Here is a 115,343-nt window from a genome sequence, read left to right on the forward strand (position 1 = left end):
AACGGAGCAGTGTCGAGAGATCGAACGTGTATTAGGCGACAAGCTTCTAACCGTCACTCGTAACCCTGCGCTCGAAGGATTCACGCTACCTAAGATTCTTTGGGTGAAACAGCATGAGCCGAGTGTATTTGCACAAGCAAGCCGTTTCCTATTGCCTAAAGATTATTTGCGTCTACGCCTGACGGGTACCCTGCATATGGATCTCTCAGATGCTGCAGGGACATTGCTGTTAGACATCGCAGGAAAGAGCTGGAGTGCGGACATAATGTCTGCCTTTGAGATACCTACCTCGTTCTGTCCAGCACTCGTTGAGGCTGGCGCTTATGTCGGTACGATATCTGAGCAAGCTTCTCATTCGTCCGGATTAACGACAACGACGAAGGTATTTGCGGGTGGTGCTGATAATGCTTGTGGTGCGATTGGTGCAGGTATTCTATCGCCAGGATTAACGCTGTGTAGCATCGGAACTTCCGGCGTCATCCTTACTTATGAAGCGGATGCTACCGCGGATTATGAAGGTAAAGTACACTTCTTCAATCATGGTAAAGAAAATGCATTCTACGCGATGGGTGTTACGCTGGCGGCTGGTTATTCCTTGAGCTGGTTCCGCAATACGTTCGCTAAGGGTGAGTCGTTCGATGCCATGCTTGAGGGTATTGGCGACATTCCTGCGGGATCTAAGGGATTGTTGTTCACCCCCTACATCGTCGGTGAGCGTACTCCGCACGCGGACGCGAAAATTCGCGGTAGCTTCATCGGAGTAGACGGAAGCCACACACGTGCGCATTTCGCCAAAGCGGTCATGGAGGGAATTACCTTCTCACTAAACGAATCCATTGCCATGTTCCGTGCTGCTGGTAAGACGGTCGATACGATCGTATCTATCGGTGGTGGCGCCAAAAATCCGTTATGGCTGCAAATGCAAGCGGATATTTTTCAGGCAAACGTTGTATCGCTCGAGAATGAGCAAGGACCGGGACTTGGAGCGGCGATGTTAGCAGCGGTTGGAAGCGGCTGGTTCCCGAGTCTGGATGCTTGCGGGGAAGTTTTCGTGAAGCATGCACAGGTCTATCATCCTAATGAAGAGGCAAGCAACTCATACGAGCAGCTGTTCCGTATCTATCAACAGGTATATGCCCACACCATGGAAACGAACCACGCTTTATATGCTTTTCGAAACTAAATTTTTAAGCTAAAATGAATTTAGGGATAGGGTTGCCTCCCTTTTCCTTAAAAAGCCTCCGAATTTCCTGGCCGATAACCTGGAGGAGGCTTTTTTTCTGTTACATCCGTACGCTGGATATGGAAGAAACCGTAAACTCGTCCTTTTCGTATAAGTAGGTAGATTGGCTTGCGTAAATTAGGAGGATGGGAAAATGGACAATGAGACATTGCCACTTTTTCGGGCGGATATTGAAGAAGCGGGATATGAGCCGGGGCATCCTATTGTTCGGGATGTGATCATAAGTGTGAAGGCCGGTGAGAGGGTCGGATTGTTAGGGCCGAATGGAGCCGGGAAGAGTACCCTCATGAAGGGAATATTAGGTCAACTCCCCCATTGGAAGGGGGAATTATATTGGCGTGGAGAGGAAGAGGCGAGCAGCGGAGGATTTGAGATGTCGTCGCGGATCGCATACATTCCAGAGCAGCCCATCTTATACGAACGGATGACTTTATGGGAGCATCTTGTGCTTGTAGCTGCAGCGGGAAGTATTCCGGAGGAGCTGTTCCGAGAGCGAGCAGAGAAATTGTTACGCAGATTTCGCCTCTATTCTGTTAAACATGAGTATCCTGTTCGATTCTCCAAAGGTATGCAACAGAAAACAATGCTTATTATTGGCTTCCTGATGAAGCCTGAGCTTTATTTGGTGGACGAGCCATTCATAGGATTAGATCCAGGTGCTGTGCTAGAGTTGCTCGAAGCATTGGACGAGGAAAGAAGTCGTGGAGCCTCCGTGTTGCTCACAACACATGTATTGGACTCTGCGGAGCGCTTGTGTGATCGTTTTGTCCTTGTTCATGATGGAGGAGTCGCGGCTTCCGGGACATTAGAGGATATTAGAATTGCCGCAGGATGTGGGCCGGATACGCGATTATTCGATTGCTTTCACAAGCTTACCGAATACGATGAGGTGCAATCGTGATGCAAGAGCGGCATGATGATGAATTTCGAATCCATCGATTTAGCCCTTATCGTCTATTCATAGAACGAGTATCCGCTTATTGGGTATCCATTTGGAGATGCTGGCGGACGGTATTGGATTGGACTGTGTGGCTGTATATATTCATTCCCGGGATATTAATATTTAGCGGGATGTATCGAGATGTGTTGCGTAATCCCCCTGAATGGCTTTTCGAAATTCCAATAACCATTCTTTTAGCTCTTCTCGGGCTGCTGCAGCTTTCGGGAAAGCTGAGGACTTTTGCTGAGCCGGGTGACGGATTGTTTCTACATCGCAATGTAAAATGGGTACGAGGGATGACGAAGGCCGGATTTGTTTATGGACTTGTTATTCGATCGGTCATTTCTTCCGTATTTATCGCCATTATTGCGCCATTATTGCTTCACATATTTAATATGACTGCAGTATATGTTAGCGCTCTGATCATTTATTCCGTAGTCTGTGGCTTCCTATGGATGATGATAAGTGATCAAGTGATGCGAATGTGGAGAGGCTGGCAACGAACGCTTGTATTTCTTACGGCTAGGTCAATCTTTATGGTTGTATTTGTTTGGATCGCAACGATTGGTGAGCATCGAGTTGTCATTCTAGTGGGGGTAAGTGTACTTGTCATCGTAGTTGCAAGCTGGCTAATGCGTTTGCGAATACGGACTAAAGGAACGCTCTTGCATGAAATTTCTGTGGAAAATGCAGCATACGTGGCGAGTGTAGGATGGATACTTAGAGACACGATGGAGAAGAAGCCTGTTCCTAGGCTGCGGAGGCCAATGCTCTTCAAACAGTCTCAGCCATTGGTGAGGCATCGGGATGATACATATAGGCTGTTAGATAGCTGGTTCAAATCAATATTACGCCGATATGATCTACTGAAGCCACTCTTGTATTTTACAGGCTTTGGGTCGGCAGCGGTATTATTGCCTCCGTTCATAGTGGCAGTAATCATATGGCTAGTATTGCCTTTACTCTTGTTGAGTTCTTTGCAACGACAATGGGAGCAATGGTTATCCGAACCGTTCATTGCCTTATTTAAGTGGCGGGATGATCTACTCGAAGAAGCATCTAAGAAGGCAAAAGTCTGGAGCGCACTACCTACGGTAACGTTGTGGGCAATCATTATCGGAGTTAAGTCTGGACTTGGCTATGGGGGGATGGGGTGGCTAGCCATTGTCATTGTCCCTATTGCCGGTTATTTCTGGTTGACATTCATTAACGATATCCTCTCATCCTTTAGTGCTATCCGGCGAAAAAAGGAATAAAAGACACTTCATGATGGAAAACCTATGCGAGATGAAAGGTACTTGAAGTGACATAGAGAATGGAGAGGTTAAAATCGATGAAGCAAGCCGCCCTGATGTTCCAGTTTCCGGATGAGTCACAGGCTAGATTAGCTAGCGAAACTCTCATGGATTTGGGGTACGAGCCGCAGATGCACGAGGAAGGGCGCCTACATATTCATGTGCAAAATGAGGATTTGACCTCTGCGTTGGAAATCGTACAATGCTATGCGGGGCAGTTAATGGAGCATGCTTTCGCAGAGACGGTAGTCGTCACGGATATTGCTTACGGGATGGAGGATATCCGAATTCCAGCGCATATGGTTAATGAGGACTGGGAGGAAGGTTATCTGGTTGCTAGCTCACCGGAAGCGGAACAACCGGTTAGTACCGACGATGGCTCGTACGACCATTTTGATGCGACTTGAGTAAGCATAAGCATAGTAAGGGAACAGGGGATGTCTCATAGGTCTATACGACCTGACCCATGAGACATCCCCTGTTTTGAGCAGAGGGCAGATCTACCCATTCCCGATGGGGTTTGAAGCGTGTAAACCTGCTGTGTATCCTGTTGAGAATGCAGCTGTAATGTTATAGCCTCCCGTATACCCATGGATGTCGAGAATTTCCCCGCAGAAATATAATCCGCGAACAAGCTTAGACTCCATCGTCTTCGGATCGATTTCCTTTAAGTTGATGCCGCCTCCAGTTACGAAAGCATCTTCAATGGACAAGGTGCCGTATACTCTAATTGAGAAACGCTTAAGCAATCCTGCAAACTGCATCCAATCCTGCTTAGGGATATTGTCGTAGGTAAGCGTATCGGACAATCCTGATTTTTGCAGAAGGAGCGGAATCATTTTCTCTGGCAAACAAGCTTTGAGGATGTTCTTTATCGACTTTCTCGGCTCCAGCTCCGTAAGCCTTAATGTCTCAGAGTATACCTCATCCACGCTTTTCCCCGGCATGAGGTCCACAGATACTTCAATATTCCCTGTTTGAAATTGCTTTAGTGCCTTGACGACAAACTGGCTGCAGCGCAGAGCGATAGGACCAGATATCCCGAAGTGTGTGAAGATCATATCTCCTTGGTGCTCAATGATTTTTTTTCCTTTAGGATTCCATACGGATAGGGAAACGTCTCTAAGAGAAAGCCCTTGAAGCTCCTTGCTTGTAATGAATGGCTCATTAGATGTCAAAGGGACTTCAGTTGGGAATAGCTCTGTAATCGTGTGTCCCGCTTTCTCAGCCCATGGATAGCCATCCCCCGTTGATCCTGTCTGGGGTACAGATTTACCTCCCGAGGCGACGATGACGGCATGACTGGGTAGTACTTCACCTGATTTGAGGCGAACGCCAGTTACACAATGATCTCCATACATAACCGTATCTACAGGGGAATTAAGCTTAATTTCTACGCCTTGCTTGCGAATTTGTAAGACAAGCGTATCGACTACGGTTTTGGCCTTGTCGGTAACGGGAAACATACGTCCGTTATCTTCTTCCTTCAGGCGGATTCCGAGGTTCTCGAAAAAGGAGATAATGTCCTTATTGTTGAAGTTCGCAAATGAGCTGTATAGGAAACGTCCGTTACCCGGGATATGCTTGATTAGCTCGTCGTTCTCTTTATTATTCGTAACATTGCATCGACCACCCCCGGATATTCCGAGCTTCCTCCCCAGCTTCTCCCCTTTATCCAATAGTAGTACTTTAGCTCCCTGTTTGCTTGCTGCGACGCTTGCCATTAAACCGGCAGAGCCACCGCCTATTACGATAATGTCGTATTTCATAACACTGCTCCCACTAATTGTGATTATTTCATATTTCATATTTCAGGCGTAAAGCCGATGGTTAGGTCTTTACTACAATTCCATTTATAATGTCTATTATTGTAACCTGTGGTGAGATGTGGTTTAATCAAATCAATTATTAAGATGGTAAATTGTGTAGGGTGTTGATTTGTACATCTGGGGGTTGAATTGAATGTGGAGAGATTCGCTTCTACAGGTTCTAATTTCATTTTTGCCCATATTTCTATTTATGATTTGGTATTCCAAGCCTGAACGAACCCGATACACCCACATTTTCTTAGGAATTGCCTGTGGGATTACGATGTTTGTGAACATGCATATTTTCACGGTAAACGATCTTGGTCTTTATTTTGATTTTCGTCATATCCCATTTATTATCGGCTCGCTATACGGAGGTATACCTCTATCGGTTTGTCTTCTAGTCATCTATGTCGTTGCTAGGTTAATGGTTGTCTCTTATCAATGGGAATATGTCGCATTTGCGATTTTTATATTTGTGTATATCCCCATCTTGTATTCTCGTATGTCGTTATTCAAGGTAGGCTCACGAAAGACTAGATTTAAGATTGCTGCCATGATGAGTGTGTTGATGGTCCTTCTTCATGATACTGCATATCTCTCTAGTGTTCCAAGCTTAAATCTCGCGGATGTGCCTAAGTATTTAAGAGATATTTCTTTATTTAGTGTCCTTTTCTTATTAGTAACGCTAGCTTGCGTTCGTTTCGCGGAGCTTAGCTTTGAACGGATTGAATTACAAGTGCAATTACATGAGGTATCACTCAATTATCGCAATGAAATGCGCAGGCTTCAGCAGTTTATTGATAATACCCCTCTAATGGTTGTATTCTGCGACCATAATGGAATGATTACGCATGTTAACGACATGGCACTTAAGTTAACGCCCATGCTCTATCGTAATACGATCTTGCATCAGAATTTCTCGGTGTTCTTGGACAAGCTGGAAATGCAATTCGAGAGGAATCCCATCGAGTATGTGTTACAAGAAGGAGAAAAAATAACGGAAATCCTGCGGGTTAAGGGAAGAGTGGTATATACCGTGGCCTGTCCACTTAAAGATATTACGTCTCGAGGGATAGATGGCGTATTATTCATTGGACATGACGTTACAGAGCTTCATCGGTTGAAGGACGAAGTCGATCAGATGGATCGGCTAAGTCTTGTCGGACAGATGGCTGCTAGTATTACGCATGAAATACGCAATCCAATGGCAGTAATAAGAGGGTTTATCCAGTTGCTCAATGAGCGAAGCCCCGTGGAACAACGATCCTATTTTCGCATCATCTTAGATGAATTAGATCGTGCGAATGCCATAATCAATGACTTCCTATCCTTAGCTCAGAATCGAATCGTCGAGAAAGAGTCATCCAACATAAATCATTTACTTAACGATCTGCTCCCGCTTATTTGGGCAGATGCCAATTTACGTGGACAAAGCATTGATATGCGACTTGAAGAGGGAATGGATCTGCTACAGATGAATAGTAAGGAAATGAAGCAGCTTATCCTTAATCTAGCTCGCAACGGAATGGAAGCGATGAGTGATAAAGGTGTTCTGCTTATTGAGACCATCAATTATAAGGACACTATACAGCTACGCGTAAATGATAACGGATTAGGGATTTCTCAAGAGAAGATCGATCTATTATTTGAGCCATTCTATACGACTAAGACGAACGGAACAGGTCTCGGGCTAGCGCTGTGCCTCAGTATAGTCGAACGGCATAATGGGAAAATTCATGTGGAATCTACAGTAGGCAAAGGAACGACATTTATCGTTACCTTTTGCAAGCCTGGGCGCAATTGTTGGTGATCGTTGTAATACGGATAAGTAGTGCTAATACGGATACACTATGGGGGACTCATCCATACAAGGAGGATGCTTCCATGCCCAATGCCCAAGGACCATCGAAATCAGGACGGAAAGCAGCTAAGAACACCAAGAAGACCACATCACCCTTATCCCCGGGATTCGACAAGAAACTAGACGGCCCTAACCGTCCGTCAACCTAAACGTTATTTGCACGGATAAGTTAGATGACACCTATGCGGGCTTAAAGCCTGCTGGGGGGCATGACGATTCGGACTTGGATCCGTTCGAAATCGAATTTCGAGCGGAGTTCCGCGACAACCGGGGGCCGCGGGAGCCGTTCGTGAATGCCTACGGGGTTGTGATTGGCGACCATGATTACGAGACAGAGGATTCGCCGCTTGAGCAGTGGAGCACGGAGACAGAACCATCTATTATGGCAGGCGACCAGTGGGTGCATCCCTACAAGGATATTGGATTTCGTACCCCAGAGAACAGAGATTTATTCGAAAAAGGAATTGCACCTTCCTCCGAACGCTTCATGCATCCGACGCACTCTACTTCAGCTCCGTTTGATCCGGATGATGATGAATACTTCTCTGTTCCCGAGGTGCTAGACGAGCCGTGAAGCTTAGCTGCGACGGGATGTAATCCGATTTGAGGCATTACATTCCTGTCGTAGTCGACGGACTAGAATCTGCAGATTAGTCGAGCGAGGGAGAGGTAGCTTACTCTTTTTATTTTGACGGAGCTTGTGGCGGCGCGGTATAATGAAAAGCAGCGGAATAACCAAACCGCCAAATTATAAGATCCGGAAAGCGAGGCGCCTCTTATGTCGATGTCTTTCGAAAGATATATGATGGATACAGTAAAGCCGATGCGTGAAGATTTAACTCGTCTAGGCATTCAAGAATTAACAACACCTGAAGAGGTGGAAGCGCAGCTTCCGACGGCTTCTGGAACAGCATTAGTCGTTATTAACTCCGTTTGTGGTTGTGCAGCAGGTCAATGTCGTCCGGGAGTTGCAGAAGCTCTGCAGCATGACGTAACACCAGATCACCTGTTTACCGTATTTGCTGGTCAGGACAAGGAAGCAACGGCGAAAGCGCGCGAATATTTCTTGCCTTATCCGCCATCTTCCCCATCCATAGCTCTTCTGAAAGATGGAGAACTCGTCCATTTTATTGAAAGACACCAAATTGAGAATCGTAGTGCAGACGATATTGCAGCAGATCTTACGTCTGCGTTCGACCGCTATTGTCGCTAGACTACAACATCCCGGGGGCTTATGCCATAGTGGCTAAGTCAACGGGATATTTTTGTTGCGAATAGGAGATATGTGAAGATGACGATACAACAAGATATCATTACGAAACTAGGGGTTAAACCGACGATTGATGTGGATCAGGAGATCGATCGTCGCGTTAACTTTCTGAAGGAATACGTCAAACAAGCAGGGGCAACAGGATTGCTCATCGCAATTAGTGGTGGTGTGGATAGTGCGGTAGCTGTAGGCCTTTGCAAACGTGCAACGGATGAGCTTTCTCAGGAAACGGGCAAGGAATACATGACTCTTGGCGTTTTCCAGCCTTATGGCGAACAGGATGATATTGATCATAGCTATGAAGTCGCTGAAGCTTTTAACTTGGAGCACAAAGTAGAGACTAATATCGCCGAAGCTGTAGATGAGATTACATTGGAAACCGAATATGCATTTAAGGTGCTAAAAATTCACCGTCATATTAGCCGCGGGGGCAAGGGGAATGTGAAGGCACGAACTCGGATGGTTATTCAGTATTCTTTGGCATTTGATCTTAACTTGCTTGTCGTCGGGACAGATCATGCTTCAGAAGCATTGACGGGCTTCTTCACGAAATGGGGGGATGGAGCTGTAGATATTACACCACTCAGTTCGTTGAACAAGCGCCAAGTTCGTGAGCTGGCCAGACGTCTTGGAGTACCTTCGAGTGTAATCGACAAAGCCCCAACAGCTGGGTTGTGGGAGGGGCAAACGGACGAGGATGAGTTAGGCGTTACATACGAGGATAATTCTTCTTACTTAGAAGGTAAGGAAATCGAACCTAAAGTTCGGGAGATCCTTGAAAAGCGTTATTTAAGCACACAGCACAAACGGCAAGCTATTCCTGGGATTTAACCTAAAGCGATGATTATTGGAATCGGCTTGGACGTTGTCGAGTTAGCGCGGATGGAAAGATTGCTTGCAGGACCAGCAAATCACAAATTTGTCGACAGAGTGCTCACCATTCGGGAGCAGGAGGGCTGGGTGGATCTTCAGCCGCGTCGCGCATTGGAGTACATTAGCGGTAGATTCGCTGCTAAAGAAGCTGTTGTGAAGGCCCTTGGCTGCGGAATCGGTGCAATTGTTGGCTTTAAGGATATTGAAGTGCTTCCAGATAGCTTAGGGAAGCCGGTCTGTGCTTTATCGGAAGCCGCGATTGGCCGGCTTGGATGGGAAGGTCAAGCATACAAGCTCCATATTGCGATTACACATGAGCGTTCATTAGCTGCAGCTACTGCATTAATTGAAAAGTAAAAACATCAACAGCCCGGTTGTCCTCGACAACCGGGCTGTTGATGTTTTTCAAGCATAAACGTGGTGCTCCGTAATGAACGGGTTGTGCGGTTTGAGCTCGATTCAAAAAATTGTAAATTTACGCTTCTCATGACCTAACGTATAATGGGATATATATTGAACGTGTGGCAATTAATATCCTGGATAATGAGGCGCTGAGATGACAACGAGTTATTTAACTATCATGATGAAACATTTCGAGCAAATGAATTTTGAGGTTGTCGCTGCGGCGGAAACGGTTCTGGACGCCTCTTTAGCTAGGGGGCGTGAGGATACCTATGAATGTCATCGTTTCCTATTCGTCAAGGAAGGTGAAGGCAAGCTTATCGTTCAGGACAAGGTAATTCCTCTTGTAGAAGGAAGCCTGTGTATTCTATTGTCAGGGATGTCTCACCGAATTGAAGTGGAGCCGCAAGTGAAGCTGATCTTGCAATGGTGTCATTTCCGAACAAGTCACGAAGTACGTGATATCTATAAAACACTGGGTATCCCTTTCTATATCCAACTGTCGCCAGAGCATGAGATTTCAGCGTTATTCCATCGTCTATCCGAACAACTAGCATTAGACAAAATAACCTCTAGACTGAAGATCAAAGCAGCAATGCTAGAGCTGATCAGTGTTTACTTAGATCATCTATCACTTGATGATGATCATAGTGCTCCGACGGAGGAGCTACAGAAAATTGAAATTATACTTCAATATATAGATAATCATGTGGCAGATAACATAACTGTTGAGGATTTAGCCAAACAGGTCTATTTGCATCCGAATTACTTTATCGTATTTTTTAAAGGGATTATTGGCTATTCTCCCATACAATATGTTAACTTACGTCGCATGGAGATTTCGAAGAGATTACTCTTGAAGCCAGACAGCAATGTATCCGCCGTTGCGAGCAAGGTAGGAATGCAAAATTATTACTTCTCTAGGATGTTTAAAGTGCATACAGGGCTTACGCCAAGCCGATACCGTAAGCAAGCGGCGGCTAATCTATTAACATCGGATGATCAGTCCTATCGAGATGAGGGTAATAGAAGTGAAGATGGACGAGAATAAACCGTTTTTTAGCACGGAATTGCTCAAGTGGTATCAGAAGGAGCGGCGAGACTTGCCTTGGAGAAGAAGCCGTGATCCTTACCACATCTGGGTATCAGAAATAATGCTGCAACAAACCCGAGTGGATACGGTCATTCCGTACTTCAATCGGTTCGTCGATCGGTTTCCGACCGTTCATGAATTAGCAGCGGCGCCTGAAGATGAGGTGCTTAAGCATTGGGAAGGCTTAGGCTACTATTCACGAGCACGTAATCTTCAGTTCGCCGTGAGAGAAGTTGTAGAGCAATATGATGGCAAGGTACCGAGTAATAAGAAGGATGTATCTGGGTTGAAGGGTGTAGGCCCTTATACGGCTGGAGCGATACTCAGCATCGCTTATAATCAACCGGAGCCTGCTGTTGACGGGAACGTTATGCGAGTGCTGTCTAGATACTTTTGTCTGGAGGATGATATCGCTCGACCATCTACCCGCATTGCTATAGAGCATTTGGCACAGGAGCTAATCCCACATGGACATGCTGCTGACTTCAATCAAGCTTTAATGGAGCTTGGAGCGATCATTTGTACGCCGAAATCTCCGACATGCCCTGTATGTCCCGTTAATGATTTGTGCGAGGGACGCATTCAAGGACGGGAACGTGAGCTTCCTGTGAAAACGAAGGCAAAGAAAGCGAAGCCAGTATTTAGATTCGCTGCTTTGGTAGAAGGAACAGGGGTTAATGTTAATAAAGTATTAGTAAGACAGCGACCGGATACAGGGCTGCTTGCTCGGATGTGGGAGCTGCCTCATATAGAGGTCCAGGATGCGGAGGCATGGTTAGCACTGTCGACAGGCAAGATGGGCTTAGAAGAGGCCCTAGCGGAGGAAGACATACGTATAGAGGCGACAGAGCATGTCATCGGGGAAGCACAGCACATCTTCACACACCTGGTCTGGAATATTAAAGTATTACCAGCAATCGCGCTAGAAGAAGGGCATGTGGCTAATCACACAGCTTACGCCTGGGTAGGACCAGATGACTTCGAGAATTATGTTTGGCCTAATGTGTTTAGGAAGTTATTAACGGAATATTTTATTCTTACAAAAAATAAGTAGGCTTGTTCCAAAATCCATGATGCTTCGGTCCCTTGTACCGACTGCTATCGTGGTTTTTTTATGTGAAATATACACTGAACAAGCAAATACTGGGCTAACATTTGTGTGTGAATCACACATTTAGTTAGCAAAAAACACACATTTTAAACATCCATCTCATACAAGCTTTAATAAATGGGGGTTAAAGTTATAGCAGCATGTGGAGAGGACTGAAGAGTGGGTGAAATTAATACAGTTTTACAGGGATCTGTTTCTTGAAGCGACTGACGTTTACGAGCCGGTGTGGGAGGAACAGGATACTGCAACATTTGGGTATCTGTGGCATAAAAAAAATTATCCTTTGCCGGAGGTTTTTCAGATTAAAGACATGCATCAAGATTCCTATAATCCTATTCTTATCTACTCCATAGTGCTTCCCGACACTTATCTTCAAACGACAATCTATGAAGAAATTAAACGTTATCCATCGAAATATGATTTATCGATTGTGATTGTGAATCGCCAATTACAGCTAAATGCAGCACTCCTAACGGAAAAAATGCAAGACTCTATGATGGGTTACTTAAACCAAGCTCGCAGTGAGCTTATGAATATTCTAGATTGTATTATTAAACTTCCAGAAGAAAGCGTCTTTTATTCCTCGTATTTTCGGACGAAACAATTGATGAATACTTGACGTTTATATAAAAATTGGTAATCTTAATAAGACAGCATAGTCTAGGGGGATAATTGATGATTCGGTTGGGCGAAGAAAGAAAAAAACAATTAAATTACATAGGAATTGACGAAGACGACCTAACCTATTTACATTCTAAGCAGGAACTGTTTACGGAAATTACGAACGTAGTTGTAGACGAGCTGTACAGTCGAATTATGGAGCAGCCGGAACTAGTAAAAATCATTCAAGCTCATAGTACGATTGACAGATTGAAAGAAACACAGCGCTGGTATTTTCAATCTTTGACTTCTGGACTTATTGATGAGGAGTTTTTCTCCAAGCGATTATTCATTGGCAAGGTTCATTCTCGCATCGGACTGACGACACAATGGTACCTGGGAACCTATATTTTATATCTAGACATCGCTACGACACAGCTTAAAAGAATCGTGCCTGAAGAATGGTTAAGAATTACCCATTGTCTAAGTAAGATGTTTAACTTGGATTCTCAAATTGTGCTTGAAGCTTACGAGCATGACGAGAAAGCTAAGGTTCAGAAACTGGTAGAGAACCGTCAATATATGCTTACGAAGGTGAGCTCAGTCGTGCAAGAGCTATCCTCAATGATGGTTCAGCTTAGCGCCAGTAGCAGTATGGTTGCGACGAATGCCTCACATACGGCGACCGTTCAAGAGAATTCACATCTCAAGGTCGGAGAGCTTGCTGTCAGTATCGAAGAAATAAATAAGCTAGGCTCCACGATGAGAGAGATTTCCGATCAAACCCATCTTATCGGGCTGAATGCTGCGCTCGAAGCTGCGCGTGCAGGAGAAGCGGGACTAGGCTTTGAAGTGGTCGCTAACGAAATCCGCAAGCTGGCGACGAATTCCAAGGAATCACTGGTTACGATTCAAAGCAAGCTGAAAGAAATTCGTTCCGCCTTAGACGATGTGAAGCATGGTAGTGAGGAAACGTTACAGTTCTCCAGGGAACAAGCAGCAAGCTCACAAGAATTAACCTCATTTGTTCATATGATCGATACCGTTACCGAAGATTTGAACGGATTGTTGGAAGATGATATCGTACTTCACTAGCAATCAGTTCGCGATATTCGCGATAAAAAGCCCGCAAGTCACGGACAACCGTAACTTGCGGGCTTCTTCTTGTGAATGATGGATTACTTCGCAGCGTCGTAGATAGCGCCAACTGCGTTCCAGTCTACAATGCTCCAGAAAGCAGCGATGTAGTCAGGACGTTTGTTTTGGTATTTCAGGTAGTAAGCATGCTCCCATACATCAAGACCAAGTAGAGGAGTTTCGCCTTCCATAATTGGGCTATCTTGGTTAGGTAGGCTATATACTTTTAGGTTGCCGTCTTTAGTAAGAGCAAGCCAAGCCCAGCCAGAACCGAAGCGAGTAGCGCCTGCAGCAGCAAATGCTTCTTTGAATTTATCGAATCCGCCAAGCTCGCTATCAATTGCAGCAGCTAGTGCGCCGGAAGGTTGTCCGCCGCCATTAGGGCTGATTGTTTTCCAGAAGAAGGAATGGTTAGCGTGTCCACCACCATTGTTGCGAACAGCATTACGGATGCTTTCAGGTACAGCGCTAAGATCGGAAATTAGATCTTCAACGCTCTTGCTAGCCAATTCTGGTGCAGAATTCAATGCATTATTTAGGTTAGTTACATAAGCATTGTGGTGACGGCCATGATGGATTTCCATTGTAGCTGTGTCGATATGCGGTTCTAGTGCATCTGTAGCGTACGGAAGTGCTGGTAATTCGTGTGCCATGGGTAAAAACCTCCTAATATTGTTTTCAATATGATGCCTTTGTTACTCACGTTTATTATTATCCCTCATATTTTCGATTAAATCAACATAAATGTATAAAAAGTCAAAACTCGTGTTGATCTGACAGGTTCGATAAGCATCAATAGGACTATCATTTCCATCTCTAAAACTGAATTATGTGCAAAATCCTTCGATATGTGCGATTTAATGTTGTTATTTCATATTAATCCATATTTAACGTCTCTTTTAAAGCGTTTTCATCGGTATTTCTAGTGTTTTCACGAAATTATTTATGTTTTTTTTATAAAAAAGCTAGAAATTTCTCTAAATTGTCGTAATATTAAGAGATCGTTATCTGGATGTAAAATTGTTTGCCCGGGGGAATTGTACATCATGCAAATTCGTTCTTTTCAATTGTCGGATTACAGGACAGTTGCCGAACTTCTAGAAGAGGTATTATCGGAAGAATGCTGTGAGGAGACGATGGGGGCTTTTGCCCGTCAATTATCATGGGATAGTGAGCTGGTACTTGTAGCGGAATCGAAAGGTAGCGTCGTTGGGGTATTGATTGGAACGATAGATCAGCAAAAGGGTTATGTTTATCGTGTAGCTGTCAAGAAGAACTTCAGACGCCAAGGCGTAGGCCGTGCTCTCGTGACCAACATGAATAATCGGTTTCGTCAGCGAAAAGTTTTGAAGGTTCTCATTGCAGGGGACAAGCATAATGAACTTTTGCGACCATTCTATGACTCACTTGGTTTAAGACCCGCCGATTTCGTTCAGTTAACCCAGCCGCTCTCGATTGTTGCAGGCTAAATCAATTGCAGATGGGACCTTTTGAAGCATATCTTTGCGCCATTCATAATGGTGGGGAGATATGCTTTTTGTTTCTCTATTATCCGTAAGGTTGTTGGGGAACGTTTATGCTTGTGGAGCAATTTTATTGGCTATGTTAGACTGGGTGTACACACCTTGAAGGGGCAGCGGGGAGCGTGTCGACATGACCAGAGAAGATGGTACCTATCAGCAGTCCATAATTAAGAGCTTTAAGCATGATGGCTCATTGCACCGAGTATGGCTTGAAAATTGGCTAATCCCGGATGATCGACTTCATCCTCACCATGTCTCGCAGAAAGTGTGGGTTATGCTGAATGATCACACTAAGATTATAGAAGCGGATGGTAAAGAATGGATTAGTCGCGTGCCTGCGGTTTCTTTTTTCATGCCGGACCATTGGTATAACGTTGTTGCTCTGATTGAGGACAATGGAATTCGGTATTATTGCAACTTGGCTTCCCCTCCTTTACGTTACGGAAACGTACTCACCTATATCGACTACGATCTAGATGTTATGTTGATGCCAGATGGTGCAGTACACGAATTAGACCGGGATGAGTTCTTGCTCCACAAGGAAGAATATGGGTATTCCAAAGCAATAGAAGCTCAAGTCGAGATGGAATTAGAAGTTCTTCAAACCGCGATAGTAAATAGAGCATTTCCCTTCGGCGATGCTGAAGTTTATTATTATTACGAACAGTGGAAACATCATCAGATGAACGCTGAAGGAGAGAGTAATTAGCCATGAGACAAGAAGTAGAGCCTAAGGCATCTGATGGCGGACGGCGTTCAGCACACAAGGTGCACAAACAGGGTTTGAGTGGATGGCGCAAGGAGCTATGGGATTGGTCTAAGGCTTTAATAGTCGCAGTTATTATCGTGCTGCTTCTTAGAGCTTTTATCTTTCAGTTATCTACAGTGAAGAAGGTTTCTATGGAACCTACTCTCCATGAGAACGATTGGTTATTTGTTAACAAAATTGTACTGCAGCTCACAGAATTTAAACGTGGAGATGTCGTCATCTTGAAAGACCCAAGCGAGGGTCAAGATCGGAAGGAATTTCTAGTGAAACGGATTGTGGGAATACCTGGGGATACGTTAGAAATTCGTAATGGTGAGTTTTATTTGAATGGGGAATTGAAAGTGGAGCCTTATACAGAAGTGAAAATAGAGGATGGAGATTTCGGTCCGACGACAGTTAGCCCAGGCCATTATTTCGTGATGGGGGATAATCGACATCGCAGCGCAAGTAAAGACAGCCGCGCATTTAAAGAAGTGTCTGAAGAGCTCATTAAAGGTCGCGCTGATTTTGTAATCTGGCCGATCAGTCGCTGGAATAAGCTGTGAGTCAAGTTATGGAGCATACAGATATCGCATTGTGGCAGAAATTAAAAGAAGAGATGATCACCGCGGCTTCCAGTCTCGGCATTGATAAGCTTAGAGTGACGACCGCAGATCCATTCCTAGAGCTGAAGGAGCGGCTTATCCGCCATCGAGAGTTAGGGCACGAATCAGGGTTTGAAGAACCAGATCTGGATTTAAGAACGAAACCTACATTGCTCATGCCGGAAGCACGGTCGATTATTGCGATTGCTGTTGCGTATCCTTCTAAGATGAGGGGGGCTCCTGTATCAGAGCCAGGTAAGCGTCGAGGGATATTGTCACGTTCTGCTTGGGGAGAGGATTATCATCAGGCGCTCCGCAGACGACTAGCAAACCTTTCAGAATGGATTCTGGAAAGAGTGCCCGATGCGAAGCTGATGTCGATGGTAGATACGGGGGCTTTATCGGATCGTGCCGTTGCTGAGCGGGCAGGCATTGGTTGGAGTGGCAAAAACTGCTCGATTATTACCCCGGAATTAGGATCATGGGTGTATTTGGGCGAGATGCTTACAAACCTTCCTCTCCCGCCGGATAAGGCTATTCTCGATGGGTGTGGAGATTGCACCTTGTGCATCGATGCTTGTCCTACAGGGGCGCTAGTAGGTCCTGGGCAGTTAAATTCTCAGAAGTGTATTTCTTTTGTTACGCAGACCAAAGGGTTTGTAGAAGACGAGATGATGAAGAAAATCGGTAATCGCCTGTACGGCTGCGATACCTGTCAAATCGTTTGTCCCGTCAACCGGAAAATCGACATGAGGCACCATGCGGAATTAGTTCCTGATCCGGAAGTAGCCAAGCCTTTGCTACGTCCCTTGTTAAAGATGGGGAACCGCGAATTTCGCGACAAATTTGGTTCAGGTTCAGCCTCCTGGCGAGGGCGGAAGCCGATCCAACGCAATGCTCTCATTGGGCTCGGCAATTTCCGCGATGTCGAATCTGTGCCAGACATTGCTGACGTACTACATGAAGATCCTCGCCCTGTGTTGCGGGCTACCGCTGCTTGGGCACTTGGACGTATCGCAAGTCCGGAAGCTATAGACATATTGAAAATGGCACAAACGAAAGAAAACGATGAAGATGTATTATCTGCGATTGATCGTGCTATTTCCGGGGAAATATGACGAAATTAGCGTGGGCTCTTAAATAATGGTTTACCTTTTCCATGAGGGATGCACATAGGTGTACCATACAAAGGGTCCTGCATAATATCACATTTGAGATTGAATACCGCGTCAATCATGGCTGCATCTACAATCTCTTCGGGCTTGCCTTCAGCATAAACAGCGCCATCGCGTAAAGCGACAATGTGATCCGCATACCGACAAGCAAGATTAATGTCGTGAAGTACCATGACGATTGTACGATTATCGTGGACATTGAGCTCGTAAAGCAAGTCAAGTACCTCGATCTGGTGCGCCATATCGAGGTAAGTGGTTGGCTCATCCAACAAAATAATACTCGTCTGCTGGGCAAGTGTCATGGCAATCCACGCTCGCTGCCGCTGACCTCCGGAGAGGGAATCAACGGGGCGCTCAGCGAATGGTGCCATTCCAGTTGATTGTAAAGCGGAATTCACGCTAGCTTCGTCCTCTTCCGACCATTGTTGAAGCCAGCTTTGATACGGATAACGGCCCTGCTTAACGAGCTGAAGTACGGTCAGTCCTTCGGGTGCGGTCGGGCCTTGCGGTAGGATAGCCAGCTTCTTAGCTACTTCCTTGGTGGGTAGCTTGGTAATGTCCTCGCCATGGAGGAGAATACATCCTTCATGGGGCTTCAATAAGCGAGCCATTGAACGAAGCAAAGTCGATTTCCCGCAACCGTTGCTACCGATCAATACGGTCGTTCTACCGATTGGAATCGACAGGTTCAATTTCTCGAAAATAAATTCATTGCTATAAGATAAAGATAATCCCTCCGCTATTAACCCTTCCATAACCTAATCACCCTTCCCCTAAGTATTCCGTTGTCGATATAGCATATATAAAAAGAATGGTGCACCGATAGCCGCAGTGAATACTCCTGCTGCAATATCTTTTGGATAAAACAGAGTTCGGGCAACTAAGTCAGCAACAAGCAAAATGATAGCTCCAATAAAGGCACTAACGGGGAGGAGACCACCAAAGGCAGGTCCAACCAATTTGCGAGCGAGATGGGGAGCCATTAAACCTATGAATGAGATGGCACCTCCTATGGCGACCGCAGAACCTGCGAGAGCGACGCTAAGCAATAGGAGTACGATTCTCCATCGTTGTACATTTGACCCCGCACTGTTAGCTACATCGTCTCCTAACGCTTGAACATTCACGTGTCGGGAGAGGATCCATGTGAGCGGCAATAGGACGCCGATCCAGGGGAGTAAAGTAAATACGTCCTTCGCCCAAGATGTCCCATAAATACTTCCAGTCATGAAGGTGACGGATTTAATAGCGAGCATAAATGGGCTTGCGATAATAAGCATATAAGATAACGACTTAAATGCTGCAGAAAGCCCGGTTCCAATTAATACGAGTCGAATGGGGGACACTCCATTGCGCCACGCTAACAAATAAAGTAAGCCAGTCACGAGAAAAGCACTAAGGATTGCAGCTACGGGCATCCAACGAATGGACAAAGTGTCCGTGAAGATGAACAGAAACAGCACTGCACCAAACGAAGCGCCATCCGTAATTCCCGTGACATCGGGAGATGCGAGAGGGTTGCGGACAATACCTTGTAAGACAGCACCCGCAACGGCAAGAGCAGCACCTACGAGCACTGCGACGATAATTCGTGGCAGTCTCAATTTATTAACAATGACATCATGCATGGAATCCCCTTGACCGAAAATGGCACGGATGACATCCCAGGGATTCACCCATACGCTACCGATTCCGGTGCTGATCACCATGATGAACGCACATAGAATGGCGAGAATGATTGTGATTCGCATAACTTTGCGATCCACATGAAAGCTGAGCTTCGGTTTACGGGCTCTCCATGAAGTATATTTACTCATCCGATGCGCCTCTCTCTCCGGGCAATATAGACGAAGAACGGCACGCCGATAATCGCGGTCACGACTCCGACAGGAATTTCTGTTGGCATGGCTATGTAACGTGAGCCTAGATCAGCACTGACAAGCAAGAGAGCGCCAATAATTGCACTATAGGGTATGATCCAACGATAGTCATTTCCAACTAAATATTTGACGATATGAGGGACTATGATTCCGACGAATGCGATCGGGCCAGCAACAGCTACACTTCCACCTGCAAGTAGAATGATCGATAGAGAAGCGAAACCTTTAATTCGCACAGTGGACTGTCCAAGACCTTTGGCTACACTATCACCCATAGATAGCACATTCATATGACTCGACAGTAACAGGGCGATGATCATGCCCACGGACATATAAGGAAGGACATTCCACAGCATATCCATTTCCCGACCAGCGACAGAGCCAACCATCCAGATGAGTACTTGATCAAACATTTTACCATCGGAAAGCATGAAGCCTTGAGTCAATGAGAAGAAAAATGCAGCTATCGTCGCACCAGCTAGTGTGATTTTGATCGGAGTCATACCGTCTTTGCCTACACTCCCTAATACAAAAACAATAGCCCCACTCACCGTAGCACCTAATAATGCGACCCATGTGAGCTGTTGCAGACCGCTAATATTGATAAGAGCGCCAGATGCCAGCACGACGAAGAAAGCGGCCCCGGAGTTAATCCCGAATGTGCTTGGAGAGGCGATTGGATTACGTGTAATGATTTGCATAAGTACACCAGCAACGGCCAAGCTAGCTCCAACGCATGCTGCAATCAATGCGCGGGGAACTCGAGTGTTGCGAATGATGAGATGATTTTGGGATGCATCATAGTGAATAAAGGAATCGACAACGGTAGAGACAGGGATGTCAGCTACTCCAAATGCTATGCTACATAAGACGGAAATAACGAGTAGCAGCACGAAGAGGAGGAGTCCGAAGGTTCTCATGGCGACCAGCTTTCTCTTGTAAAATAAGGGATTCTGGAACGTAAATTGCGTGTGTCCCCTTGAGAATTTTAGTCCAAGAGGCTGTAACCTGTCAATGAGGATGAGAATCGTTCTCAAAAAAATATTGACAGGATGGAGCATATCTAATAGATTTATTATTGTCATTGATAATCATTTTCATTTAATTCAACTAGACATCAGGAGGAACAAAACAAATGGCAACAAACAAAAGAAAACATACAATAGGATGGGGAGCCATCTTACTCGTCATGATCATGGTGGTAACCGCATGTGGAAATAACAATGGAGGCGGCAATGCAAGTAGCACACCTTCAGCAACGAATGCTTCAACAGGAACAACTGAAACCGCAACGGCGGATGCAAACCGCACTATCAAGCACGCTATGGGTGAAACGATAATCAAGGGAACGCCGCAGCGCATCGTTGTCTTAACGAACGAAGGGACAGAAGCGTTGCTTGCACTTGGCGTGAAGCCAGTAGGTGCCGTGAAATCTTGGACAGGCTCACCTTGGTATAATCACATTAAAGATCAAATGGAAGGTGTAACGGAGCTTGGTGAGGAAGGGCAGCCGAACTTGGAGCTGATCGCGGGCTTGAAGCCAGACTTAATTATTGCTAATAAAATGCGTCACGAGAAAATATACGAGCAATTGTCTGCGATTGCGCCGACTGTTGTGTCCGAAACTTTGCGTGGAGAGTGGAAAAACAACTTTAAGCTGTATGCTGAAACCTTAGGCAAAACAAGCGAAGGTGACAAGCTTATTGCCGATTTCGATGCCAAGATTGAACAATTCAAAACAAAAGCAGGCGACAAGCTGAAGGAAACGGTTTCTGTTGTTCGTTTCATGGGTGGCAAGACGCGTGTCTACCATAAGGATACATTTACAGGTATTATTTTTGAACAAATCGGAATTACCCGTAATGCAATGACCTTGAACGCTAAGGAACAATTTGTTGATGAAATCACGAAGGAACGTCTTCCTGAAGCGGATGCTGATCGTCTTTTCTACTTCACGTATGAGGTTGGAGACGGCAAAGCATCGGATACAGAAAAGGAATGGATCAATGATTCATTGTGGAAAAGCTTAAATGCCGTTAAGAACGGTAAAGTATATAAGGTCGACGATGCGGTATGGAACACAGCGGGTGGAATTATTGCTGCGAACCTTGTCATCGACGAGTTATATGGTATCTATGAAGTAAACTAATTTGATGAATTCAACTCCTTTGCGTCCTTGTTTACGAGGAACGAAGGAGTTTTTATTTTCACACACAACTTGGCATTAACTTCATTGAGGGTTTTGCCGAAAGATAGGATAAGGCATCTAAGATCCAACATCGAGATTATAGTAGGAGAGAGATAAGATGAAATTAGTCGATATAGAGACAGTTGAACAAGGGCAAATATTAGGGAAGACCATTTTCTCCTCGAATGGAGCAACACTTCTCTCAAAGGGCGTTCAGTTGACTGTTTACATGATCAGTACCTTGAAGCGAATTGGTGTAACGACCGTATATATCGATAATCCAATGTTTCGTGATATTTCGCATGAAGAATTGCTATCAGAAGAAACGAAGCAGGCTGTTATTCACCAAATGTCAGAGATGTTCGAGGCTTTGCGTTCAGGTAAAAATTTCAGTTCGAAAGCGGTCGGTCAAACCGTTGATGACCTATTGGAAGAAGTATTACAAAACCAAAATATACTTATTCATCTCTCGGATATTCGCACAGAGGACAATGCGATGTTTTTGCATGCGATGAACGTATGCATGATGTCCTCTATGCTGGGGCTGAACGTGGGCTTGAATATGATTCAATTGAAGGAATTGGCCATCGGGGCATTATTGCATGATATTGGCAAGCTAGGCGCACCGGCAGTACAAGAGGGGCGTATGCATCATTCCTGGCGAGGATTCGATCTATTGAAGAATAAACGGGAATATAGCTTGCTAATTGCGCATGTTGCTTTCCAGCATCATGAAGCCGTTGACGGCAGTGGGCTTCCACGTGGGTTAAAAGGGGAAGACATTCATACGTATGCGAAAATAACGGCGGTTGCCAATATGTATGACAATCTCATCTATAACACGAGTGAAGAAGGACCCATGCTGCCACATGAGGCATGCGAGCGTCTGAATGCCCTATCGGACACCGTGCTAGATCATGAAATGCTCGTCCAATTTATGCGAATCGTATCCATCTATCCGAATGGAATTTCCGTAAGATTATCTAATCGTCAGATTGGGGTTGTCGTCGGGCAGCATCGAGGATTGCCGGGAAGACCAATCGTACGTGTCATTGACAAAGATGGCGACGAAGCTGTAGGGTACCAAGAAATCGATTTGGCTCTGCATCCGACGCTGTTCATAGAATCCGTTCTATCCTAGATTAACAATCGGGTAATTTGTTTGCGCACACAGTTCGACCATGCTATCATAGTACGACAACCCTGTCTGGCCATTTAGGTTGAGGCAGGCTTTTATTTTGAACATTTCGGAGGCGCTTGATTATGTGGTCCTATATTATCCCTATACTGACGTTAATCGTTGGTTTAGTCGTTGGATTTCTCGTTGGTGTATATTACTTACGTTACCAAATGACGAAGATGCAAAATAATCCGGAAATGCTGCAGAAGATGGCAAAACAAATGGGTTATAACATGAATGGTCAGCAGTTGGCGAAAGCTCAACAAATGATGAAAAATCAAAATGCAGGCGGCGGAAATCCGAAGCCAAACCAAGGGGCTAACCCAAACAATAGAAACAATCCAAAGTTTCGCAGATAGTAGGAGGGATTGGTCGTGGCAGGAGCCAAAGATTACTCCAATGAAGTTGTTAACCAGAATCGCGAGCAAGTTGAGTTCCATATCCGAGAAATCTTGAAGCTCATCGGTGAGGATGTTGAACGGGAAGGCTTACTAGAAACGCCAGCTCGTGTTACACGGATGTATGAAGAGATTTATGCGGGTTATGCGGTAGATCCAAGGGACGTACTAGGTGTCACGTTCGACGAGCAGCACGAAGAGCTAGTTATCGTGAAGGATATCGTCTATTACAGCCAATGCGAGCATCATATGGCGCCATTCTTCGGAGTCGCACATATCGGATATATTCCAAGTGGTAAAATCGCAGGCCTTAGTAAGCTAGCACGACTCGTAGAAGCGGTATCTCGGCGGTTGCAGGTGCAGGAGCGGATTACCTCGCAAATCGCAGATATCATGGAAGAAGTGCTTAAGCCTCACGGCGTCATGGTCGTCCTGGAAGGGGAGCACTTATGTATGTGCGCCCGTGGTGTTAAGAAACCAGGAAGCAAAACGGTCACGTCTGCTGTAAGAGGACAATTCCGGCAAGGTGCCGCACTTCGTGCGGAGTTTCTGGAGCTGCTTAAGAGGTAGTCGGAAATTACAGCTTGCTTATACGATGTTAGAACAATAGGCAGACACCGATCTTTCATGACGGTGTCTGCCTGTTTGTATGCTCGTGATTAGAGAGCCTGATCTTCCACGCTGTCCAGCCAGGCTTGAATGCTTCCGATGACTGAGGTTACACAGCCATCCTCGAAAGGCGAGATCAGTCCGGCTGACTTAACCAGTTCCGTGAAGGAGAGGCTTCCGCCCAATTGACACAAATTCAAGTAATCCGTCCAAGCGGAGGAACGGTCCTCGTGCATCTTTTTCCAGAATTGGAATGCGCATATTTGTGCTAAAGTGTAATCGATGTAATAGAAAGGCGAGCTGAAGATATGGCCTTGCTTATGCCAAAAACCTCCCTGTTCTAAATATGCGTTGTCTTCGTAATCCCGATGCGGTAAATACTTCTTCTCAATTTCGCGCCAAGCCTGCTTGCGCTCAGCTGGAGTCGCATCCGGGTTCTCGTAGATGAAATGCTGGAATTCGTCTACGGTTACGCCGTAGGGGAGAAAGGTTAGCGCGCTTGCGAGATGCTGGAAACGGTACTTATCGGCTTCTTCCTTAAAGAAGAGCTCCATCCACGGCCATGTGAAAAACTCCATACTCATGGAATGGATCTCGCACGCCTCGTAGGTCGGGAAGCTATATTCCGGTACCGCGTAGCTTCTGCTTTCATACACCTGGAAGGCATGCCCCACTTCATGTGTTAGAACGTCAATGTCGCCAGAGGTCCCGTTGAAGTTGGAAAAAATAAATGGCGCACCGTAGTCGCTAATATAGGTGCAGTAACCCCCGCCTTGCTTGCCCTTCTTGCTCACTAAATCCATCAATCCGTTATCCTGCATGAAGCTGTAGAACACGTCCGTCTCCGGTGATAGCTCGGCATACATTTTCGCCCCATTGCTCACGATCCAATCCGGATCGCCCTTTGGCTTCGCATTACCCGATAAGAAGGCCAGATTCTCGTCGTAATACAGCAGTTGTTCGACTCCGATCCGATTGCGCTGACGCTCCTTCAGCTTCGATGCGATAGGCACAATGTGTTCTAGTACTTGGTTGCGGAAGTTCGCCACCATGTCACTGTTATAATCGGTGCGGCTCATCCGGGCGTAACCAAGCTCGACATAATTATTAAAGCCTAGCTTCTTGGCAATTCTCGTGCGTACCTTAACGAGGTCGTCGTATATACGATCGAATTTCTCTTCGTTCTCAGACATGAATCCGAATGACGCTTGCGAGGCACTCTTCCGCATGTCGCGGTCGATCGATTGCTGGAAAGGACCCAGTTGCGATAAAGTACGTTCCTCACCTTCGAATGGAATCTTAGCGGAGGCGATAAGCTTGGCATATTCCGTCGTCAGTTTATTTTCCTGCTGCAGATCTTCGATGACGTCAGGGCTAAACGTCTTAAGCGATAGCTCTGCTAATTGGAACAATTGCTTGCCCCACTTGTTCTCGAGCTGTGTACGGAACCTTGAGCCCACAAGAGCCCTGTAGTAATCGGTTATGTACTCCTGAACCACAGGTCCGTTCTCGTCGAAGAAATCTTGCTCGGCCTTGTACAGTTCGTCATTCGTATTGATAGAATGACGGATGCTCGCGATTTGCTGCATCGTATCGAATTCGCTACGCAGATTGTTGATGCAGGACATGGCTTGGTCTTGATCTTCATAGCTACTTGCTGACGTAAAGGTGGTAAGCAGCTCTTTGAACTTCTGCTGGAAGGCTTGTACATCGGGACGCTCATAGCGATAATCGCTGAAATTCAATTGCATACACCTGCTTTCTCTCGGAAATAAAGGGAGGGGTCGTCTAAATTGCCACCCTCATCATTTTATTCGATATGCTCGCTCCTTAACCCTGCCTTCTCGCACTCAAGTAGCAATAAAGAATAGAAACAAAGCCATATCGGTTATCGAAGTAAAAGGTGCGATGGAGTATGATAGCGTTAACATTGATTATTATGAATTGAAACTACGGGAGGCATATCTAAATATGAGTGGGCAGCAAAAAATTCGCATCGGTCTGATTGGTGCAGGAAACATCGGAAACATACATTTGCAGGAGTTTGGTAAGCTTACAGAGGAATGTGAAATTGTTGCGATTACGGATACTTTTTTGCCTTTAGCCAAGCAAAGAGCTGAGCATTATGGTATTCCAGTTGTTTCTGCAACACCAGAGGAGCTTATCGGTCGTGAAGATATAGATGCGGTTATCGTTGCTGTCCCTAACCAAGCCCATGCCTCCTTAACCATAAGAGCCCTTGAGCATGGTAAGCATGTGCTTGTGGAGAAGCCAATGGGTCTTGATGCATCGGCAGCCAAGGAAATAGTGAAAGCACAGAAGCGCACAGGTAAAACGGTAATGGTTGCTCACCAAATGCGTTGGGAGCCACTCTCTTTGCAAGTGAAGGAGCAGATCGATCGTGGTGAGCTTGGAAAAATATATACAGCCAAAACCGGTTGGTACCGCCGCAAGGGCATTCCAGGCTGGGGAACTTGGTTCACTCAGCATGAGCAATCCGGTGGCGGACCTCTTATCGATATTGGCGTTCACATGCTGGATCTTGCGTTCTTCCTAATGGGTGAGCCAAAGCCTGTATCCGTATATGGAGCTACATATGCAGAGTTCGGCCCGCGGAAAAAAGGCATTGGCTCATGGGGTAAGCCCGACTGGAATGGTAGTTATGACGTTGAAGATTTAGCAACGGCAATCATTAAGATGGAGGATGGAACCTCCCTGACGCTTGAAGTAAGCTGGGCGGTTCATATGGATACGGATAATTCACCGTTCCTTCACGTGATGGGCTCAGAAGGGGGCGCAGTGCTTCGTGGTGGCGAGGGTAAATTCCTAACCGAACGCTTCGACAAGACGGTTGATATTCCGCTTATCAAACCGGAAGAGGATGAAGGCGCACGTATTCGCTTGAGCCGTCATTTCCTAGATTGCATTCGCACGGGTAAAGCACCGTGGACTTCGGCTGAAACAGGTCTACGTAGCAATCTCATCATTGATGCTATTTATGAATCCTCTCGCAATGGCGGTGAAGTGAAGCTAGATTGGAGCTTGTAAACTCGTTAGTAACGTATATATTTAATGATAAAAGCAATCCCAGCCGTCATGGCTGGGATTGCTTTTTACCAATGATTCAGTAAGGAACCCACTGGATCGTCTTCGCCTTAGCATAACGCTCTGCCACGTAGGGCCAATTGACGACGCTCCACCAGTCTTTGGTGTAGGCTGCGCGATCATTTTGATGCTTAAGGTAATAGGCATGCTCCCATACATCGAGTGGAAGTAGGGGGATGACGTCCCATTGGGATAGATTCTGGTGCTTCTCAGCTGTTAATATTTCTAGACGATGGCTACGTGGACTCCAAACAAGGATGGCCCACCCCCCGCCTTCCACTTTGTTGGCTGCTTCCGTAAATTGTTTCTTAAAGGCTTCATAGTTCCCAAAGCTCCGGTTGATTTCATCGAGTAGTGCCCCAGTAGGCTTTCCGCCCCCCTTGGGTGACATCACATTCCAGAATAAGGTGTGTAGATAATGACCAGCACCATTAAAGGCCAGCTCCCTTTCCCAGTGCTTCACTAGGTCGAAGTCGCCTGTCCGTCTAGCCTCCTCGAGCTTCTTCTCCGCCGCGTTTAAGCCATCTACGTAGCTCTGATGATGCTTGTCGTGATGGATTCGCATCGTCTTCTCGTCGATATACGGCTCAAGCGCTTTGTAAGAGTATGGGAGAGGAGGAAGCTTGTGTCCGCCGATCGGAACGGGGTTCCCCATCGAAGCTTGATCCTGCCCCAAATCTCCCATCGGATCAGACCAAGTACCCTCGGGGCGATTAGCGTCAGGGTTGGTCTGAGTAGTCTGAGACGGTGAATCCTCGATATTTGGACGAATGCTTAAGGCGTTATCAGCCGGCTCTGGTCCGCCATAGCCTTCGGGACTGTCGTCTTCCATATCTTGCGACTGCGTTAAGCTTATTACTCCCGACTTTTGTAAATGCTCCAAGACACCGCTGAAATACTCTGACTGACGATGAATATAGGTGAGTAAGAGATGAGAGTCATCCATCTGCGAAATGACTACGCTATGCTCGGGTAAGAGCTGTAATTGACGGCTGAACTCTCTGGATTGGTTCAGGGAATCCTCTAATAGCTTAGGAAACAGGCCCGCCCATTCCGGTGAAGAAACTCGATAAGGCTCAGCCTCTGTGACATCCTTAGCTCGTTGTGCGTACTCACGAGTCTGCACAAAAACATTTTCCCAATCCACCAATAGTTTCACGTAAGTTGGTTCTAATTCGGGAATAAGGGAGCGGATAACGACCGCATGCTCCTGCTCCTGTGTTTTCCAATACACGATTTCCTCCAACAGCTGGAGAGACATTATGTTTCCATAGACAGACCGCATAAAAAACCTCCCGATGTTCACTTGAGCCGAACTAATCTTCGTACCAAGCGTATGCGGGAGGAGGTTTGTATCATGTTAAAAAGATTAACCGACCATGGATTCCGTCGATTGCAGCTTTGCTAAAACACCGACATGAACTTGTTCAAGGAAGGCTGTCGTGCGCTGGACGTATTCTTCAGTATGAGTGCGGTATATCATTTCATGAATGGCATCCGGTACAATCCATAATTGGGAAAGGACGTTCGATTGTGCTTTTGCGACATTTTCCGAGAGATAAACCGGTGCTTTGTCATCTGCCGTGCCATGAATGAGAAATATCGGGAAATCAAAGTCCGTTTCTTGAACTTGGGCTGAAGGGATTTGTTCAAGTCGAGTGCCGCTCATTAGCGGGAAAAACCAACGAATAAGGGAGACGGATGGGTATTTCGGAATGTTGATTTGGTTACGTATATTATGATAAAGGGTATCATCATCAGGAAGAAAAGTACTATCTAATATCATTGCATCTACAGGTGTGGATTGAAGGGCAGCTTGCAACGCGGTTCCAGCTCCCATGGAGAAGCCCCAGACGACGAGCTCTTCACTTCCTTGCTGGCGTGCAAATTCAATTGCTCCTTGAAGCTGCTGCGATTCGATTTTACCACCAGTTGCAGGAGTAGAATGGGTCTTGCTTGCAAAGCCGTAATCGAACATAAGCACATTGTATTCCAAGCTATGCAGCAGGTCGGCAAGATCATACATAGGAACCCAAGACTCTTCTCGATTGGCGCCATATCCATGGCTCAGGACGATTGTACGCCTGCTCTCTTCAGCAGGAATCCACCAACCGTCTACCTGCGTTTTGTTGTCTGCGCTAGAAAAGGTAACCTCTGAATAGCTCAAGTTTTTGGCGAGCATTGGATTAGAAGCAAGATCGGCGACAGGGGGATGGGAGAGTGCCCATGCGACATAGGCGTGAAGCGATCCAAACAGCAGCATAAGAAGACAAGCTCCGACAACGAGTAAGTGAAGTGAAAGTCGTCCAAGCCTATGGGTTGTTCTATGTCCAGTAGAGGGGTCTAGAGATGGAATTGTGACTCCGGAACCAGCAAGAGGAAAGGGCGTTGACAGTGTTGTCATGTGTGGGATCGCCTCGCTTTGTGTAAGCACTTAGAGACTCTAGTAACCTTATCGTAGAACGCGGAAACTATAGCGTCAATGTACCAGTGAGACTTGTAAATCGGATGTAATCAAATTGTAATAAAGCGCTTCCAAATTTTACGAAATGAGATGTTTGCGTTATACTATGCGTAACAGAGTTTCATGCAGTGAAACGTATCTGATACGGAGGGGAACAGAGTGGAAGAGGAAAAACGGACGGTTCGTGCAGTCGAGAGAGCATTGGATGTGCTCATGTGTTTCGCCTCGGGTCATGAATGGGGCTTAACGGAAATTGCGGGTCGCGTTGGTTTACATAAGAGTACTGTGCATCGATTATTAGCAACATTAGAGGATAAAGGCTTCGTGACCCGGATTACGTCAACGGACAAATATCGTCTTGGTCTAAGTGTTCTGGAATTGTCTGCGAACTTGTCGCGCTCGGACGATCCGTCCGTCGTGCTTCTCCCGGAAATGGAACGGTTAAGAGACCAATTAAGCGAAACGGTAAGCTTATACATTAGAGACCGTGTGGAACGGGTGAGAATCCAAGCCGTACAAAGCATGCAAGCGATCCGCCGTGTGGCAACAGTGGGTGCAAGGCTTCCGCTATCTGTCGGCGCCTCCAGTAAGGTGCTGCTGGCTTTCGCAGAAGCAGGAGTTCGAGGGAATGTGATGTCGGATACTGCTTGGCCTGTTCATCTTGACCGAGAAGCATTTGGCAAACAGCTTGATGATATTGTTGCTACCGGATATGCGACAAGCTACGAGGAGCGGGAGCCGGGGGCAGCAGCAGTGTCTGCACCGATCTTTAACCGTTCAGGCAAGCTAGTTGCAGCCCTATCTGTATCAGGTCCCTCGAATCGGCTAACACCCGATCGTATGCATGAATTCGCCCCCGCAATTATAGAAGCAGCACATCGCATGGGTACGATTCTGGAATGAATTCTAAATTCTCAGGCTGTCTCTTCCGATAAATAGGATAGAAAATCATAGGATCGTAGAGCAGAAGGAGACAGTTTAGTCATGACATCTATGGGATATGAACCGCCAAGGAAAACGATGTGGAGTAGAGTTTTGAAGCTGGGGACAACGATAGCACTTGCCGTTACCTTGTTGCTAGGGAATCTGGGTGTGAAAACAGCATCAGCGGCTGTCGATGAAAGTAAATTTATAGTGGATGTTGCATTTGGCGTTTACCATAGTGTTGCCTTGGCTAAGGATGGAACGTTGTGGGCTTGGGGAGACGGCTTTATGGGCCAAATGGGCTTGGGAAAAGAGACAAAAAAGTCTAATGTGCCTGTCAAAGTGAGCGGGATTGATCAAGTTACGGCTCTTGAAGCTGGGAGTTACCATACCGTTGCGCTTCGTAAGGATGGAACTGTATGGGTATGGGGAGCTAATGTAGATGGTGAACTAGGAGATGGCACGTACACCTCATACAGTCCTCCTGATGCCAGTGGAGCAAGTCGTGTCGAGGTTGACCGTAATGCGTATAAACCGCAGGTTGTGCCGAATTTATCCGGTATCGTTGGAATCAGCGCAACTAGGGGCGGGGTTATCGCATGGGATAAGGATGGTCACTTGTGGAGCTGGGGAGACTCTTTCATGGGGCGTCCCTATCAGAGCATGAACGTGGATGTAGAGAAGAAAAAACTTCTACCTGTTCTGAATGAAAAGATTAAGAATGTGGTATTTGCAGCTGCATCAGGACAGCAGCTTGCGGCAATAGCAGGGGATGGAACTGTATGGACCCAAGGCTATAATGACTATGGACAATTAGGGGACGGTAAGAAATCTACAACTTCAGCAACCGTTCAAGTACCTGAAGTGAGCAATGCCGTTAGAATAGAGTTGACGAGTAACACGACCATCGCTTTTCTATCAGATGGAAAAGTGCTGGAATGGGGCTTGGGCATGTTGGAAACGAAAGGATTAAATCCCACAGATCCTGCCCTAAAGGATAAAATGCCGGTTCATCTACAACCGACAGCTACGAAAGAGCTGCAAGGGTTTTCGGTAGTAGAGAACACGACTTATCATTTTGTTGATCCCTCTTTCCTAGCACTTAAAGCGGACGGAACAGTGTGGACGTATGGGGATAATGCGATTGGACAGTTAGGGATAGCGGGTGTTAAGGAACGATACAGCTGGGCGAAGGTAGAGGGAGTCCCCGCTGCAGCTGTGATTGAAGGTGCGGCTGCCTTAAATGCTATTGTCGGCAAGGATGGCAGCTTGTGGACTTGGGGGCAGAACTTCACAGCTCAATTGGGAGACGGGACAACTGTCAAACGCTCCACGCCAACAGCGATCGGTGGCTTCGGAAGTGCGCCATCTGAGCCTGTTAAGGAAACGACTCCAGCAGCGTATGAATTCATGGTTAATGGTAAAGGGATCACTCTTTCCGTTAAACCAGAGTTGAAGGGGAGCTCCATTGCGATTCCACTCTCCCAAGTTGTAAAAGCCTATAACGCGAAGCTGGTGTGGAGTAAAGACAAGAAAACGGCTACTGTAACTCGTAGCAAAATGAAGATCATTCTGACGCTAAACAGTGCTCAGGGATCTGTGAATGGCAAAACGGTTAAGCTCCCATTTGCCAGTCAGCAAAAGAGCGACGACTGGTTAGTATCAGCGGATTGGCTAGCTAAGCAGCTTGGCGGTACAGCGAAGCTAGATACTGGCAAACGAATTCTTACTGTGACATTGCCAAAATGAAGCGAATAAACAAAGCCCTCGCGAAGGATCGCGAGGGTTTTGTTTATTTGTAATGTCATGTAGCTGTAGGATATTATTTGGCTTTTATCCGCTCCTGAACGCGTTTGGGAGCGATAGTGGAGGCTTTGCTCCCGAGTAGCTTCACATATTGCTTGTAATGCGCCTTCGCTGCGGTTTTCTGACCTAGTACCCATTCTACATCGGCGATGTTCAAATAAGCCACAGTACGGTTAGGGACGAGCTTAATCACATTATCAAGAATAGGCTTTGCTTCCTTGTTGCGTCCTGCTAAGGATAAGAAATAACTATAATCGTTTAGGATGGCGACATATTCATTCAAGCTAAGTCTATCCGGTTGAAACGAGCTACCTTTCTCGCCAACAATATCCGTCTTCGTTAAGGTTCCATCTTCGAAGCCCCAGCTTCCGAAGCCTTCAGCGTATTGATTTAATCCAAATTCAAGGTAAGAGATAGCTGTTTTAATATCTTTCTTTTGTGCTTGTAACGCTTTCTGGTAGGCGAGCTTTAACGCAGGTGTTGCCAGTGTGTAAGACTCCGAATAGGCACCGGGATAGAAGGGATCATTAGTGCTAGAGAGCTTAATTAAGCCTTGAATGTCTTTGGCTTGAATAAGTCGATCCTTCTCTTCGTAAAATCGTGCGGTAGGATCATCATATTCGTGAGAAATAAGATTAAAGCGATCGCCCTCCCATTCGAGCTCAACGGTGGATTGGTAAGCTCTGAATGGGACTTGTGACCAAACATGAATTTGGTTTTTTACGATGGAGAACTCAAGCTTGGCTGTATTAAGAAATAAGTCCCCGTCTTCACTACTTGCTGCTCGGTCCAGTAATAGGACGTCTGTGGCATTCTTGTTGGTGGCGATGAGAACAAGCTCAATCCAATCAGAATTATGTATGAAGCCTAGAAATTGTCTTGTGTACCCTTTGGGGGAATAACCGAGATTAACCTCGTAGAAAGAATCCATGCTTAAGGCTGAAGCTTCATCCTCATCCAGCTCCAAAGCGTCTGTCACAAGGTTCAATATCGGCTCGTAAAGAGCATCGGCGTCTTTGAGCTCGGCCATATTGATGGTCATGAAGGCTTTAGCTGAATTCGCGGTAGCGGCAGTTGCAGGAGCATAGCTCAGACTCATGAATGCGAAAATCATGAGGGTGAGAGAAAGGGTATATCTTTTACATTTATTCATCAGCTAACCACCTTTGTCGGCATATCAACGTTATTCCTTGGGCTCAAGATTCTTCAGGAAATCAAGTGCTTCTTGTAGAGTAGATACTTTGATGAGCTTGGGAGATAGCTTTAATTTTTTGACCGTTTCTTCGGCTAACGTCCAGTTTGATTTGTTTTTCTCATTGTAGGGAACGAGGAAGTAGTCAGCTTTCTCTGTGTCAGCGGCCATGAGCTTATAGTTAATGCCACCGATTAAGCCGACGGTTCCATCAGCGCTAATCGTACCCGTTCCTGCGATGCGATAACCTCTTGTAAGGTCGTCTCCGGTCAATTGCGCAATGATTTCCAGCGTCATCATTAATCCTGCGGAAGGTCCGCCCGTATCCGCAAAATCGAATTTAACGGGATCAGGAGGCGTAACCTTCAGAACAGTATCACTCTGGAAGCCGATTCCGGATCGGTTGCTTGCATCCATATTGATGAGAGGGACCGTGGCTTCGAACTTTTCTTCGCCTCTCGTTCCGGATACGGTAACTTGATCTCCTGCCTTTTTCGTTGCTAAGTATCCGGATAACTGTTTGAAGGTTTTCGTTTCTTTGCCATCCACCTGAGTAATAATGTCGCCTTCTTGTAAGCCATTGTCCCGAGCCTTCGATTCTGGGAGTAACGCTGAGATAATGACACCTTGCTCTTGCACATCAATAGGCTTGTTCATGGCTGTGTAAGCAGCCAATAAGGCGTTTGCTTCAGAGCTATCGCGCATCCAGGCTAGCAAATTGCGATAGGCCTTCATGTTTGTTGCTCCGCCTGTAGCGGTTTGCTCTGATTTGACCTCCATACGGGGATTAATTCGAGCATAGATAATCGAAAAAATATTTGGACGAGAGTATGTAGAAACAGTGGTGAACAGTAACGCACCCTTCTCGTCAAGCTTATGCCCGGTTTCTACCCGAGGATGAACAGGTTCAGCCGATCCAGGTCCATAAAGCATATATGGCCATGGTTTTAAGAAAGCAGCTACAAATAAAATGAAGAGTAATCCGGTAAGGAGGGCCGTCCGGTAGCGGCGTATCCAATGTTTGTCTTTTGTCATCATCCGGGCTCGCCTCCTAAATATGCCAGTGCGACGCATAGGCTTCTGTGCACTTATTATAGCCTATGATTGCCTTTGGAAACAAAATCATTATCAGACGAGTAATTTATAGGATGAAACTCCCTTGATAGGCAGTGCGGGAAAGAACAAAAAAAGTGGTGAAGCAGAATTTCTCTGCTTCACCACTTCGTTAGCTTACTTTTTAATATATTATTGAGCAGACATCATCTGACGAAGTACAGTTTGCAGAATACCACTGTTACGGTAGTAGTCTACATCAACCATCGAATCCAGACGAGCGATCGCTTGGAAGTCAAAAGTAGAACCATCTTCACGCGTCACAGTAACGGTAACCAATTGACCCGGTGTTACGTCATTGGACATGCCATCGATTGCGAACGTTTCGCGTCCAGTAATTCCGAGCGTTTTCCAGCTTTGGCCAGCAGGGAATTGTAATGGAAGCACACCCATACCGACAAGGTTGGAACGGTGAATACGCTCGAAGCTTTCAGCAATAACGGCTTTAACGCCTAGTAGGAACGTACCTTTAGCAGCCCAGTCACGGGAGCTTCCTGTACCGTATTCTTTACCTGCGATAACGACTAGGTTCGTACCATTGTCTTGATATTTCATCGATGCATCGTAGATGGACATCACTTCATCTGTTGGCAGATAAGTGGTTACGCCACCCTCAGTACCTGGAGCCACTTGGTTACGGATACGGATATTAGCGAAAGTACCTCTCATCATTACTTCGTGGTGACCACGACGGGAACCGTAAGAGTTGAAATCTTCTTTCGTTACGCCATGCTCAAGCAAGTATTGACCACCAGGGCTATCGGCTTTGATGTTACCTGCTGGTGAAATATGGTCAGTTGTAACGGAATCGCCCATAAGAGCAAGTACACGAGCATTTTTAATGTTCGTAATATCTCCTGGCTGTGGAGCAAGATCCTTGAAGAAAGGAGGGTTTGCGATGTAAGTGGATTTAGCATCCCACTCATAAAGCTCACCTTCTGGTACAGGGATTTGGTTCCATTGCTCGTTCTGTGTAAATACGTTCTCGTACTTAGCACGGAACATAGCAGGGTTCAATGAGGAGGAAACGGCTTGTTGAATCTCCTCATTCGTTGGCCAAATATCTTTAAGGTAGACCGGTTGGTCGTTATTATCATATCCGATTGGATCATTCGTAAGGTCAATGTTCACTGTTCCAGCCAAAGCATAAGCAACAACAAGCGGTGGAGAAGCCAGGTAGTTAGCTTTTACTTGAGCATGTACACGTCCTTCGAAGTTACGGTTACCAGAAATAACAGCGGCAACAGCGAGATCATTATCAGCAATTGCAGAGCTAACTTCATCCGGTAGTGGACCAGAGTTACCGATACAAGTTGCACAGCCATAGCCTGCTACGTAGAAGCCAAGCTTCTCGAGGTAAGGCAATAGACCCGCATTATTCAAATAGTCAGTTACGACAAGGGAGCCCGGAGTTAGGGAGCTTTTAACGTATGCTGGCTTTTTAAGTCCGCGTTCTACAGCTTTCTTAGCAACGAGTCCCGCACCAATCATTACGCTTGGGTTGGAAGTGTTCGTACAGCTTGTGATAGCAGCAATAACAACTGCACCCGCACTAAGCTTAGTTTGCGCTCCGTTAGGATGTTTAACGTCAACCGATTGCTCGATTTGGGAGTCGGACAAGCCGAAGCCACCTTTTTCAATCGGCGTGCGGATAGCTTCGTTGAAGGATTGCTTCATCGCTGTTAGTTCGACGCGGTCTTGAGGACGTTTAGGGCCTGCAAGGCTCGGAACGATTGTGGACAAATCCAATTCCATAACTTCAGTGAAGATTGGGTCTGGAGTTGCATCCGTACGGAACATGTCTTGCGCTTTGTAATAAGCTTCAACAAGATCGATTTGGCTTTCTTCGCGGCCAGTCAATCTCAGGTAGTTCAATGTTTCATTATCGACTGGGAAGAAGCCGATTGTTGCGCCGTATTCTGGAGCCATGTTGGCAACAGTAGCACGGTCAGCTAGGCTGATGTTGGATAGGCCTGGGCCGAAAAATTCTACGAACTTGCCGACAACGCCTTTTTTCCGCAGGATTTGAGTTACTGTAAGGGCAAGGTCAGTAGCAGTTGCACCCTCAGAAAGCTTACCTGTAAGTTTGAAGCCAACAACCTCTGGCATTACGAAGTAAAGCGGTTGTCCAAGCATACCTGCTTCTGCCTCAATACCACCAACACCCCAGCCCACAACACCAAGACCGTTGATCATCGTTGTATGGGAATCGGTACCAACGAGTGAATCCGGATAAACGTCAGTTACACCGTCTTTAGATTTCGTAGCTGCAACGGAAGCAAGGTACTCCAAGTTAACTTGGTGAACGATACCTGTTGCTGGAGGAACGGCACGGAAGTTGTTGAATGCAGTTTGTGCCCAACGAAGGAAGCGATAACGCTCTTCATTGCGTTGGAATTCAACGTCCATATTGTATTGTAGAGCGTCAGATGTTCCGAATGCATCAACCATAACCGAGTGATCGATAACGAGATCAACAGGCACGAGCGGGTTGATTTGCTTAGGATCGCCGCCAGCTTGTTTAACGGTTTCGCGCATTGCTGCTAAATCAACAACGACGGGAACGCCGGTGAAATCTTGCAGAACGATACGTGCTGGAATGAAAGGAATTTCTTTGTCTTCGCGACCTTGTGTCCAAGTAGCGAGTTGTTTAACATGCTCTTCTGTGATTGCGCGTCCGTCGAATTGGCGGATAGCAGCCTCGAGTAACACTTTAATGGAGAAGGGAAGCTTGGAAACCGGGCCTAAACCTTGCTCTTCCAATGCTTGAAGACGGTAGTAACGGTACGATTGACCTGATGACTGCAATTGTTCTTGTACTTGATAAGGTAATTTGGACAAGTGTGTAGCCTCCTAGATTCGTATCATGATTTCTGATCATCGTTTCACTGGATGAAACGTGATTTCAAAAATACTCTATAGGATAAGTATACTCTGTTGTCGCTGCTCCGTAAAGTCGTTTTGAAGGATAAAACCATCCAAATCATGATAAAATCCGCACATTTCATCTCATTAGAATGCCGCATTACCCCCGGTTTTCATCCGTGGAAGATGTACGGGAGCTACATCTATCTGTGCAATCTTACGCAATCGTTTGGTATGGAACATAAGCTCTGAGCATAGGAATGAAGTGGCGCAATCTGCGTGGACTGATGGACCGAAATGTCGTTATGGGAGGGATGTTAAGTGCCCAATGAAGAGACGGGTTGGAAGCATGCCTTGTTTGAATACGTAAACTTAATTAATGAAGCCGCTTTGCAAACAGATACACGTAAATTGCATGATTTTCCCGATAGGGAGCACCGCGAGAGGTTAACGCGACGTCTTATTCTAGCTTCAGATGGTGAAGCTAAACGGATTGCTAAGCCTGTCCGAAATGAAATGCGAGCGCGGATTGAGCGTTATCGTGCGAATCGAGATGAGGTCATCGCGGATGTATCCATTCATTTGGTGCGGACAATGGAACAACGCAGTCAGCCTTGGATGGAAGAAAGGGTGGAGCGTGAGCGAGTTCGTTTCGTTCGTACTGGGAAGCATTGGCGACTAGGCTCCGTTAAACCATTAGCTTTAGAATTGGCTGCCGAAGCCAGTTATTTTGTGGAAGATGATGTACAAGATCCGTGGGATGGGGAACGTAAAGCAGCCATACCTTCCACGCCATATATCAATCCGCAAGCTCTTTATGGTTTTAAATCAAGGGTCTATGCAGGGTCCTCTACGGAAAATGAATATGGGTACGGATATGGAGTGTCGCGTCGTGGAACACCTTATTTGCGGGAAGAAGCTGTCACTTATGCGGAAAGATGGTGGAACGAGCCGAACCCTGCTTATGAGAATTTTGAAGTGAACTGTACAAATTATGTATCGCAATGTCTCTTTGCAGGTGGAGCGCCTATGAATTATACTGGGAGCAGGCCTTCAGGCTGGTGGTACAAAGGGTATTCAAATAAAGAGGAAATGTGGAGCTTTAGTTGGGCTGTTGCTAATAGCCTAAAGCATTACTTGGGTAATCCTCGTACCTTTGGTATTCGAGCTGTAGCTGTCTCAAGTCCGGATATGCTTACGCTAGGAGATGTTATTTGCTACGACTGGGAAGGTAACGGTCGAGTCGGTCATAATACGATCGTAACCGCATTTACACCTGATGGGATGCCGCTCGTTAACGCGAATACGGTAAGCAGTCGCCATCGGTATTGGGATTACAAGGATTCGTATGCCTGGACGGACAACACCCGGTATCATTTCTATCATATTGCCGATGAATTTTAATTATTATTTCAACTTTAATCATATACGAATTTACGTGGGTCGTTGTTCCTGTGGGATTCCGTGTGCGTAAATGTCGACTAAGCCGGAGGTAACTACTTAATGGGTAAAAAAATTCGTGTAGGACTTGTATATGGTGGTAGATCTGGAGAGCATCAAGTGTCATTGCTAACTGCGCTTGCTGTGTTAAAGGCGTTTGATTATGAGCGATATGAAATCATTCCTTTCTATATTACGCCTAAGGGCCAGTGGAGATCTGGATCATTGTTGAGTGCTCCCCCTTCAGCTGTGGCGGAATTGCAATTTGCTCCGTCGGAAATGGGGAGTGGGTCGGCTGAAAGTGGGATTGTGATGCAACAAGCTCCCGCTATTACGAATAATGCGCTGTTCCCTGTTCTACAGGGAATGTCGGAGAGGGTTCTATCGGAAGGCAGCGGAGATGCTATTGATGACGATGGTAAAGCAATTGATGTGATGCTGCCGCTTCTTCATGGAACCTTTGGTGAAGATGGTACAATTCAAGGGCTGTTCGAGATGGCTGGACTGCCTTATGTGGGGGCTGGCGTGTTGGCCTCTTCAGTCGGAATGGACAAGGTTGCGATGAAAACAATGTTCGCGCATGCAGGTCTACCTCAGGTGGGCTATCGTTATTTTATCCGCTATGAATGGAAGCAGAATCGTGAGCAGTGTCTATTAAGCGTGGAAGAACTTGGGTATCCATGCTTCGTGAAGCCGGCAAACCTAGGTTCTAGCGTAGGTGTATCGAAAGCGCGTAATCGTGAGGAATTGGTGACTGCTATAGAGGAAGCTCTGCGCTATGACCGCAAGGTTATCATCGAGGAGTTTGTAGATGCACGAGAGATTGAAGTGAGCGTACTCGGGAATGATGATCCGCAAGCTTCGGTGCCTGGGGAAATTGTTAGCTCTAATGAGTTTTATGATTATAAAGCTAAATATCTGGATGGTAAGTCGGCAATGGTTATTCCAGCAGAGATTTCTCCCGAGGTTACCGAAGCAGTGCGCACGATGGCTGTGCAAGCTTTCCGCTCGATTGATGGGTCAGGACTTTGTCGTGCAGACTTCTTCCTTCGTCGGAGTGATGGAGCTTTGTTTATTAATGAAGTAAACACGCTGCCGGGCTTCACTCCATTTAGCATGTACCCGCAAATGTGGAAGGAATCAGGAGTATCCTATCGCGAGCTACTCGACAAGCTGATCCAACTGGCCATCGAGCGCCACGAGGAACGCCAATCAATCGATTACGGCGGCGGGGAATAGTCGGGGGCGGATTTGAAGCAGCTCGATTGTCGGGAATAAGTCCGCGAGGCGGACTTATTTGATCCAAAGCAGCTCGATTGTCGGGAATAAGTCCGCGAGGCGGACTTAATTGATCTAAAGTAGCCTGGATTTCGGAAATAAGTCCGCGAGGCGGACTTATTTAATCCAAAATAGCTCGATTGCCGGGAATAAGTCCGCGAGGCGGACTTATCAAACCCAAAGTAGTTATTTCTTCAAACGATAGCTTCGGACGCGGGCAGCACCACCACTAGCAGGTTCCAGTAAACCTTTCTCAACCAGTTCGCAAAGCTGATTACGCACGAATGTTCTCTTTTTTTCGAGACATCTACAAACCATCGCCACAGTAATCGGAGTCGCAGAACGTGTGGCTAGACGCATGATTTCCCTTTGATAGATAGAAAGCGCCTTTAAACTAACATTGTCTTCTCCATACCAATACTCCAGCATCCTGCGTATGTTTTTTTGACATGCCAAAGGGTCTTCTTTGAGTTTGTCGATCGAAAACCGCAAAATGTGCCAATCGTCAAAAACGATCTCATTCTGCCGATCTAATCCCCGAGAGAAGGTTCCACGATCAGCGTCTCGCGCATGGGAACTAAAGCTGTCGGATTCCAAGCATGTGGGTGTAGGTTGGCGAATATATGCAAAATCTAAGTAATAGTAGTTACCATCGGGATAGATAAACTCATATTCCGGATGTAGGTCATTTAAGCTTCCAATGACTGGCTACCAAGCACGCTCTAGCAAACATTTTTCACCAAAACCATGGCGTTCCTTCAATCTGCGTAATCTTTCTCCTTTGCTTTGCGCGATATGCTTGTTCAGCCAACTACGATATTCCGTTTCGAAATTGCTCATTCTACCCTCTCCCCAGATAAAAAAATAACCGCCCCGAAGCCCAATTTGGGCTAGAGACGGTGTGCTTCACTCGTATAAGAATGGATTATAAACGATCTGTCTAAAAGTGTCATCAGCAGGGACGTCGGCGGTTCAACTTAACTTATACACATGTGGAAAACTCAAATAAAGTGAGTTAACAACATACTAACAGATTTATGAAAAATGAGGCAGTTGGCTTGTGGATGGGTTAGAGAAATCGACTTGCGGATAATCTTGTGGAGAAAAAATAACTGGATTGTGAATGGATGTGTAAGAGTTGTGGAGAAATGATGAATCTATCAACAACATACACACAAATGTGTATATTTATCATCTGAAATGATATATACGAAAAAGATATACACATGTGCATAACCTCAAGCGGCTATTGGAGTAAGGGTTCGCCCCCACCTTCCATGCCATGGTATAATAAACTCTATAATGACAATAGGTCGTCGCCGCCTTGTTGCGGAAGTATAGGAGGAATATTCATGGGCTTTCAAACGGAGTTCAATTCTGTATGCAAATTCAAGTCTGAGCAAGAGTTGTACGAACTGCTTGAATACGGTCGTGGTAAAATGGTCAAAAAACAATTTCGAGTTTTCCCTACCGGTCAGAAAGTAATCGCATATGCCCCAGATAATAAAGCAGTTGCTATTGTGCGGATTGTCGCTTCCATCGCAGAAATCAATTTCCAAGGTGAAGAAATTACGCAAGTGGAGATGGAGCTTGTACGCCGATTAACTGACGAGGAAGCAAAGGTTCAAACATCGCTCGCACATGAAATGTTCTTCGGAGAGCAATCCTAATAACCGTGAGCAAGCTTACACGGGAGGTTAATCGATCATGATAGTTCGGTTTGGATATGTCGCGATGTCAGTCCACTTGGACAATGCATCCCCATCAAAAACGATGACGATGACCAGCTTCTCCAAGCTGGCTGACCGAGAAGCTGGATTGCGCCGTCTTGAACGGATTGCGGAAGAGAACCTTCACAACACGTTAAGGCTGCTAAAGCATAATCGTTATATGGGCATACAAGTGTATCGGATGACCTCCAAAATCATTCCGCTTGTCACACACGAGGAATTACAGGATTGGGATCCATACCCCGCTTTGGCAAAAGCATTTGCCGAGGTTGGGGCTTTTGTTCGTGAGCATAATATGCGTGTTTCCTTTCACCCGGATCATTTCACGGTGCTGAGTACCCCGCGCGAGGAAGTGTTTCGTAACTCAGTTAAAGACCTGAGGAACCATGTACGGATGCTTGAAGCGATGGGCTTGGACGAGAGTGCGTTGAACAATATCCATGTCGGCGGTAGCTACGGGGACAAAGTAAAGTCAGGAAAACGGTTCATTGAACAATTCCGTTCGATCGAACAACGTATAACAGAGCGAATTACATTGGAAAATGATGATAAAACCTTTACGGCAGCGGAAACGTTAAGCATCGCGGAAGAAGTAGGAGTCCCGATGGTACTGGATATTCATCATCATGAGGTAAATCCGGGAAATGAGCTTCTGAAGGATTTATGGCCAAGAATACTGCAGACGTGGGATAGATTCCCCTGGAACGTCAAGCATGCTAACACTTCACACAAGCTGCCTCCAAAGCTACACGTATCCAGTCCCAAAAGTGTGACCGATCCAAGAGGGCACGCCGATCTTATTGAGATAGAGCAGCTCCTCCGGTTTTTAGTCGATATAGCGAGCGTAACTCCTGCAATCGATGTGATGATTGAGGCTAAGAGTAAGGATGAAGCTTTAATGAAATTGATGGATGATTTCAGAGCAATTGAGGCATCGGGTGGGCCTATTCGCGTTATCGACGGTGGAAGCTTGGAGGTACTCTCATGAAAACGTCTACAAATCAAGCGTAGTCTGATGATTTGCCAGTTGCAATCCCTGTAGAAATACGGTAATTTGGACAATGAAGGGTGCTGTACCAACATAAGGTGACAGTATGAAGCATTCTTACTTGCGACAGGGAGGTTATCCACGAAATGAATGGATTACTACAAGGGAAGAACATCGTAGTTATGGGCGTTGCCAACGATCGCAGTATCGCTTGGGCTATCGCACAATCTCTTGCGTCTCAAGGGGCGCGACTGGTGTTTACATACGAGAATGAACGGGTTGAAGAACGTGTTAAGAAGCTTGCGAATACGATTGAAGGCTCTTTGACCTTGCAATGTAATGTTTCTTCTGATGAGGACATCGAGGCATTGGCTTCACGTTTGAAGGAAGAGGTTGGGGTTATTCACGGCTTAGCGCATTGCATCGCTTTCGCTAAAGCAGAGGAGCTGGATGGTCTTTATGTGGACACCTCTCGTCCAGGTTTTGCCCTAGCTCACGATGTAAGCGTATATTCCCTAACTGCAGTAGCACAAAGGCTACACCCGCTAATGACTGAGGGCGGCAGTATTGTTACATTGACTTATCTCGGAGCGGAACGTACTCTTCGCAATTATAACGTAATGGGTGTAGCCAAAGCGGCTCTTGAAGCTTCGGTTCGTTATTTGGCAAGTGACTTGGGTCCACAAGATATCCGCGTCAATGCGATCTCTGCGGGTCCAGTTCGGACACTTGCAGCCAAAGGAATCGCAGGCTTCAATACGATCTTGAAGCAGGTAGAAGAGAAAGCTCCATTACGTCGCAATACAGAAGCATCTGATGTCGGGGATACGGCATTGTTCCTGATGAGCCCATGGGCTAGAGGAATTACTGGAGAAGTTTTGCATGTGGATAACGGCTATAATATCGTAGGCATCTAAGCAATGACTTTATGTATTCGAAGCCGCTCCTTTGTCGATATGATGAAGGGTGGCTTCTTTTTTCGAATAGGATAAGGCAACGGTTTCTATGTTTTAATCGTACAATCGCCGCAACCGCTTTTATGTATTTTCGTATATGATAGGAAAAGGGACAAAATTTTCTGTAAATGATTTCTAAGATTAGAGGGATGGTTAATGAGTGCCAATCAGCCGGAAAGCATTGTCGGCGGCAAAAGTTATACGGCGGTAGCCATCAATTGTGCGGCCAAAGCCGGAGAATGGATTAAAAGTAAAATGGGCAGCATCACCCAATTGGATACAAAGTACTCTATGCATGATCTCGTAACTGAAGTTGATAAAGGCGCAGAGCGCATGATACGTAATCTTATTGGGACGCATTTCCCAGAGCATTCTTTTCTTGGAGAAGAAGGCGTTGAGCCAGGTCCTGAAGCTTCGGCTAAAGCATTGCAGGATCTAAGCGAAGCTGAGTATTTGTGGATCGTTGATCCCGTGGATGGGACGACGAATTATGTTCACGGCTTTCCTTTCTATTCAGTCTCGATTGCACTGGCGCATCGTGGACAAGTCATCGTTGGGGTTGTATATGATCCTTCGAGGGACGAGCTATTCGTAGCTGAGAGAGGCAAGGGAGCCTATGTACACGGTCGTAAAATGCAAGTGTCATCAGAAGGGGCATTGAACCAAAGCCTACTAGCTACCGGCTTCCCTGCAGATCAACATGTAGCATTGCCAGCTAATATGAAGGGCATTCAAGCATTGGCTCCTAAGGTTCGCAACCTGCGGATCGCAGGATCGGCTGCTCTTCATCTGGCTTATGTGGCTTCTGGCCGATTAAGCGGCTTCTGGGAATACAACCTGAACGCATGGGATATTGCGGCGGGCTCGTTGTTGGTCGAGGAATCAGGTGGCCGCATGTCGGATATTACAGGATCAACTTATGATCTCGCTGTAAGGAATGTAACGGCAAGTAACGGTCTGATTCATGAGGAACTGTTAGAGGAGCTTCACTCAGCAGCTAATACATGAGATTTGAAGCTTTTGACCATCCTAGTGGCAGAAGGGGGGGCAAACGGTTGGAAAACAAAGAGGTTGAAGAGCTGCTCGCTCGAAGATTAACGGAGGAGCTGTCTGAGCCATCGGCAGACACGGAAGCAGAAGCAGAGGCCGAGGCGGTTAAGCAACTGTCGCCACGCTGGGAAATCCGTATTCAGGCAAAGCTTGATCCGGTCGTTGAAGAAACGAAAGCTTATCGAGCCATCGCACAGGAAGTCCACCATAGGTATGAAGGTGTTCGTGTGGAAGATGATGTGAAGACAAAGAAGGACGAAGGGTAGCCCAACTAGGGAATGCCCTTCTTTTTTTCGATAATGCATGAGAATACATGAAGTGGGACTTCATAGAAAATAACAAGAGGTGATGCAGGGGTTCCCGCATCACCTCTTATTATTTCATTCGTTCAAATCATCCAAGTCTATGCATTCAAGGACATTTCACGGAAGCATTGTTCCGCGGCTGTCAGCGTTTCATCGATATCTGCTTCAGTGTGAGCCGTAGTCAAAAACCAAGCTTCATATTTGGAAGGGGCTAAGTAAATACCACGGTCCAACATCAAGCGGAAGAAACGGGCAAACTGCTCACCGTCCGAGCCTTGTGCTTCAATATAATTCGTGACGGGATGCCCGCAGAAATGAGTTGAGAACGCGCCGACAATTCGATTAATTGTCAGCGGAACGCCATAACGGTCTGCGGATGCTTGAAGTCCATTCACCAATTTGACTGCCAAAGCTTCCATATGCTCATACACGCCTGGCTCTCGCAACACTTCCAAACAAGCCAATCCAGCTAATATGGATGCTGGGTTTCCGGCCATCGTTCCAGCTTGGTAAGCGGGGCCGAGTGGAGCGACCATCGCCATCAAGTCAGCTCGTCCGCCGTAGGCTCCAATGGGGAGTCCTCCGCCAATAATTTTCCCGAGTGCGGTCAAATCGGGACGAATAGCTTCTTGATCAGGGAACGCTGAGAACGTCTGGGCGGAGCCGTAATGGAACCGGAAAGCACTAATGACCTCATCGTAGATGACGAGCGCACCCGCATCCCGCGTCATCTTGCATAGTCCCTCAAGAAATCCGGGCTTCGGCATGACCATTCCGAAATTACCAACGATAGGCTCAACCATAACCGCTGCGACCTCGTCACCCCAACGTTCAAGTGCAAGCTTCAAGCCGTCCAATTGGTTGAAGGGTACGGTGATCACTTCACTCGCAATACTTGGTGGGATTCCCGCGCTGTCTGGGATGCCAAGCGTAGACGGTCCTGATCCTGCGGCGACTAATACTAAGTCGGCGTGACCGTGGTAGCAGCCGGCAAATTTAATGATTTTGTTCCGTCCAGTGAACGCACGAGCGACCCGAATTGTAGTCATGACCGCTTCTGTACCGGAATTGACGAACCGCACCTTATCCATGGAAGGAATAGCCGCCTTCAATTCCTTAGCTAAAAGAATTTCATGCTCCGTCGCAGTGCCATACAGCGTACCGTTATGGGCAGCTTGAACAATAGCTTCCGTAACTAGTGGATGGGCATGCCCCGTAATGATGGGGCCGAAAGCGGCAAGGTAGTCGATATATTTGTTACCATCAACATCCCAGAAATAAGCGCCTTCGCCGCGCTTCATGAACACGGGGGCGCCGCCTCCGACGGCTTTGAACGAACGAGAGGGACTGTTAACCCCGCCGACGATATGCTGTTGAGCTTCTTCATATAATTGCGCTGAACGTAATCGATCCATCACTTGATAACCCTCCGATGATTAATTTCCCATGTACGAGCTACTTCTTGCCACTACTTGCGCTGGAAGAAGGGGATGGTTCTGGTGTGGTTAAGGATTCATCCTTAGTTAATGTTTCTTGAACATACTCTTTTAGCGCTTTGCTGTCGCGAACGCCAAGCATAGCTGACCCGTTTACCTTCTCGTCAATAACTAGCTCCATTGGAGGGATTTGCGCTGTGCCTGCCTGATGGGACTTATACCCGAGGCTGCCAAGCTTAAGCATATCTCCAGGAGACATATTCGTTTCAACATAAGGGATAACATCGCCTAATATATCCGGCAGCTTGATGAGATTCCATCCGTCTTTTAGCTTAGCAGCGGTAGCCTTAAGGAAATCACGCTGGCGCTCAGTTCGAGTGAAATCCGATAGCTTATCATGACGGAAGCGAACATACTGCAGCGCTTTGTTTCCATCTAAATGCTGCTGGCCTTTTTTAAGATCAATATCGTACACGTGTCCATCAGCAGAGTCAGAATACTTCATATTCTTTTCCACGTAGAAATCGACTCCGCCAAGCGAATCCACCAATTTAATGAATCCTTGGAAATCGACGTACACATAATACTGAATATCCAAGCCAGTTAGGTTACCGATCGTCTTCATGGCCAATTCTGGACCGCCGAGCGCAATAGCTGCGTTAACCCGGTTATCTTTGTATCCTGGAATTTCTACATGCGTATCGCGTAGGACAGAGAATAAGTGTATGCTTTTACTGACAGGGTCGAAGGAAGCAATAATCATGGAATCCGATCGGGCGACCTCGTCCTTCTTAAGTCCCCTTTCATCACCGCCCATGAGCAGGATGTTTACGCGCTCTGAGCCTTCCCATTCTGGAGGCTTGTACTCCGCTTTCTCTTCAAATTTACCGAACCGTGATTCTTCTTTTGGTTTCTGAGCATGGGATAGCTCATTATAATTGGAGTATACCCACCAGCCAACGAAGCATAGGAAAATAAAGACTAGGCCAAGTAGGATAAATAACGTGATCTTCCATTTTTTACGCATGAAATATGTCCTCTCCGGTATCTATGTGATAAAATTATAAAGTTTCGGCGATGGAATAAGCAAGTTAGCAATTTTTCAGAATTGTTTTCCAACACATCCAGATGATCGTGATTTGGTTACGGGAGGTTCATATGTTAGCGATAGATGTGCATCAATTGCGCAAGGAATTCAAAGTTCAGAAAAATCGCGAAGGTCTCAAGGGAGCGCTTCAGGATTTATTCAAGCGTGAGCATACCGAGGTTGCGGCGGTTAAAGATATTAGCTTTCAAATTCCCCAAGGAGAAATTTGTGGTTACATTGGGGAGAATGGTGCTGGAAAATCGACTACGATCAAGATGCTAACGGGTATCTTAGTTCCAACCTCAGGCAAGCTTGTTGTGAATGGCTTTATTCCTTATAAGGAACGTGAGAAGTTCGTACAAGGGATTGGGGTCGTGTTCGGGCAACGAAGTCAGCTTTGGTGGGACATCGGAGTCATCGAGTCGTTCCGGTTGCTACGTAAAGTGTACCGAGTGAGCGAAAGTGATTACCGCCGCAGGTTAGACGAGCTAGTGGAAACCTTACAGCTACAGGACTTGCTGAATCGTCCTGTTCGTAAGCTGAGCCTTGGCCAACGGATGCGTTGTGAATTGGTAGCGGCGCTTTTACATAACCCATCGATTCTGTTTCTAGATGAGCCCACGATTGGCCTTGATATTGTAGTTAAGACTGAAATTCGTGAGTTTCTCAAAAGATTGAATCGTGAGCAAGGGACTACGATATTGCTTACAACGCATGATTTGCAAGATATCGAAGCTTTATGCTCTCGTGTTATTATGCTTGACGATGGCCGGATTATTTATGATGGTGGCTTGGATGAACTGAAATCTCGGTGGGGCAAAGGCCGCGAGGTGCAGTTTCAATTTACAGATCCGATATCGCTGGATGCTGTGTCAGCAATGACCAGTGGCTTAAATGTCCGATGGAAGCTCGAGAACGATGTGACTGCGAAGGTATGGATTCCTCGCGAGATGAATGTGTCTGAAGTGCTCTCGCGTGTAGTTGGCTTGCAGGATATTAGTGATATTAAAATTTTCGAGACGAACACAGACGAGATCGTTCGGGAAATTTATCAATCGGGTAGCGCCGAAGCACCGAGAGACTTGTCCGCTTTGTCGGATGAGGAACCTGTAGAACAGAAGGAGCCAGTTAAGGCAGGAGCAGGCGAATCATGACGAGTGCTTATTTGGATTTCGTCCGCATCCGGTTTCTGATGATGCTCGCTTATCGAGTCAATTATTATAGTGGAATTATTATCTATGCCATTAATATCGGGGCTTATTATTTTCTATGGAAAGCGATTTACGGCGAGGCGGAGACACTTCAAGGCTTCACGGTCATTCAGATGTCAACCTATGTAGCCGTATCGTGGATGGCTAGAGCTTTTTACTACAATAACCTAGACCGTGAAATATCAAGCGAAATCGTGGACGGCAGTGTGGCCATCCAGATTATTCGTCCCTATTCGTATTTGCTCGTGAAAATGATGCAAGGCTTCGGAGAGGGTATCTTCCGCTTGCTGCTGTTCATGGTGCCGGGTATGATCATCGTTTCGTTTATTTTCCCGATTACGCTGCCTACTGATCCGATGCAATGGATCGTGTTCTTCGTCATGATCTGGTTCAGCTTTCTTATTAATTCTCAGATTAACATTTTGACTGGCTTGGGTGCTTTCTTCTTTGAAAATAATCAGGGCATCATGTCGATGAAAAGGATCTTAGTGGACTTGCTATCTGGTGTTGTTGTCCCGATTGCCTTTTTCCCTGGCTGGGCCATATCCGTCATGCAGTGGCTTCCCTTCCAAGCGATTACCTATTTGCCGGGCTCGGTGTTCACGGGTCGAATTCAGGGCGCTGACGTATGGAATGCTTTATTAGTACAAGTCATATGGACGGTTGTTTTGCTTATTCCGATTATGCTCGTATGGCGGGCGGCACGACGTCGTCTGTTCGTGCAGGGAGGTTGATGAGATGAGTCGTCTAGCCTTTATGCTTGGATTATATCGGGATTATTTCGCCAATTACATGAAAACCAAATTAACGTACCGGGCTGATTTCTGGATTGAGGTTTTGTCCGATCTGATGTTTAACGGTCTTAACCTTGTGTTTATTTTCATCGTGTTCATGCACACGCCAACGTTAGGGGATTGGAGCGAAGCGGAGGTTGTGTTCGTCTACGGTTATTTCATGATCGCTTCCGGATTGTTCTCTACGTTCTTTAATGTATGGAACTTCAGTGAGAGGTACATTGTGAAGGGGGAAATGGACCGTATTCTTACGCGGCCAACGCATTCCCTTACTCAGATAATGCTCGAAAATATGGATCCCCCAGCGATAGTCGGCTCGATTGTGGGATTTGTAATTATGATTACTTCATGGACAACTCTCGGACTACCGTTCCACTGGTACGATCCGTTCGTTCTGATCATTATGGTGCTGGGTTCCTGTTTCATCTACATGGGAATTTACACGGCAATGTCGGCCATTTCCTTTTATTCGGATGCGCCGACGGGTATTGGTCCATTGATTTACAATATTCAGAACTATGGCAGATACCCGGTCGAGATCTACAATAAGACGATTAAATTTTTACTGACTTGGTTATTGCCGTTCGCCTTCGTCGGGGTATACCCAGCGTCCTTCTTCCTTGGCCGCTTGGACGATTGGTGGATGGCTTGGCTGACTCCAGTTGTCGGTATTGTCGTGCTATCGCTCGGTTTATGGTTCTGGAATTACGGAGTTCGGCGTTATCGAGGCGCGGGGAGCTGATCGTTCCTCGCGTCCTTCCACTGAACATTTGATCAATGTTGAGAAATTGTTCTTGAAAACCCTTTCATACCTGTGGTATGATGTCCTCAGAACAAATTTTCCATTATGAACAAATGTTCAGAGGAGGGGGCGCGAAGCATTGTGATAGATGCAAGCCAAGAGAAAAAGAGGCTGCTGGTGAAGGTAAGTTCCTTGTATTATATGGACGGTCTTAATCAGCAAGAGATTTCAGAGCGTCTAGGTATATCACGACCACAAATTAGTAGAATGCTTGCAGTTGCTAAATCAGAAGGTATTGTGCAGATCAGTATTCGCAATCCGTATTCAGAAGAGCAAGTATACGAGAGAGCCATTGCAGAAACATTCGGCATACATGATGTGATTGTCGTGCATGTACCCAATGCAGATCGGAGAATCATTGATCAGCAAGTGGCGCGAGCCGCATCTGCTTTGTTAGAGAGTGCGATTAAAGACCGCGACGTAGTAGGAATTATGGCTGGTCGAACGATTGCTTCTGTTGGAAGAGAGATGCACTCTATTGGGAGGAAGAATGTTCAGTTCGTGCCGATGATCGGTGGGTTTGGCTCAGACGGTGAAGCGTGGCATGCGAATTCGAATGCGAGAGTGTTTGCTGAGCAATTCAAGTCGCGACATTTGCTTTTGAACGCACCAGCCGTTGTAGCTTCCTCCCAAGCGAGAGATACCTTCTTGAACGAATCGGAGATCTCGCAAGTGCTGGAGGCGGCCAAGCGCGTATCGCTGGCACTGATTGGAATCGGTCAAGTGACGGATCAAGCAGCGATAGTCCAGTCTGGCTATTTCACACATCAGGAAATGGTCGATGTTAGCGAGAAGGGTGCTGTAGCAAACGTTTGTACTTCTTTCTTGGATGCGGCGGGAGAACGTATTTCTTACGATGCAGAATCCCGAATGATCGGACTGTCTATTGACGACATCCGTGCGATTCCTAACGTCATAGCTATCGCGAGTGGTGGGGAGAAAATTGAAGCCATTGTATCCGCACTTCGTGGCAAATGTATGGATGTGCTCGTCACAGACTTAGAAACTGCACAGCAATTATTAGAATGGCATCGTTCGCATCCTGCCCGGTAAAACGGGTGGGTGCGGAAAAAATATAGTTGTATCTACTCAGGGGGTCAATTGAAATGAAAAAAGGGATCATGCTTTTGACAGCGCTTTTATTGGTAATTGGTTTAACGGCCTGTGGTGGGAAATCCAAAGAGGACGGCGCTAAAAGCGCTAAAACAATTTCAATCATGACACCTTATCTGTCCTCCGTGACAACGAACGAAATGGTTGAATCATTGAAGAAGCAAGCTTCGGATAAGGGCTGGAAAGCGAATGTAGTCGATACAAAAGGGGATATGGGCCAGCTCGCGAGTCGGATGGAGGACGTGATTTCTTCCAAAACTAACGCGATCGTATTGGTCAGCACGGATCCGAATCAATTAAAGAGTCAAATCCAGCGGGCTAAAGAAAAGAATATCCCGGTTCTGGGTTGTGATTCTGGATATATCGAAGGAATGGTTATGAACGCCACAAGCGATAACAAGGAAATGTCCAAGCTGATTACGGATCATATGTTTCAAACACTTGGAAATGAAGGCAAAATTGTCATTCTGACGCATCGCCCTCATCCAGGTGTATTGGCAAGAACAGTACAATTGGATGAAATGATGAAGGATAAGCCGGGGATCTCCACAGTGACGGAGCAGCAAGTCGAAGTTCCGGGACCGATCGAGAGCGCACGGAAGCAAATGGAAAGCTTGCTACTGTCTAACAAAGCGAAAGGCTCGATATCGGCGGTATGGGCTGGATGGGATGAGGCAGCCATCGGTGCCGCACAAGCGATCGAGGCAGCGGGTAGAAAAGATATTATCGTTACTGGAATCGACGGGAATAGCCAAGCGGTTGATATGATTAAGAAGGATTCTCCACTCGTCGCTACAGTGAAGCAAAATTTCACGGGTATGACGGAGATCGTTGTTAAGCAATTGGACCTCGTATTCCAAGGTAAGCCTGCTGAGGGCACTGAGATGTATGCTCCTGCTAGCTTAATCACGAAAGACAATGCGAAATAAAAGAAAAGCGGCGAAGGTCGCTTTTCTCAATCCATAGGCAAGGAGGGTTATAAAATGACCCTTTTGAAAGTCGAAGGACTGAATAAGTTGTTTGGGCAGCATTATGCGCTTTCTGGCGTAGATTTCGAGCTTGAGCCTGGGGAAGTCCATGCATTAGTAGGAGAGAATGGGGCAGGGAAATCGACTTTCATCAAGATCATAACCGGGGTTTACAGTTTGGATGCCGGAACGATCACTTGGAAAGGTAAGAAGGTCACGATACCGGACCCCGACTCTGCTCGCCAGATCGGCATCAATGTCGTACATCAGGACAGACATCTTATTCCGTCCTTTTCCGGTTACGAGAATTTATTTCTTGGGCTAGCATATCCAAAGAACAAATCCCGGCTTGGTGTGAGTTGGAAAGAAATGCGGCTACGCGCTGATCAACTGAAAGCCGAATATAGCGTTGAATTGGATTTAAGTAAACCGGCCTCGAGGATGTCTCCACCTGAGAAAACAATGCTCGAAATTTTACGTGCGATGATGCTCGAATGCAAGCTGCTCATTCTCGATGAGCCGACGGCTTCGTTGACAGATCAAGAATCGGAGCGGTTGTTCTCTTTGATCGGGAGGTTGACGCAGCAAGGTACGGCGATTCTATACGTGTCGCACCGCATGGATGAAATCTTCCGTTTGTCCGACCGAATTACGGTGTTCCGCAACGGACAACGAGTGGATACGGTTGTAGGTGCAAGCACCACGAAGGAACAATTGATTCGACTCATGAGCAATGCTGAGGTCAAGCAATCTCTACGGCGTTCGGGGAAGAAGCTTACGGGTGAAGCGGTGCTTAAAGTAAATAGCTTGTCCACGAATGATGGTAAGGTAAAGGATACGAGCTTAAATGTTCGCAAGGGAGAAATTGTAGGCATTTTCGGATTAGCGGGTGCTGGGAGAACTGAATTGCTGGAGACAATTTACGGGCTTAGGGAAGCCGCGGGCGGGAGCGTTGAAGTTGGGGGCAAAAAGCTAACCAAACTGTCGCCAAGAGTAGCGCTAGCGAACGGAGTTATCCTCATTCCGGAGGAGCGCAAACGTGATGCTTTAATTATGAATATGTCGATTCGTGAGAATATGACATTGCCGGTGCTAAGAAGGTTCTCCAGTGGTTGGAAGCTTCGTGGTCGAGCGGAGCGTTCCGAAGTGGCTTCCTGGATGCAGGAAATGAACGTAAAGGCAGCAGGACCCGAGCAGGTGGTTGGTCAGCTTAGTGGTGGCAATCAGCAGAAGGTCGTATTTGCCAAGGCATTACTTTCTTCTCCTGTTTTGTTTTTGTGTGATGAGCCAACCCAAGCCGTAGATGTGATGACACGTGAAGAGATTCACCGATTGTTGAAGGCTCAAGCGAACAAAGGGGGCGGAGTGCTATTCGTATCCTCTGACCTGCAAGAAGTGCTGGATATTTCGGATCGTCTCTATGTCCTGCATGACAGCCGCATTGTGGCTGAGCTAGATAACGATGGAGTTACCTCTGAGCAAGTGCTTGGATATTGTTACAGTCATGGAAAAGGAAGTGAACATCATGGTTGAGCGTAGCTCGAGCATCTCTTATATCCGGCTCATTCGAACTTACGGCACGGTCGTTGCCGGATTATTTATCATATTAGCGTTTTCGATTATGAGCCCGGATTCATTCGCATCAATAGATAATGCAATCAATATTAGCCGTCAAATTTCGTTCCTAGTTATCATAGCACTGGGTGCTACGCTCGTTATGTCCGTAGGGGAGTTCGACCTCTCGGTCGGAGCGCTGGCTAGTTTCGGAGGCGTGTTCGCAGCCAAAATGGCAGTTGCTGGTTATCCGATTTGGATTACTTTTCTTGTCCCTATGGTCATTGCCTTTGGTATTGGGTTCATTAATGGCTGGATTATTACACGGTTCCGTGTGCTCTCATTTATTACTACACTTGCGATGGGGACGATACTAGGTGGTTTGAATTTCCGCTTAACAGGTGGAGCGACCGTATTCGAGAGCATTCCAGACGGATTCCGTTATCTAGGGCAGAAAGAATGGTTAGGCATTCCACTGCTATCGTTTATTATGCTAATCGTCACCCTAATATTCTGGTACGTGATGACTCACATGTCCTTCGGTCGCAAGCTATATGCCATCGGTGGCAATGAGGCAGCATCAAGAGTCGCAGGCGTGCGTGTCGCATTAAATAAGAATATGGCCTTTGCTTTATGTGGGATGCTTGCGGCTTTGACAGGCATTCTGATGGCATCTCGGTTAGGTTCCGCACATCCTACTGGCGGAGATGGCTTATTTTTGTCCGCTTACGCGGCTGCTTTCCTAGGTATGACTTCTTTCAAAGAAGGCGTTCCAAATATTTGGGGTACCTTCGTTGGGGCAGCCATTATCGGTGTGCTGGCGAACGGATTAACGATACTTGAAGTGCCTACTTTTATGCAGGACGTGATTACGGGTTGCATCGTTATTGCAGCTGTTCTTATGCAAAAGCTTGGACGTGGTCAAGGATGAAGACGAACTTGTATAGTCCTATGAATGCTGAAGTGTTTCACGATGCCAAGGATAGGGCGGAAGCGTTGCTCATTGGATACTTGGTGGCGGGCGATCCTACGATCGACGAATCGTTTGAGATGATTCAAGCAAGCGCACACGCAGGCATTGACATTATAGAGTTAGGTGTACCTAGTCCGAATCCCTTCGCCGACGGTGAAGTGATCAAGCGTGCCCATAAACGGGCATTGGATGCAGGGGCGGCAGCTTCGGAAGGACTTCTTGCGCTGTGGCGTAAGGTTCGGCAAGAGGTTTCTCGTCCGATATGGGCAATGGGTTATAAAAACGAGCTAATTGACGAAGGGTTGTACCGTCTTTTAATGGAGGAACAACTTATTGACGCTCTCGTACTGCCTGATTGCACATTGGAGGAGCAAATCCGACTGCAGGAGGAGGTAGGAAAGGCTGGAATTGACGTCATAAGATTTATTAATAGTGCAATGGATGACGAGAAAATCCGAAACGTCTGTAATGGGGCCACGATCATATACGCACAATCCTATGCCGGCACGACTGGTGATCCAATGGCTCAGCTTCAGGACCCATCTGTGCTATGTGACCGGATACGACCCCATTTGCCAAAGGGGATGCTTGTCTCGGGGTTCGGACTTAGGTCGCCGGAACGAGTTGGCAAAGCTGTACAAAGTGGTTTTGATGGTGCTGTTGTGGGTTCTGTCCTCGTCAGTCGGTGCGAGAACCGGGAGAAGGATTATTTGTACCGTTTAGTGGCAGAAATGAAACTGGAGACGTTGATCTCCTCTACTGGGGGTTGAACAGGTGAAATATATCGCTTCTTTCGATATCGGCACAACGAACGTCAAAGGGATTCTGGTCAATGAAGATGCAACGATCTTCTTTGAGAAAAACATTTCCTTAAACGTCATTCGTCACGGTAGTTTTGTCGAACAGGAACCCCAGCAATGGTATGACGCTGTCACCCGAATATCCAAAGATTGGTTTAAGGTAGGGATCAAGCCTAAGGATATTGCGTTGTTAACTTTTAGTGGACAGATGCAGGATTGCATTCCAATTGGAGAGGGCGTTCAGCCCCTAAGACCTGCGATCTTGTATGCGGACAATCGTGCCACGGAGCAATCGAAGGTACTGCTCGAAGAGATCGGGGAATCGCACATTCACCAGTTGACTGAAAATCATATGGACGGCACGTTAACGTTTCCCAAAATCTTATGGCTACAGGAGAATGAAGCGGAAGTGTTCCAGAAAACAGTGAACTTTCTGGTCAGTTCCAAGGATTATGCGATTGCACGGTTGACTGGAGTATACGCGACTGATCCGACATCAGCAGCGACAACCGGCTGCATGGACATCCGTTCGCGCTCATGGATCGGCTCATGGCTGGAGCGTTACGGAGTGAAGCGGGAGCAAATGCCGAGCATATTCGGCTCGGATGAAATTGTAGGTTACGTGCACGAGCAGGGAGCAGCGGAATCAGGCTTTGCGGTAGGTACACCCGTCTTGTGTGGAATCGGGGATGCAGGTGCGGCTACGCTCGGAGCAGGTGTTCATGACGAAGATGAAGTATACGCGTATATCGGCACGACTGGCTGGGTGGCCGCTGCCTCATTCGGATTCATTGACGTACGGAGCGGTGCGTTTAATCTATCTTATGTGGATGATGGGCGTCAGATTTCTATTGCACCACTGTCTAACGCGGGGAATGCGCACCAGTGGGCGATGGATACGTTCGGCAATGGGAGTCGTGGTGACTCTCTATCGTATCAGCAGTTCGAACAGGCGTTGCAACGGGTTGAGCGAGGTCAGCATGAAGTCATGTTTTTGCCTTACTTAAATGGTGAGAGATGTCCTGTCCAAGACATGAACGCATCAGGTTGCTTTATCGGTTTGAAGCCAACGACGACCAAGGAAGAGATGGGGACCGCCGTCTTAGAAGGGGTTGCGTTAGCGATGCGTCAAGTGCTGGAGTTGTTAGCTAAGGATGGTTCAAATTTTCGGGTTACCCTCATTGGGGGCGGAGCGAAAAGTAAATCATGGTGCCAAATCATCGCGGATGTATTAGGGTGTGAGCTTGTTGTACCTAAAGATTCGCAATATTTGCCATCCCTGGGTGCTGCGGCGTTAGGATTCCGTCATGTAGGCTGGAGCCAGGATTACTCCTCTTTGTGTCGTACCTTTAAAGGGTTACAGAAGGCGGAAGTATATTCGCCAAATACTTCCCTCAAGGCATACTACGAGAGGCAATACGATAAGTACAAACGCTTTTATTATGCGGTCGCTCCCTTGTTTTCTTAACCATTGCATCTCATACTCTGAGGCTTTTCAGAAATTTATTTCTGAGAATTGCCTCTTTTTTATGTACTTTGTACTCCCTATGATAAACTGGAATGATTGCAAAAGTGCTAAGGAGAGATTTCTTTGTTTAATGTTTACATAGGAAAACCCGTCCCAGATTTTGAGCTTCCCGCCACGAATGGGAAAACCGTACGATTAAGTGAGTATCGGGGCCGCAAGGTCGTCATTTATTTTTATCCGAAGGATATGACTCCGGCGTGCACACAGGAATCATGCGATTTTCGAGATGCGAGTGCGACATTCGGACAGTCTAATGCCATTATCCTAGGTATTAGCACGGATGAGCTCATAAGGCATTACAAGTTCATTGAGAAGTACGAGCTTCCTTTCCTGCTCCTCGCAGATCCAGAGCATCGAGTGTGCGAGTTGTTTGGCGTTTGGCAGGAGAAGAAGTTATATGGAAAAACGTATATGGGCATCGTTCGATCGACTTTTCTCCTCAACGAAGAAGGCATACTCGTTCAAGAGTGGCGCAACCTAAAGGTGAAAGGTCATGTCGACAACGTGAAGCAAGCCCTCCTAAAATAACTATACAGACAATTTGTAGTATGATAATATACTCGAAACAGGAGATGATCAGATGAATTCTAATTCCAAGGTTTCATTCCAAACCCTCAACCGAACGAAGCTCGTTGACGATGTTGTTGTCCAGTTGCAGAAGATCATCTCTAGCGGAGAGCTGCAGTATGGTGACAAAATACCGACTGAGCCCGAGCTCATGGAGCAGTTCGGCGTTGGGCGTTCCACGATTCGTGAAGCCGTCAGGGTACTCGTCCACGCAGGTTTGTTAGAGAAGAAGCAAGGCTTTGGAACCTTTCTCGCTTCGACCTCGGTCATTCAGGAGCCACTCGAGAATAGGCTTAGAAGAGCTGAGATTGTAGAGGTATACGAGGTTCGGAAGATGATGGAGTTGGAAATCTCGAGGCTGGCAGCGGAGCGTCGTGACGAACAGGATCTTGAGCATATGCGTCATTTTCTTGATCAACGATCTGATGCTTTAAGTAAGGGCGATACGAATGGTTATCTCAACGCAGATATCGAATTCCACATTGCCGTAGCGGCAGCTAGCAAAAACCATGTTGTTGCAGACCTCTATCGGACGTTCTCTTCCGTACTGCGGGAAGCTTTATTCAAATTGGCTAAGGATAAGGAGGGGCACGATCCCAATACAGAGTTTCACGAGAAGCTGTTCGAATCCATTAAGGCTAAAGATGTAGCGGCTGCTGAGCTTTGGACGCTCCGAAACTTGGACGGAACTGTGGGACAGCTCAGGGATTGGATGAACATGAATTAAATGAATAAAAATCTCAGATTAGCGTTCTATGTATTCAAACATCAGATGATAAGATGAATTAAAGCGAAAAGTAATCCTAAAGGAAAACCCCTTCATTTTGACATCAAACATCTGATGATATGACGAAAGGATGTGCCCTATGAGCACTAAAGATTCTGTAAGCTTACAAGCAAAAACGGTATACTCCATTTTATTTTCAATCAGTCTCGTTCATTTACTTAACGATTCGATCCAGTCCGTAATCCCGGCGATTTTCCCAATCCTCCAGCAATCGATGCAGCTAAGCTTTGCACAGATCGGATGGATCGCCTTCACCTTGAACGTTACGGCATCTTTGCTACAGCCACTAATTGGGTGGTATACCGACTCCAAGCCTAAACCTTTTTTGCTTCCTGCCGGTGTCGTTTTTTCACTATTAGGTATGGTTGTATTGGCCTTTGCCGATAGCTACTCGTTCGTCATTTTATCGGTCGTCCTCATCGGGCTTGGCTCAGCAGTCCTTCATCCTGAGGCATCTCGCGTTGCTTATATGGCAGCAGGCTCACGTAGAGGACTCGCGCAATCTATTTTCCAAACAGGAGGTAATATCGGTCAGGCATTAGCTCCAATTTTTACGGCACTCATATTCGTTCCCTTTGGGCAATTCGGGATTATTTGGTTTACGATTGCGGCAGCAGCAGCTTTTGTTGTGCAAATCTACGTGGCCAAATGGTACAGAGCCTACATCAGTCGCCAAACTACGGTTAAGAAAACAGCGACTAAGAAAAAGCCTTTGCCTAAGAAAACAATTGTCTACGCCATGACCATTCTCATTTTATTGCTATTTTCCAAGTTTGTTTATGTAGCTAGCATGACAGGGTTTTTCTCGTTCTATCTGATCGATCATCATCACATCACGACGGAATACGCTCAAGTCTTTATTTTCGCATTGTTGGCGGCCGGTGCTGTAGGTACCTTTATGGGGGGGCCTCTTGCTGATCGTTTCGGTCGAAGGAATATGATTTGGTTTTCCATTTTAGGTACCGCACCGTTCTCGTTACTGCTTCCTTATGCGAACCTGTTCTGGTCGGTCATTCTTTGTTTGTTCATCGGATTTATTTTGTTGTCCGGGTTTTCAGTGATCATTGTGTATGCTCAAGAGCTGCTGCCTGGTAAAGTCGGTACGGTATCGGGGCTTTTCTTCGGATTAGCATTTGGTCTCGGAGGGATCGGCTCTGTTGTTCTAGGGATGCTAGCGGATGCGACAAGTATCTCTTTCGTTATTAAGCTGTGTGCGTTCCTGCCGTTAATCGGATTGCTTGCTGTTTTCCTGCCAACAGATCGCAAACTGAACCTAGCTAGATCATAAGCCGAGTCTCTTAGGGGATGATAACGTGATCTACCTGAAACAGAAACCTGACTCGCCTTGACGCTGTCGAATCCGCAAAGCTATAATTACTTCAATTGATTTACCCTGCGGAACGACAAGACCGTCAGCAATGGCGATTTAAGGTTTGCGCTTATTACCCCGCGAAACAGAGGACGCATGCGATATGCAGCGATATTTCGTTTACGCTCAGGAGGCTCGGTTTACCCAGTGACTACTAACCAGCATGAAATGATCGTCGTATTGGATTTCGGTGGCCAATACAACCAACTAATTGCCCGTCGTATACGCGACTTGGGCGTGTACAGTGAACTTCTTCCTTTTAACACAACAGCAGACAAGCTACGTGAGCTCGCGCCAAAAGGGATTGTATTTTCCGGCGGACCTGCAAGCGTGTATGCGGAGGGTGCTCCGACAATTGATCCTGCTATCTACGATTTAGGAATTCCAATTTTCGGTATTTGCTACGGTATGCAGCTAATGACTCATCAGCAGGGCGGTAAAGTAGAGCCAGCGCATAAGCGTGAATACGGCAAATCGGATGTTGATTTCGTTGAAGGCTCCGCCCTTGTGAAAGGACTGGAAACTCGCCAAACGGTATGGATGAGCCATGGAGACCATGTGACTGAGCTGCCTACGGGATTCCGTGTTGATGCGAGCACCGAACATGCTCCGGTTGCGGCAATGAGCGATCCAGATCGCAAATTCTTTGCTGTTCAGTTCCATCCTGAAGTTCGTCACTCTGTCTATGGCAATGAAATGATCCGTAACTTCCTGTTCGGCGTTTGCGATTGCAAAGGCGATTGGACTATGGGATCCTTTATCGAAGATATGGTACAAGACATTCGTAACGAAGTGGGCGACAAGAAAGTATTGTGCGCGCTGTCTGGTGGAGTGGATTCCTCAGTTGTTGCGATCCTGCTACACAAGGCGATTGGTCCTCAACTGACTTGCATGTTCATCGATCATGGCTTGTTGCGTAAGGACGAAGGCGAAAGCGTAATGGAAACATTCGTAGGTAAGTTCGATATGAATGTTGTCAAAATAGATGCTAGCGAGCGATTCCTAGGTAACCTGAAGGGTGTCGAGGATCCGGAGCAAAAACGTAAAATTATCGGAACTGAGTTTATCCGTGTATTCGAGGAAGAGTCTGCGAAATTCGATGACTTCACGTTCTTGGCTCAAGGTACGCTGTACACTGATATCGTTGAGAGCGGAACAGCAACAGCACAAACCATTAAATCTCACCACAATGTCGGCGGCTTGCCGAAGGATATGAAGTTTAAGCTGATCGAACCGCTTAAAACATTGTTCAAGGACGAAGTGCGTAAAGTTGGAGCAGAGTGCGGACTTCCTGAAGCCATCGTTATGCGTCAGCCGTTCCCAGGTCCAGGTCTTGCGATTCGTGTGCTAGGCGAAGTTACGGATGAGAAGCTTAAGATCGTTCGGGAGTCCGATGCGATTCTACGTGATGAGATTGCAAAAGCAGGCCTAGATCGTGAGATCTGGCAGTACTTTACGGCTTTGCCTAACATGAAGAGTGTAGGCGTAATGGGCGATGGACGTACTTACTCGCACACCGTTGGAATTCGTGCAGTGACATCCATCGATGGAATGACTGCGGACTGGGCAAGAATTCCGTTCGACGTTCTCGAGAAAATTTCTAACCGTATCGTCAACGAGGTGGAGAATGTTAACCGCATCGTGTATGACATTACTTCCAAGCCTCCTGCAACAATCGAGTGGGAGTAAGGCGCTAAGCTTAACTCAATAAGCTCGTGCAAAAGCCTGTCGAGGATATTCTCGACAGGCTTTTTTTGTGCATGATTGTGAGTGGAATGCTAGTTGAAGGCTGAGCATATAGATCATCAGAGGAATATGCCAATTTTTGCAAAGTATCTCTGGTTATTAATGCCTATATCCGATTTGTTTTCGCTTACAATGGGAATGAAACGCTCTCATCTAATGAAATGAAGTAAATCACGAACGATTTTTTGAAATAAAGGGGTATAATATTCGTAAATAACCGTTGACAGACAAGGTCTTACGTCCTAGAATATGGATTGGACAAACAACTGAATAATCTTTTCGTATAATCCTGGGAATGGGCCCGGGAGTCTCTACGAGGTCACCGCAAATGATCTGTCTACGGAAAGGGAAGTCATCCTATGGGGGATATGTAGGTCTCCATCTGTATGAATTTTCCCGGTTGTGCGGAACCTAGGGGTGTTATCTTCTGGGTTTTTTGTATGTTTTGGCTTAGTTTTTCCACATTCATTTCAAATCTGAAGGGAGAGTTTATTGAGACATGGAAAGTTTCTTTAAGCTAAAAGAACTGGGAACGAACGTACGCACAGAGATCATGGCGGGAATCACGACCTTCATGACGATGGCCTACATTCTTGTCGTTAACCCAGGCATTTTATCAGGAGCGGGTTTGAGCTTTACATCCGTATTCCTAGCAACAGGACTTGCAGCAGGTATTTTCACGATTGCGATGGGGGTTTTCGTTAACTTTCCAGTTGCACTCGCTCCGGGGATGGGGCTTAACGCCTTTTTCGCCACAACGATCGTAACATCGAAGGCGACAGGACATGAGATTACGCCGGAGATGGGACTTGCAGCCGTATTTATTTCAGGTATTATCTTCTTTATTCTTACGGTTACCAAAATTCGACAAATGCTTATCGTCGCCATTCCTGATGGGTTGAAGCATGCAATTACAGTTGGTATCGGATTTTTCATCGCGATTGTTGGGATGAAGAACACTGGACTGATGCATATCATCACCTTCGAAGATGGTGGCACATTGTTAACAATGGGTTCACTGAAAGAACCTACAGTTTGGCTAACCATTGTCGGTATCGGTATTATTGGTGCTTTCATGGTATTGCGGATTAAAGGAGCTATCCTTCTAGGGATGGTGCTTATTACTTTGATCGGTGCTCTTCCGGGAGTTGACTTGGTTGATTTCGGAACGTTGAACAATGCATCATGGGCTCCTAGCTTTGGTGAGTTGAACTTCTGGCATATGGATTTTGCTGATCTTCTCTCCACTGGGCTGTTGACTGCGATTGCAACATTCACGTTCGTTGAGTTATTTGATACATTTGGTACTCTAGTGGGTACTGCCAACCGTGCTGGCTTCTTCAAGAATAAAGAAGAAGGCACGAAAAAAGTCGGTAAAGCAATGTTTGTTGATGCAGTAGCTGTCAGCGGCGGAGCAATGCTGGGTACGAGCACAGTAACAGCTTACGTAGAAAGCTCTGCAGGGATTGCTGAGGGTGGTCGTTCTGGATTAACATCCGTTACGACAGGCGTAATGTTCTTGCTAGCCCTGTTTTTACTGCCAATTGCTTTGCTTATTCCTTCTCCAGCAACAAGCGCAGCACTTATAATCGTTGGTGTGCTCATGGTACAGTCTGTCAAAGATATTGACTTTACTGACCTTGTCATCGGAATCCCAGCGTTCTTAACAATTGCGGCTATGGCGTTTACTTATAACATTGCTAATGGTATTTCCTTCGGTATCGTCACCTACGTATTGTTAGCTTTCGTAGCTGGCTTTAAGGGAGAAAAGAAACACCAGATTCACTGGCTGATGTGGATTCTATTCTTCATCGTCATCGCACGTTATATATTTGTAGTAGAGTAAGTTACTACCTTCGAGTTTATGAATCGAAAGATTCATGGCATAAATCAACCCCGCTTCACTTCCGAATTGACGGAGGTGGGGCGGGGTTTTAAATGAGTTTAAGCATCGTTTTTTTGAAAAAAAGGTTCGCGGATAATTAGGGATAAAGCCACATTTTCCGTTCTTTATTCCATTCGAGCTAAATCCGAACGTTATTATTAAAAATACTGAAAAGTGTTCGCCTTTGTTTGACATCGGTGGACGTCTGGGGTAAAATTAAAGGCGTTAATTGAACATATTCTTGCCTTCACAGGTGAGTTATCATGCGCGTATAAGTCGGGAATCGGCCCGAACGTCTCTACCCGGAAACCCTAATTTCCGGACTACGTGGCAATCGTCAACGACATCTATATAAAGCGCGAACCGTCACAGGTTCGGGCTTTCTCTTGTCACTGTTGCGAGTTGCTTGTAGAAAGTAGTGGACATAAGGTCGATTGGGGAATACTGACGGTATTCCCATCGATCTTTTTTTGTTTTTTAGGAGTGGAAACTAAAGTTCGCAACTAAGGAAGGGTGGAATCATGTCGTCACTTGTCGGCGTCATTATGGGAAGTACGTCAGATTGGGAAACGATGAAGAAAGCGTGCGAGGTGTTGGAGGAGCTTAACATCCCGTATGAGAAAAAAGTCGTCTCCGCGCATCGGACGCCGGATTTGATGTTTGAATATGCGGAATCTGCTGTTTCACGCGGATTGAAAGTGATCATAGCTGGCGCTGGCGGCGCTGCCCATCTACCGGGCATGGTCGCAGCCAAAACTGTTCTGCCCGTTATCGGAGTGCCTGTTCAGTCAAAGGCCTTGAACGGGCTAGATTCGTTGCTATCGATCGTGCAAATGCCGGGTGGAATTCCCGTTGCCACAGTTGCTATCGGAACTGCGGGAGCAACGAATGCAGGACTACTTGCTGCGCAAATGATCGGTTCGTTCGATCCTGAGGTGCAAGCTCGGGTTGCTGCACGTCGTGAGCGGATTACGCAGGACGTTCTAGATAATGGAGAACTGCCATCATGAGCGGTGAAACACGGACGATCCTTCCGGGCGCAACGATTGGCGTACTAGGCGGTGGGCAATTAGGTCGTATGTTAGCTCATGCTGGAAACCGCTTAGGCTATCGATTCGTCACCCTTGATCCGACTCCTGACTCTCCTTGTGGACAGACTGCTGCTCAAATAGTAGCTTCTTATGATAATCAAGAAGCGGCAAGAGAGCTTGCAAGTCGCTCAGACGTCATCACTTATGAGTTTGAGAATGTAGATGCCGAAGTAGCGGCTATGCTAGCGACAGAATCATACGTGCCACAAGGTAGTACACTGCTGTACACGACGCAACATCGGCTACGCGAGAAACGTGCAGTGGAAGCAGCTGGAGTGCGAGTTGCTCCTTATGCGGAAATCGTAAGCTTGGAAAGCCTCCGCGAGGCGGCAGCATCGTTAGGATTACCGGCCGTGCTAAAGACGGCAACCGGTGGTTATGATGGTAAGGGACAATGGGTATTACGTAAGGACGATGAGTTGGAGCAGGCTTGGAATGAAGCTAGTCAGGCGGGTACACAGCTCGTACTGGAGAAATTCATTGTTTTCGAGAAGGAAATATCCGTGATTGCGGCTCGAAGCCCATCTGGAGAAGTGAGAACCTTCGCTCCAGCAGAAAATATTCATATTCATAATATATTGCACTTATCTATCGTTCCCGCACGTATAGCAGATTCCGTACGATCCGAAGCGGAGAAGCTGGCGGTATCGATTGCTGAGACTCTTGGTGTCGTAGGGCTGATTGCCGTTGAGCTGTTTCTAACCGCTGATGGTCAATTGTACGTTAACGAGCTTGCGCCAAGACCGCACAATTCAGGTCATTATACGATGGAGGCTTGCCGCACATCGCAGTTCGAGCAGCATGTTCGTGCGATCTGTAACTTACCTCTTGGTGATCCGGGGCTTCTGACGCCTGTTGTCATGGCCAACATTCTTGGCGAGCATATGGAGCCGTTATTGGCTTGGATGGCTGGCAAGGATGAGGTCGCAGAGAAGCTAGGAGTAGAGGTTAAGGTTCATCTGTATGGTAAAGCGGAAGCAAAACATAAACGTAAAATGGGACACCTCAACGTGCTAGCCCCGAACGTGGACGCTGCATTAGAATGGATATCCCAATCGAATATATGGAGGGTTTAACTACTCATGTTAGAACGCTATAGTCGTCCCGAGATGCGGGCCATTTGGACAGAAGAGAACAAATTCAAAGCTTGGTTAGAAGTTGAACTATGTGCTTGTGAAGCATGGGCAGAGCTAGGTCACATTCCTCATGAAGACACGGTAGAGCTCCGCAAAAACGCGAAGTTCGACATCGACCGCATTAACGAAATCGAGCTAGAAACACGTCATGATGTTATCGCCTTTACTCGTGCAGTTTCCGAAAGCTTGGGCGCTGAGCGCAAGTGGGTGCATTATGGGCTGACTTCGACGGATGTCGTAGATACGGCAATGGGTTATCTGTTGCTGCAAGCTAACGATATATTGAAGAAGGACATCGAGAACTTCATCGCAATTCTTCGCGATCAAGCGATTAAGTACAAAGATACTCCAATGATGGGACGTACGCATGGCGTTCATGCTGAGCCAACGACTTTCGGATTGAAGCTGGCTTTGTGGCATGAAGAAATGAAACGTAACCTGGAGCGTTTCTTGCGTGCAGCGGATGGCGTTCAATTCGGTAAAATGTCTGGAGCAGTAGGTACTTACGCGAATATCGATCCTGCTGTAGAACAGTTTGTATGCAACAAGCTTGGAATTACGGCTGCCCCAATTTCCACACAAACGTTGCAGCGTGACCGTCATGCCGAGTATATGGCGACATTAGCACTAATCGCGACTTCAATCGACAAGTTCGCGACGGAAATTCGCGGCTTACAGAAGAGTGAATTCCGTGAAGTGGAAGAGCCGTTCGGTAAAGGTCAGAAGGGTTCATCGGCGATGCCGCATAAGCGCAACCCAATCGGCTGTGAGAACATGAGTGGCTTGTCCCGCGTGATTCGCGGACATATGCTAACTGCATATGAGAATGTCCCGCTTTGGCATGAACGCGACATCTCGCACTCCTCTGCGGAAAGAATTATTTTGCCGGATGCGACGATGCTCCTTAACTATATGCTTAATCGTTTCGGTAACATTGTGAAGAACTTGACGGTGTTCCCAGAAAACATGAAGCGTAACATGTCCCGTACTTACAATGTACCTTTCTCCGGTCGCGTGATGACGAAGCTGATCGACAAAGGCTTCAGCCGCGAGCAAGCTTATGATGCTGTTCAACCTCGTGCGATGCAGGCGTGGGAAGAGCAACGTGATTTCCGTGATATCGTTCAGTCGACGGAAGAGTTCACTGCTGTGTTATCTGCTGAAGAAATCGCTGATTGCTTCGATCCAACTTGGCATCTGAAGCATGTGAGCACGATTTTTGATCGATTGGGTTTGAAATAAGAGAGATAAGCGCACTGCCGCTAGGAGGTTTGATGACATGACTACCCAAGCTTTGGCTACGGCCGAAGGGCTCGTAAATGCTCCCCTTATTCACAAGGGGAAGGTTCGAGAGCTGTACGATCTCGGAGAACATTTGTTGATTGTCGTCACGGATCGGATTTCCGCATTTGATTATGTGCTTGACCCACCGGTTCCGGGTAAAGGTAGCGTATTGAATGGCTTGAGTGCTTATTGGTTCGAGCAAACCGCTGCGATCCAGCCCAACCACGTTGTACACACAGATGTAGCGCTTTTAGGTGATATTGTGTCTGAGCCGGACAAGCTTGCTGGTCGCATCATGGTGAGCCGCAAAGCAAAACGGATCGACATCGAATGCGTTGTACGTGGATATATCACGGGAGGCGGATGGCGGCAATATCAAGGTAATGGTCAAGTTAATGGCATTGCATTGCCGGAAGGCTTGCATAAGAACTCGAAGCTTGAGCAACCGATCTTCACTCCTGCGGGCAAAAATGACGTAGGACACGACGAGGACATTCCTTTCGAGGAGATGGCGCGACGTGTCGGTGTTGAGCTAGCTGAGCAGCTGCGCGATCGTAGCTTGAAGCTATACGAGTTCGGTCGAGATTACTGCGCGAAACGCGGAATCATCCTAGCGGATTGTAAGTTTGAATTCGGACTTATCGGCAACGATATTATATTGATTGATGAATTGTTCACTCCAGATTCCTCACGCTTTTGGGCGGAGGAAAATTATAAGCTCGACGTTGAGATCGACAGTATGGATAAGGAGCCGGTACGTGCATACTTAGCGGCTTCGGATTGGGATAAGAACAGTCCTCCACCCTCATTGCCAGCTGCAGTGGTCGAAACGACTACCGCTCGCTATCAGGATATTGCTCGCAGATTGACGGAATAGCGCACACAGTATCAAGTTAATGTTCAACTTAAACAACCTAAACTAATCCATTACCCATATCAGGAGGAACTCTCATGAAAGCAAAGGTTTACGTGACGATTAAGCAGAACGTGCTCGACCCGCAAGGAAATGCGGTGCAAGGTGCGCTCCATACACTTGGATTTAACGAAGTCAGCAAAGTGAGAATTGGAAAGTACCTGGAAGTGGATCTCGATACGAATGACCGTGCACAAGCAGAGGAACAACTCAAAGTAATGTGCGAGAAGCTTCTGGCGAACACAGTTGTCGAAGACTATCGTTTCGAATTGGAGGGCTGAGCCACTCATGAAATTCGCTGTCATTGTTTTCCCAGGCTCTAACTGTGATATTGACTGCTACAAAGCGGTAGAAGATACAGTTGGACAAACTGTCGACTATGTATTCCACACAGCTACTGATCTATCCGAATATGATGCGATTCTTGTTCCAGGTGGATTCTCTTACGGAGATTACCTACGTTGTGGTGCAATTGCTCAATTCGCTCCGGTAATGGCAGAGATTCGTAAGGCTGCTGAAGCAGGCAAGTTCATCTTGGGAATTTGCAACGGGTTCCAAATCCTTACGGAAGCGGGACTTCTCCCGGGTGCACTAATCCGTAATAACTCTCTTAAATTCCGTTGCCATCAGGTAGATCTTGTTGTTGAGAACACGAAATCTGCGTTCACTAACGCATACTCCCAAGGCGACGTTATTAATATCCCTATCGCTCATGGCGAAGGTAGCTACTTTGTAGACGACGAAACACTTGCTAGCTTGAAAGCGAACAATCAGATCGTTTTCCGCTATGCAGGCGAGAACCCGAATGGGTCCGTTGATAACATCGCTGGCGTATGTAATGAAGCGGGTAATGTAGTGGGCATGATGCCACATCCAGAACGAGCAGTAAAAGATATTCTAGGTTCCGCAGACGGTGTGCGGATGTTCACGTCAGTACTAAACGCTTGGAGGGAACGTAATGGCGCAGCAAGTATCCGCTAAGGAACCAACTGTCGAGCAAATCGCAGAACAGAAAATATATAAGCAATTTGGTGTTTCTGAAAAAGAGTATGAACTCATTTGTGGGTTCATGGGACGTCAACCGAACTATACAGAAATCGGCGTATTCAGCGTTATGTGGTCTGAGCACTGTGCATACAAAAGTTCGAAGCCACTCTTGAAACGCTTCCCAATCACAGGACCTCGCGTTCTGATGGGACCGGGCGAAGGCGCGGGAATCGTTGATATCGGCGACAACCAAGCGGTTGTTTTCAAAATTGAATCTCATAATCATCCATCTGCGATCGAGCCATACCAAGGAGCGGCAACAGGTGTCGGCGGAATTATCCGTGATATTTTCTCCATGGGAGCTCGTCCAGTTGCTTTGCTGAACTCCTTACGTTTCGGTCGTCTCGAAAACGAGCGCGTACGTTACTTGTTCGAGCATGTTGTTAGCGGAATCGCTGGTTACGGTAACTGTATCGGAATCCCGACGGTTGCGGGCGAAGTGATGTTCGATGAGGCTTATGAAGGAAACCCACTCGTTAATGCGATGTGCGTAGGCTTAATCGATCATGATAAGATTCAACGCGGCGTTGCCAAAGGGATCGGAAACCCTGTATTTTACGTAGGACCTGCTACTGGACGTGACGGTATACATGGTGCGACATTCTCATCCCAGGATTTGACAGAAGAATCCGAAGCGCAGCGTTCTGCTGTACAAGTCGGTGATCCGTTCATGGAGAAGCTTGTTATGGAAGCGACACTTGAGCTTATTGATTCCGGTATCGTACTTGGAATTCAAGATATGGGTGCTGCTGGTTTAACTTGTTCAAGCGCGGAAATGGCGAGCAAAGCCGGTAACGGTATGGAGCTTTACCTTGATGAGGTTCCACAACGTGAGGAAGGCATGACTGCTTACGAGATGATGTTGTCTGAATCGCAAGAGCGGATGTTGTTCGTTTGTGAGCCGCAACACGAGGAGCAAGCGAAAGGGATTTTTGAGCGTTGGGGTCTTCACTGTGCGAAGGTCGGTAAGGTTTCGGATGATGGTCGCTTAAAATTGTTCCACAAAGGCGAGATTGTGGGTGACATGCCTGTTCATGCACTCGTTGACGATTGCCCGATCTATGACAAGCCCTCACAAATTCCTGAGTATTATTTGAAAAATGCATCTATAGATACAAACGGCTATGAGCAAGTACTTGATCTGAACGCTGCGCTGAAAAAAGTGCTTAGTTCTCCATCGCTTGCGAGCAAAGAGTGGGTTTATAACCAATATGATTACATGGTTCGTACGGAAACGGCTGTTCGTCCAGGTTCGGACGCTGCTGTTGTTACGATTCGTGGAACGCGTAAAGGTCTAGCCATGACTACAGACTGTAATGGCCGTTATGTGTACTTGGACCCTGAAGTGGGCGGTAAAATTGCCGTGGCAGAAGCAGGCCGCAATATCGTATGTTCCGGTGCGGAGCCGCTTGCGATTACGGACAACCTGAACTTCGGTAGCCCGGATAAGCCGGAAGTGTTCTGGCAAATGGAAAAATCGGTAGACGGTATGGCAGAAGCTTGTCGAGTGTTCGAAACTCCGGTTATCGGTGGTAACGTCTCGTTGTACAACGAAAATTCCAAAGGCGCTATCTTCCCAACTCCAGTTGTAGGTATGGTTGGTCTTGTACACGACACGGATCACATCACAACTCAAGAATTCAAAGCAGAAGGCGATGTTATCTTCTTGCTTGGCGATACAAAAGCAGAAATCGGCGGTAGCGAATTCCAATATGCAGTACATGGCGTAACAGAAGGTCGTCCTCCTGAGCTTGATTTGGCTACAGAGAAGAAGCTTCATCAAACGGTTCTTAGCGCGATTCAACAAGGACTTGTTGCTTCGGCGCATGACCTGTCTGAAGGTGGTCTGGCTGCGGCGCTTGCAGAAGCTGGCTTCGGTCGCGGACTTGGCGCTAACGTAACATTCGAAACAAATCTTCGTCCTGATCTTGCATTGTTCAGTGAATCACAATCGCGGATCCTGCTCTCGGCTAAGCCTGAGCTTGCGGATAAGCTAGCTGTTGCGATTACTCTTGCAGGTGTTCCACTTCAACGTCTAGGTACTGTTTCAGGGGATCGCCTGAAAATCGATATTGGTGGTCATGACGCTATTGACGCTTCAATCGCAGAGCTTCGTCAGGGTTGGAAGGAAGCTATTCCAAACCAGATGAACGGTAAGAAAGCATGACTTCAGCGGTAACACATGGGGGGACAGCAGTGAATAAGCTCTGGACCGGAGATTATTACAACGAGGGTAACAGTAGCAAAGACTCGATCTTTGATAAGTTAAAGGAAGAATGCGGCGTATTCGGGGTGTTTGGTCATCCCGATGCGGCCAATCTTTCCTACTATGGTTTGCATGCCTTGCAGCACCGCGGCGAAGAAAGCTGCGGAATTTGTACCTCGGACGAAGGGAAATTCCATTACCACCGGGGTATGGGGCTCGTTAAGGAAGTATTTGACCGTGACCGTCTGGAGTCCTTAGTGGGAAGCCAGGCGATCGGTCATGTGCGTTACTCTACGGCAGGATCAAGCCGTCTAGCGAATGCACAGCCACTCGTGTTCAAATATCGCGGTGGGGATTTGGCCGTGTGCACGAACGGAAACCTGGTGAATGAGCCGGGTATCCGTAAAGAGCTAGAGGATACTGGGTCGATCTTCCAGACAACTAGCGATACCGAAGTGATTGCGCATTTGATCGCTCGTTCACCTAAGGATCTCGTTGAAGCGGTTAAAGATGCTTTTGCTCGTCTAATCGGGGGCTACGCGTTCCTTATTCAAACGCAAGGTCGTTTGATCGCAGCATGTGATCCACATGGTCTTCGTCCACTCGTAATGGGGCGGCTTGGAGAAGCTTATATTTTCGCATCCGAATCCTGTGCCTTGGAAACGATTGGTGCAGTGTATGAACGCGATGTTCAACCAGGCGAATTGCTTGTGTTGGACCAAAACGGTTTGCATGAAGAGCGTTTTGCACCGATGGAAAGACGTGCGGTTTGTGCGATGGAGTACATCTACTTCGCGAGACCGGACAGTGATATTTATGGCGTGAATTTGCATACTTCCCGTAAACGAATGGGCCAACAGCTTGCGCAAGAGGCTTTCATCGATGCGGATATCGTAACGGGTGTACCGGATTCTAGTATTTCAGCAGCAATCGGTTATGCTGAGCAAACAGGTATTCCTTATGAGCTTGGCTTAATTAAAAATAAATATACCGGACGTACTTTCATTCAACCTTCTCAAGAGCTACGCGAAAAAGGTGTGAAAATGAAGCTGTCCGCCGTTCGCAAAGTCGTAGAGGGCAAACGGGTCGTAATGATCGATGATTCGATCGTACGGGGTACAACGTCGCTTCGAATCGTGAACATGCTTCGTGAAGCGGGCGCCCTAGAGGTGCATGTACGAATAACTTCACCTCCATTCATGAATCCTTGTTATTATGGCATCGATACTCCTAATCCAGCAGACCTGATCGCCTCCAGCAAGACAGTGGAGGAAATCCGTCAGGCAATCAACGCCGACTCTCTCTATTTCTTGAGCGATAAGGGCTTGATTGATTCCATTGGCGGTCACGACAACGAATACAACCGTGGCTTGTGCATGGCATGCTTCAACAACGACTACCCAACTCCTGTGGAGTTCGAAGACGCTAAGCTCACTTCTTGTAGCTGTGACTAATGCGGGGAGCTCGGAATAAGCCCGCCTAGCGAGCTTATCCGAGCAAAACCGCTCGACTATAGCACAATGTAACAATCAGCACGACGGGTTTTAACAAACCAATATTGATTAAAGTACCTGTGTGAAACCAGCAGGTACATGCTCTAGTTGAAAATAAAAAATGTTCGGTTCAGAGCGGCGGAGGGACAACCATCGGGTGAAGAGTTTACGTCCTGCCTTTGTATTCGTGTGATGACCTTCTAGTCCAATCTAGATCACACGAATACAACAGCAGGCGGAACCCGATGGTTCGTCACGTAGCTGCGGATGCAACAGAACAATAATCTGGGAGTGAAACCATTGTCCGAAGCGTATAAACAAGCTGGAGTCGATATCTCAGCCGGTAACGAAGCTGTTGAACGGATGAAGAAGCACGTTAAGAAAACACTTCGTCCAGAAGTGTTAACGGGGCTCGGCGGATTCGGCGGGCTATTCAGCCTGAATAAAGACAAGTATGAAGAACCCGTTCTAGTGAGTGGCACGGATGGCGTAGGCACGAAGCTGAAGCTTGCGTTTGCTATGGACAAGCACGATACAATCGGAATTGATGCTGTGGCAATGTGCGTTAATGACGTTATTGTTACTGGCGCTGAGCCTCTCTTTTTCCTCGATTATCTCGCTTGCGACAAAGTTATTCCAGAGAAAATTGAAGCCATCGTTAAAGGCGTAGCAGACGGATGCGAACAAGCAGGTTGTGCGCTTATCGGCGGAGAAACTGCGGAAATGCCAGGAATGTATTCCGAAGGCGAATACGATATTGCAGGCTTTACAGTAGGTATCGTTGATCGTAAAAAAGCAATTGACGGCTCGACAATCCAAGCTGGAGATGTAGTCATCGGTCTTGCTTCAAGCGGTATTCATTCCAACGGATTTTCACTCGTGCGCAGATTGCTGCTTGAACAGAAGGGCTATGCCCTTACGGATAAGCCAGCTGAGCTTGGTGGAAAGACTCTAGGTGATGTTCTTATCGAGCCAACTCGCATCTATGTGAAGCAAATTCTTAAACTGTTAGACAGCGTAGAGATCAAAGGAATGGCGCACATTACGGGTGGTGGATTCATCGAGAATATTCCTCGCGTATTACCGGAAGGCGTTAACGTAGATATTCAACGTGGCTCTTGGCCAGTTCTGCCTATTTTCGAATTAATGCAGCAAGCAGGAAGCATCACAGACCGTGATATGTACACAACCTTTAATATGGGTGTAGGTATGGTGCTTGTCGTTTCTGCTGAGCAAGCAGATCAAGCTTTAGCGCTTGCTAAAGAACATGATGGGCAAGCTTACCGTATCGGTACGGTTACAGCAGGCTCCAAGATCGTTACATTTGAAGGTGTTGAACTGCCATGATCGTAAGTAATGGAGGAGACGAGAAGGCGGTAGCGCCTTCTGTCCCACTTAAAATAGCTGTATTCGCTTCTGGGAGCGGGAGTAACTTTCAAGCATTAGCTGAAGCGGTGCGAGACGGCCGGATCAATGCGACATTAGATCTTGTTGTATGTGACAAGCCTTCCGCATATGTGCTAGAGCGGGCCCGGAGCTTTCAAGTGGAGACGTTCACTTTCTCTCCGAAGGACTATCCTTCCAGACAAGCATACGAAGAAGAGATTATTGCGAATTTGCAGGCTAGAGGAATTGAACTCATCGTCATGGCGGGCTACATGAGGCTGGTAACTGAGGTTCTAGTCGAACCTTATTATGGTCGTATGATCAATATTCACCCGGCTCTGCTGCCTGCTTTTCCAGGTATGGATGGGATTGGACAGGCATTTGAGTATGGCGTGAAGTTGACTGGGGCAACCGTCCATTTCGTGGATGGCGGTAAGGATACCGGACCGATTATTGCTCAGCAAGCCGTGGAAGTTCGAGATCAGGATACATTGGAAACATTAGGGGAGCGAATTCATCAGGCTGAGCACGAGCTGTTGCCTCAGGTCGTTGGATGGATTGCTGATGGACGGGTATCACTTAACGGACGAATAGTAACGATAAACAATTGAGCGGGGGATTCAATCGTGGCAATTAGAAGAGCGCTGGTCAGCGTATCGGACAAAACAGGAATCGTAGAATTATGCCGTGAGCTTGCACAGCAAGGTGTGCAGGTCATTTCGACAGGTGGAACGAAGACGTTACTTGAGAAGGAACAAGTGCCGGTGATCGGGATTTCCGAGGTTACTGGTTTCCCTGAAATTCTTGATGGACGCGTTAAGACGTTGCATCCCGCAGTACATAGCGGATTGCTAGCGGTTCGAGATGACGCTGAGCATATTAAGCAAATGGAAGAGCTGAACTTGGACTATATCGATCTTGTTGTCGTGAATCTCTATCCGTTCAAGGAAACCATTGCAAAGCCGGATGTTTCCTACGAAGATGCGATCGAGAACATCGATATCGGTGGCCCTACAATGCTTCGTTCTGCAGCTAAGAACCATGCCTTCGTTACTGTCGTCGTGGACGCGGGTGACTATGCGCAAGTATTGGAAGAAGTACGCAGCAGTGGCGATACAACATTAGAAACTCGTAAACGTCTTGCTGCTAAAGTGTTCCGTCATACTTCCGCTTACGATGCGCTTATCTCTGATTATTTTGCCAAACAATTAGATAACCCGTTGCCAGAAAGCTTGACGGTCACTTACGAGAAGGTGCAGGAGCTTCGTTATGGAGAGAATCCGCATCAGAAAGCTGCTTTCTATCGCAAGCCACTTTCAACCGTAGGCAATATCACTTCTGCTGAGCAATTGCACGGTAAAGAACTGAGCTATAACAATATTAATGATGCGAATGCGGCACTGGCTATTGTGAAGGAATTTGATGAGCCAGCCGTTGTTGCGGTTAAGCATATGAATCCATGTGGCGTTGGGATCGGTGCGGATATTGACGAAGCTTATGTTAAAGCTTATGAGTCTGATCCAACTTCAATCTTCGGCGGCATTATTGCGGCTAACCGTGAGATCGGTGCAGTGACCGCAACTCGCTTGAGCGAATTGTTCCTAGAAATTATTATTGCGCCGGAATTCACTCCAGATGCTCTGGAAATTCTTCAACGCAAGAAAAACATCCGTCTTATGCGTATCGGCAACCTACCTTCCGCTTCTGAGCGTAACTCCGAATGGTTGGTAACAAGTGTCGAGGGTGGCATGCTTGTTCAAGAGAGCGACGTGCACAGCCTGAGCGAAGAGGATATTACAGTCGTTACAGATCGTGCACCAACAGCTGAAGAGCTGAAGCAATTGCTGTTCAGCTGGAAAGTCGTCAAACACGTGAAATCGAATGCGATTCTGCTAGCGAGTAACAACAGTACGGTCGGCGTAGGTGCAGGCCAGATGAATCGCGTGGGTGCGGCTCGTATTGCCATCGAGCAAGCAGGAGACAAAGCTCAAGGTGCTGTTCTTGCTTCTGATGCATTCTTCCCCATGGGAGATACGGTTGAGCTTGCTGCAAAAGCGGGTATTACGGCAATTATCCAGCCAGGTGGTTCCATCAAGGATGCGGACTCCATCGCTGTAGCTAATGCGAATAACATCGCGATGGTTGTAACGGGCGTACGTCATTTCAAACATTAATTGAACGAGCCATAATTAAATGATCAAAATGGGATAGCGTTACGCAGTAACGCTATTTCCTATAATAGGATGTACAATAACCAAATAACGTTATCCGATAGCTTTATTTGTATGATTGCGTATCCTATCAATTGGTCCTTTGGTATCGGAGGAGGAAGATAACGTGAATATTTTAGTCATTGGACGCGGTGGTCGTGAGCATGCCATCATCTGGGCACTGAAGAAGAGTGAGAGAATCCAACAAATCTACTGCGCACCCGGTAATGCGGGAACAGCTCAGCTTGCAGAGAATGTGGATATCGGAGAATTAGAGTTTGCTCGTCTTGTAAAATTTGCGCAGGATAAAGCAATAGACCTCGTTGTTGTTGGACCGGATGATCCACTTGCAGCTGGAATCGTAGATGAATTCGAAGCGGCGTCCATTCCAGTGTATGGACCTCGCAAAAACGCTGCTGAGATCGAAGGCAGCAAAATCTTCATGAAGGACCTGCTTCGCAAATACAATATCCCTACTGCTAAGTATGAGACGTTTACAGATTATGCTGATGCTTCAGCTTACCTTAAGCAACAACCGTTGCCGATCGTCATTAAAGCAGATGGTTTAGCGGCGGGTAAAGGTGTAGCTGTCTGCTTCACTCGTGAAGAAGCGGATAAAGCGTTGGAAGAAACGATGGTAGACAAGTCGTTCGGTGCTGCTGGAGATAAGGTCGTTATCGAGGAATTCTTAGAAGGACAAGAAATGTCGATTCTGGCTTTCGTTGATGGGGAGACAGTACGCGCAATGTCGCCTGCACAGGATCACAAGCAAATATTCGACAATGATAAAGGGCCGAATACAGGTGGAATGGGTACCTATTCACCGCTTCCGCATATCGCGCAATCCATTATTGATGATTCTATTGAGAATATCATCAAGCCGACAGCGCGTGCTATGGTTTCGGAAGGACGTCCATTCCGCGGCGTGTTGTTTGCTGGGTTGATGATTACGAAGGACGGTCCTAAGACGATTGAGTTCAACGCTCGTTTTGGAGATCCGGAAACCCAAGTTGTATTGCCTAGGCTTGAAACCGATTTGCTTGATATTTTCTTAGCTTCCATTGATGGCAGCTTAAAGGATATCGAGATCAACTGGAGCAATGAAGCGGCGGTATGCGTTGTGCTTGCTTCTGAAGGGTACCCAGGAGCCTATCCGAAGGGCACCCCAATTGAAGGCCTGGATAGCGTAAACACACCAGGAGCTCTCGTATTCCATGCGGGGACTGCTATGAAGGATGGTCAGATCGTCACGAATGGTGGCCGTGTTCTTGGTATCGTAGGTAGAGGCGCTGGAATTGCCGAAGCACGTGCTCATGCATATGAAGCTGCTGCCGGCATCACGTTCCAAGGTAAACAGAACCGTACGGATATTGCTGCGAAAGCACTGCGATAGCCTCTCAAGAAGAATGCTTATTCTTTGTAGAACAATGATTTTCGTTTGCTAACAATGTACGATACAGCAAAGATACTGACGACAATGAGTAAAGCAATTTCAGTATGGCTGGAAATCCAATGGACGAAGCCTTCCATGTTCGTTATCTCCTTATTGAGGTAGGATAGGGAATCGCATGGGAATAAGCTTAGACTTCCCAATAGGGATGAAAACAAAACAAAGACCGGAGGGAAAGGTTCCTCCGGTCTTTTGCTATGCGTAATGTCTAGTTATTAGTGAACCATAAGCGCTCGATCATCTTATGACCTTCTGCTTGATTTACTTTTTGTGAAGGATTCAGGGTTTCGTCCGAATCACTGTTCGCACCCCATAGATGCTGAGCTTTTAACGCGGATGGGATAGCCCAGGTGGGTGCGGTGTCCATATCATTGTACGAGGATGACTCTGAATAATCGGTGATCTCCCCATGGATATATTCATAAGCACGAACATACATCGTAATCATCTCAGCACGAGTAATCAGGGAATCTTGCTCGAATTTGTTGCCTGTCGTACCGTTCACGATACCTGCTTGATAAGCAGCAGTGGCATATTTAGCAAAATCACTATCTGAGCTTACATCTACAAAGGATGATGAAGGGCTTTTCACTTGCAAGCCAAGAGCTGGAACGAGTAGCTTAACGAAAGCTGCACGAGTCATCGTTGTTGAAGCATCGCCTTGCGTTTCACCGGACATTAAATAACCATATACCGCTTTGGCGACGGATTGCACGACGGGATTGCCAAGCTTCTGTGCTTCGTCGAAGTCGGTGGTCGTAGTTACCTCAGTCATAACCGAGATAGCGATCTCGTGGCCTGGAACAAGGAAGTAGCCGACATCATGGGTAACGTTCGCATTTTCACCGGTTTTGTGAGCAATTGGAGCTGTCGGCAGGGCAGCGCCGAATTTGGTATTGACCTCTTGAGCGGACATCCAAGTGATAATCTGGTTACGAGACTTATCTGTCAGAAACTCCCCTTTATAGATTTTCTCCAGCAACGTTACGAGGTCTTCAGCATTAATATAATTATCCTGCTCTGGCGTAGGAGCGGAAGCAAACATTTTACGCCCCAGGTGCATAACCTTCAAATCTAGCTGATCCATCAATGCTTGAACTTGGTCTAAGCCAACAGCATCAATAAGAACGTTAGTTGCCGTGTTATCGGATTGAGTGATCATCAAGCGTGCCAATCTATCTAATGTAATTTGTTGAGGGAAGGTTTCTTTCTGAAGAGAGCCTGTACCCCCTACAACATCATCGGGTTCAACAGTTACGGTATCACTAAGTGATTTCTTTCCTGCATCTACTTGCAGCATTAGGGTAGATACGAGTGCCATCTTGATTGTGCTAGCAGGCTTGTACACGGAATCATTGCCCAAAAGTATTTTTTGATTCTCGTAAGCTCCGTTTAGGTCGCGAATGCCTACGGAAACTCGAATACCCTCTTTATCAGCAGATTCGATAATGGGCTGTACGATTTCAGTAAGCTGTGGCCACTTGCTTGTTGAAGCTGCCGACGCAGTGGTCGACGAATAATTAGGAAATACAGCGACTACACCGAGAAGACCAGCTAACATGACTTTCCAAATCTGAGGCTTGTGTTTCTTCATTGTGATCCATCTCCCATGTTGTAATTATCTGATGTAATATTAACTTACACAATATTCACCAATGTGGTTTTCATTATATATCAATGTCATGTAATCTAACAATACAAGATATTGAAAAAATAAAAATAGGAAAGCAGGAACTGATATTTAACGTTTGACAGAAGTTAATTATGATGATAATATTTAATTCATAGTAAATACATCGGAATTAACGGAAATGAGGGTTTGATTATGGAGAGACCATTCACGATCCAACATGAGGATCTTAACTTAACAGCAACAATCCATTATCCAGCGAAAGACGGAGCTTGCTCCGAGAAGAAAATGCCGCTCGTCGTCATATGCCATGGTTTTATTGGGAGTCGTGTTGGCGTAGACAGATTGTTCCTTCTTGCAAGCAGGGAGTTAGCTCGTAAAGGATTTCTCGTTATTCGCTTTGATTATGCTGGCTGTGGGGAAAGCGATGGAATCTATGGGGAGCACGGGCTAGATTCTATGATCGCCCAGACGCGCTCCGTTCTCGACTACGGGCTTAGCCTAGATTGTGTGGACCCTTTGCGGGTAACCTTACTGGGGCACAGCCTGGGAGGCGCGGTAGCCTTACTGACGGGAACGAAGGATCGCCGAGTGAAGTCGCTCGCATTATGGTCGACTGTGGCTCATCCCTTTAATGATATCGTCAAAATTGTAGGGCGCGATGTTTATGATGAGACAGTGAAAAAGGGGACTGCGGATTATCTTGGCTATCCTCTAAAGCCTGAATTTTTTGAATCGCTCCAGAAGCACCAGCCTTTCCAAGAGGCGCCCAAATTTCATGGAGACGTGTTTATCGCACATGGGACATCGGATGACGCCATTCCTACGGACTACAGCTTTTTGCTAGAGAAAACATTCTGGTTAAGAGGCGAAGGTCGCTGCGACAAGAACATTTTGTTCCAGGCTGATCATACGTACTCTAAGGGTGTTCACAAAAATGAACTGTACCAATCCACACTAGAATGGTTGGCTAGTCATGAGAAGCGTCAGCAGGATTGGCAGCATTGGAGTATTTAAGGTTTTTAGGCCTGTATACGTCGCAAACTAAGAGGATGAAGAATACGGTTATGGGGTGAAGGGAGACGTCCAAGGGCGGAGATTGATGCGCTCTGTGATCGAGTCGTTCGTAAAACGCTGGAAAATACAGATATAAGGATGTTTGAGGAACTTGAATCGGGAGATATCCTGTTCGTAGACAGCAGCCATTGCGTGTTCCCTAATTCGGACGCAAACATCGTGTTTCTGGAGATTATGCCCCGATTTGTTGGGGCAAGGTGTTAAACCCTTATATGAGGTTGCTTTTCCAAGTTATTTTGTGTCGCAGGATGTGGATCTGCTGAAGATTACCCAGCCGATCGTAGATACTTTAGGTGTTGAAGGGTTTAGATTGAGCGGGGGCTCATTCTGGATAACGAAGTTGTAGACGCCGGAGCGGGAGCTTCGGCGTTTTTTTTATGCAGGGGACCCCTGTTTTCTAAACCAGTACCGGTATACCAGATACGTTAACAATAAGAACAAAATATAGATACCGATAGCCATAAATAACCGACCCTTATCGGAAATAAAATGTTGTCCGATATAGGCGTACACGAGCATAGCGGGGATTTTCCCGACAGCGGATGCGATAGCGTAAGTTAGAAGTCGAATGGATAGAAGCGGCGCATAGAGATTGACAACGCTTTGAGGCACAATCGGAATCATGCGGGCAATGACGATTGTCCAGAATGGCTGCTGCTCAATTGATTGATGCAGCTTTTCCAATCGGTTGAATTTGGCTAGGTAGGCCCTGCCTTGTTGTTGGAAAAAGGTTTTTACGATCAAGTAAATGATCACACTTCCTACGGAGGCCGCTAGCCAACTGATAAAAGCACCTAACAGGGTGCCGTAGGAGTACCCTAATATTCCAATAATAATTTTGAAAGGCATAACCGGAAACAGGATAAAACCAACAGCAATGAGGAAAACAAGGGCTATTTGTACATAACCTTCTTGGAGCCAATGGAGGATCTCATTTTTATAAATAAAGCACATGATTATGGACACGAGATAACTGAGGCCTACAAGTGTGGTTTTCATTCCTTTATTGTACTGCACAGATACATAATTAACCAAACGCGCAACGGGAAATATGGCGTTTTCAAAGGGATTATGAGTAGGTTCTCATCTAGTTTATTGGGAAATTTACTGTTATTCGACTCATTATTCATTTATTATGGACGATAGAATATGTACATAAGTCGGAGGAAATCATGACAGGTATTCAGAATAAAAAAAGGATTCGAAAAGTGCTGATGATCGCAGCGGCAGTCATCGGTTTCATTATTATTGGCATTGGAAGCTATGCAGGCTATTTAGTCTACAAAGCAGATGATGCGATCCACCGAATGTCGGCGAACAACAATTCACACTCGACTTTAATAGAAGCGGTTGGTACGAAAGAGGTCACCGCGAGCTCGTTAGAAGAAAAAGATCCCATGGGGCCGCTGACTTTTTTGCTGGCTGGGGTCGATAATCGTGATGGAAGCGGAGGAGCGATGAATACGGATGTTCTCATGCTGATAAGCTTTAATCCGCAGACCCGTTCATCTAGCATCTTGTCTTTGCCGCGAGATTTGCTGCTTAAACCTAAATCACTTCCATCCCGCAAAACAAACTATTATTATGCTTACTTTTACAACAAGGACAAAGCTACAGTTATACCCAACACGAAGCAGTTTTTCAGCGATTTGTTGGGACTTCCGATCGATCATATGGTTGTGATGAACTTCGATGTCCTGCGCAAAGTCGTGGATGCGCTTGGCGACCTTGAGATTGATGTCGATATGGATATGAAATATAAGGATACGGCTGATGGCACTAATATTGATTTGAAGAAGGGCCTGCAGAAGCTTAACGGCCAACAGGTGCTTGATTTTGTGCGCTATCGCAAATCCAATCAAGGGACTAGGGAATCTTCAGATTTCGCCCGAAATGATCGACAGCAGCTAGTGATCAAACAGATCGTCGATAAATTGGGAACTTTTAACGGAATTACGCAATGGGGAAAAATATTAGAAATTATCGGAGACAATGTGAAGACCGATGTTCCTGAATCCGAATTGCGCCAATGGGTGTTAAACTTCCCCAAAATCAAACCGAATCAAATTAACTCTCTTCAAGTGGAATCACAATGGCTAAGCCCCTACGTATATGCGAAGAAGGAAGATTTAACGCAAGCATTGACAGCTTTACGTGCAGAGATTGGATTGGATCCGGACAATTCCATTGTCCTAGATGACGTGGTTGGTGTTATCAAATAAATGAATTCTCTAGACCATACAACATCATAATGACTAGACTATTTTCTTATAATCGGTTATACAGAAAGGAGGAAAATTATACTAGCAGGATGCGGAGTCGGAAAATTGAGTAACTTTAATATAGCTAGTCTATTTGATCAATATGGTTATGAGTTATTGTTTTTCGGATTGTTATTGGAGTTCGTCGCGTTACCCTTTCCAGGTGAGACGACTATGCTATATGCAGGATATTTGTCCTATGAGGGGATATTGCGCTTGTGGCCCGTTTTGTTCTGCGCCTTTACCGGGACAACGATCGGTATGACTTTGACTTACTTCATCGGGAATAAAGCAGGAATGCCTTTTCTGGAGCGCTATGGTAAGTGGGTTCTGATTACTCCGAACAAGCTGGAGAAAACGAAGAGATGGTTTGATAAATATGGAAATATTCTCATATTCATTGGATATTTTATTCCGGGGGTTCGTCATGTGACGGGGTATTTTGCTGGCATTATCGGTTCTCCTTTCCGAACGTTCGCCACTTACGCGTATACAGGTGCTTTGTTTTGGTGTATATGTTTTATTGGTTTGGGCTATTTTTTCGGTCCGCAATGGAGCATTGTTTTACATACGATAGAGACCCACCTATGGAAAATTCTCGTACCGGTAGGCTGCATATTTGTAGCCGTATTCTTGATCAAATGGAGAAAACGTAACAGCTAACAACTGATATTGCCGAAGAAAAGGGATTTCTGGCTCTTTTTCCCGAAGTAAGTGTGTGGTTTAATGGAAGAGTACATACATGCGAAGGGAGAATGAGCATGACGCAACGATTACGAATCGCGATGCAGCTTACGCTTGCAGCCGTGCTCGTAGGTTTAACAGCGTGCGGCAGTAACGAATCCAAGGAGACGTTAACGCAGCCGACTGAGACGGTTGTACCAACGGCAAGTGCTTCGGCAACTCCAAGCGAGACGCCAACACCAACCGCGCAATTCCTGGCTCCATTGACGGGGCTACCCGTGGAGAAGGAAGTAACGAACAGGCCGTTTGCCGTTATGATCAATAACCTTGCTCCAGCTAGACCGCAATCCGGACTTACACAAGCAGATACGGTATGGGAGTTGCTTGCCGAAGGCGGAATTACGCGTTTGGTGGCGATATTCCAAAGCAAGGAGTTCACCGACCCAATCGGACCGATCCGCAGCATCCGTCCTTACTTCATTCAGGTTGGCGAGTTTTATAGCGGAGTCCTCGTACATGTTGGTGCGAGTAATGATGCTTTCGCCATTCTTCAACGTCAACACAAGGAAGACTTAGACGAGATTACGAATGCGGGTGCATACTTTTATCGGGACAAGTCTCGTAAAGCGCCACATAATGTGTATTCGACATTGGAGAAGCTTCGTGCAGGTGCAGAGAAACGTAAGTATAAGGATACAGTAACCGTTCCCATGCTCCCCTTCAACACATCGCCAACCGAGCTAACAACTGCAGCGCCTGCGACACAGATTGATATCAAATTCATGCTGTCGAGCTACAAGGTATCCTATGCTTATGATAGCGCTAAAGCTTTGTACTCGCGCTCCATTAATGACAAACCGCATATCGACAAAAATAATGATCAACAGCTAACGGCTACGAATTTGGTTGTTTTGTCTACAAAGCACGATATCAAGGATGATGTAGGACGTCTGGTCGTCGATCTCGACAGTGGCGGTGAAGCGCTTCTATTCCAGAATGGTAAAGTCATCTCCTGTAAGTGGGAGCGTAAGAAGGATGATGTCATCCGCATCGTGAAGGATGGACAAGAATTACCTTTCCTGCCGGGAGTCACTTATTACCATGTGGTTCCAAGTTCATCCGCAATGGATAAGCACGTGACCTATCAGTAATCATTATTTCATTGATTTGAACCTCAAAGAGATTGCCTTTCAGCCAGGAGAATGGTTGAATGGTAATCTCTTTTTTTTATCTATGCTACAGTTATTAAAAATGCAGCGCGCTTTATTGGAGAAGGATTACAAAAGAGTAAATTGTTCGTCGAAAATAAGTAATACGATTTGAGAGTAGTAAAGTCGATTATAGGTCAAACTTAAAAAAAGTGTCACATGTGTGGAATTAGGGCTATACACAGCCCGTACACCCTGTGATAAAATATATAAGTTAACTTGATGTTATCGCAGTGTTAGCGGGAAGTGAAACATAATTTGTTACATATATGGGAAAGAAGGGCTATCCGTGTTCAAGAAGAAGGACATTTTTTTCAAAACATTAGAAGAAATGGCTGACATTATTCACGAAACTGTCGATCGCTTCGCCACTTACGTTAATGGTGATCTGCCTAATGTTACAGCATTTGCCAAGGAAATGAAGGATTTTGAACATAAAGGCGACAAATGCACCCATATTATTTTGACCGAGCTTAACAAAACCTTCATCACGCCCATCGAGCGGGAAGATATTATGGAGCTCATCAAGAAGTTAGATGATGTGCTTGATGGTATTGAGGCTTGCGCATCACGCTTTGAAATGTATCAGGTTACGAAATCTGATCCGTATATTCGTAATTTCGCGGATTGCTTACGTCGCTGCTCAGAGGAAATTAAGGGAGCTATTTATTTACTCTCACAGAAGAAGCTACTCGCTATCCAACCCCATTGCGTGAAGATTAACGAATTAGAGAATGAAGCCGACGATCTTATGCGTCAAGGAATTAAGCATTTGTTCCAAAACGTTAAAGATCCGATCGAGCTGATTAAACATAAAGAAATATATGAGCGCTTGGAGCAGACGACTGATTCGTGCGAGGATGTCGCCAATACATTACAATCCATAATCATGCGGAATTCTTAACAAGCGGGGACTGAAAAGAATACAATGGATTACACTATGTGGTTAGTTGTCATAATCGTTACGCTAGCGCTCGGGTTTGATTTTATTAACGGATTTCACGATACGGCTAATGCCATCGCGACATCCGTTTCTACGCGTGCGCTAACTCCACGTCGCGCTATCATTTTAGCCTCCGTCATGAACTTATTAGGAGCTCTAATGTTTACCGGAGTAGCTAAGACAATCGGTGGGAGTATAACAGATCCCTTTAAGCTGGAGCATGGTCTGACGGTCGTCATTGCGACCCTTATAGCCGCGATTGTCTGGAATCTAATCACCTGGTGGTTAGGGATTCCATCCTCATCATCCCATGCGATTATTGGAGCTTTGGCAGGAGCAGCTATTGCATCAGAGGGTTGGGACGGAATTAACTACTCAGGCTTTACGACAATTCTTAAATGGCTTATCCTGTCGCCGATCATTGCCTTTATTGCAGGCTTTTGTCTGATGTTTGTGCTGAAGCGTATTTTCGCGAACTCAAGCCCGCATACTGTAAACAAGAGATTTCGCTACGTACAAGTAGTGACGGCTGGCTTCCAGGCTTTCACACATGGAACGAACGATGCGCAGAAAGCGATGGGAATTATTACGCTTGCGTTAGTTGCAGCGGGCATTCAGGATAATTTGGATATTCCATTATGGGTTAAGTTATCTGCAGCCTTGGCTATGGCTCTAGGTACATCCATTGGTGGTTGGAAAATCATCAAGACAATGGGGACGAAGATTTTCAAAATCGACCCGATGAACGGATTTTCTGCAGATATGGCATCCGCATCGGTCATATTGGTAGCGACTTTATCTCACATTCCTGTCAGCACAACGCATGCGGTTACCTCCTCCATTCTTGGGGTAGGTTCAGCTAAGAAATTTTCTAAAGTAAAGTGGAATATGGCGGGACGTATTGTAGTCACGTGGTTCATTACGATTCCGATCGTCGGAGTATTGGCCATCCTGATCTATTATTTACTTAGTTTGTTCCTCCACTAATTCGAGCACTTTATTTAGAAAAATAGGCGTGGGATTACCCAAACCTTAATGAGCGATATTGCTAAAATAGAGTAAAGGCTGTTGTCAACTCTATTGAGTCTGGAGGACACCCATGCTTGCATATACAGATCAGGCCATATCGAGCATTGATTTATTGGGGGAATTCACAGCGGGTAACCACACCGCGAGGGGACAGAAACTTGTCTTCTCCGAGGTTGGAACACGTGATGTTTATAATATTAGTGCTCCTTTCTTAGATAACGGGGAATTAGTCATTGCTGGACGGGTAGAAGATCGCGACAAAGAATCGTCGGTCGTTATGTTCTTTGTTCAGCGTAAGGGAGAATGGGTGCCTAGAAATGGTGCTCCCGTATTCGACTTGCAGGATCCTTTTTTCTCATTTATTGGGGAGGAACTCGTTTTTGGTGGTGTTGAAGTTTATTTTGATGGGGATGACCCCCATTATGTTACTTCTTGGCGCACCGTGTTTTACCGAGGGCATTCGATTAATGGGCTGGAGCCATTTGCTAAAGGCCCAATGACCATGAAGGATATTCGACTCGTCGAGTTACAGAATGGTCGCATAGGGGTGTTTACTCGGCCGATGATGGTCGAAGGTGCACGTGCGTTGATCGGTTATGTAGAGATTGAAGCATTAGAGGAATTGACGGAGGAAGTGATCTCCAGCGCAAGTCTGCTTCGCCATCAGTTTCTTCCCGAAGAATGGGGTGGTGCGAATGAAGCACACCTCCTATCGAATGGGATGATTGGCGTTTTAGGGCATATCGCGTGGATGGAAGAAAACAACATTCGGCATTATTATCCAATGGTGTTCGCATACAACCCGTCTAATGACCGCTATACCGCCATTAAGCTGATTGCCACTCGTAGCATGTTCCCTGAAGGCCCTGCTAAGAGACCAGATCTGGTGGATGTTATTTTCAGTGGTGGTCTTGTGAGGCATGAGGATGGAACCGCTTCTCTCTATACAGGAGTGAGTGATGCTGAAGCCCATGTGATCATCATCCCTGATCCTTTCCTAGAATATGAGTAAATAAAGAAGAGGCTGTTCCTTAGCACGAGCTAGAGGAGAGCCTCTTTTTAATGTTATCACTGCTTTGGATTTATCGCTTTTTGGATTGGCGTCGAGTGCTTGCTTTCCTACTAGTAGGCCGACTTGCCGAACGCTTGCGAGTGGTGGACTTCTTCGTTGTACCATTGGCAGCGGCTGCTTTGCTGCCCTTGCTTCCCATGAACAATTTGATCATCGGCGCCATCTGCTGCATTGTTGACATAAATTTCTGAACTTTACCCATCGTAGTTAATACTCCTTCAATTCCACCCATGCGGTCGACCATCGATTTCAAGTCACTCAGGTTAGAGAGGTTGAAGGGAAGGCCACCTTTGGCAGTTGTGGCTACGGGTGGCGCGGGAAGTACAGTCGGATTTATGGCAGCGGGAGGACCGGAGAACGAGTCTTCGATTCCTGGGAAAGGATCCTGTCCGAACCCCTCTGGTGTCCAAGCGCGAAGAGAGGGCGATCGTGGTTCGTTCATAGAGTCACACCCTTTTTTAATTATAGGATATGATGGGTTTAAACTTCGGGCATGGACGGATGCCCGGGGGGAGAGACATTTTATCCCTGTAATGCGTGAATACGGTGATGCTTGAACTATTAGTAGGTACGCAGTACAATGGAACCAAAGTGTGGTCTCGTGATCGAACAGCATGCTTGGCATGACATCGAACCGTTACCAATGCAACAGGAGTTAAGGAAAGGGTGCGAGAGTATGCAATTAAAGAAGCTTGATGATAAATCTATAGATCAATTGTTCGAAGCAATACTAACCTTAAAGAATGTAGAGGAATGTTATGTGTTCTTCGACGACTTATGCACGGTGAATGAGATTCAATCCTTATCTCAAAGGCTTGAAGTAGCCCGTATGCTTGGGAACGGGAATACATACAACCAGATCGAGACGGAGACAGGCGCAAGCACGGCAACCATATCTCGAGTGAAGCGATGCTTGAACTATGGGAATGACGGCTATAAGCTGACTTTGGATCGTCTTGGCCGCTTCGGGAACGAAGACAAGGCTGCGGATAGTGCCAAGTAATCGCGGATTAAGGATAGGGATCATATAATTAAGCTAATGCCGCCAAGGGAAAATCCTTGGCGGCTTCTTTAGTTTAGGTTATGCTAGGTGCAATAATGTAAAATAATGTCGCAACAGGAGGGGCAAAGGATGAAGTATTGGCAATCGGTGAGGTTTAAGATTGTAGTCGGCTTTTTCCTCGTTATTGTTCCTATGATCGCTTTTATTATATACAACAACGTATATGCGATGAATGTTGTCCGACAACAGGTTTCATCTAACTATAATAAGCTCCTAACTGTGAATGTTCGTGAGAATGATAAGATGCTTCTGGAATTCATGTACTATTTACTCCGGCTGAGGGAAAGTGATCCGGATATTGCACTCATCAGGAGCCTACCGGCCGGTGCTGATGAAATCACCTTTGCTAAGATTCGACTACAGAAACAATTCATCGGAAATTCTGGAGGCATTAATAATAACATTGATTCCTTGTTTGTTTATACGAAGAAGGAAGACGATGTCTTTATAACAACCCAAAATAGTGGTGACTCAGCTATGAAGAGAGTTGTTCTACTAGATTGGTCTAGGGAGCACATGGAAGAAGCGGTGAAGGGTTTCTATCCGAATTGGGAATCCGTCATCATTGAGGATATGAATTATTTATTAAAGTATATTGATATGGGCTCTGATGTGTATGCGGGCGTTCTGGTGAGGTCAGATAGTCTGATGAGAGGGCTTGAAAGTTACGATGTTGGTCCAGAGGGTAATGCCTTTCTGATAAATAAAAGCGGAGAAATGATCACGAAAAACAGCTTTGCACCGATGCATGACGAGCGTTTCAGGAAAGAGGTCGTCGCGTTTAGCGATTCTTATGGGATTCTTAAAAGTGGAGGGAAGGCTTACCTGGTCCTGTCTAAGCCATCTGCTAATGCTGATGTGAACTATGTGATTGTGACGACAGAATCTTATATTTTGCAAAACCTCCCGTTCTTTCAGAAGATGTTATATGTATGGATACCCCTTCTGGTCGTATTACTGCTGACTCTATATTTAATCTTCATGCAACGAGTGATGTTTAAGCCGCTCGTAGAATTGATAAGAGGGATGCGTAAGCTTGGGCAGGGCCGGTTTGAAGTCAGATTACCAACAAATCAGAGCAGCGAGTTTTCCTTCATGTCGGGGACGTTCAATCAGATGGTTGAACAGATCGAGAGCTTGAAGATTGGTATTTACGAGGAACAGATAAGGGTACAACGCGCAGAATATAAGCATTTGCAAATCCAGATCAACCCGCATTTCTATATGAATAGTCTTAATATTATATACAACCTTGCGGCGCTGAAGGACTTCAAGTCGGTTCAGAAGCTATCTCTACATCTTGCGGATTATTTCCGCTTCTTAATGCAGAGCCATCGTTCGGTTGTGCCCCTAACAGATGAAATCAGTCATATTAAAAACTATTTGGAAATACATAAGCTAAGATACGTGACGAAGCTCGATTACGAGATCAACATAGAAGCTCGACATTTAACAAGCGAGATTTCCCCTCTGATGATACAGCCTTTCGTGGAAAATGCGATTATTCATGGATTTAATCATAGGGTACAGGACGGATCGGTGTTCCGAGTTGGGATTCGTTCAGAGGACGACTCAGAAGCCCCTGATCGTTATATCCGGATCATCGTGGAGGATAATGGCTCGGGATTCCCTCCAGATATGCTGAGAGATTTAGAGAGTAATGAATATATATTAGGAACCGGAGAGCAGCATCTAGGGATCTGGAACATTTTACGACGATTTAAGATGTTGTACGGCGATGAAGGTAGCATAGTGTTCCGCAATTCGCCTGAAGGTGGAGCGGTTGTTGAGATTAAGCTTCCTTTATTGCTGACGAATAGGATTGAAATGGATAAGGAAGAGCATATTCACACTGCGGCTACTAAGGAGAATACCGATGCTGACGATGATGGTCGTTGACGATGAAATGTATGCTTTGAAGGGAATTACTCAAGGGATCGACTGGAGCGATCTGCCAATCAGCACCATTCTCGAGGCGGAGAATGTAGCGCAGGCGAAGAAACAGTTACTAGAACAGCAGGTAGACCTTGTTATCTCAGATATTGAGATGCCAGGGGCGAATGGAATCGAACTGCTTCGCCAAATTCGTGAGCTTACGCCGAACACGCTCGTTGTGTTCTTGACAGGACATGCCCGATTTGAATATGCGCAGGAAGCGCTCCACTATGGCTGCTTTGATTATGTGTTGAAGCCCGTCGATCATGATGTACTGAAGGACATCATTCGTCGTGCGGTAGAGGAGATTGAGCGACGCAAGGAACAGCAGAATTTCGAGAATACACTTGAGGAATATCGTCTTCAATGGACGAATCAGCTACCGATCCTTGTAGAACGCTTCTGGCAAGACGTACTCATTAGGAAGATACCGACTTCTGCGAATAGGCTGAGTAGAGAGCTTGAGCTATACAACATTCCGTTAGAGAAGGACGGAAGGGCACTGCCAGTCTTGCTAAGCATCGAGAGATGGGAGGTCGAGCTGGATGCACGCGATGAGAGCATTATGGAATATGCGTTGCGGAAGGCTGCCACGGAAATCATCTTAGGTGAGAACTCAGGGACGATATTACAGGATCGCAACGATTTGAATCTCGTATTATTGTATGGCGATTCGATGGATCGCAAGGTGTTGAAAGCACGCTGTGTGCAATATGTTAAAGCCTGTAATGATTATTTCCATTGTCGAGTGTCCTGTTATATGGGAGAAGCTGTCGGAATCGGAGAGCTATCGGAAGCGCTTGAACGTCTAACCCAAATGGAACGAGCGAACGTATCACAGCCTCAAACTGTTATAGATAGTACTCAGAATTTCGAAGCTTCACCTGGAACTAATGGACCTACACTACCGGCATTCACGGAATGGACGATCATGCTGGATAGCGGCAATATCGAAGAGCTCGTCAAGAGCATCGAAGATACGCTTATGCGATTCGAAGAGGAGTCTTCAAGTCGAGAGACGTTGGAGCTGTTCTACTTTGGCTTCGTGCATCTTCTGTTTCAGGCCGCTAACCGTAAAGGGATATCAATGTATGATATGGTGTCCGCACAAGAGGTGCAAGATGGACAACACGCTCGTACACCTGCCCTCATGCAAGGTTGGGCGACAAAGCTGCTACTCAAAGTTGGACAAACTTTTGTGGATCGTCAGAGGGATGCCTCGGCGGTTATTTCCAAGATCCAATTATACATTCAGGACAATCTTCACAAGGAATTGAGCCGCGACGATATTGCCAATTCCGTCTACCGCAATCCTGCGTACTTATCCCGTTTATTCCGTAAAGAAACAGGCCTTTCCTTATCGGACTATATCGTTCAAGTCAAAATAGAGAAGGTTAAAGTGCAGCTCAAGGAAACGAACGATAAAATAAGCAATATTGCTGAGGGGTTGGGCTACCTACACTTCTCTTATTTTGCAAAACTATTTAAGAAAGTTACAGGAGTTACTCCGCAAGAGTATCGTAAGAAGCATCAGACAATGCTATAAGAATGTAGGAAGGGCGGTCAATCGACCGTCCTTTTGTTGCAAAATAATAAAAATAAAGAATGGGTACAACTAGTTTTGAAAAGTCACAATAGTGCTATGTCGGTCACCACAGTAGATAGAAGGCGGAATACTGATCCCTGTACAATAAGTTTACAGATTAGTACTTCTAGATAAAAGGTTGTGATGGAGATGGAACAAGCAACGCCAACGGTTGTATCACCGAAGCTACGCAAAAAGAAGACGCTTAATCAAGGTTACTGGCAGAAATATGGTGTGTTCTACCTGATGATGGCACCCGCTCTCATTGTGTTAATTATCAATAACTATATTCCGATGGTTGGCTCGATTATCGCATTCAAGAAGATCACGTATGAGTCTAGAAGCTTCATCGAGAACTTTGTTAACGGACAATGGGTCGGATGGAAAAACTTTGAGGTATTGTTCAAGACCAGTGATGCTTGGAGAATTACTCGCAACACAGTATTGTATAACATTGTTTTCATTATTTTGAACCTTATTATCGGTGTTGGTGTAGCGCTCTTGTACAACATGATGAGGAACCGCAGATTGGCCAAGTTTCATCAATCGGTTATGTTCCTACCCTTTTTCTTATCGTGGGTTGTTGTCAGTTACCTCGTCTACGCTTTCTTAAATCCTCAGTTAGGGATCATGAACAATTTGGTTCTGGACTGGTTTGGTGTGGAGGATGTCAATTGGTACGCGGATACGAAATGGTGGCCAGTCATTCTTCCCATCTTGAATACCTGGAAAGGGATCGGGTATTATGCGGTGTTCTACCTAGCAGCCATTATTAGTATCGACAAAGAATATTATGAAGCCGCTACGATAGACGGAGCATCGAAAACGAGACAAGTGATGAGTATAACGCTCCCAATGATCCGTCCGATCATTATTACGCTAACGATGCTTCAAATCGGAAAAATCTTCTACGCGGACTTTGGGATGTTCTTCAACGTCACCCGTAATGCGGGAGCTCTCTATGAGACGACGCTAGTCATTGATACTTATGTATATCAGGGATTCTTAGTTTCCGGTAATATTGGACTTTCTTCAGCCGCAGGGTTCTATCAGGCAGTCGTCGGCTTCTTGCTGGTATTTGGGTCCAATATGATTATTCGTCGAATTAGCAAGGACGATGCCCTGTTCTAAATAGAAGGAGGAAGTACCCAATGGCAACAGTCACATCGAAGAGTAAGAGATTTGATGTCAATCAGTTATCACCAGGACCGAATCTCATTGTTAATATCATGTTCTGGCTATACTCGGCATTATGTATCATTCCAATTTTACTAATCATCGGTGTTTCGTTCTCGGATGAGAAGCAGATATTAATCCATGGCTATAAATTTTGGCCAGAGAAATTCAGCATAGAAGCTTATAACTTCCTACTTAACGATTGGCAGCCCGTTCTTAAATCCTATGGGATATCCATATTCGTCACAGTGGTAGGAACAGCAGTTGCACTCTTCATCATGGCTCTCTTCGCTTATCCGATCTCTCGACGGGACTTTAAGCATCGTAACATCTTTTCATTCATTATGTTTTTCACCATCTTGTTTAACGGTGGACTTGTCCCTTACTACTTAATGTATTCTCAAATTCTTGATCTGAGGAATACGATGTTCGTCCTCATGATGCCAATGTTTGTACAGGGATTTTTCGTTCTCGTTATGCGAGCCTTCTTCACGAATTCGATTCCTACTGAAGTACTGGAATCAGCCAAAATAGATGGCGCCGGTGAGCTAAAGACATTTTTCGGAATCGTCATTCCGCTTTCCCTGCCCGTAATTGCATCCGTTGGTCTATTATGTACATTAGGGTATTGGAACGATTGGTTTCTTAGTCTCTTGTTTATCACCGACAACGAAACGATAAGTATTCAGTTCCGAATGTATGAGGCGCTGCTAGACATCCAATATCTAAGCGCCAACTCAGCTGCCTACTCGGCCATTTTACAGTCAAATCCTGGATTCACAATGCCGAGTGAAACCGCTCGGATGGCTATGGCTATCGTGGGTGTTGGTCCTATTATTTTCGCTTATCCCTTCTTCCAAAGGTTCTTCATTCAAGGTTTAACAGTAGGTGCGGTCAAAGGTTAAGAGATTTGGAGAGCTTACGCGCTCCATTCACTGTAGGGCTACTACCGGTTATCGGCCGGTTGAGCATATAAGTATCTACTCAGAAAAGGGAGGCAATACCCGTGTTGAAAAAAAGCAAATTCGGCAAGTCGTACGTCATGCTGTTAGCAATAATAATGATGCTTTCTGTTGTATTAGCAGCTTGTGGTAAGAACAATGAGGAGAAGGCATCCTCATCTCCATCCGCATCGGCAAAGGCATCTGAGCCCGCAGCTTCTAGTGCAGCAGCTTCACCAGAAGAGAGCAAGGCTGCAGATCTTCCTGAGGTTACACTGTCCCTGACTTTCCCAGGAACTGCACCTAAGGACGAGAAAAAAGTAGAAGAAGCTCTTAATGCTTATCTGAAAGACAAAATCAATGCCAAAATCGATATCAGAATGATCGATTGGGGACAATGGGATAACAAAATCAACCTAGCGATTGCTGGGCGTGAAGAAATGGATATCCTCTTCACAGCTTCTTGGAATGGTCACTCCAACAATGTAGCTAAAGGCGCATTCTTGGCATTAAATGATCCGGCAGGCAAATATGGTAACCTTCTTGAGAAGTATGGCCAAGGCATTATTGAGACGCTTCCACCAGCATTTATCGCTGGAGCAAAAATCAATGGATTGAACTATGGTATTCCAACGAACAAAGAGCTTGCTGAGCAAGGTGGCGTTATCTACCGTACTGATATCGCTGATGAGTTAGGCTTAACTGCTCAATTGGATGCTGTAAAAACGATCGCTGATTTGGAGCCAATCTTAGCTGCTGTACATTCGAAAAAGCCTGAATTGACTGCTCTGTACTTGAAAGACGGCGAAAACTTTAATACTCACTATTTCTCCAAATATGACTTCCTCGGTGATAACAATATCGACGGAGTTGTTATGAAGAACGGTACAGATACGACTGTTAAAGCTCGTTATGACTTCCCAGTGTACAAAGAAACTTTGACTATCACTCGTGATTTCTATCAAAAAGGCTTCATCAATAAAGATGCTGCAACTGCTCAGCTTTCTCCGCAAGATGCTATGAAGGCTGGTAATGTGTTCATGGGCGTATTCCCACTGAAACCAGGTAAAGATGCTGAGGTTGCAACTGCAGCGAACCTTCAAGGCAAGCTGAAACAAATCAACATGACTGACCGCACGGTTTCCACGGGTGAAACTGCAGGCTCCATGCTAGGGATTACGACAACTTCCGCAAATCCAGAGCGTGCTATGATGTTCATTAACTTATTGCACACAGACAAAGAATTGAATAACTTGCTTAACTTCGGAGTTGAAGGCGATCACTACACTCGTAACGGAGAAATTATTACTGCAACAGCTAACACACCTAACTATGCAATTGGTGCTGCTTGGATGTTCGGTAGCCAATTCCTGAACTATGTGTGGGATAACGAAGATCCGAACAAATGGGAGCTATTCAAAGCATTCAATACGGATGCTAAAAACTCTCCTGCACTTGGCTTTACATTAAATGCTGAGCCAATCTCTACTCAAGCTTCTGTCATGAACAACATCCGTAAAGAGTTCGATCCAGGTCTTGATACAGGTTCTATCGATCCTGCTAAAGCGGATGAGTTCATTAAGAAATTGAAAGCAAATGGTCTGGATGAAGTTATTGCTGAGAAACAAAAACAATTAGATGCTTTCCTTGCTTCGAAATAATAAGAGCTAATATCGAATTGTTCGAGAACCGTCAAGCGCTTGCGCTTGGCGGTTTTCCTATTATCGGAAGTTATGCGGGCTATGACGTTGACATTGGCTTAACGATTAGATAGCATGAATAAGGAAGAAGTATTGCGGGTAAAGACTGGAGGAGACTCAATCGTGAAGCCAGGATTGTTGGTGATCAGTCACGGGTCGCGAGATACCGGCTGGGTGATCTTGGTTGAAGCTGCGATAGAAGCGGTTCGAGAAGCGCTTGGAACGGAGTTAGTTATCGAAGCTGCTTTTCTTGAACTGGTGGATGGACGTCTCATTCAAGATGGCTTGGATCGATTGGAAGCCGCTGGTGTTGATCGTATTCTTGCTATTCCGTTATTTGTTTCTACAGGGAGTACTCATGTAGATGAGATTGGCTGGGCTCTCGGGGCTTATCCGAGTGCGAGAACAGAGACGGATCTGGAGCGCTTTAGCGTTAAAGGTGAATTAACCTATGGAAAGCCGATGGACGATGCACCTGAGATCGTAGATGTGCTATTAGATCGCTTACGGGAAGTATCGATGAATCCTGCACAGGAGAGTATTCTGCTTGTCGGTCACGGGAGTCAGGAAGCGGGTTTTAAAGAAGAGTGGGAACGCAATATGGCTTCACTTATGGAGCGATTAGTTGAACAGGGTGGCTATGGAGATTGTGCAGGCGCCTTATTGCTGCTTGATCAGGTAAGTGAACGTTGGGAACTGTTGCGCAGTAGACAGCCTAATAATGAGATCTTAGTCATCCCGTTATTTCTAAGCGAAGGATACTTCACGAAGCAGGTTATCCCTCAAAGATTAAACGGATTGGCTTGCCGATACGATGGACGCACTTACATGCCACATCCGCGTATAGCGGATTGGATCGCTCGGCAGAGTAAAGAATGGTTAATCGCTGTGAGTTAGAGCGACAACAGAGTGGCAATTCACTAAGATAGACTGATGAAGAGGGGATCTGGATTGGATATTATTAGAGCTAGACTCATTTATAATCCTATCTCAGGCCGGGAAGAAGTGAAGCGCAGATTGCCTTCCATTCTACAACGGCTTGAACGTAGTGGAATAGAAACATCTTGTCATGCTACGGAAAGCAAGGGAGACGCTATTCGGGCGGCTTCACAAGCAGCAGAACGTGGATTCGATATGGTGATCTCCGCTGGTGGAGATGGTACTTTGAATGAAGTCGTTCACGGACTGTCCGAGCATGAGAATCGACCAGCGCTTGGTATACTACCGCTCGGTACGACCAATGACTTCGCGAGGGCTCATGGAATTCCGAAAAAATGGGAGGATGCTTGTGATTTAATAACTAAGCGTTACACAACTCCCGTGGATGTCGGTTGTGCGAATGACAAATACTTCATTAATATTGCCGGCGGCGGTTCACTAACGGAATTAACATACGAAGTGCCAAGTAAGCTGAAGACGATGGTTGGTCAGCTTGCTTATTATATGAAGGGTTTGGAGAAGATTGCCCATCTTAATCCGACCCAGATGAAGATTACGGCTGAAGGTGTGGGTGAATTCGACGAGGAGTTTATGCTATTCCTGATAGCAAACAGCAACTCTGTCGGGGGATTTGATCGTCTAGCACCTAATGCAAGTACAAATGATGGTGTATTTGATGTGTTAGCCCTTCGCAAGTGTAATCTAGGGGAATTCATCCGTATTGCCACGATGGTTATGCGGGGAGAGTCTGTAGCTAATGATCCCCATTTCATTCACTTCCGAAGCAGTCGGATTGTGGTAGAATCGGACCGCCGTGTGCAGTTGAACCTTGATGGGGAATTCGGTGGGACACTACCTTGTGTATTCAATATGCTACCCTCACACTTACAGGTCATCGTGGACGAGCGTGGGGAAACCTCCTATCGGAAAAACGGTCCAGGGCGGGCATTGCAGCTATGAGTGGACGGAATGATAAAGGTAGACGTGGGCGTGAGCAGGGAAATGGACAGCATAAGAGATCGAGATCGTCTTCCTCGTCCTTCGCATCATCTATTGCAGGGGTTCCTGTCGTAGTTGGTCAGACGGTACAGAGTACTATTGTGGGTTTAACACATGAAGGTGAAGGGGTAGGCCGCTTCGAGGGCTATACCCTATTTGTTCGTGATGCACTCCCTGGCGAGCTGGTTCATGCTGAAGTGATCAGTATTGGCAAATCATTCGGTCGTGCTCGAATGACAGAGCTGCTGGAAAGCAGTCCTGATCGTAGGGAAGCACCCTGCGAGATTTATGATTCGTGTGGGGGCTGCCAGCTTCAACATCTCGATTATTCCGCGCAGCTTAGATGGAAGCGGCAACTAGTCGTGGACAACCTTGTACGCATCGGGAAATTGCAGGTGGCTGGGGAAGATAGTCAGGGTGTTGTGGTTCATCCCACGATGGGGATGAGTGAACCGTGGCGTTATCGCAATAAGGCTCAGGTGCCAATTGGAGTCGCTGCAGGTCAGCTGATCGGTGGGTTCTATGAGCACGGTAGCAATGACATTGTAGAGATGGATGCTTGTCTTATCCAGCAGGAGCAGAACGAAGAAACCGTTCGTGCGGTGAAGGAAGCCGCTCGGATGCTGGATATTGGGGCGTATAATCGCGTCACAGGACGTGGTTTGCTACGCCATGTCGTCGTTCGCCATGCACAGTCAACGGGGCAACGAATGGTCGTGTTGGTTACGAACGGGCGCGATATCCCGCATCGACTGGAGCTTGTCGCATTAATACGCGAAAGGGTTCCGGGCGTTGTGAGCGTGTGTCAGAATGTGAATACGTTGACTACCCCCGTCGTATTTGGTGAGGAAACACGTGTACTCTGGGGTGAAGATGTCATCTATGATGAGATCGATGGCATTCAGTTCGCGATTTCTCCGCGATCGTTCTTCCAGGTCAATCCGGAGCAAACGGTGCGGTTATATAGTAAAGCTGTGGAGTACGCAGCATTAACAGGTAAAGAAACAGTTATTGATGCTTACTGTGGTGCAGGAACGATTTCCTTGTTTCTCGCGAGGCACGCTGATCGGGTCTATGGTGTAGAGATTATTCCAGAGGCTATTGAGGATGCTCGCCGTAACGCTGTGATTAACGGAATTAAGAATGTCGAATTCGCAGTCGGCGATGCTGAAGTTGTGATGCCACGCTGGCAGAGAGAGGGCATTCAACCCGATGTGATCGTTGTTGATCCTCCCCGCAAGGGCTGCGACGGCGTTTTGATCAGCACGATGCTGGAGCTTCGTCCTCAGCGGATTGTCTATGTCTCGTGCAATCCTTCGACTTTGGCTAGAGATCTAAGATTGCTAGAGGATGGGGGCTATCGCACGGTTGAGGTTCAGCCGGTGGACATGTTCCCGCATACGGGGCATGTGGAGTGTTGCTCACTGTTAGTGAGAAATGATTAATAACAAGATGTATCGGTACTCAGACCCTTCCTTGACTGGAAGGGTTTTTTATTTTTTTAGTGGAATTTTTATGTAGAGTGAAAAATCGGAGGGGACTTTAGATAACACCTTTATACATAAATGGAGTGAAGAATCCCATACCGTACGAGGCATCTACTCCATTCACTGGACTAGGGAAAGCGCCAATCATTGGGAATTGAACGCTGCCATTCCGCCTAATTGTGGTGCGGATATTTATTTTCCATTGGAGAGTAACTGTGGAGAATTAACCCTTATTTCCGAAGGTTATGAGGGACGATGCATTTGGAGACTTGGGGATTCGGAGATAATGAATAGAGAATTTCGTTTTCTCCAAGAGGGGGAATATCTTATCCTGACGATAGGTTCGGGGAGCTACTCCTATCAATTGGGTATAACACAAGCAGAACCGGCATGATCCGTTTGGCAATCTTATTAGATACTCTAGCTAAGAAAGCCCGCCGGATGAAATCCCTTGTCCTGATTGGGTTTACAGTCGATGATTCCGATACCTAGAGCAAGCACAATGTAGAGAACCCTTAATAATCAAGGCTTCAGCGAACTTCGACAAACCTGAACCTAATAACTTATGTTGCCTTGCGATTCTTGGTAAAAAGCGGATATTGGTTTGACACAGGGGCAGCTTGAGGATGTTCAATAGCATTTGCTCGAGGGAGAACTAGCGAAGTCGTCATTATCAGGAGACGAGCATGTAGGCTCGCCTCCTGAATGAGATTATGATTCTCGTGGGTGAAGCGCCTTATTTGATATTAACCCCAGCGCTTGCGTAGCCTAGTAACGTAGTGGATACGTCAAGTCCGGCAGTTACGGTAGCTGTGTATACGAGCAGAAGTCGTGTGTTGGCTGCAACGGGTATGTTTAATCCGGTAGTTGCTCCATTGGATTGAGTACCCACTGCCAGTATCCCTGTATGAGCAGGACCCAGTGTTACGACTGCCCCTGGAATGGGAATGAAAGTATTGTTTGGTACAGTAGATTGGTACAATTGTGCTGTAATCGAAACAGTTGAGCCCACCAAACTCAAGGCAGTGCTTGTGCTGAAAAAAGCGGAGATGTCTGTTATTGTCCCGGCTCTAGGCATTGAAAACGCGAAGTTTGCTAGAGCTCCAGTTAGATCGATCGTTCCTCCAGTGCTGCTAATACCGCTGACGGAGTTGCCAAAGCCAATCGATCCGCTTGTGTTATGCATTCCTCCGAGAACCGTAGTTAATTCGATGGGTGTGCCTGAAGCGAATGGTATGATCGTACCAGCAGCATCGATGCTATTCCCTCCTGCAGGACCTTGCGGACCAGTTGCACCTGTCGCACCTGTGGCGCCTTTGCTTGCAAGTAAGGTGTAATCCGAAGAGCTATCAGGTGTTCCTGTCGGTGGTACAGTATTTACGATATAAGTGCTTCCGTCATAAGTAACAACTTGATAGACTAGATAAGATGGAGATTGAGCTGGATTGAAAGCAACGAGTCCATCTAAGCCTACGCCAGTCGCACCCGCTGGCCCCGCTTGTCCCGCAGGACCTTGCGGTCCAGTTGCGCCTGTCGCACCCATAGCACCAGTCGCACCCGCTGGACCCGCAGGGCCTTGCGGTCCAGTTGCGCCAGTCGCACCCATAGCACCGGCCGGACCCGCTGGCCCTGCTGGACCCGTAGAGCCGTGCGGCCCAGTTGCACCTGTAGCGCCGTCCGAACCCGCAGGACCTTGTGGGCCCGCTGGACCCACTGGACCTTGCTCGCCAGACGAAGCTGTAGAATCTTCCCCTATTTGTATTTTGACCGTTTGGGAGGATTTGTCCCAAGAGACTTTAGCTCCGAAAATGTCGGCGAGTGCGCGGATTGGTACCATTACTCTTCCATTTTTGATTTGCGCGGGCTCGGCAAGATCAATTTCCTTCGCAATAGAATCGATCGTCACAGTTGCTTTGATCGATCCCATGACTAGTACAGCGGTTACGTTATCCTTGATCAATGTCGCTGTTTTCGTTCTTTGATCCCAATGAATGGATGTTTTGAATGTGTCGGAAATAGACTTGAAAGGTACGAGCACAGTTTGATTTATGAGAACAGGGGCATGTTCATCAGATATACTGATGCCGTTAACCTCAAGCTTTATTGCGCTTGCAGCATAACTTACGGGAATGAACATAATTTGAAATAAAAGTGCAACAATAACTGGTAAAGCGATTACTTTTCTCTTGAGCACATAAACTCCTCCTCGTGATGGTGTACTTTCAACTTAGAAATATAGCATTCTATGCGAGTACTGACAAATTTTTCGTCCATTCACATAATACCGACTACGCCCCTCTCTTGGCGAAAAACCCCTTTCCAATTCACTTATTCCCTTCCCAAATAAACAAGGATACTTACCGGAACTGGTTTAGTTATTTCTATAATAAAGCAGGCCAACATTAAATTCTGTAATCTGGATTACACTTTTGTGCGAATGCAATTGGAACGAAAGAAAAAAATCAGATGGGGGATACAGCCACATCTTAGTTTATTCTCGTCAGCACTCTTCTCATGTGGAGTGCTTAATATTGATGGTTCTGAAATAGTAGATGAGATGTGACAGTATTGCTCAAGTTACAAAGTGGTGAGCCGCATCACTAGAGACGGCTAAATTTTTTAGTGTTAGCGTCCGCTTCTTTCAACTTCTAGACATGGAAAGAGTTTTTGGCGGAAGCAGAAATTCTCAAGTACAAATAATCGGCAGTCGTCAACATACGCTGTTGTCACAACACGACCCCTTATCTCGTTTTATATGCAAAAGGAATAAGGGGTGGTTGCAATGAAAGAATTGACATGCATCGTTATTGGCGGAGGATATGCAGGTATTAATGCAGTTAAAGCGATTCGGAAAACATTTAAGGGTCAAGTAAGTAAACGAACACTCCGACTTATTTTAATCGATAAGAACCCTTATCACTTTCGCAAAGTATTGCTTTTTAAGCCCGCGGTCGGAGATGAAGAGATTACTATCCCTCTGACTAGGTTATTTCCCGAGGGGGTTGAATTCGTTCAGGCTACTGTAACGAAAATCGAATCAGGGGAAAGAAGGCTACTTTGTCAGGATGCTGAAGGAAATAAGAATTCGATAAAATATGACTTCCTCGTTTTGGCGGTGGGCAGCGTCGTGCGGCAACCCGACCCTGATCAAGGAGGTATGGCATTAGCGAGTTTAGACGCTGCGTGGAAGATCCGAGAGGCGTGGCGCGCGAATATAAAGAAAGCTGTAAAGGAAAAAAGCGCGAAAGAACGTCAGAGATTAATGACCATTGCCGTTGTTGGAGCGGGCATAAGCGGCATCGAGACATCTGCCGAACTAGCTTATTATATTCGTGAAGATGCGGTATTATTGGGACTTGACCCGAGTGCTGTAAGGATAAAATTATTTAACGCGAATAAGAGGCTTTTCCCAGAAGGCCCGGCAAAAGTAGGGCTTAAACTGGAACGTTCACTGGACGCTTGCGGAGTAACTACCTTACATGGGAGTAGGGTATTACAGGAGAAAGAGGGAGTGCTAACCTTATCTAACGGCGAGACGATGTCCGCTGGCCTATGTGTCTGGACGCTGGGGCTGTTACCCAACCCAATGCTGCAAAGCATCGGGTTGCCGATCACTCCGGAAGGATACGTGATCGTAGATGCGAGTTATCGGGTTCAAGGGGCCCAGGGTGTATACAGTATCGGCGACTGCGCGCGAATCGTAGACCCTGCTAGCGGACGGGTGGACGGGAAGACGTGTAAGGAAGCGACGGCCCAAGCAGCAAGGCTTGGAAAGATATTATCTGCGGATATTGCAGGGCGTCCGGCACCCATACATAAGGAATTTATTGACTTTTTTTGTTTTGCCTTAGGTCCGGAGCAGGGAATGGTATGGACACATCAATGGGGGTTAGATATTATTTTTACAGGAAAGCTGGGTTGGCGATTAAGGAAATTCACATGGGATTCGGCAAGTCTGTTAAAAATAATGTAAGCAGAGGGTTAGTGGAAAAGGGTGGAATTTTAAGATGCAAGAGTTATATGAGCATTATAAAGGGCTGCTGTTTACGCTTGCCTACCAACTAACCGGGTCGGCTTCCGATGCGGAGGATGTTGTGCAGGACGTATTCCTGAAGATAAATGACGTAGATCTGGCGCGTTTGGTTGAACCGAAAGCATATCTGTGCAAAATGGTGACTAATCGCTGTCGGGATTTACTCAAATCGGCGCGTAAACGGCGGGAACTGTATTTCGGAGAATGGCTTCCTGAGCCTATTCTTACTCCCAATGATGAATCGTTTGAAGCGGTTGTTCGTGACGAGTTGTTGTCTTACGCCATGCTGGTGTTGCTTGAAAGGCTATCCCATACGGAACGGGCGGTGTTCGTGCTTCGTGAAGCGCTCGGCTTTGAATATTCAGATATTGCTGAACTTGTTGACAAAAGTGAAGCAAATTGCCGCAAACTGTTCAGCCGTGCGAGAGGAAAGATGGGGATTACCCTCGAAGAGCAGGTCCACTCAGAAGCGGCGAGCGAAGAGTGGGTCCGTCGATTCCTGAAGGCTCTCGAACAGGGAAACGTGGACACGGTTGTATCCATACTCGCCGAAGATGTCGTGTTGGTCTCTGATGGAGGGGGCAAAGCGTTCGCCGCCGTTCATCCTATTGAATCGCGCGATCTCGTCGCACGGTTCCTTCTCGGTCTAATTCGTAAGGCTCCTCAATACGAAGGGGGCGTGCATGTTGAGATGACGGATATAAATGGTCAAACAGGGCTTGTTGTCCGTTCAGGCGAGGGCATCGAAGTTGTTGTGCTGATACACGTTGAGAGAAATGCGATTTGCAACCTATACTTAGTTAGGAATCCGGATAAGCTGAGGCTTTTCCCCCATTAATAAAGTCGTGATACGAAAAGTCGGATCAAAAATGGAGGAAATGTTCGATTTGTAGCTAAACCCAATGTTTTGAATGTAAAAGGAAACTTTCGGAATCTTGGCGCACTGATGTGCGAACAAAAAAATCGCCCTGTCCCTTCAAGAGGACAAGGCGATTTTTTTGTCGAGACACAATGACCCGTCTAGATCAAATCTGATTTTTGCAGCAAGCGTTTAACGATCGTGGCAACCTCAGCTCTGGTCATATAATCGTTCGGAGCAAGCTTTGTGCCGCTTTTTCCCGTTACGATGCCAGACTGTATACTGTCGGCGATGCCGCGCTGAGCCCAACTGGATGCTTTTTCCGTATCTGCATATGGACTTAGTATCGTGTCGATCGATTGACCAGAAAGCTTAGCTTTCAATCCAGTGATCGTCATCGCTTTAGCGGTGATGACCATGACTTCTTCGCGAGTAATCTTAGCATTCGGATGGAAACTACCGTCCTTCAATCCGTTGACCAAATGATACGAATAGGCGGTATTAATCGCGCCGTTATACCAGTCAGAAGCTTTTACGTCCGTGAAAGGAGCGGCTTCGTTTTCCGGCTTAAGTCCCAATCCACGAACGAGAATGGCTACGAATTCAGCACGAGTGATATCTGACTCTGGACTGAAGGAACCGTCTCCTTTGCCGTCGATGACCATACGCGAACCCAAATCGTTGACTGCGTCTTTAGCCCAATGATTCACAACATCGCTAAACTCTATCGGATGCCATATGAGCGAGTATGTGCTATTGGTCAAACTTTTCACTTTTGCGTAATATTTGCCGTCAATCAAGACGATCTGGGTAGGTACATGACGAACTGATCCGTCCGCTTCGACAACAACGCCTGTTGTAATCTTCTTAGGATCAACACCGTCCGGAATTGCAATCGTGCGTTCAACATAGGCGCTGAACTTGGATACGACAACCGTTTTACCTTCATGAATCGCTTTAATCGTAAATTCAATCGGCGGTACGACAAGGGTGAAGGTTCCTTTATCCGCTGCATTCTCCACCACTTTTACCGTACCCGCGGTCGGTTCGGCAATTTCAATCCGCACCTTTATATCTTTCAGGGCGATCGAATTACCGAACTGATCGGAGATAGAACCGATGTTGATTTGTTGTACTGGGAGCGTGTACGCCGCTAGATTCGTTCTAATTTCCAGAACCGCTTGTTTACTTTCCATGTTTTTAATCATTTGCCCGTTCAGTTCGCCTACGACGATATCGGACTCAGCTTTCACCGGAATGATGACAGTCGCGCCCAAACCTTCCGCCGCGAGCTTGTCCTCCAGCTTTTTCTGGTCGACAGTTACTGTGATTACGGTTTGTCCATTAACTTTGGATGTTGTTGCCGTTCCCGCGCTCTCCACTTTGCCATTAACGAGCACATCCACGCTTGTTGCCGTGGAACTTGAATTTTCGTTCGAAGTGTTGCTGCCGCTGGATGTCGATGGCGATGCCGGTGGCGATGCCGGGGAAACGGCACTGGATGGAGCAGAAGATTCGCTGCTTCCTGCGCTATTGATAGCTTTCACCGTAAAGGTATAGCTCGTTCCATTGGTTAAGCCTGTTACGGTAATCGGACTTCCTACTCCGGTTTTAACAATGTTTCCTGGAGAAGCCGTTACTTCGTATCCCGTAATCGGACTTCCTCCATCAATTGTAGGAGCCGTGAACGCTATGGTTGCTTGTCCGTCTCCAGCGGTTGCCGATACCATTGTTGGCGATGCCGGGACGGTTGCTGTGACAGCCAAGGTCAATCCGCTCTCCACAGCCGATCCTGTAGTCGTGCCGGTCTTCGCGATCGGTGTCACTTCGAAACTAATGTATTTCCCAACATCGGCCGCCTGCAAGTTATAGTAGGTCGATGTTGCTACCGAGATTGCCGTTTTGTTCGTTCCGAGCGCATCGTCGGATCTGTACCAATTGAATAAGCTAGTGCCTTCCTCATCCAAGTTCGCATCGTTATAGGTGTAACTTCCGGTTAAGGTTGAGCCAACCTGCGCCGTTCCCGTAATGCTCACATGGGATGCTTGTGGTGCGAACTGTCCGATGATAATGCCGGACAGGTTTCCAACGTTGTTAAGCGTCAGATCAGCTTGAAGGCCTGCTCCATCTTTACCTATTAAATTTCCTCCGTTGGGAAGCAAGGAGCTTCCTAGGGTAATGCGATCGGCATCTAGGTCAGAAGCCTGCAGCACGTATTTGAAGGTCAGGACCTGGGTACGCGTACCGCCGGCATAAAGCGCATTAACTGTGTTGTTGCCGATCGTAATCGGCAAAATGGCAGGTTGTAGTTTTGCCCGGACCACTTCCGAGAAATGAACCTTAAAGAGCAATTCTTGACCCGGAAAATAAGTCTTTGCCTCAGGCACTTCGACCCGCGTGATCTTCGGAGCCGCAGAGTTAAGAATGATATCGACAGCGTGCGGACTGACAACGCTCGCCACGCTGGCATTGCCTCCGACATCGACAATCGTTCCGTTAAGCAGTCCTAATGCATTAATAATGACGTCGCTATCCGTATCTTGAACAGTATAACGAAATACGAGATCGGTCGGCGGCAAGTCCGATACATCGGATACATATACAGCCTGAGCTACGGAATTGGCACCTGACATTAACGACAAACTCGGAGTACCACTAACCTGTACGGGCTCCGTGAAGCGAATCCCGAACTCGAAGCTTTCACCTGTAACGTAATTTCGATTGGTAGGAGTGTGATTGAAAAACTGCACTTGAGGGAGAACGGCATCGACTCGTACGTCCGAAAGCGCAAGCTTGTAAACGGCGAGAGGCATCGGCGTCGGTGTCGGCAGACTCAAGTCGGTGATACTTCCTCCGTTCAATTGGATTGCGGTGCCGACCCTTATACCGTTAAGAGCTACATCTCCGCTCTGAACAACATATCGGAATGTAACCGTGTTCCCGGTCCCGGATGCTTGAACAACCTTTGCTTGCTTTTCTGTCGTTCCAAAGAACAATTGGAGATAAGGATCACCGTTCACGGTCACGTCCTGATCATATTGGAATACGAAATTCAAGATCTCGCCTTCATTATAATAGCCGTCATCAGGAATGATCTGCGTTACGAGCGGATATACACCGGCACTTACTTGTACGCCGGGAAGAGCTGTAACCGTTCCATTCGGGAAAACCGAATGGAGCAAATTATGTGCGGCATCCTCAATCACGCCTCCGTACATTTTCACTTCATTGTCTATCGTAATCCCGTCGAGATCTTCCAGTCCAGCTTCTACGTTATAAATAAATTCAAGCTGATTGAGCCCGTTTGTAGAGCTTACCGTTTCTGCGCGTACTTCCGTTCCACCGATATTAAGACTGAGATAGGGCTTACCATAATAGTTGTTAATGTTGATTTTCTCAGAGAATGTTAACGTGAATGAGAGAGATTCGCCGACTTTATACGTTTTATCAGTGGGATAACTGACGGAAACAATACTAGGAATGACCGTATCTATCTTTATAGCGGTATCCAGCACCGATGCACCGCTTGGACCAAAACCGTTGCCGAGATCAGCAGCCTCCGCAGTACTATTCGTTATGGTAGCCCCATTTAATTGAATGGGGCCTACGACTTGAATGCCGTCCACATCATTATCGCCTGTTTGAATCCTGTAAGAAAATTGCAAAGTATTCGATGAGCCAGACTTATAAAATGCTTCCCGCGGTGTCCCCCCAATATCGAGCATCAAGCTAGGCGTTCCGCCCGTCACTATCACATTCTCATTAATTACCACGGTGAAGTTAAGCACTTCTCCGGCTTTATACGTTTTGACCAGGGGCAAGTTCAGTGCTGTAGTCGTTGGTGAAGCTGCATTAGCCGGATTCACGGCAAGCGATGTCGTAAAGAGTAAAAACACAAGCAGTGCTGCGGTCATCTTTTTCAGTGCCACGATGGTGCCTCCTAATTTTTCTCATAATTTCATTCAGAATATATCATTATTCCAAAACAGTAAATAGAAATTTCGGATGAGGAAATCCTTCTAGAAGTGTAAAGGAAGTAGTAGTTAAGAGCCGCATTTACCTGTATATTGAAGCCCTAATGTATTTAGTATTCGGGCTTCTGTGTTTGTGGTGGTCAAACGGGTCGAACGAAAGTCGTGGAGGCTATGGGGCTCCCCCAGCAAAATCTTGGGAGATATCCTCGAAGCAAGACGCCACACACATTGTGGGGTAAGAAAACGGCGTCTGAATCTACCGCTGTGATCTGCAACTGTGAGTCTGCTTCGTTACCCGTTCCCTTCTTCTTGTGTTCAACACCTCTCAGATATTTGTAGGGCACATTTTCCTTTAATGATGATATTATTTAGATAATCAACTTACTTATTGCGCTCTTATAGATAGGGGTAGGGTTCATAATGAGGGGTATTCTCCGATTCGGTTCTCGTACGATCTTGCTTTATATCGCTGCTGCCTTTGTTGTTGGTTTGGTTGCAAGCTATTCCGTCATCCCTGCACCGGACTCCCCTAAGTTCCAAAGTGAAGAAGGCATTCTGGATTTAACGCAGGTTCATGTCAGTGAGAATCCACTAAAGTTAGCAGGGGAGTGGGAGTTCTACTGGCAAGAGCTGCTGTCGCCTGAGGACATACAGATTCGTTCGAAAAGGGACGGAATTAATAACCGCTGGATCAGCATCCCGAACTCCTGGCTAGGCTATCGGTTAGATGATCAGCGGCTGAAAGGTACAGGTTATGCAACCTTTCGAGTGGTCATAGAGCTTAGCGAGCAGGATCGGAACGAGCGCCTTGCTCTACGATTGCCGACTATTTTTCATGCGTATAAATTATGGGTGAATAGCGAGCTGCTGGCGGAAGTTGGTGTGGTTGGTCGGGACAAGAGTAGAGCGACCCCGCATCTGGCAACGAAGCTGGTGTTTTTTCAGCCCGAGAGTGACAGGGTGGAGTTGGTTATGCAAGTAGCCAATTTCCATCATAATCGAGGCGGCATTACCAAGTATATCGAATTGGGCGGCAGTGATGTGTTAACGGTCAGGACAAATCTGAAAATTGCCGCTGAAATGTTCATCACCGCAAGCCTGCTGGTCATTGGCGTGTATCACCTGCTGTTGTTCGCCCTGCGACGCAAAGACAGGGCACCCTTGTATTTTGGTCTGTTCACCCTGTTGTTCGGTATCCGCTCGTTGCTGGTCGGCGAGTTATTGCTCACACAATTGTGGCCGACTTTTCCGTGGGAATTGCAGTTCAAGATCGAGTACCTGATTCTTTGCAGCAGTGGATACATCATCACGTTGTACTCGGAATGCATCTTTCCAAATTATGTGTCGCGTTGGTTTCATCTTGGCTCGAGGATCGTAACCGGCGCATTCTGTATCGTTGTCGTGGTGACCCCTGCCATTATCTATACGAAAATGTTACCGATCATCGGTGTGATGGTTGTTCTGCATATGGTTTATCTGATGGTTGGGCTGATCCAAGCGGCTGTGCGGCGTAGGGAGGGAGCGCTGATCTTCCTGCTGGTGTCGGTGGTTGCTTTAGTGACGGTCATCAACGATTTTTTATATTACAACGAATGGTCGCGGATCGGAAATACATCTCCGCTTGGTCTGTTGGTGTTTACGATCGCACAGATGATGCTGCTTTCTTCAAGATTTACGAGGGCGGCAGTGAACGAGGAGAGGATTGCGCGCGAGCTGCAGGACGCTAACAACAAGCTGACCGAAATGAATATGAATTTGGAACGGACCGTGCAGGATCGCACACATGCCTTGTCCGCAGCTCATGATGATCTCCGCGTATCATATGACCGGTTGCTTCACTCCGAGGAAGGGCGGAAGAAACTCCTTGCCTATATTACGCATGACCTGCGTATGCCGCTGTCCAGCATGCTTGGTTATGTAGAAGCTGTGCAGGACAGGGTCAAGCCGGAACGTAATGAACAGTACCTGAAGTATATCCAGGATAACACGATAAGAATTAACCGCATGATCGAGGAGTTGTCCTTCTTGTCGCATTTGGAGACGGGACAAGTCTCGTACCGAATGGAGCCGGTTCATGTGATCCACTTCTTGCGTGATTTTTTCGAACAATATGAGCTGGTTGTGCGTGACGCAGGGCTCAATTTCATGCTGGATATCGGAGATGGGGAAGATCAACGATCGAACTTGCCTGTTGTCGAGATGGATGCGCAAAGATTAGAGCAGGCTTTGTTTAATCTCGTGTCGAACGCGATGAAGTTCACCTCCAGAGGCGGGGTGGTGCGTATTTCGCTAGCAGTGGACGAGGCGAAACCTACCCGCTATGCGATCATTAGCGTACAAGATTCTGGCACGGGTATTCCTCCGGATCAGCTCGAGCAAATCTTCTATCGCAATTACAGGTATGATCGGCCGGACGCGGAGACGGGGGTCGAGGGCAGCGGGCTTGGGCTGGCGATTTGCAGGGAAATCGTACAAGCGCATGGAGGGGCGGTTCGAGCGGAGAGCGACGGCAAGACGGGGTCGATATTCTATGTATCGCTTCCTTGTATTGTAGAATTGCGAGCGTGAGGTTTCATATCCTCCTTCAGTGAGTTCATTAATTTCGCAACCAAGTAAACTAAAAAAATCCCGCTTGAATGGACTAGCCTCAAGCGGGATTTTATCTGATCATTACTCCTTGTATCCGTCTATCCTATCAAGCACTTGCAGCGTCCGAATCAATACAACGGCGGCCTGCGCGCGTGTCGTTTCACCTTTCAGACTGAACTTGTTCTTTCCCGTGCCTGTCATAATGTGAAGCTTAACCATCAGGCGAACGTCTTCCAAGTAGGCGGAGTCCGCCGGGGCGATGTCCTTGAAGCCATCCAAGCTTACAAAATTCTTGGTAAGCGGCAGCTTCTCAAGTTCTACGGCCGCCGCCAGCATACTTGCCATTTCTTCACGGGTCAGGAGTTGTTCTGGATTGAAGCTTGTCCCCCTTACGAAGTCCAGCAGTCCGAGCTCCTTCGCTGTCGCTACCTCCTCGTAGTACCACGCTCCCGACTTCACATCGACATAAGACACTGCACTGCCGATCGATTGGCCGCGTCCGAGTGCCCGGACGAGCATAGCGGTGAACTCCGCTCTTGTCACGGTTTTGTTGGGTGCAAACTGTCCGTTCCCAACACCTTCGACAAGTCCTTTCGCCGCCGCCAGCTCAACAAACGATTTTCCCCAATGCGTAAGCGTGTCGGTAAAGGTTGCCGCATTCTCCACTACAACGTGCGGGGCATTGAAATACGAGTTGATTTTTACATACCTTATGCCACCAATTTGTACCGGTTTGGCGGCAACAAACTCAAATTTCTTCCTAGATTCGTTATACCGGAATGCTCCCCATTGCGCAGGCATATCCTTCATGCTCTTCGGCATCGGAATGTATTTCGTCAGCGCCTTCGTGAGCTTGTCTGCATTTCCGATGGTTTGCTTTGTATTCGTGTTGATGATATCTATCTGATAATCGACAATCTCGCCCATCACTTTACGCTTTGGCAAGCTATCCGCCAACGCAGCTTGGATTTCTTGATCGCCGGACCGATCGATCAAGGTCATCTTGAAGCTGATATCTTCGCTCTTGAGGCGATTTGCAGCAAGTAAGTCCGCTAGTCCGGGAATGAACGATGCCAATTGGACGGGCACCTGATAGCTGCCGTAGGGAGCCTTGATATCGAAGTAAAAGGCAGCGTTCTTGTTCGCCATGTCCGTTAAAATAGTGGCCGGAATACTGACATAGGCCGCACCGTCCTTTGGCGTTACTTCAAACGCGACGAATGGTTTCGTGGTGTCGATGCTGTCCGGGTCAACTGTCGTACCATTTACGTCGATAACCAGCTTGCGAACGGCAGATGAAGAATGGCTCACTGTAATCGCAAGCGTCTGTGTCGCTCCGCCGCTAAACGTGAACGTCAGATTTGTCATTCCAACCGTCTGCTCCACCAAGTATGCCTTGCTGATGGTAATCGTGTTGCCCGACACGGTGTAGTCCGTTCCCGCTGCCAGATTCGTCGCGCCGTTGGCGATGCTTGTCAGCGTATCGCCGTAGAGCGCAAGTGTCGTCGATACATTCGTAGGACTATATTTGTCGAACCTCGCGCTCGTTGGGCTGATCGTTGGCGTCGAATCGCTCACTGTAATCGCAAGCGTCTTTGAAGTTCCGCCGACAAACGTGAACGTCAGACTTGTCGGTCCAACCGGCTGCGTCGCCAAGTACGCCTTGCTGATGGTAATCGTGCTGCCCGACACGGTATAGTCCGTTCCCGCTGCCAGATTCGTGGCGCCGTTGGCGATGCTAGTCAAATTATAGCCGTTGAGCACAAGTGTCGTCGATACATCCGCATGACCCGCCGATCCGGTATATTTGTCAAAGCTCACGCTCGTCGGGCTGATCGTTGGCGTCGAATCGCTCACTGTAATCTCAAGCGTCTGTGTCGCTCCACCGCTAAACGTGAACGTCAGTCTTGTCGTCCCAACCGGCTGCGCCGCCAAGTACGCCTTGCTGATGGTACTCGTGTTGCCTGACACGGTATAGTCCGTTCCCGCTGCCAGATTCGTCGCGCCGTTGGCGATGCTTGTCAGCGTATTGCCGTTGAGCGCAAATGTCGTCGATACATCCGCATTACCCGCTGATCCGGTATGTAAGTCGAAGCTTGCGCTTGTCGGGCTGATCGAGTTCGGTGGCACCGAGTAAAAGGAATAGGAATTGGCTACTCCTGCGGGAACTCCATCCCCCTGGGCTTCGAGAGCCAAAACAAAAAGCTCATGCTGACCGTACGTTAACGAAGACACCGTTGCAGTCCAGTCGCTGCCAGACGGGTTCGCCTGCACCCATGGTCCTTGTGTTGTATCGAACTGGAAGTACACGCTTTGCACCACCGAGGCATAAGGACTATAACCATTAGATACCTGGAAAGTAAACGTTGCATCCGTTCCGTAAGCTTTGTTGTTGGGCAGGGGCATAACTTCAACTTCTAATGGATTTGTTGTACGTCTAGCGTCATCAATAACCGTTACGTTATGACTATCACGATTGGTGACATAGATTTTGTTCGTCAACGGATTCACCGCGACTGTCTCTGGAGCGTCTCCCACCTGTACCGTCATCGTCGTATGGGTTACGCCGTCAATGACCGTCACGGTGTCGCTAGAAAAATTTACGGCATAGATTTTGTTCGTCACCGGATTCATCGTGACTGCACGTGGAGTGGTTCCCACCGCTACCGTCGTCGTCGTATCGGTCGCGCCGTCAATAACCGTCACGTTATTACTAGTGCTATTGGCGACATAGATTTTGTTCGTCACCGAATTCACCGCGACTGCTTGTGGAAAGGTTCCCACCTGTACCGTCTTCGTCGTATTGTTCGCGCCGTCAATGACCGTCACGGAGCCACTGACCATATTGGCGACATAGATTTTGTTCGTCACCGGATTCACCGCGACTGCAAATGGAGCGTCTCCCACCTGCACCGTAGTCGTCTGATTGGTCGCGCCGTCAATGACCGTCACGTCAGCACTATTTCCATTGGAGACATAGATTTTGTTCGTCACTGGATTCACCGCGACTGCATATGGAAGGCCTCCCGTTTGTAGCGTCGTCGTCGTATGGGTTGCGCCGTCAATAACCGTCACGGTGCCATGCCGATCGGCGACATAGATTTTGTTCGTCACCGGATTCACCGCGATTGCAGCTGGATTTCTTCCCGTCTGTACTGACGTCGTCGTATGGGTTGCGCCATCAATGACCGTCACGGAGCCGCTAAACATATCTGCGACATAGATTTTGTTCGTCACTGGATTCACCGCGATTGCAGATTGAGCGTGTCCCACCGATACCGCCGTCGTCAAATTGTTTGATCCGTCAATAACCGTCACGTCATTACTAGCATTATTGGCGACATAGATTTTGTTCGTCACCGGATTCACAGCGACTGCATATGGAGTGGTTCCCTGTACCGGCGTCGTCGTATGGGTCGCGCCGTCAATGACCGTCACGGTATTTCCGCCCTCATTGGCGACATAGATTTTATTCGTCACCGGATTCACCGCGACTGCAACTGGACGGTCTCCCACCTGTACCGACGTCGTCGTATTGGTCGCTCCGTCAATGATCTTCACGTCATGACTATTCCTAATGGCGACATAGATTTTATTCGTCACCGGATTCACCGCGACTGCATCTTGAGAGTTTCCCACCGGCACCAGCGTCGTCGTATTGGTCGTGCCGTCAATGACCGTCACGTCATTATTAATAGAATTGGCGACATAGATTTTGTTCGTCACCGGATTCACCGCGACTGCAATTGGATCGTCTCCCACCGGTACCAGCATCGTCTGATTGGTCGCACCGTCAATGACCGTCACGTCACTACTAAACATTTCGGAGACATAGATTTTGTTCGTAACCGGATTCACGGCGACTGCATTTGGAGCGGTTCTCATAGGTACCGACATCGTGGCATTGGTTGCGCCATCAATGACCGTCACGGAGCTGCCGCCCTCATTGGCGACATAGATTTTGTTCGTCACTGGATTCACCGCGACTGCAGATGGACCGTCTCCCACCGGTACCGGTGTCGTAGTATTGGTCGCGCCGTCAATAACCGTCACGTCATCACTACCACTATTGGCGACATAGATTTTGTTCGTCACCGAATTCACCGCGACTGCAGTTGGATGGGTTCCCGCTTGTACCGTCGTCGTCGCATTGGTTGCGCCGTCA

Annotated in this window: 97 protein-coding genes and 2 riboswitches (2 of these 99 cut by a window edge); of the genes, 77 read left to right on the top strand and 20 right to left on the bottom strand. The window is 46.7% G+C overall.

Annotation, left to right across the window (positions count from 1 at the left end; translation table 11 throughout):
* The 4 genes from xylB to M1K58_RS25455 all read left to right on the top strand — a co-directional run.
* A protein-coding gene (xylB, locus tag M1K58_RS25440; RefSeq protein ID WP_256761695.1) for a xylulokinase crosses the window boundary here: on the top strand, positions 1-1,183 show its 3' portion. Its footprint begins 314 nt before the window's first position; only the last 1,183 of its 1,497 coding nucleotides appear in the window; its start codon lies beyond the left edge, outside the window; the stop codon is at positions 1,181-1,183.
* 193 nt (positions 1,184-1,376) lie between these two features.
* Positions 1,377-2,144 carry an ABC transporter ATP-binding protein gene (locus tag M1K58_RS25445; protein WP_256761696.1) on the top strand — a complete coding sequence of 256 codons (768 nt, stop codon included), beginning with the start codon at positions 1,377-1,379 and terminating at the stop codon, positions 2,142-2,144.
* Positions 2,144-3,439, top strand: a complete 1,296-nt coding sequence (locus M1K58_RS25450) for an ABC transporter permease (RefSeq protein WP_256761839.1) — start codon at positions 2,144-2,146, stop codon at positions 3,437-3,439. The genes M1K58_RS25445 and M1K58_RS25450 overlap by 1 nt, the downstream gene beginning before the upstream one ends.
* Positions 3,440-3,516: 77 nt before the next feature.
* On the top strand, positions 3,517-3,885 hold the full coding sequence (locus M1K58_RS25455) for a hypothetical protein (RefSeq protein WP_256761697.1): 369 nt from the start codon (positions 3,517-3,519) through the stop codon (positions 3,883-3,885).
* Positions 3,886-3,978: 93 nt separating this feature from the next.
* Here the strand turns inward: M1K58_RS25455 and M1K58_RS25460 are convergent, their stop codons facing one another.
* Complete coding sequence (locus M1K58_RS25460) at positions 3,979-5,247, bottom strand: BaiN/RdsA family NAD(P)/FAD-dependent oxidoreductase (RefSeq protein ID WP_256761698.1); 1,269 nt, start codon at positions 5,245-5,247, stop codon at positions 3,979-3,981.
* A 193-nt stretch (positions 5,248-5,440) separates the two neighbouring features.
* Here M1K58_RS25460 and M1K58_RS25465 point away from each other — a divergent pair, with 193 nt between their 5' ends.
* The 10 genes from M1K58_RS25465 (at position 5,441) to M1K58_RS25510 (ending at position 13,594) form a co-directional block, all read left to right on the top strand.
* Positions 5,441-7,099 carry an ATP-binding protein gene (locus M1K58_RS25465; RefSeq protein WP_256761699.1) on the top strand — a complete coding sequence of 553 codons (1,659 nt, stop codon included), beginning with the start codon at positions 5,441-5,443 and terminating at the stop codon, positions 7,097-7,099.
* 74 nt (positions 7,100-7,173) lie between these two features.
* Complete coding sequence (locus M1K58_RS25470) at positions 7,174-7,299, top strand: spore protein (RefSeq protein ID WP_256761700.1); 126 nt, start codon at positions 7,174-7,176, stop codon at positions 7,297-7,299.
* Positions 7,300-7,373: 74 nt separating this feature from the next.
* Complete coding sequence (locus M1K58_RS25475; protein ID WP_256761701.1) at positions 7,374-7,724, top strand: DUF3905 domain-containing protein; 351 nt, start codon at positions 7,374-7,376, stop codon at positions 7,722-7,724.
* A 204-nt stretch (positions 7,725-7,928) separates the two neighbouring features.
* Positions 7,929-8,363: a BrxA/BrxB family bacilliredoxin gene (locus M1K58_RS25480; RefSeq protein WP_256761702.1), complete on the top strand. Its 435-nt coding sequence runs from the start codon at positions 7,929-7,931 to the stop codon at positions 8,361-8,363.
* Positions 8,364-8,441: 78 nt separating this feature from the next.
* A complete protein-coding gene (nadE, locus tag M1K58_RS25485) occupies positions 8,442-9,251 on the top strand; it encodes an ammonia-dependent NAD(+) synthetase (protein ID WP_256761703.1) in 810 nt (269 codons plus the stop codon).
* Between the two features lie 9 nt (positions 9,252-9,260).
* Positions 9,261-9,650, top strand: coding sequence for a holo-ACP synthase (acpS, locus tag M1K58_RS25490; RefSeq protein WP_256761704.1), 390 nt, complete (start codon positions 9,261-9,263; stop codon positions 9,648-9,650).
* Between the two features lie 199 nt (positions 9,651-9,849).
* Entirely contained in the window at positions 9,850-10,746 is an 897-nt protein-coding gene (locus M1K58_RS25495; protein WP_256761705.1) for an AraC family transcriptional regulator, read from the top strand.
* Positions 10,733-11,842 (top strand): A/G-specific adenine glycosylase, encoded by a 1,110-nt coding sequence (gene mutY, locus M1K58_RS25500; protein ID WP_256761840.1) that lies wholly within the window; start codon positions 10,733-10,735, stop codon positions 11,840-11,842. The genes M1K58_RS25495 and mutY overlap by 14 nt, the downstream gene beginning before the upstream one ends.
* A gap of 220 nt (positions 11,843-12,062) precedes the next feature.
* A complete protein-coding gene (locus tag M1K58_RS25505) occupies positions 12,063-12,518 on the top strand; it encodes a hypothetical protein (protein ID WP_256761706.1) in 456 nt (151 codons plus the stop codon).
* A 56-nt stretch (positions 12,519-12,574) separates the two neighbouring features.
* Entirely contained in the window at positions 12,575-13,594 is a 1,020-nt protein-coding gene (locus M1K58_RS25510) for a globin-coupled sensor protein (protein ID WP_256761707.1), read from the top strand.
* Positions 13,595-13,677: 83 nt separating this feature from the next.
* Here the strand turns inward: M1K58_RS25510 and M1K58_RS25515 are convergent, their stop codons facing one another.
* A complete protein-coding gene (locus M1K58_RS25515) occupies positions 13,678-14,289 on the bottom strand; it encodes a superoxide dismutase (RefSeq protein WP_256761708.1) in 612 nt (203 codons plus the stop codon).
* Positions 14,290-14,682: 393 nt separating this feature from the next.
* Here M1K58_RS25515 and M1K58_RS25520 point away from each other — a divergent pair, with 393 nt between their 5' ends.
* The 4 genes from M1K58_RS25520 (at position 14,683) to queG (ending at position 17,630) form a co-directional block, all read left to right on the top strand.
* Positions 14,683-15,105 carry a GNAT family N-acetyltransferase gene (locus M1K58_RS25520; RefSeq protein ID WP_256761709.1) on the top strand — a complete coding sequence of 141 codons (423 nt, stop codon included), beginning with the start codon at positions 14,683-14,685 and terminating at the stop codon, positions 15,103-15,105.
* Positions 15,106-15,289: 184 nt separating this feature from the next.
* Positions 15,290-15,868, top strand: a complete 579-nt coding sequence (locus M1K58_RS25525; RefSeq protein ID WP_256761710.1) for a DUF402 domain-containing protein — start codon at positions 15,290-15,292, stop codon at positions 15,866-15,868.
* A gap of 2 nt (positions 15,869-15,870) precedes the next feature.
* Positions 15,871-16,473, top strand: coding sequence for a signal peptidase I (lepB, locus tag M1K58_RS25530; RefSeq protein ID WP_256761711.1), 603 nt, complete (start codon positions 15,871-15,873; stop codon positions 16,471-16,473).
* Positions 16,474-16,481: 8 nt separating this feature from the next.
* Positions 16,482-17,630 carry a tRNA epoxyqueuosine(34) reductase QueG gene (gene queG, locus M1K58_RS25535; RefSeq protein ID WP_256761712.1) on the top strand — a complete coding sequence of 383 codons (1,149 nt, stop codon included), beginning with the start codon at positions 16,482-16,484 and terminating at the stop codon, positions 17,628-17,630.
* A 5-nt stretch (positions 17,631-17,635) separates the two neighbouring features.
* Here queG and M1K58_RS25540 read toward each other — a convergent pair whose 3' ends face one another.
* Genes M1K58_RS25540 through M1K58_RS25550 form a run of 3 tightly spaced genes read right to left on the bottom strand, consistent with a single transcriptional unit; the run spans position 17,636 to position 20,487 of the window.
* Entirely contained in the window at positions 17,636-18,442 is an 807-nt protein-coding gene (locus tag M1K58_RS25540) for an ABC transporter ATP-binding protein (protein ID WP_256761713.1), read from the bottom strand.
* An 18-nt stretch (positions 18,443-18,460) separates the two neighbouring features.
* Complete coding sequence (locus tag M1K58_RS25545; RefSeq protein ID WP_256761714.1) at positions 18,461-19,504, bottom strand: FecCD family ABC transporter permease; 1,044 nt, start codon at positions 19,502-19,504, stop codon at positions 18,461-18,463.
* Entirely contained in the window at positions 19,501-20,487 is a 987-nt protein-coding gene (locus M1K58_RS25550) for a FecCD family ABC transporter permease (RefSeq protein WP_256761715.1), read from the bottom strand. Before M1K58_RS25550 ends, M1K58_RS25545 begins: the two co-directional genes overlap by 4 nt.
* Before the next feature lie 215 nt (positions 20,488-20,702).
* Between M1K58_RS25550 and M1K58_RS25555 the strand changes: the two genes are divergently transcribed.
* The 4 genes from M1K58_RS25555 (at position 20,703) to folE (ending at position 23,903) form a co-directional block, all read left to right on the top strand.
* Complete coding sequence (locus M1K58_RS25555) at positions 20,703-21,716, top strand: ABC transporter substrate-binding protein (RefSeq protein ID WP_256761716.1); 1,014 nt, start codon at positions 20,703-20,705, stop codon at positions 21,714-21,716.
* A 157-nt stretch (positions 21,717-21,873) separates the two neighbouring features.
* Positions 21,874-22,896, top strand: a complete 1,023-nt coding sequence (locus M1K58_RS25560) for an HD-GYP domain-containing protein (protein ID WP_256761717.1) — start codon at positions 21,874-21,876, stop codon at positions 22,894-22,896.
* Between the two features lie 119 nt (positions 22,897-23,015).
* Entirely contained in the window at positions 23,016-23,294 is a 279-nt protein-coding gene (locus M1K58_RS25565) for a YneF family protein (protein WP_256761841.1), read from the top strand.
* Positions 23,295-23,309: 15 nt separating this feature from the next.
* On the top strand, positions 23,310-23,903 hold the full coding sequence (folE, locus tag M1K58_RS25570; RefSeq protein WP_256761718.1) for a GTP cyclohydrolase I FolE: 594 nt from the start codon (positions 23,310-23,312) through the stop codon (positions 23,901-23,903).
* Between the two features lie 89 nt (positions 23,904-23,992).
* Here the strand turns inward: folE and M1K58_RS25575 are convergent, their stop codons facing one another.
* Complete coding sequence (locus M1K58_RS25575; protein ID WP_256761842.1) at positions 23,993-25,687, bottom strand: M3 family oligoendopeptidase; 1,695 nt, start codon at positions 25,685-25,687, stop codon at positions 23,993-23,995.
* 226 nt (positions 25,688-25,913) lie between these two features.
* Here M1K58_RS25575 and M1K58_RS25580 point away from each other — a divergent pair, with 226 nt between their 5' ends.
* Entirely contained in the window at positions 25,914-26,990 is a 1,077-nt protein-coding gene (locus M1K58_RS25580) for a Gfo/Idh/MocA family protein (RefSeq protein ID WP_256761719.1), read from the top strand.
* A gap of 76 nt (positions 26,991-27,066) precedes the next feature.
* Here the strand turns inward: M1K58_RS25580 and M1K58_RS25585 are convergent, their stop codons facing one another.
* A complete protein-coding gene (locus M1K58_RS25585) occupies positions 27,067-28,332 on the bottom strand; it encodes a Fe-Mn family superoxide dismutase (protein WP_256761720.1) in 1,266 nt (421 codons plus the stop codon).
* 84 nt (positions 28,333-28,416) lie between these two features.
* Positions 28,417-29,451 (bottom strand): alpha/beta hydrolase, encoded by a 1,035-nt coding sequence (locus M1K58_RS25590; protein WP_256761721.1) that lies wholly within the window; start codon positions 29,449-29,451, stop codon positions 28,417-28,419.
* A gap of 219 nt (positions 29,452-29,670) precedes the next feature.
* Between M1K58_RS25590 and M1K58_RS25595 the strand changes: the two genes are divergently transcribed.
* Positions 29,671-30,414 carry an IclR family transcriptional regulator gene (locus M1K58_RS25595; protein ID WP_256761722.1) on the top strand — a complete coding sequence of 248 codons (744 nt, stop codon included), beginning with the start codon at positions 29,671-29,673 and terminating at the stop codon, positions 30,412-30,414.
* 81 nt (positions 30,415-30,495) lie between these two features.
* Positions 30,496-32,184 carry a stalk domain-containing protein gene (locus M1K58_RS25600; protein ID WP_256761723.1) on the top strand — a complete coding sequence of 563 codons (1,689 nt, stop codon included), beginning with the start codon at positions 30,496-30,498 and terminating at the stop codon, positions 32,182-32,184.
* A 73-nt stretch (positions 32,185-32,257) separates the two neighbouring features.
* On the opposite strand, the gene M1K58_RS25605 is transcribed toward M1K58_RS25600, so the two are convergent.
* The 3 genes from M1K58_RS25605 to acnA form a co-directional block, all read right to left on the bottom strand.
* On the bottom strand, positions 32,258-33,394 hold the full coding sequence (locus M1K58_RS25605; protein ID WP_256761724.1) for a tetratricopeptide repeat protein: 1,137 nt from the start codon (positions 33,392-33,394) through the stop codon (positions 32,258-32,260).
* A gap of 30 nt (positions 33,395-33,424) precedes the next feature.
* The gene (locus M1K58_RS25610) at positions 33,425-34,471 is read right to left on the bottom strand and encodes a YlbL family protein (protein WP_256761725.1); all 1,047 of its coding nucleotides are present in this window, start codon (positions 34,469-34,471) and stop codon (positions 33,425-33,427) included.
* Between the two features lie 207 nt (positions 34,472-34,678).
* Positions 34,679-37,387: an aconitate hydratase AcnA gene (gene acnA, locus M1K58_RS25615; protein ID WP_256761726.1), complete on the bottom strand. Its 2,709-nt coding sequence runs from the start codon at positions 37,385-37,387 to the stop codon at positions 34,679-34,681.
* A 345-nt stretch (positions 37,388-37,732) separates the two neighbouring features.
* Here acnA and M1K58_RS25620 point away from each other — a divergent pair, with 345 nt between their 5' ends.
* Complete coding sequence (locus M1K58_RS25620; protein ID WP_256761727.1) at positions 37,733-38,815, top strand: amidase domain-containing protein; 1,083 nt, start codon at positions 37,733-37,735, stop codon at positions 38,813-38,815.
* Positions 38,816-38,914: 99 nt separating this feature from the next.
* Positions 38,915-40,090 (top strand): D-alanine--D-alanine ligase family protein, encoded by a 1,176-nt coding sequence (locus M1K58_RS25625; RefSeq protein ID WP_256761728.1) that lies wholly within the window; start codon positions 38,915-38,917, stop codon positions 40,088-40,090.
* A 747-nt stretch (positions 40,091-40,837) separates the two neighbouring features.
* On the opposite strand, the gene M1K58_RS25630 is transcribed toward M1K58_RS25625, so the two are convergent.
* Positions 40,838-40,969 carry a hypothetical protein gene (locus M1K58_RS25630; RefSeq protein WP_256761729.1) on the bottom strand — a complete coding sequence of 44 codons (132 nt, stop codon included), beginning with the start codon at positions 40,967-40,969 and terminating at the stop codon, positions 40,838-40,840.
* Positions 40,970-41,481: 512 nt separating this feature from the next.
* Between M1K58_RS25630 and M1K58_RS25635 the strand changes: the two genes are divergently transcribed.
* From M1K58_RS25635 to M1K58_RS25655, 5 genes are all read left to right on the top strand, one after another.
* Positions 41,482-41,799: a hypothetical protein gene (locus tag M1K58_RS25635; RefSeq protein ID WP_256761730.1), complete on the top strand. Its 318-nt coding sequence runs from the start codon at positions 41,482-41,484 to the stop codon at positions 41,797-41,799.
* 37 nt (positions 41,800-41,836) lie between these two features.
* Positions 41,837-42,847: a UV DNA damage repair endonuclease UvsE gene (gene uvsE, locus M1K58_RS25640; RefSeq protein ID WP_256761731.1), complete on the top strand. Its 1,011-nt coding sequence runs from the start codon at positions 41,837-41,839 to the stop codon at positions 42,845-42,847.
* 146 nt (positions 42,848-42,993) lie between these two features.
* Positions 42,994-43,764 (top strand): enoyl-ACP reductase FabI, encoded by a 771-nt coding sequence (gene fabI / locus M1K58_RS25645; protein ID WP_256761732.1) that lies wholly within the window; start codon positions 42,994-42,996, stop codon positions 43,762-43,764.
* Positions 43,765-43,959: 195 nt separating this feature from the next.
* Positions 43,960-44,811 carry an inositol monophosphatase family protein gene (locus M1K58_RS25650; RefSeq protein ID WP_256761733.1) on the top strand — a complete coding sequence of 284 codons (852 nt, stop codon included), beginning with the start codon at positions 43,960-43,962 and terminating at the stop codon, positions 44,809-44,811.
* A 47-nt stretch (positions 44,812-44,858) separates the two neighbouring features.
* Positions 44,859-45,119 (top strand): hypothetical protein, encoded by a 261-nt coding sequence (locus M1K58_RS25655; RefSeq protein WP_256761734.1) that lies wholly within the window; start codon positions 44,859-44,861, stop codon positions 45,117-45,119.
* A 137-nt stretch (positions 45,120-45,256) separates the two neighbouring features.
* On the opposite strand, the gene M1K58_RS25660 is transcribed toward M1K58_RS25655, so the two are convergent.
* Together M1K58_RS25660 and M1K58_RS25665 are read right to left on the bottom strand one after the other, a co-directional pair.
* A complete protein-coding gene (locus tag M1K58_RS25660) occupies positions 45,257-46,573 on the bottom strand; it encodes a glutamate-1-semialdehyde 2,1-aminomutase (RefSeq protein WP_256761843.1) in 1,317 nt (438 codons plus the stop codon).
* A 40-nt stretch (positions 46,574-46,613) separates the two neighbouring features.
* On the bottom strand, positions 46,614-47,621 hold the full coding sequence (locus tag M1K58_RS25665) for an LCP family protein (RefSeq protein WP_256761735.1): 1,008 nt from the start codon (positions 47,619-47,621) through the stop codon (positions 46,614-46,616).
* 131 nt (positions 47,622-47,752) lie between these two features.
* On the opposite strand from M1K58_RS25665, the gene M1K58_RS25670 reads away from it, so the two are divergent.
* From M1K58_RS25670 to purD, 26 genes are all read left to right on the top strand, one after another.
* Positions 47,753-48,835: an ABC transporter ATP-binding protein gene (locus M1K58_RS25670; RefSeq protein WP_256761736.1), complete on the top strand. Its 1,083-nt coding sequence runs from the start codon at positions 47,753-47,755 to the stop codon at positions 48,833-48,835.
* A complete protein-coding gene (locus M1K58_RS25675; protein ID WP_256761737.1) occupies positions 48,832-49,626 on the top strand; it encodes an ABC transporter permease in 795 nt (264 codons plus the stop codon). Before M1K58_RS25670 ends, M1K58_RS25675 begins: the two co-directional genes overlap by 4 nt.
* Before the next feature lie 4 nt (positions 49,627-49,630).
* A complete protein-coding gene (locus tag M1K58_RS25680; RefSeq protein ID WP_256761738.1) occupies positions 49,631-50,428 on the top strand; it encodes an ABC transporter permease in 798 nt (265 codons plus the stop codon).
* 141 nt (positions 50,429-50,569) lie between these two features.
* Positions 50,570-51,541: a sugar-binding transcriptional regulator gene (locus M1K58_RS25685; RefSeq protein ID WP_256761739.1), complete on the top strand. Its 972-nt coding sequence runs from the start codon at positions 50,570-50,572 to the stop codon at positions 51,539-51,541.
* A gap of 53 nt (positions 51,542-51,594) precedes the next feature.
* Positions 51,595-52,530: a sugar ABC transporter substrate-binding protein gene (locus M1K58_RS25690; protein WP_256761740.1), complete on the top strand. Its 936-nt coding sequence runs from the start codon at positions 51,595-51,597 to the stop codon at positions 52,528-52,530.
* A gap of 54 nt (positions 52,531-52,584) precedes the next feature.
* Positions 52,585-54,102, top strand: coding sequence for a sugar ABC transporter ATP-binding protein (locus M1K58_RS25695; RefSeq protein ID WP_256761741.1), 1,518 nt, complete (start codon positions 52,585-52,587; stop codon positions 54,100-54,102).
* Positions 54,095-55,054 carry an ABC transporter permease gene (locus M1K58_RS25700; protein WP_256761742.1) on the top strand — a complete coding sequence of 320 codons (960 nt, stop codon included), beginning with the start codon at positions 54,095-54,097 and terminating at the stop codon, positions 55,052-55,054. The genes M1K58_RS25695 and M1K58_RS25700 overlap by 8 nt, the downstream gene beginning before the upstream one ends.
* Entirely contained in the window at positions 55,051-55,866 is an 816-nt protein-coding gene (gene trpA / locus M1K58_RS25705; RefSeq protein ID WP_256761743.1) for a tryptophan synthase subunit alpha, read from the top strand. The genes M1K58_RS25700 and trpA overlap by 4 nt, the downstream gene beginning before the upstream one ends.
* A gap of 4 nt (positions 55,867-55,870) precedes the next feature.
* Positions 55,871-57,364: a xylulokinase gene (locus M1K58_RS25710; protein ID WP_256761744.1), complete on the top strand. Its 1,494-nt coding sequence runs from the start codon at positions 55,871-55,873 to the stop codon at positions 57,362-57,364.
* A 123-nt stretch (positions 57,365-57,487) separates the two neighbouring features.
* A complete protein-coding gene (gene bcp, locus M1K58_RS25715) occupies positions 57,488-57,952 on the top strand; it encodes a thioredoxin-dependent thiol peroxidase (protein WP_256761745.1) in 465 nt (154 codons plus the stop codon).
* A gap of 52 nt (positions 57,953-58,004) precedes the next feature.
* Complete coding sequence (locus M1K58_RS25720) at positions 58,005-58,718, top strand: FadR/GntR family transcriptional regulator (RefSeq protein ID WP_256761746.1); 714 nt, start codon at positions 58,005-58,007, stop codon at positions 58,716-58,718.
* A 139-nt stretch (positions 58,719-58,857) separates the two neighbouring features.
* The gene (locus M1K58_RS25725) at positions 58,858-60,066 is read left to right on the top strand and encodes an MFS transporter (protein WP_256761747.1); all 1,209 of its coding nucleotides are present in this window, start codon (positions 58,858-58,860) and stop codon (positions 60,064-60,066) included.
* A gap of 249 nt (positions 60,067-60,315) precedes the next feature.
* On the top strand, positions 60,316-61,836 hold the full coding sequence (gene guaA / locus M1K58_RS25730) for a glutamine-hydrolyzing GMP synthase (RefSeq protein ID WP_256761844.1): 1,521 nt from the start codon (positions 60,316-60,318) through the stop codon (positions 61,834-61,836).
* Between the two features lie 316 nt (positions 61,837-62,152).
* A riboswitch (purine riboswitch) is annotated at positions 62,153-62,253 on the top strand.
* 139 nt (positions 62,254-62,392) lie between these two features.
* The gene (locus M1K58_RS25735) at positions 62,393-63,739 is read left to right on the top strand and encodes an NCS2 family permease (protein ID WP_256761748.1); all 1,347 of its coding nucleotides are present in this window, start codon (positions 62,393-62,395) and stop codon (positions 63,737-63,739) included.
* 286 nt (positions 63,740-64,025) lie between these two features.
* Positions 64,026-64,124, top strand: a riboswitch (purine riboswitch).
* Positions 64,125-64,299: 175 nt separating this feature from the next.
* Complete coding sequence (gene purE / locus M1K58_RS25740; RefSeq protein ID WP_256761749.1) at positions 64,300-64,788, top strand: 5-(carboxyamino)imidazole ribonucleotide mutase; 489 nt, start codon at positions 64,300-64,302, stop codon at positions 64,786-64,788.
* Positions 64,785-65,945 carry a 5-(carboxyamino)imidazole ribonucleotide synthase gene (gene purK, locus M1K58_RS25745; RefSeq protein WP_256761750.1) on the top strand — a complete coding sequence of 387 codons (1,161 nt, stop codon included), beginning with the start codon at positions 64,785-64,787 and terminating at the stop codon, positions 65,943-65,945. Before purE ends, purK begins: the two co-directional genes overlap by 4 nt.
* A gap of 6 nt (positions 65,946-65,951) precedes the next feature.
* The gene (gene purB / locus M1K58_RS25750) at positions 65,952-67,247 is read left to right on the top strand and encodes an adenylosuccinate lyase (RefSeq protein ID WP_256761751.1); all 1,296 of its coding nucleotides are present in this window, start codon (positions 65,952-65,954) and stop codon (positions 67,245-67,247) included.
* Between the two features lie 37 nt (positions 67,248-67,284).
* The gene (locus M1K58_RS25755; RefSeq protein ID WP_256761752.1) at positions 67,285-68,166 is read left to right on the top strand and encodes a phosphoribosylaminoimidazolesuccinocarboxamide synthase; all 882 of its coding nucleotides are present in this window, start codon (positions 67,285-67,287) and stop codon (positions 68,164-68,166) included.
* 74 nt (positions 68,167-68,240) lie between these two features.
* Positions 68,241-68,483, top strand: a complete 243-nt coding sequence (gene purS / locus M1K58_RS25760; protein WP_256761753.1) for a phosphoribosylformylglycinamidine synthase subunit PurS — start codon at positions 68,241-68,243, stop codon at positions 68,481-68,483.
* Between the two features lie 7 nt (positions 68,484-68,490).
* On the top strand, positions 68,491-69,183 hold the full coding sequence (gene purQ, locus M1K58_RS25765; protein ID WP_256761754.1) for a phosphoribosylformylglycinamidine synthase subunit PurQ: 693 nt from the start codon (positions 68,491-68,493) through the stop codon (positions 69,181-69,183).
* On the top strand, positions 69,161-71,416 hold the full coding sequence (purL, locus tag M1K58_RS25770) for a phosphoribosylformylglycinamidine synthase subunit PurL (RefSeq protein WP_256761755.1): 2,256 nt from the start codon (positions 69,161-69,163) through the stop codon (positions 71,414-71,416). Before purQ ends, purL begins: the two co-directional genes overlap by 23 nt.
* Positions 71,413-72,909 (top strand): amidophosphoribosyltransferase, encoded by a 1,497-nt coding sequence (gene purF, locus M1K58_RS25775; RefSeq protein ID WP_372339207.1) that lies wholly within the window; start codon positions 71,413-71,415, stop codon positions 72,907-72,909. Before purL ends, purF begins: the two co-directional genes overlap by 4 nt.
* Before the next feature lie 339 nt (positions 72,910-73,248).
* On the top strand, positions 73,249-74,295 hold the full coding sequence (gene purM, locus M1K58_RS25780) for a phosphoribosylformylglycinamidine cyclo-ligase (protein WP_256761757.1): 1,047 nt from the start codon (positions 73,249-73,251) through the stop codon (positions 74,293-74,295).
* On the top strand, positions 74,292-74,945 hold the full coding sequence (purN, locus tag M1K58_RS25785) for a phosphoribosylglycinamide formyltransferase (RefSeq protein WP_256761758.1): 654 nt from the start codon (positions 74,292-74,294) through the stop codon (positions 74,943-74,945). The genes purM and purN overlap by 4 nt, the downstream gene beginning before the upstream one ends.
* Positions 74,946-74,960: 15 nt before the next feature.
* A complete protein-coding gene (gene purH, locus M1K58_RS25790) occupies positions 74,961-76,508 on the top strand; it encodes a bifunctional phosphoribosylaminoimidazolecarboxamide formyltransferase/IMP cyclohydrolase (protein ID WP_256761759.1) in 1,548 nt (515 codons plus the stop codon).
* A gap of 163 nt (positions 76,509-76,671) precedes the next feature.
* Positions 76,672-77,937: a phosphoribosylamine--glycine ligase gene (gene purD / locus M1K58_RS25795; RefSeq protein WP_256761760.1), complete on the top strand. Its 1,266-nt coding sequence runs from the start codon at positions 76,672-76,674 to the stop codon at positions 77,935-77,937.
* Positions 77,938-78,202: 265 nt separating this feature from the next.
* Here the strand turns inward: purD and M1K58_RS25800 are convergent, their stop codons facing one another.
* Positions 78,203-79,588, bottom strand: coding sequence for a serine hydrolase (locus M1K58_RS25800; RefSeq protein ID WP_256761761.1), 1,386 nt, complete (start codon positions 79,586-79,588; stop codon positions 78,203-78,205).
* A gap of 231 nt (positions 79,589-79,819) precedes the next feature.
* Here M1K58_RS25800 and M1K58_RS25805 point away from each other — a divergent pair, with 231 nt between their 5' ends.
* A complete protein-coding gene (locus M1K58_RS25805; protein WP_256761762.1) occupies positions 79,820-80,641 on the top strand; it encodes an alpha/beta hydrolase family protein in 822 nt (273 codons plus the stop codon).
* A gap of 435 nt (positions 80,642-81,076) precedes the next feature.
* Here M1K58_RS25805 and M1K58_RS25810 read toward each other — a convergent pair whose 3' ends face one another.
* Complete coding sequence (locus M1K58_RS25810; RefSeq protein WP_256761763.1) at positions 81,077-81,700, bottom strand: TVP38/TMEM64 family protein; 624 nt, start codon at positions 81,698-81,700, stop codon at positions 81,077-81,079.
* A gap of 173 nt (positions 81,701-81,873) precedes the next feature.
* Between M1K58_RS25810 and M1K58_RS25815 the strand changes: the two genes are divergently transcribed.
* The 6 genes from M1K58_RS25815 (at position 81,874) to M1K58_RS25840 (ending at position 87,838) form a co-directional block, all read left to right on the top strand.
* Positions 81,874-82,923, top strand: coding sequence for an LCP family protein (locus M1K58_RS25815; RefSeq protein ID WP_256761764.1), 1,050 nt, complete (start codon positions 81,874-81,876; stop codon positions 82,921-82,923).
* Between the two features lie 105 nt (positions 82,924-83,028).
* The gene (locus M1K58_RS25820; RefSeq protein ID WP_256761765.1) at positions 83,029-83,625 is read left to right on the top strand and encodes a DedA family protein; all 597 of its coding nucleotides are present in this window, start codon (positions 83,029-83,031) and stop codon (positions 83,623-83,625) included.
* A 98-nt stretch (positions 83,626-83,723) separates the two neighbouring features.
* A complete protein-coding gene (locus M1K58_RS25825; RefSeq protein ID WP_256761766.1) occupies positions 83,724-84,797 on the top strand; it encodes a DUF3048 domain-containing protein in 1,074 nt (357 codons plus the stop codon).
* A gap of 346 nt (positions 84,798-85,143) precedes the next feature.
* Positions 85,144-85,758, top strand: a complete 615-nt coding sequence (locus M1K58_RS25830) for a DUF47 domain-containing protein (protein WP_256761767.1) — start codon at positions 85,144-85,146, stop codon at positions 85,756-85,758.
* A 24-nt stretch (positions 85,759-85,782) separates the two neighbouring features.
* Positions 85,783-86,784: an inorganic phosphate transporter gene (locus tag M1K58_RS25835; RefSeq protein WP_256761768.1), complete on the top strand. Its 1,002-nt coding sequence runs from the start codon at positions 85,783-85,785 to the stop codon at positions 86,782-86,784.
* A gap of 112 nt (positions 86,785-86,896) precedes the next feature.
* Positions 86,897-87,838: a DUF1861 family protein gene (locus tag M1K58_RS25840; RefSeq protein ID WP_256761769.1), complete on the top strand. Its 942-nt coding sequence runs from the start codon at positions 86,897-86,899 to the stop codon at positions 87,836-87,838.
* A 70-nt stretch (positions 87,839-87,908) separates the two neighbouring features.
* Here the strand turns inward: M1K58_RS25840 and M1K58_RS25845 are convergent, their stop codons facing one another.
* Positions 87,909-88,340 carry a tyrosine protein kinase gene (locus M1K58_RS25845; protein ID WP_256761770.1) on the bottom strand — a complete coding sequence of 144 codons (432 nt, stop codon included), beginning with the start codon at positions 88,338-88,340 and terminating at the stop codon, positions 87,909-87,911.
* A 234-nt stretch (positions 88,341-88,574) separates the two neighbouring features.
* Between M1K58_RS25845 and M1K58_RS25850 the strand changes: the two genes are divergently transcribed.
* The 9 genes from M1K58_RS25850 to rlmD all read left to right on the top strand — a co-directional run bounded on the left by M1K58_RS25850 (position 88,575) and on the right by rlmD (position 99,681).
* Positions 88,575-88,901 carry a YerC/YecD family TrpR-related protein gene (locus M1K58_RS25850; RefSeq protein WP_256761845.1) on the top strand — a complete coding sequence of 109 codons (327 nt, stop codon included), beginning with the start codon at positions 88,575-88,577 and terminating at the stop codon, positions 88,899-88,901.
* Between the two features lie 129 nt (positions 88,902-89,030).
* Positions 89,031-90,860 carry a sensor histidine kinase gene (locus M1K58_RS25855; RefSeq protein ID WP_256761771.1) on the top strand — a complete coding sequence of 610 codons (1,830 nt, stop codon included), beginning with the start codon at positions 89,031-89,033 and terminating at the stop codon, positions 90,858-90,860.
* Positions 90,838-92,442, top strand: a complete 1,605-nt coding sequence (locus M1K58_RS25860) for a response regulator (protein ID WP_256761772.1) — start codon at positions 90,838-90,840, stop codon at positions 92,440-92,442. The genes M1K58_RS25855 and M1K58_RS25860 overlap by 23 nt, the downstream gene beginning before the upstream one ends.
* A gap of 189 nt (positions 92,443-92,631) precedes the next feature.
* The gene (locus M1K58_RS25865; protein WP_256761773.1) at positions 92,632-93,612 is read left to right on the top strand and encodes an ABC transporter permease; all 981 of its coding nucleotides are present in this window, start codon (positions 92,632-92,634) and stop codon (positions 93,610-93,612) included.
* A 20-nt stretch (positions 93,613-93,632) separates the two neighbouring features.
* Positions 93,633-94,562 carry a carbohydrate ABC transporter permease gene (locus M1K58_RS25870; protein ID WP_256761774.1) on the top strand — a complete coding sequence of 310 codons (930 nt, stop codon included), beginning with the start codon at positions 93,633-93,635 and terminating at the stop codon, positions 94,560-94,562.
* A gap of 101 nt (positions 94,563-94,663) precedes the next feature.
* On the top strand, positions 94,664-96,259 hold the full coding sequence (locus tag M1K58_RS25875; protein ID WP_256761775.1) for an ABC transporter substrate-binding protein: 1,596 nt from the start codon (positions 94,664-94,666) through the stop codon (positions 96,257-96,259).
* Positions 96,260-96,421: 162 nt separating this feature from the next.
* On the top strand, positions 96,422-97,195 hold the full coding sequence (locus M1K58_RS25880; protein WP_256761776.1) for a sirohydrochlorin chelatase: 774 nt from the start codon (positions 96,422-96,424) through the stop codon (positions 97,193-97,195).
* Positions 97,196-97,231: 36 nt separating this feature from the next.
* A complete protein-coding gene (locus M1K58_RS25885) occupies positions 97,232-98,197 on the top strand; it encodes a diacylglycerol kinase (RefSeq protein ID WP_372339208.1) in 966 nt (321 codons plus the stop codon).
* Positions 98,194-99,681 (top strand): 23S rRNA (uracil(1939)-C(5))-methyltransferase RlmD, encoded by a 1,488-nt coding sequence (gene rlmD, locus M1K58_RS25890; RefSeq protein ID WP_256761778.1) that lies wholly within the window; start codon positions 98,194-98,196, stop codon positions 99,679-99,681. Before M1K58_RS25885 ends, rlmD begins: the two co-directional genes overlap by 4 nt.
* A 778-nt stretch (positions 99,682-100,459) precedes the next feature.
* On the opposite strand, the gene M1K58_RS25895 is transcribed toward rlmD, so the two are convergent.
* The gene (locus M1K58_RS25895; protein WP_256761779.1) at positions 100,460-101,917 is read right to left on the bottom strand and encodes an exosporium glycoprotein BclB-related protein; all 1,458 of its coding nucleotides are present in this window, start codon (positions 101,915-101,917) and stop codon (positions 100,460-100,462) included.
* Between the two features lie 588 nt (positions 101,918-102,505).
* On the opposite strand from M1K58_RS25895, the gene M1K58_RS25900 reads away from it, so the two are divergent.
* The gene (locus M1K58_RS25900; protein WP_256761780.1) at positions 102,506-103,696 is read left to right on the top strand and encodes an NAD(P)/FAD-dependent oxidoreductase; all 1,191 of its coding nucleotides are present in this window, start codon (positions 102,506-102,508) and stop codon (positions 103,694-103,696) included.
* A 34-nt stretch (positions 103,697-103,730) separates the two neighbouring features.
* A complete protein-coding gene (locus M1K58_RS25905) occupies positions 103,731-104,594 on the top strand; it encodes an RNA polymerase sigma-70 factor (RefSeq protein ID WP_256761781.1) in 864 nt (287 codons plus the stop codon).
* A gap of 182 nt (positions 104,595-104,776) precedes the next feature.
* Here M1K58_RS25905 and M1K58_RS25910 read toward each other — a convergent pair whose 3' ends face one another.
* Positions 104,777-108,544 (bottom strand): S-layer homology domain-containing protein, encoded by a 3,768-nt coding sequence (locus M1K58_RS25910; RefSeq protein WP_256761782.1) that lies wholly within the window; start codon positions 108,542-108,544, stop codon positions 104,777-104,779.
* A 465-nt stretch (positions 108,545-109,009) separates the two neighbouring features.
* Here M1K58_RS25910 and M1K58_RS25915 point away from each other — a divergent pair, with 465 nt between their 5' ends.
* Positions 109,010-111,157: an ATP-binding protein gene (locus M1K58_RS25915; protein ID WP_256761783.1), complete on the top strand. Its 2,148-nt coding sequence runs from the start codon at positions 109,010-109,012 to the stop codon at positions 111,155-111,157.
* Positions 111,158-111,259: 102 nt separating this feature from the next.
* On the opposite strand, the gene M1K58_RS25920 is transcribed toward M1K58_RS25915, so the two are convergent.
* On the bottom strand, positions 111,260-115,343 hold the 3' portion of the coding sequence (locus M1K58_RS25920) for a X2-like carbohydrate binding domain-containing protein (RefSeq protein ID WP_256761784.1). It continues 365 nt past the right edge of the window; only the last 4,084 of its 4,449 coding nucleotides appear in the window; its start codon lies off the right edge, out of view; it ends in the stop codon at positions 111,260-111,262.

It is taken from the genome of Cohnella sp. WQ 127256, assembly GCF_024519285.1.
Classification (GTDB): domain Bacteria; phylum Bacillota; class Bacilli; order Paenibacillales; family Paenibacillaceae; genus Cohnella.

Bases quoted from the DNA above. Each gene is read 5' to 3' on its own strand.
- M1K58_RS25445 (WP_256761696.1), top strand. From the start codon at position 1,377: ATGGACAATGAGACATTGCCACTTTTTCGGGCGGATATTGAAGAAGCG.
- M1K58_RS25450 (WP_256761839.1), top strand. From the start codon at position 2,144: ATGCAAGAGCGGCATGATGATGAATTTCGAATCCATCGATTTAGCCCT.
- M1K58_RS25455 (WP_256761697.1), top strand. From the start codon at position 3,517: ATGAAGCAAGCCGCCCTGATGTTCCAGTTTCCGGATGAGTCACAGGCT.
- M1K58_RS25460 (WP_256761698.1), bottom strand. From the start codon at position 5,247: ATGAAATACGACATTATCGTAATAGGCGGTGGCTCTGCCGGTTTAATG.
- M1K58_RS25465 (WP_256761699.1), top strand. From the start codon at position 5,441: ATGTGGAGAGATTCGCTTCTACAGGTTCTAATTTCATTTTTGCCCATA.
- M1K58_RS25470 (WP_256761700.1), top strand. From the start codon at position 7,174: ATGCCCAATGCCCAAGGACCATCGAAATCAGGACGGAAAGCAGCTAAG.
- M1K58_RS25480 (WP_256761702.1), top strand. From the start codon at position 7,929: ATGTCGATGTCTTTCGAAAGATATATGATGGATACAGTAAAGCCGATG.
- nadE (WP_256761703.1), top strand. From the start codon at position 8,442: ATGACGATACAACAAGATATCATTACGAAACTAGGGGTTAAACCGACG.
- acpS (WP_256761704.1), top strand. From the start codon at position 9,261: ATGATTATTGGAATCGGCTTGGACGTTGTCGAGTTAGCGCGGATGGAA.
- M1K58_RS25495 (WP_256761705.1), top strand. From the start codon at position 9,850: ATGACAACGAGTTATTTAACTATCATGATGAAACATTTCGAGCAAATG.
- mutY (WP_256761840.1), top strand. From the start codon at position 10,733: ATGGACGAGAATAAACCGTTTTTTAGCACGGAATTGCTCAAGTGGTAT.
- M1K58_RS25510 (WP_256761707.1), top strand. From the start codon at position 12,575: ATGATTCGGTTGGGCGAAGAAAGAAAAAAACAATTAAATTACATAGGA.
- M1K58_RS25515 (WP_256761708.1), bottom strand. From the start codon at position 14,289: ATGGCACACGAATTACCAGCACTTCCGTACGCTACAGATGCACTAGAA.
- M1K58_RS25520 (WP_256761709.1), top strand. From the start codon at position 14,683: ATGCAAATTCGTTCTTTTCAATTGTCGGATTACAGGACAGTTGCCGAA.
- M1K58_RS25525 (WP_256761710.1), top strand. From the start codon at position 15,290: ATGACCAGAGAAGATGGTACCTATCAGCAGTCCATAATTAAGAGCTTT.
- lepB (WP_256761711.1), top strand. From the start codon at position 15,871: ATGAGACAAGAAGTAGAGCCTAAGGCATCTGATGGCGGACGGCGTTCA.
- queG (WP_256761712.1), top strand. From the start codon at position 16,482: ATGGAGCATACAGATATCGCATTGTGGCAGAAATTAAAAGAAGAGATG.
- M1K58_RS25540 (WP_256761713.1), bottom strand. From the start codon at position 18,442: ATGGAAGGGTTAATAGCGGAGGGATTATCTTTATCTTATAGCAATGAA.
- M1K58_RS25545 (WP_256761714.1), bottom strand. From the start codon at position 19,504: ATGAGTAAATATACTTCATGGAGAGCCCGTAAACCGAAGCTCAGCTTT.
- M1K58_RS25550 (WP_256761715.1), bottom strand. From the start codon at position 20,487: ATGAGAACCTTCGGACTCCTCCTCTTCGTGCTGCTACTCGTTATTTCC.
- M1K58_RS25555 (WP_256761716.1), top strand. From the start codon at position 20,703: ATGGCAACAAACAAAAGAAAACATACAATAGGATGGGGAGCCATCTTA.
- M1K58_RS25560 (WP_256761717.1), top strand. From the start codon at position 21,874: ATGAAATTAGTCGATATAGAGACAGTTGAACAAGGGCAAATATTAGGG.
- M1K58_RS25580 (WP_256761719.1), top strand. From the start codon at position 25,914: ATGAGTGGGCAGCAAAAAATTCGCATCGGTCTGATTGGTGCAGGAAAC.
- M1K58_RS25585 (WP_256761720.1), bottom strand. From the start codon at position 28,332: ATGCGGTCTGTCTATGGAAACATAATGTCTCTCCAGCTGTTGGAGGAA.
- M1K58_RS25590 (WP_256761721.1), bottom strand. From the start codon at position 29,451: ATGACAACACTGTCAACGCCCTTTCCTCTTGCTGGTTCCGGAGTCACA.
- M1K58_RS25600 (WP_256761723.1), top strand. From the start codon at position 30,496: ATGACATCTATGGGATATGAACCGCCAAGGAAAACGATGTGGAGTAGA.
- M1K58_RS25605 (WP_256761724.1), bottom strand. From the start codon at position 33,394: ATGAATAAATGTAAAAGATATACCCTTTCTCTCACCCTCATGATTTTC.
- M1K58_RS25610 (WP_256761725.1), bottom strand. From the start codon at position 34,471: ATGATGACAAAAGACAAACATTGGATACGCCGCTACCGGACGGCCCTC.
- M1K58_RS25625 (WP_256761728.1), top strand. From the start codon at position 38,915: ATGGGTAAAAAAATTCGTGTAGGACTTGTATATGGTGGTAGATCTGGA.
- M1K58_RS25630 (WP_256761729.1), bottom strand. From the start codon at position 40,969: ATGAGCAATTTCGAAACGGAATATCGTAGTTGGCTGAACAAGCATATC.
- M1K58_RS25635 (WP_256761730.1), top strand. From the start codon at position 41,482: ATGGGCTTTCAAACGGAGTTCAATTCTGTATGCAAATTCAAGTCTGAG.
- uvsE (WP_256761731.1), top strand. From the start codon at position 41,837: ATGATAGTTCGGTTTGGATATGTCGCGATGTCAGTCCACTTGGACAAT.
- fabI (WP_256761732.1), top strand. From the start codon at position 42,994: ATGAATGGATTACTACAAGGGAAGAACATCGTAGTTATGGGCGTTGCC.
- M1K58_RS25650 (WP_256761733.1), top strand. From the start codon at position 43,960: ATGAGTGCCAATCAGCCGGAAAGCATTGTCGGCGGCAAAAGTTATACG.
- M1K58_RS25660 (WP_256761843.1), bottom strand. From the start codon at position 46,573: ATGGATCGATTACGTTCAGCGCAATTATATGAAGAAGCTCAACAGCAT.
- M1K58_RS25665 (WP_256761735.1), bottom strand. From the start codon at position 47,621: ATGCGTAAAAAATGGAAGATCACGTTATTTATCCTACTTGGCCTAGTC.
- M1K58_RS25670 (WP_256761736.1), top strand. From the start codon at position 47,753: ATGTTAGCGATAGATGTGCATCAATTGCGCAAGGAATTCAAAGTTCAG.
- M1K58_RS25675 (WP_256761737.1), top strand. From the start codon at position 48,832: ATGACGAGTGCTTATTTGGATTTCGTCCGCATCCGGTTTCTGATGATG.
- M1K58_RS25680 (WP_256761738.1), top strand. From the start codon at position 49,631: ATGAGTCGTCTAGCCTTTATGCTTGGATTATATCGGGATTATTTCGCC.
- M1K58_RS25690 (WP_256761740.1), top strand. From the start codon at position 51,595: ATGAAAAAAGGGATCATGCTTTTGACAGCGCTTTTATTGGTAATTGGT.
- M1K58_RS25695 (WP_256761741.1), top strand. From the start codon at position 52,585: ATGACCCTTTTGAAAGTCGAAGGACTGAATAAGTTGTTTGGGCAGCAT.
- M1K58_RS25700 (WP_256761742.1), top strand. From the start codon at position 54,095: ATGGTTGAGCGTAGCTCGAGCATCTCTTATATCCGGCTCATTCGAACT.
- trpA (WP_256761743.1), top strand. From the start codon at position 55,051: ATGAAGACGAACTTGTATAGTCCTATGAATGCTGAAGTGTTTCACGAT.
- M1K58_RS25720 (WP_256761746.1), top strand. From the start codon at position 58,005: ATGAATTCTAATTCCAAGGTTTCATTCCAAACCCTCAACCGAACGAAG.
- M1K58_RS25725 (WP_256761747.1), top strand. From the start codon at position 58,858: ATGAGCACTAAAGATTCTGTAAGCTTACAAGCAAAAACGGTATACTCC.
- guaA (WP_256761844.1), top strand. From the start codon at position 60,316: ATGATCGTCGTATTGGATTTCGGTGGCCAATACAACCAACTAATTGCC.
- M1K58_RS25735 (WP_256761748.1), top strand. From the start codon at position 62,393: ATGGAAAGTTTCTTTAAGCTAAAAGAACTGGGAACGAACGTACGCACA.
- purE (WP_256761749.1), top strand. From the start codon at position 64,300: ATGTCGTCACTTGTCGGCGTCATTATGGGAAGTACGTCAGATTGGGAA.
- purK (WP_256761750.1), top strand. From the start codon at position 64,785: ATGAGCGGTGAAACACGGACGATCCTTCCGGGCGCAACGATTGGCGTA.
- purB (WP_256761751.1), top strand. From the start codon at position 65,952: ATGTTAGAACGCTATAGTCGTCCCGAGATGCGGGCCATTTGGACAGAA.
- M1K58_RS25755 (WP_256761752.1), top strand. From the start codon at position 67,285: ATGACTACCCAAGCTTTGGCTACGGCCGAAGGGCTCGTAAATGCTCCC.
- purS (WP_256761753.1), top strand. From the start codon at position 68,241: ATGAAAGCAAAGGTTTACGTGACGATTAAGCAGAACGTGCTCGACCCG.
- purQ (WP_256761754.1), top strand. From the start codon at position 68,491: ATGAAATTCGCTGTCATTGTTTTCCCAGGCTCTAACTGTGATATTGAC.
- purL (WP_256761755.1), top strand. From the start codon at position 69,161: ATGGCGCAGCAAGTATCCGCTAAGGAACCAACTGTCGAGCAAATCGCA.
- purF (WP_372339207.1), top strand. From the start codon at position 71,413: ATGACTTCAGCGGTAACACATGGGGGGACAGCAGTGAATAAGCTCTGG.
- purN (WP_256761758.1), top strand. From the start codon at position 74,292: ATGATCGTAAGTAATGGAGGAGACGAGAAGGCGGTAGCGCCTTCTGTC.
- M1K58_RS25800 (WP_256761761.1), bottom strand. From the start codon at position 79,588: ATGAAGAAACACAAGCCTCAGATTTGGAAAGTCATGTTAGCTGGTCTT.
- M1K58_RS25805 (WP_256761762.1), top strand. From the start codon at position 79,820: ATGGAGAGACCATTCACGATCCAACATGAGGATCTTAACTTAACAGCA.
- M1K58_RS25810 (WP_256761763.1), bottom strand. From the start codon at position 81,700: ATGAAAACCACACTTGTAGGCCTCAGTTATCTCGTGTCCATAATCATG.
- M1K58_RS25815 (WP_256761764.1), top strand. From the start codon at position 81,874: ATGACAGGTATTCAGAATAAAAAAAGGATTCGAAAAGTGCTGATGATC.
- M1K58_RS25825 (WP_256761766.1), top strand. From the start codon at position 83,724: ATGACGCAACGATTACGAATCGCGATGCAGCTTACGCTTGCAGCCGTG.
- M1K58_RS25835 (WP_256761768.1), top strand. From the start codon at position 85,783: ATGGATTACACTATGTGGTTAGTTGTCATAATCGTTACGCTAGCGCTC.
- M1K58_RS25840 (WP_256761769.1), top strand. From the start codon at position 86,897: ATGCTTGCATATACAGATCAGGCCATATCGAGCATTGATTTATTGGGG.
- M1K58_RS25845 (WP_256761770.1), bottom strand. From the start codon at position 88,340: ATGAACGAACCACGATCGCCCTCTCTTCGCGCTTGGACACCAGAGGGG.
- M1K58_RS25850 (WP_256761845.1), top strand. From the start codon at position 88,575: ATGCAATTAAAGAAGCTTGATGATAAATCTATAGATCAATTGTTCGAA.
- M1K58_RS25855 (WP_256761771.1), top strand. From the start codon at position 89,031: ATGAAGTATTGGCAATCGGTGAGGTTTAAGATTGTAGTCGGCTTTTTC.
- M1K58_RS25860 (WP_256761772.1), top strand. From the start codon at position 90,838: ATGCTGACGATGATGGTCGTTGACGATGAAATGTATGCTTTGAAGGGA.
- M1K58_RS25865 (WP_256761773.1), top strand. From the start codon at position 92,632: ATGGAACAAGCAACGCCAACGGTTGTATCACCGAAGCTACGCAAAAAG.
- M1K58_RS25870 (WP_256761774.1), top strand. From the start codon at position 93,633: ATGGCAACAGTCACATCGAAGAGTAAGAGATTTGATGTCAATCAGTTA.
- M1K58_RS25885 (WP_372339208.1), top strand. From the start codon at position 97,232: ATGAAGAGGGGATCTGGATTGGATATTATTAGAGCTAGACTCATTTAT.
- rlmD (WP_256761778.1), top strand. From the start codon at position 98,194: ATGAGTGGACGGAATGATAAAGGTAGACGTGGGCGTGAGCAGGGAAAT.
- M1K58_RS25900 (WP_256761780.1), top strand. From the start codon at position 102,506: ATGAAAGAATTGACATGCATCGTTATTGGCGGAGGATATGCAGGTATT.
- M1K58_RS25905 (WP_256761781.1), top strand. From the start codon at position 103,731: ATGCAAGAGTTATATGAGCATTATAAAGGGCTGCTGTTTACGCTTGCC.
- M1K58_RS25915 (WP_256761783.1), top strand. From the start codon at position 109,010: ATGAGGGGTATTCTCCGATTCGGTTCTCGTACGATCTTGCTTTATATC.